At 60.0% G+C, this 115,343-nt stretch carries 97 protein-coding genes and 3 tRNA genes (1 of these 100 cut by a window edge); 34 read left to right on the top strand and 66 right to left on the bottom strand.

Annotated elements, in window-relative coordinates; genetic code table 11:
- From pyrH to rpsB, 3 genes are all read right to left on the bottom strand, one after another.
- On the bottom strand, positions 1-103 hold the 5' portion of the coding sequence (gene pyrH, locus HWW83_RS15005) for a UMP kinase (protein WP_004931940.1). It extends 623 nt beyond the left edge of the window; only the first 103 of its 726 coding nucleotides appear in the window; the start codon lies at positions 101-103; the stop codon falls past the left edge of the window.
- A 148-nt stretch (positions 104-251) separates the two neighbouring features.
- Positions 252-1,103, bottom strand: a complete 852-nt coding sequence (gene tsf / locus HWW83_RS15000; protein ID WP_033644872.1) for a translation elongation factor Ts — start codon at positions 1,101-1,103, stop codon at positions 252-254.
- A 129-nt stretch (positions 1,104-1,232) separates the two neighbouring features.
- On the bottom strand, positions 1,233-1,958 hold the full coding sequence (gene rpsB, locus HWW83_RS14995; protein ID WP_016929891.1) for a 30S ribosomal protein S2: 726 nt from the start codon (positions 1,956-1,958) through the stop codon (positions 1,233-1,235).
- 345 nt (positions 1,959-2,303) lie between these two features.
- Between rpsB and map the strand changes: the two genes are divergently transcribed.
- From map to HWW83_RS14975, 4 genes are all read left to right on the top strand, one after another.
- Positions 2,304-3,098: a type I methionyl aminopeptidase gene (gene map / locus HWW83_RS14990; protein WP_028127527.1), complete on the top strand. Its 795-nt coding sequence runs from the start codon at positions 2,304-2,306 to the stop codon at positions 3,096-3,098.
- 73 nt (positions 3,099-3,171) lie between these two features.
- Positions 3,172-5,835 carry a bifunctional uridylyltransferase/uridylyl-removing protein GlnD gene (gene glnD / locus HWW83_RS14985; protein WP_033652507.1) on the top strand — a complete coding sequence of 888 codons (2,664 nt, stop codon included), beginning with the start codon at positions 3,172-3,174 and terminating at the stop codon, positions 5,833-5,835.
- Positions 5,836-5,877: 42 nt separating this feature from the next.
- Positions 5,878-6,702 carry a 2,3,4,5-tetrahydropyridine-2,6-dicarboxylate N-succinyltransferase gene (gene dapD / locus HWW83_RS14980; protein WP_004931932.1) on the top strand — a complete coding sequence of 275 codons (825 nt, stop codon included), beginning with the start codon at positions 5,878-5,880 and terminating at the stop codon, positions 6,700-6,702.
- 129 nt (positions 6,703-6,831) lie between these two features.
- Positions 6,832-7,221, top strand: a complete 390-nt coding sequence (locus tag HWW83_RS14975) for a DUF3461 family protein (protein ID WP_004931929.1) — start codon at positions 6,832-6,834, stop codon at positions 7,219-7,221.
- Positions 7,222-7,278: 57 nt separating this feature from the next.
- Here HWW83_RS14975 and HWW83_RS14970 read toward each other — a convergent pair whose 3' ends face one another.
- The 5 genes from HWW83_RS14970 to HWW83_RS14950 form a co-directional block, all read right to left on the bottom strand.
- On the bottom strand, positions 7,279-7,731 hold the full coding sequence (locus HWW83_RS14970; protein WP_033644870.1) for a flavodoxin: 453 nt from the start codon (positions 7,729-7,731) through the stop codon (positions 7,279-7,281).
- 33 nt (positions 7,732-7,764) lie between these two features.
- Positions 7,765-8,535 carry a tRNA pseudouridine(65) synthase TruC gene (truC, locus tag HWW83_RS14965; protein WP_096242852.1) on the bottom strand — a complete coding sequence of 257 codons (771 nt, stop codon included), beginning with the start codon at positions 8,533-8,535 and terminating at the stop codon, positions 7,765-7,767.
- Between the two features lie 60 nt (positions 8,536-8,595).
- On the bottom strand, positions 8,596-10,944 hold the full coding sequence (gene pbpC, locus HWW83_RS14960; protein WP_033644869.1) for a penicillin-binding protein 1C: 2,349 nt from the start codon (positions 10,942-10,944) through the stop codon (positions 8,596-8,598).
- Positions 10,945-10,993: 49 nt separating this feature from the next.
- Positions 10,994-16,969, bottom strand: coding sequence for an alpha-2-macroglobulin (locus tag HWW83_RS14955; RefSeq protein WP_176589395.1), 5,976 nt, complete (start codon positions 16,967-16,969; stop codon positions 10,994-10,996).
- 146 nt (positions 16,970-17,115) lie between these two features.
- Positions 17,116-17,442, bottom strand: coding sequence for a YqcC family protein (locus HWW83_RS14950; RefSeq protein WP_033644943.1), 327 nt, complete (start codon positions 17,440-17,442; stop codon positions 17,116-17,118).
- A 178-nt stretch (positions 17,443-17,620) separates the two neighbouring features.
- Between HWW83_RS14950 and HWW83_RS14945 the strand changes: the two genes are divergently transcribed.
- Positions 17,621-18,859, top strand: coding sequence for an MFS transporter (locus HWW83_RS14945; protein WP_033644867.1), 1,239 nt, complete (start codon positions 17,621-17,623; stop codon positions 18,857-18,859).
- Positions 18,860-19,468: 609 nt separating this feature from the next.
- Here the strand turns inward: HWW83_RS14945 and syd are convergent.
- Positions 19,469-20,017: a SecY-interacting protein gene (syd, locus tag HWW83_RS14940; RefSeq protein WP_033644866.1), complete on the bottom strand. Its 549-nt coding sequence runs from the start codon at positions 20,015-20,017 to the stop codon at positions 19,469-19,471.
- A gap of 63 nt (positions 20,018-20,080) precedes the next feature.
- Here syd and queF point away from each other — a divergent pair, with 63 nt between their 5' ends.
- The 3 genes from queF to xni all read left to right on the top strand — a co-directional run bounded on the left by queF (position 20,081) and on the right by xni (position 23,296).
- Positions 20,081-20,926, top strand: coding sequence for an NADPH-dependent 7-cyano-7-deazaguanine reductase QueF (queF, locus tag HWW83_RS14935; RefSeq protein ID WP_176589394.1), 846 nt, complete (start codon positions 20,081-20,083; stop codon positions 20,924-20,926).
- Between the two features lie 192 nt (positions 20,927-21,118).
- Positions 21,119-22,483, top strand: a complete 1,365-nt coding sequence (gene ppnN, locus HWW83_RS14930) for a nucleotide 5'-monophosphate nucleosidase PpnN (RefSeq protein ID WP_019455737.1) — start codon at positions 21,119-21,121, stop codon at positions 22,481-22,483.
- Between the two features lie 54 nt (positions 22,484-22,537).
- Entirely contained in the window at positions 22,538-23,296 is a 759-nt protein-coding gene (xni, locus tag HWW83_RS14925; protein ID WP_060660313.1) for a flap endonuclease Xni, read from the top strand.
- Between the two features lie 39 nt (positions 23,297-23,335).
- Here the strand turns inward: xni and rlmM are convergent, their stop codons facing one another.
- From rlmM to HWW83_RS14905, 4 genes are all read right to left on the bottom strand, one after another.
- A complete protein-coding gene (gene rlmM, locus HWW83_RS14920) occupies positions 23,336-24,439 on the bottom strand; it encodes a 23S rRNA (cytidine(2498)-2'-O)-methyltransferase RlmM (RefSeq protein WP_033652492.1) in 1,104 nt (367 codons plus the stop codon).
- The gene (locus HWW83_RS14915; protein WP_004931896.1) at positions 24,432-24,827 is read right to left on the bottom strand and encodes a DUF423 domain-containing protein; all 396 of its coding nucleotides are present in this window, start codon (positions 24,825-24,827) and stop codon (positions 24,432-24,434) included. The genes rlmM and HWW83_RS14915 overlap by 8 nt, the downstream gene beginning before the upstream one ends.
- A gap of 51 nt (positions 24,828-24,878) precedes the next feature.
- Complete coding sequence (locus HWW83_RS14910) at positions 24,879-25,796, bottom strand: transcriptional regulator GcvA (protein ID WP_004931894.1); 918 nt, start codon at positions 25,794-25,796, stop codon at positions 24,879-24,881.
- A 387-nt stretch (positions 25,797-26,183) separates the two neighbouring features.
- Positions 26,184-26,408: a YgdI/YgdR family lipoprotein gene (locus HWW83_RS14905; protein ID WP_025304050.1), complete on the bottom strand. Its 225-nt coding sequence runs from the start codon at positions 26,406-26,408 to the stop codon at positions 26,184-26,186.
- Between the two features lie 196 nt (positions 26,409-26,604).
- Between HWW83_RS14905 and csdA the strand changes: the two genes are divergently transcribed.
- Positions 26,605-27,810: a cysteine desulfurase CsdA gene (csdA, locus tag HWW83_RS14900; protein ID WP_042785270.1), complete on the top strand. Its 1,206-nt coding sequence runs from the start codon at positions 26,605-26,607 to the stop codon at positions 27,808-27,810.
- A gap of 19 nt (positions 27,811-27,829) precedes the next feature.
- On the top strand, positions 27,830-28,264 hold the full coding sequence (gene csdE / locus HWW83_RS14895) for a cysteine desulfurase sulfur acceptor subunit CsdE (protein ID WP_046687719.1): 435 nt from the start codon (positions 27,830-27,832) through the stop codon (positions 28,262-28,264).
- Here the strand turns inward: csdE and tcdA are convergent.
- Positions 28,255-29,061: a tRNA cyclic N6-threonylcarbamoyladenosine(37) synthase TcdA gene (tcdA, locus tag HWW83_RS14890; protein WP_176589393.1), complete on the bottom strand. Its 807-nt coding sequence runs from the start codon at positions 29,059-29,061 to the stop codon at positions 28,255-28,257. The genes csdE and tcdA overlap by 10 nt on opposite strands.
- A gap of 84 nt (positions 29,062-29,145) precedes the next feature.
- A complete protein-coding gene (mltA, locus tag HWW83_RS14885) occupies positions 29,146-30,282 on the bottom strand; it encodes a murein transglycosylase A (RefSeq protein WP_033644860.1) in 1,137 nt (378 codons plus the stop codon).
- Between the two features lie 216 nt (positions 30,283-30,498).
- On the opposite strand from mltA, the gene HWW83_RS14880 reads away from it, so the two are divergent.
- From HWW83_RS14880 to HWW83_RS14870, 3 genes are all read left to right on the top strand, one after another.
- Positions 30,499-30,575, top strand: a tRNA-Met gene (locus HWW83_RS14880).
- A 58-nt stretch (positions 30,576-30,633) separates the two neighbouring features.
- Positions 30,634-30,710, top strand: a tRNA-Met gene (locus tag HWW83_RS14875).
- A 65-nt stretch (positions 30,711-30,775) separates the two neighbouring features.
- Positions 30,776-30,852, top strand: a tRNA-Met gene (locus tag HWW83_RS14870).
- 90 nt (positions 30,853-30,942) lie between these two features.
- Here the strand turns inward: HWW83_RS14870 and amiC are convergent.
- Positions 30,943-32,196, bottom strand: a complete 1,254-nt coding sequence (amiC, locus tag HWW83_RS14865; RefSeq protein ID WP_176589392.1) for an N-acetylmuramoyl-L-alanine amidase AmiC — start codon at positions 32,194-32,196, stop codon at positions 30,943-30,945.
- Between the two features lie 239 nt (positions 32,197-32,435).
- On the opposite strand from amiC, the gene argA reads away from it, so the two are divergent.
- Positions 32,436-33,761 carry an amino-acid N-acetyltransferase gene (gene argA / locus HWW83_RS14860; RefSeq protein WP_015378910.1) on the top strand — a complete coding sequence of 442 codons (1,326 nt, stop codon included), beginning with the start codon at positions 32,436-32,438 and terminating at the stop codon, positions 33,759-33,761.
- A 38-nt stretch (positions 33,762-33,799) separates the two neighbouring features.
- Here argA and recD read toward each other — a convergent pair whose 3' ends face one another.
- The 12 genes from recD to rppH form a co-directional block, all read right to left on the bottom strand.
- Entirely contained in the window at positions 33,800-35,650 is a 1,851-nt protein-coding gene (gene recD / locus HWW83_RS14855; RefSeq protein WP_176589391.1) for an exodeoxyribonuclease V subunit alpha, read from the bottom strand.
- Positions 35,647-39,198, bottom strand: coding sequence for an exodeoxyribonuclease V subunit beta (gene recB, locus HWW83_RS14850; protein WP_046687721.1), 3,552 nt, complete (start codon positions 39,196-39,198; stop codon positions 35,647-35,649). The genes recD and recB overlap by 4 nt, the downstream gene beginning before the upstream one ends.
- Positions 39,195-42,083, bottom strand: a complete 2,889-nt coding sequence (gene ptrA, locus HWW83_RS14845; RefSeq protein ID WP_176589400.1) for a pitrilysin — start codon at positions 42,081-42,083, stop codon at positions 39,195-39,197. The genes recB and ptrA overlap by 4 nt, the downstream gene beginning before the upstream one ends.
- Before the next feature lie 232 nt (positions 42,084-42,315).
- On the bottom strand, positions 42,316-45,687 hold the full coding sequence (gene recC, locus HWW83_RS14840; RefSeq protein WP_129993596.1) for an exodeoxyribonuclease V subunit gamma: 3,372 nt from the start codon (positions 45,685-45,687) through the stop codon (positions 42,316-42,318).
- A 32-nt stretch (positions 45,688-45,719) separates the two neighbouring features.
- The gene (locus HWW83_RS14835; protein ID WP_015378915.1) at positions 45,720-46,076 is read right to left on the bottom strand and encodes a prepilin-type N-terminal cleavage/methylation domain-containing protein; all 357 of its coding nucleotides are present in this window, start codon (positions 46,074-46,076) and stop codon (positions 45,720-45,722) included.
- Entirely contained in the window at positions 46,066-46,512 is a 447-nt protein-coding gene (locus tag HWW83_RS14830) for a YgdB family protein (RefSeq protein WP_129993597.1), read from the bottom strand. The genes HWW83_RS14835 and HWW83_RS14830 overlap by 11 nt, the downstream gene beginning before the upstream one ends.
- A complete protein-coding gene (locus HWW83_RS14825; RefSeq protein WP_033652127.1) occupies positions 46,509-47,087 on the bottom strand; it encodes a prepilin peptidase-dependent protein in 579 nt (192 codons plus the stop codon). The genes HWW83_RS14830 and HWW83_RS14825 overlap by 4 nt, the downstream gene beginning before the upstream one ends.
- Positions 47,081-47,584: a prepilin peptidase-dependent protein gene (locus HWW83_RS14820; RefSeq protein WP_129993598.1), complete on the bottom strand. Its 504-nt coding sequence runs from the start codon at positions 47,582-47,584 to the stop codon at positions 47,081-47,083. The genes HWW83_RS14825 and HWW83_RS14820 overlap by 7 nt, the downstream gene beginning before the upstream one ends.
- A 174-nt stretch (positions 47,585-47,758) precedes the next feature.
- Positions 47,759-48,553 (bottom strand): thymidylate synthase, encoded by a 795-nt coding sequence (gene thyA, locus HWW83_RS14815; protein ID WP_015378919.1) that lies wholly within the window; start codon positions 48,551-48,553, stop codon positions 47,759-47,761.
- 7 nt (positions 48,554-48,560) lie between these two features.
- Positions 48,561-49,433: a prolipoprotein diacylglyceryl transferase gene (lgt, locus tag HWW83_RS14810; RefSeq protein WP_015378920.1), complete on the bottom strand. Its 873-nt coding sequence runs from the start codon at positions 49,431-49,433 to the stop codon at positions 48,561-48,563.
- A 222-nt stretch (positions 49,434-49,655) separates the two neighbouring features.
- A complete protein-coding gene (gene ptsP / locus HWW83_RS14805; RefSeq protein WP_129993599.1) occupies positions 49,656-51,902 on the bottom strand; it encodes a phosphoenolpyruvate--protein phosphotransferase in 2,247 nt (748 codons plus the stop codon).
- A 12-nt stretch (positions 51,903-51,914) separates the two neighbouring features.
- On the bottom strand, positions 51,915-52,442 hold the full coding sequence (gene rppH / locus HWW83_RS14800; protein WP_004931849.1) for an RNA pyrophosphohydrolase: 528 nt from the start codon (positions 52,440-52,442) through the stop codon (positions 51,915-51,917).
- Between the two features lie 696 nt (positions 52,443-53,138).
- Here rppH and mutH point away from each other — a divergent pair.
- The 4 genes from mutH to HWW83_RS14780 all read left to right on the top strand — a co-directional run bounded on the left by mutH (position 53,139) and on the right by HWW83_RS14780 (position 56,262).
- Positions 53,139-53,825: a DNA mismatch repair endonuclease MutH gene (gene mutH, locus HWW83_RS14795; RefSeq protein WP_033644848.1), complete on the top strand. Its 687-nt coding sequence runs from the start codon at positions 53,139-53,141 to the stop codon at positions 53,823-53,825.
- 100 nt (positions 53,826-53,925) lie between these two features.
- Positions 53,926-54,642, top strand: coding sequence for a TerC family protein (locus HWW83_RS14790; RefSeq protein WP_033644847.1), 717 nt, complete (start codon positions 53,926-53,928; stop codon positions 54,640-54,642).
- Between the two features lie 155 nt (positions 54,643-54,797).
- Entirely contained in the window at positions 54,798-55,016 is a 219-nt protein-coding gene (locus tag HWW83_RS14785) for a YgdI/YgdR family lipoprotein (protein ID WP_016929923.1), read from the top strand.
- A gap of 205 nt (positions 55,017-55,221) precedes the next feature.
- Positions 55,222-56,262 carry an NADP(H)-dependent aldo-keto reductase gene (locus HWW83_RS14780; protein WP_176589390.1) on the top strand — a complete coding sequence of 347 codons (1,041 nt, stop codon included), beginning with the start codon at positions 55,222-55,224 and terminating at the stop codon, positions 56,260-56,262.
- A gap of 32 nt (positions 56,263-56,294) precedes the next feature.
- On the opposite strand, the gene lplT is transcribed toward HWW83_RS14780, so the two are convergent.
- The 3 genes from lplT to HWW83_RS14765 form a co-directional block, all read right to left on the bottom strand.
- Entirely contained in the window at positions 56,295-57,479 is a 1,185-nt protein-coding gene (gene lplT, locus HWW83_RS14775) for a lysophospholipid transporter LplT (protein ID WP_033644843.1), read from the bottom strand.
- The gene (gene aas, locus HWW83_RS14770; RefSeq protein ID WP_089192196.1) at positions 57,479-59,632 is read right to left on the bottom strand and encodes a bifunctional acyl-ACP--phospholipid O-acyltransferase/long-chain-fatty-acid--ACP ligase; all 2,154 of its coding nucleotides are present in this window, start codon (positions 59,630-59,632) and stop codon (positions 57,479-57,481) included. Before aas ends, lplT begins: the two co-directional genes overlap by 1 nt.
- Positions 59,633-59,975: 343 nt before the next feature.
- Entirely contained in the window at positions 59,976-62,234 is a 2,259-nt protein-coding gene (locus HWW83_RS14765) for a molybdopterin guanine dinucleotide-containing S/N-oxide reductase (RefSeq protein WP_033652130.1), read from the bottom strand.
- Positions 62,235-62,454: 220 nt separating this feature from the next.
- Here HWW83_RS14765 and galR point away from each other — a divergent pair, with 220 nt between their 5' ends.
- From galR to HWW83_RS14750, 3 genes are all read left to right on the top strand, one after another.
- The gene (gene galR, locus HWW83_RS14760; RefSeq protein ID WP_033644840.1) at positions 62,455-63,474 is read left to right on the top strand and encodes an HTH-type transcriptional regulator GalR; all 1,020 of its coding nucleotides are present in this window, start codon (positions 62,455-62,457) and stop codon (positions 63,472-63,474) included.
- 158 nt (positions 63,475-63,632) lie between these two features.
- Positions 63,633-63,977: a type II toxin-antitoxin system RelE/ParE family toxin gene (locus HWW83_RS14755; protein WP_033644839.1), complete on the top strand. Its 345-nt coding sequence runs from the start codon at positions 63,633-63,635 to the stop codon at positions 63,975-63,977.
- 5 nt (positions 63,978-63,982) lie between these two features.
- A complete protein-coding gene (locus tag HWW83_RS14750) occupies positions 63,983-64,285 on the top strand; it encodes a helix-turn-helix domain-containing protein (RefSeq protein ID WP_025304078.1) in 303 nt (100 codons plus the stop codon).
- Between the two features lie 27 nt (positions 64,286-64,312).
- Here HWW83_RS14750 and lysA read toward each other — a convergent pair whose 3' ends face one another.
- Entirely contained in the window at positions 64,313-65,575 is a 1,263-nt protein-coding gene (lysA, locus tag HWW83_RS14745) for a diaminopimelate decarboxylase (RefSeq protein ID WP_033644838.1), read from the bottom strand.
- A gap of 133 nt (positions 65,576-65,708) precedes the next feature.
- Here lysA and HWW83_RS14740 point away from each other — a divergent pair, with 133 nt between their 5' ends.
- A complete protein-coding gene (locus HWW83_RS14740; RefSeq protein WP_089195113.1) occupies positions 65,709-66,632 on the top strand; it encodes a LysR family transcriptional regulator in 924 nt (307 codons plus the stop codon).
- Positions 66,633-66,659: 27 nt separating this feature from the next.
- Here the strand turns inward: HWW83_RS14740 and HWW83_RS14735 are convergent, their stop codons facing one another.
- Positions 66,660-67,568 (bottom strand): LysR family transcriptional regulator, encoded by a 909-nt coding sequence (locus HWW83_RS14735; protein ID WP_033644836.1) that lies wholly within the window; start codon positions 67,566-67,568, stop codon positions 66,660-66,662.
- A 108-nt stretch (positions 67,569-67,676) separates the two neighbouring features.
- On the opposite strand from HWW83_RS14735, the gene HWW83_RS14730 reads away from it, so the two are divergent.
- Both HWW83_RS14730 and HWW83_RS14725 read left to right on the top strand, forming a co-directional pair.
- Positions 67,677-68,561 (top strand): MBL fold metallo-hydrolase, encoded by an 885-nt coding sequence (locus HWW83_RS14730; RefSeq protein ID WP_163966802.1) that lies wholly within the window; start codon positions 67,677-67,679, stop codon positions 68,559-68,561.
- 68 nt (positions 68,562-68,629) lie between these two features.
- Entirely contained in the window at positions 68,630-69,277 is a 648-nt protein-coding gene (locus HWW83_RS14725; RefSeq protein WP_033644834.1) for a DsbA family protein, read from the top strand.
- A gap of 28 nt (positions 69,278-69,305) precedes the next feature.
- On the opposite strand, the gene HWW83_RS14720 is transcribed toward HWW83_RS14725, so the two are convergent.
- Positions 69,306-70,013, bottom strand: a complete 708-nt coding sequence (locus tag HWW83_RS14720; RefSeq protein WP_033644832.1) for a hypothetical protein — start codon at positions 70,011-70,013, stop codon at positions 69,306-69,308.
- A 205-nt stretch (positions 70,014-70,218) separates the two neighbouring features.
- Between HWW83_RS14720 and HWW83_RS14715 the strand changes: the two genes are divergently transcribed.
- Positions 70,219-71,946, top strand: a complete 1,728-nt coding sequence (locus tag HWW83_RS14715) for an ABC transporter ATP-binding protein/permease (RefSeq protein ID WP_176589389.1) — start codon at positions 70,219-70,221, stop codon at positions 71,944-71,946.
- A gap of 36 nt (positions 71,947-71,982) precedes the next feature.
- On the opposite strand, the gene agaF is transcribed toward HWW83_RS14715, so the two are convergent.
- The 6 genes from agaF to agaR are packed head-to-tail and all read right to left on the bottom strand — an operon-like array spanning position 71,983 to position 76,663.
- Positions 71,983-72,417, bottom strand: a complete 435-nt coding sequence (gene agaF, locus HWW83_RS14710; protein ID WP_033644830.1) for a PTS galactosamine/N-acetylgalactosamine transporter subunit IIA — start codon at positions 72,415-72,417, stop codon at positions 71,983-71,985.
- A gap of 10 nt (positions 72,418-72,427) precedes the next feature.
- The gene (locus HWW83_RS14705) at positions 72,428-73,321 is read right to left on the bottom strand and encodes a PTS system mannose/fructose/sorbose family transporter subunit IID (protein ID WP_033644827.1); all 894 of its coding nucleotides are present in this window, start codon (positions 73,319-73,321) and stop codon (positions 72,428-72,430) included.
- Positions 73,311-74,090 (bottom strand): PTS N-acetylgalactosamine transporter subunit IIC, encoded by a 780-nt coding sequence (gene agaW / locus HWW83_RS14700; RefSeq protein WP_033644826.1) that lies wholly within the window; start codon positions 74,088-74,090, stop codon positions 73,311-73,313. Before agaW ends, HWW83_RS14705 begins: the two co-directional genes overlap by 11 nt.
- A gap of 14 nt (positions 74,091-74,104) precedes the next feature.
- Positions 74,105-74,581, bottom strand: coding sequence for a PTS N-acetylgalactosamine transporter subunit IIB (agaV, locus tag HWW83_RS14695; protein ID WP_004931808.1), 477 nt, complete (start codon positions 74,579-74,581; stop codon positions 74,105-74,107).
- 1 nt (position 74,582) lies between these two features.
- Positions 74,583-75,866 (bottom strand): D-tagatose-bisphosphate aldolase, class II, non-catalytic subunit, encoded by a 1,284-nt coding sequence (locus tag HWW83_RS14690; protein ID WP_089197385.1) that lies wholly within the window; start codon positions 75,864-75,866, stop codon positions 74,583-74,585.
- A gap of 23 nt (positions 75,867-75,889) precedes the next feature.
- Positions 75,890-76,663 carry a transcriptional repressor AgaR gene (agaR, locus tag HWW83_RS14685; protein WP_033644822.1) on the bottom strand — a complete coding sequence of 258 codons (774 nt, stop codon included), beginning with the start codon at positions 76,661-76,663 and terminating at the stop codon, positions 75,890-75,892.
- Between the two features lie 503 nt (positions 76,664-77,166).
- Between agaR and HWW83_RS14680 the strand changes: the two genes are divergently transcribed.
- Positions 77,167-78,390 carry a CynX/NimT family MFS transporter gene (locus HWW83_RS14680; protein ID WP_176589388.1) on the top strand — a complete coding sequence of 408 codons (1,224 nt, stop codon included), beginning with the start codon at positions 77,167-77,169 and terminating at the stop codon, positions 78,388-78,390.
- Here HWW83_RS14680 and HWW83_RS25905 read toward each other — a convergent pair.
- The 3 genes from HWW83_RS25905 to HWW83_RS14670 all read right to left on the bottom strand — a co-directional run bounded on the left by HWW83_RS25905 (position 78,387) and on the right by HWW83_RS14670 (position 80,727).
- On the bottom strand, positions 78,387-78,548 hold the full coding sequence (locus tag HWW83_RS25905; protein WP_162997249.1) for a YciX family protein: 162 nt from the start codon (positions 78,546-78,548) through the stop codon (positions 78,387-78,389). The two genes, HWW83_RS14680 and HWW83_RS25905, sit on opposite strands and share 4 nt — an antisense overlap.
- A 23-nt stretch (positions 78,549-78,571) precedes the next feature.
- Positions 78,572-78,685 carry a YmiA family putative membrane protein gene (locus tag HWW83_RS14675; RefSeq protein WP_071845171.1) on the bottom strand — a complete coding sequence of 38 codons (114 nt, stop codon included), beginning with the start codon at positions 78,683-78,685 and terminating at the stop codon, positions 78,572-78,574.
- Between the two features lie 389 nt (positions 78,686-79,074).
- Positions 79,075-80,727 carry a multidrug ABC transporter permease/ATP-binding protein gene (locus HWW83_RS14670; RefSeq protein ID WP_046687739.1) on the bottom strand — a complete coding sequence of 551 codons (1,653 nt, stop codon included), beginning with the start codon at positions 80,725-80,727 and terminating at the stop codon, positions 79,075-79,077.
- A 372-nt stretch (positions 80,728-81,099) separates the two neighbouring features.
- Here HWW83_RS14670 and HWW83_RS14665 point away from each other — a divergent pair, with 372 nt between their 5' ends.
- A complete protein-coding gene (locus HWW83_RS14665; protein ID WP_033644817.1) occupies positions 81,100-81,651 on the top strand; it encodes a tyrosine-type DNA invertase in 552 nt (183 codons plus the stop codon).
- Between the two features lie 220 nt (positions 81,652-81,871).
- Here the strand turns inward: HWW83_RS14665 and HWW83_RS14660 are convergent, their stop codons facing one another.
- The 17 genes from HWW83_RS14660 to HWW83_RS14580 all read right to left on the bottom strand — a co-directional run bounded on the left by HWW83_RS14660 (position 81,872) and on the right by HWW83_RS14580 (position 100,662).
- Positions 81,872-82,555 (bottom strand): LuxR C-terminal-related transcriptional regulator, encoded by a 684-nt coding sequence (locus HWW83_RS14660; protein ID WP_096242564.1) that lies wholly within the window; start codon positions 82,553-82,555, stop codon positions 81,872-81,874.
- 45 nt (positions 82,556-82,600) lie between these two features.
- Positions 82,601-83,296 carry a LuxR C-terminal-related transcriptional regulator gene (locus HWW83_RS14655; RefSeq protein WP_033644815.1) on the bottom strand — a complete coding sequence of 232 codons (696 nt, stop codon included), beginning with the start codon at positions 83,294-83,296 and terminating at the stop codon, positions 82,601-82,603.
- 59 nt (positions 83,297-83,355) lie between these two features.
- Positions 83,356-83,883 carry a fimbrial protein gene (locus tag HWW83_RS14650; RefSeq protein WP_103681943.1) on the bottom strand — a complete coding sequence of 176 codons (528 nt, stop codon included), beginning with the start codon at positions 83,881-83,883 and terminating at the stop codon, positions 83,356-83,358.
- 60 nt (positions 83,884-83,943) lie between these two features.
- The gene (locus HWW83_RS14645) at positions 83,944-85,002 is read right to left on the bottom strand and encodes a fimbrial protein (RefSeq protein WP_170853538.1); all 1,059 of its coding nucleotides are present in this window, start codon (positions 85,000-85,002) and stop codon (positions 83,944-83,946) included.
- 10 nt (positions 85,003-85,012) lie between these two features.
- Entirely contained in the window at positions 85,013-87,562 is a 2,550-nt protein-coding gene (locus HWW83_RS14640) for a fimbria/pilus outer membrane usher protein (RefSeq protein WP_160204542.1), read from the bottom strand.
- A gap of 105 nt (positions 87,563-87,667) precedes the next feature.
- On the bottom strand, positions 87,668-88,345 hold the full coding sequence (locus HWW83_RS14635) for a fimbrial biogenesis chaperone (RefSeq protein WP_033644813.1): 678 nt from the start codon (positions 88,343-88,345) through the stop codon (positions 87,668-87,670).
- 87 nt (positions 88,346-88,432) lie between these two features.
- The gene (locus HWW83_RS14630; protein ID WP_089197391.1) at positions 88,433-88,948 is read right to left on the bottom strand and encodes a fimbrial protein; all 516 of its coding nucleotides are present in this window, start codon (positions 88,946-88,948) and stop codon (positions 88,433-88,435) included.
- 482 nt (positions 88,949-89,430) lie between these two features.
- A complete protein-coding gene (locus HWW83_RS14625) occupies positions 89,431-89,979 on the bottom strand; it encodes a tyrosine-type DNA invertase (RefSeq protein WP_033644811.1) in 549 nt (182 codons plus the stop codon).
- A 553-nt stretch (positions 89,980-90,532) separates the two neighbouring features.
- Positions 90,533-90,775: an acyl carrier protein gene (locus HWW83_RS14620; protein ID WP_033644937.1), complete on the bottom strand. Its 243-nt coding sequence runs from the start codon at positions 90,773-90,775 to the stop codon at positions 90,533-90,535.
- 11 nt (positions 90,776-90,786) lie between these two features.
- Positions 90,787-92,049: a beta-ketoacyl-[acyl-carrier-protein] synthase family protein gene (locus HWW83_RS14615; RefSeq protein WP_164120371.1), complete on the bottom strand. Its 1,263-nt coding sequence runs from the start codon at positions 92,047-92,049 to the stop codon at positions 90,787-90,789.
- A 2-nt stretch (positions 92,050-92,051) separates the two neighbouring features.
- Complete coding sequence (locus HWW83_RS14610; RefSeq protein ID WP_122017021.1) at positions 92,052-93,401, bottom strand: efflux transporter outer membrane subunit; 1,350 nt, start codon at positions 93,399-93,401, stop codon at positions 92,052-92,054.
- A 26-nt stretch (positions 93,402-93,427) separates the two neighbouring features.
- Complete coding sequence (locus HWW83_RS14605; RefSeq protein WP_129993606.1) at positions 93,428-95,386, bottom strand: ABC transporter permease; 1,959 nt, start codon at positions 95,384-95,386, stop codon at positions 93,428-93,430.
- Entirely contained in the window at positions 95,376-96,557 is a 1,182-nt protein-coding gene (locus tag HWW83_RS14600; RefSeq protein WP_458257268.1) for an efflux RND transporter periplasmic adaptor subunit, read from the bottom strand. The genes HWW83_RS14605 and HWW83_RS14600 overlap by 11 nt, the downstream gene beginning before the upstream one ends.
- A complete protein-coding gene (locus HWW83_RS14595; protein WP_033644805.1) occupies positions 96,541-98,658 on the bottom strand; it encodes a peptidase domain-containing ABC transporter in 2,118 nt (705 codons plus the stop codon). Before HWW83_RS14595 ends, HWW83_RS14600 begins: the two co-directional genes overlap by 17 nt.
- Before the next feature lie 19 nt (positions 98,659-98,677).
- Entirely contained in the window at positions 98,678-99,622 is a 945-nt protein-coding gene (locus HWW83_RS14590; protein WP_103101282.1) for an ABC transporter, read from the bottom strand.
- A complete protein-coding gene (locus HWW83_RS14585; RefSeq protein WP_047026629.1) occupies positions 99,622-100,287 on the bottom strand; it encodes a DsbA family protein in 666 nt (221 codons plus the stop codon). The genes HWW83_RS14590 and HWW83_RS14585 overlap by 1 nt, the downstream gene beginning before the upstream one ends.
- A 171-nt stretch (positions 100,288-100,458) precedes the next feature.
- Positions 100,459-100,662 carry a DUF4762 family protein gene (locus tag HWW83_RS14580; RefSeq protein WP_033652154.1) on the bottom strand — a complete coding sequence of 68 codons (204 nt, stop codon included), beginning with the start codon at positions 100,660-100,662 and terminating at the stop codon, positions 100,459-100,461.
- Positions 100,663-101,087: 425 nt separating this feature from the next.
- On the opposite strand from HWW83_RS14580, the gene HWW83_RS14575 reads away from it, so the two are divergent.
- The 3 genes from HWW83_RS14575 (at position 101,088) to lldD (ending at position 105,097) form a co-directional block, all read left to right on the top strand.
- Complete coding sequence (locus HWW83_RS14575; RefSeq protein WP_033652155.1) at positions 101,088-102,008, top strand: LysR family transcriptional regulator; 921 nt, start codon at positions 101,088-101,090, stop codon at positions 102,006-102,008.
- Positions 102,009-102,331: 323 nt separating this feature from the next.
- On the top strand, positions 102,332-103,915 hold the full coding sequence (locus HWW83_RS14570; RefSeq protein WP_142076003.1) for an L-lactate permease: 1,584 nt from the start codon (positions 102,332-102,334) through the stop codon (positions 103,913-103,915).
- Positions 103,916-103,957: 42 nt separating this feature from the next.
- The gene (lldD, locus tag HWW83_RS14565) at positions 103,958-105,097 is read left to right on the top strand and encodes an FMN-dependent L-lactate dehydrogenase LldD (protein ID WP_033632193.1); all 1,140 of its coding nucleotides are present in this window, start codon (positions 103,958-103,960) and stop codon (positions 105,095-105,097) included.
- Between the two features lies 1 nt (position 105,098).
- On the opposite strand, the gene HWW83_RS14560 is transcribed toward lldD, so the two are convergent.
- The 3 genes from HWW83_RS14560 to HWW83_RS14550 form a co-directional block, all read right to left on the bottom strand.
- A complete protein-coding gene (locus HWW83_RS14560) occupies positions 105,099-105,908 on the bottom strand; it encodes a MoaF C-terminal domain-containing protein (RefSeq protein ID WP_033652157.1) in 810 nt (269 codons plus the stop codon).
- A gap of 36 nt (positions 105,909-105,944) precedes the next feature.
- A complete protein-coding gene (locus HWW83_RS14555) occupies positions 105,945-107,210 on the bottom strand; it encodes an MFS transporter (protein WP_046687745.1) in 1,266 nt (421 codons plus the stop codon).
- Positions 107,211-107,560: 350 nt separating this feature from the next.
- A complete protein-coding gene (locus tag HWW83_RS14550; protein WP_176589387.1) occupies positions 107,561-107,743 on the bottom strand; it encodes a hypothetical protein in 183 nt (60 codons plus the stop codon).
- Between the two features lie 137 nt (positions 107,744-107,880).
- On the opposite strand from HWW83_RS14550, the gene HWW83_RS14545 reads away from it, so the two are divergent.
- Complete coding sequence (locus HWW83_RS14545) at positions 107,881-108,798, top strand: TIGR03571 family LLM class oxidoreductase (protein ID WP_176589386.1); 918 nt, start codon at positions 107,881-107,883, stop codon at positions 108,796-108,798.
- A 158-nt stretch (positions 108,799-108,956) separates the two neighbouring features.
- Entirely contained in the window at positions 108,957-109,388 is a 432-nt protein-coding gene (locus tag HWW83_RS14540; protein WP_069100453.1) for a VOC family protein, read from the top strand.
- A gap of 6 nt (positions 109,389-109,394) precedes the next feature.
- Here the strand turns inward: HWW83_RS14540 and HWW83_RS14535 are convergent, their stop codons facing one another.
- A complete protein-coding gene (locus tag HWW83_RS14535; protein ID WP_129993609.1) occupies positions 109,395-110,939 on the bottom strand; it encodes a BCCT family transporter in 1,545 nt (514 codons plus the stop codon).
- Positions 110,940-111,097: 158 nt separating this feature from the next.
- Between HWW83_RS14535 and betI the strand changes: the two genes are divergently transcribed.
- Positions 111,098-111,694: a transcriptional regulator BetI gene (gene betI / locus HWW83_RS14530; protein WP_160204548.1), complete on the top strand. Its 597-nt coding sequence runs from the start codon at positions 111,098-111,100 to the stop codon at positions 111,692-111,694.
- Positions 111,695-111,703: 9 nt separating this feature from the next.
- On the opposite strand, the gene HWW83_RS14525 is transcribed toward betI, so the two are convergent.
- Positions 111,704-113,473 carry an ABCB family ABC transporter ATP-binding protein/permease gene (locus tag HWW83_RS14525; RefSeq protein WP_089195510.1) on the bottom strand — a complete coding sequence of 590 codons (1,770 nt, stop codon included), beginning with the start codon at positions 113,471-113,473 and terminating at the stop codon, positions 111,704-111,706.
- Positions 113,474-113,654: 181 nt separating this feature from the next.
- Here HWW83_RS14525 and HWW83_RS14520 point away from each other — a divergent pair, with 181 nt between their 5' ends.
- Entirely contained in the window at positions 113,655-114,512 is an 858-nt protein-coding gene (locus tag HWW83_RS14520; RefSeq protein WP_060435024.1) for an AraC family transcriptional regulator, read from the top strand.
- A gap of 34 nt (positions 114,513-114,546) precedes the next feature.
- On the opposite strand, the gene actS is transcribed toward HWW83_RS14520, so the two are convergent.
- Positions 114,547-115,302 (bottom strand): amidase activator ActS, encoded by a 756-nt coding sequence (gene actS, locus HWW83_RS14515; protein WP_033644792.1) that lies wholly within the window; start codon positions 115,300-115,302, stop codon positions 114,547-114,549.
- Between the last annotated feature and the right edge of the window lie 41 nt (positions 115,303-115,343).

Below are 115,343 nucleotides of genomic sequence, written 5' to 3'. Positions count from 1 at the left end.
CCAAAACGCTGGCGTCGATACCAAAACCTTCTGCACCTTGCAGGGCTTCGCCACTCAGTTTAAGCAGAATACGCTGATATACGGGTTTTGCATTGGTTGCCATGGTGTTCTGTCCTAAGAAGCAGTATTAGTATTGGGGATTTCAGCCGATGAAACGCGCCTGAGGTGAGCATCACGCTGCAGGGCCTGCCACCGGTGTAATTCTGGCTGGATAGTATGGAACCGCCAGACGGCGGTTCCATCGACAGTCATTAAGACTGTTTGCTCATCGCGGCAACTTCAGCAGCGAAGTCGGTTTCGACTTTCTCGATGCCTTCGCCCACTTCGAAGCGAATGAAGTTGGTCACGTCAGCGTTGTGCTCTTTCAGCACCTGAGCAACGGATTTGCTCGGATCCATAACGAAAGGCTGACCGGTCAGAGAAACTTCGCCGGTGAATTTCTTCATGCGGCCTTCAACCATTTTCTCTGCGATTTCTTTCGGCTTGCCGGACTGCATGGCGATGTCCAGCTGAACCTGGTACTCTTTTTCTACCACTTCAGCAGACACGTCTTCTGGCTTCACGAACTCTGGCTTGCTCGCCGCAATGTGCATTGCGATTTGCTTAACCAGCTCTTCGTCAGCGCCTTTAGCCGCAACCAGAACGCCGATGCGCGCGCCGTGCAGGTAGCTGCCCAGCACGTCGCCTTCCAGGGAAGCAACGCGACGAATGTTGATGTTTTCGCCGATTTTTGCCACCAGCGCTACGCGCTCTTCTTCGAACTGTGCTTTCAGCACGTCAACGTCAGTGATTTTGCCGGCCATAGCGGCATCCAGCACTTTGTCGGCGAACGCCTGGAAACCGGCGTCTTTCGCAACGAAGTCAGTCTGGCAGTTAACTTCCAGAATGATGCCGTAGTTGCCTTCGATCTTGGTTTTGATCACGCCGTCAGCAGCTACGTTGCCTGCTTTTTTAGCGGCTTTGATCGCACCGGACTTACGCATGTTTTCGATTGCCAGTTCGATGTCGCCGTTGGATTCAACCAGCGCCTTCTTGCAATCCATCATGCCAGCGCCGGTACGCTCGCGCAGTTCTTTTACCAGGGCAGCGGTAATATCAGCCATTTATTTTTCCTCGGTTATCTCGCGTGGAGACAGTTCTCATTCAGATAAGCAAAGGGGGCCTTTACAGGCCCCCCTAACCAACATATGTCAATACCTGGTTAATAAGGGCTCAGTGACGAGCTTGCCTTATTATTCAGCTTCTACGAAGCCTTCTTCCGCCTGAACGGCCAGATCTTGAGAACGACCTTCACGCACAGCGGCAGCAACAGCAGTCAGGTACAGGTTTACTGCACGGATTGCGTCGTCGTTACCAGGGATGATGAAGTCAACGCCGTCTGGGTTGGAGTTGGTATCAACGATAGAGAATACCGGGATACCCAGGTTGTTGGCTTCTTTGATCGCGATGTGCTCGTGATCGGCATCGATAACGAACAGTGCGTCTGGCAGACCGCCCATATCTTTGATACCGCCCAGGGAGTTTTCCAGCTTGGCCAGTTCACGAGTGCGCATCAGCGCTTCTTTCTTGGTCAGCTTGTCCAGGGTGCCGTCTTGAGACTGGATTTCCAGATCTTTCAAACGCTTGATGGACTGACGAACGGTTTTCCAGTTAGTCAGCATGCCACCCAACCAGCGGTGGTTCACGAAGAACTGGTCACAGCTGTTCGCGGCGTCTTTTACCGCTTCGCTTGCTGCGCGTTTGGTACCAACGAACAGGATCTTGCCTTTACGGGAAGAGATCTTGCTCAGTTCAGCCAGAGCGGCGTTGAACATTGGTACAGTCTGCTCCAGGTTGATGATGTGAACCTTGTTACGAGCGCCGAAGATGAAAGGCTTCATTTTCGGGTTCCAGTAACGGGTCTGGTGACCAAAGTGAACACCAGCCTTGAGCATGTCGCGCATGGAAACAGTTGCCATGATTAAACCTCTATAGATTAATTGGGGTTATGCCTCCACGTATCCCATAACGCCGACCCTGGCGGCGACAAGTCACCTCAGGGCACCCCGGCGGATGTGCCGATACGTGTGTGTTATTTACACAAAATGAGTGCAGTTAAAGTATTTTCGGCTCATTCCCGCCAGGTCACAAGAACCAAGACACGGATCGCCGGCGCGCTTTATACCATAAACCCGCCGCCGACACCAACTTTTGTTGCGTTTCGCCGGGCGTCAGGAAATGAAATTTGGCAGCCCCCGGCCGGGCTGATACCATAAGTCACTGCTTCTTATTGTCGACGATAACGACACCTGCGGACGAATTTCATGGCAATCTCAATTAAAACACCTGATGACATCCAAAAAATGCGCGTGGCCGGCCGCCTGGCCGCCGAAGTGCTGGAGATCATCGAGCCGCACGTCAAACCTGGCGTGACCACCGGCGAGCTGGACCGTATCTGTCACGAGTACATCACCAACGAGCAGCAGGCCATTTCCGCCTGCCTCGGCTATCACGGCTTCCCGAAATCCGTGTGCATTTCGGTGAACGAAGTGGTGTGCCACGGCATCCCGAGCGACGACAAAACGCTGAAAGACGGCGACATCGTCAACATCGACGTGACCGTGATTAAAGACGGTTTCCACGGCGACACCTCGAAGATGTTCATCGTCGGCAAACCGACCATTCTGGGCGAGCGCCTGTGCCGCGTTACTCAGGAAAGCCTGTATCTGGCGCTGAAGATGGTCAAACCGGGCATCCGTCTGCGCACCCTGGGCAAGGCTATCCAGCAATTCGTCGAAGCCGAGAAGTTCTCCGTGGTGCGCGAGTACTGCGGCCACGGCATCGGCGAAGTGTTCCACGAAGAGCCGCAGGTGCTGCACTATGACGCGGACGACGGCGGCGTGGTGCTGCAGCCGGGCATGGCCTTCACCATCGAACCGATGGTCAACGCCGGCGACTACCGCATCCGCACCATGAAAGACGGCTGGACGGTAAAAACCAAAGATCGCAGCTTGTCGGCGCAGTATGAGCATACTATTGTGGTGACTGATAACGGCTGCGAGATAATGACGTTGCGCAAGGATGACACCATCCCCAACATCATTACGCACGAGATGTAAGCACCGCGGCGAACGCCGCGTGCAGAATATCACCAGGCCGGCTTATGCCGGCCTTTTTTATGGGCTGCGCACTATGTCTGACAATCTTCTTCAACAGGCGGCCCCGGCCGTGCCGATGCCGCCCGCCTCCCCCAGCGCCTACGGCGACGACGAGCTCACCTGCCCGGTGCTGAAACAGCGGCTGGAACAGTTTCAGCTGTGGCTGGCGGCGGCGTTCGACGCCGGCTCCAGCGCCGAAAGCCTGGTGGCGGCGCGCAGCGACTTCATCGATCGCCTGCTGCGCCGGCTGTGGACGTTCTACGGCTTTGAAGATATCCCGGAAACCGCGCTGGTGGCGGTCGGCGGCTACGGCCGCGGCGAGCTGCACCCGCTGTCGGATATCGACGTGCTGGTGCTCAGCCAGCGCCGGCTGACGGAGCAACAGTCGCAGCGGGTCGGCGAATTCATCACCCTGCTGTGGGATCTCAAGCTGGAAGTGGGCCACAGCGTGCGCACCCTGGAAGAGTGTCTGCTGGAAGGGCTGGCGGATCTGACCGTGGCCACCAACCTGATCGAATCGCGCATGATCTGCGGCGACGTCGCGCTGTTCCTGCAGATGCAAAAACATATCTTCAGCGACGGCTTTTGGCCTTCGCCGCAGTTTTTCCACGCCAAGATCAACGAGCAGCAAGAACGTCATCAGCGCTACCACGGCACCAGCTATAACCTGGAGCCGGATATCAAAAGCAGCCCCGGCGGCCTGCGCGACATCCACACGCTGCTGTGGGTGGCGCGCCGCCACTTCGGCGCCACCTCGCTGGACGAAATGGTCGGCTTCGGCTTTCTCACCCAGGCCGAACGCAACGAGCTGAACGAATGCCAGAGCTTCCTGTGGCGCATCCGCTTTGCGCTGCACCTGGTGCTGCCGCGTTACGACAACCGTCTGCTGTTCGATCGCCAGCTCAGCGTCGCGCAGCTGCTGCGCTATGAAGGCGAAGGCAACGAGCCGGTCGAGCGCATGATGAAAGACTTCTACCGCATGACGCGGCGCGTCAGCGAGCTGAACCACATGCTGCTGCAGCTGTTCGACGAAGCCATCCTGGCGCTGGACGCCACCGAAAAACCGCGTCCGCTGAACGACGATTTCCAACTGCGCGGCGATCTGATCGATCTGCGTGACGAAACGCTGTTCATCCGCGAGCCGCAAGCCATCATGCGCATGTTCTACCTGATGGTGCGCAACCGCGAGATCAAAGGCATTTACTCCACCACCGTGCGCCAGCTGCGCCACGCGCGCCGCCACCTGAAACAGCCGCTGTGCACCATCCCGGAAGCGCGCGATCTGTTCATGGCCATCCTGCGCCATCCCGGCGCGGTGTCGCGCGCGCTGGTGCCGATGCACCGTCACAGCGTGCTGTGGGCCTATATGCCGCAGTGGGGCAAGATCGTCGGGCAGATGCAGTTCGATCTGTTCCACGCCTATACCGTCGACGAACACACTATCCGGGTGCTGCAGAAGCTGGAGAGCTTCGCCGATCCGCAAACCCGGCCGCGCCATCCGCTGTGCGTGGAGCTGTATCCGCGCCTGCCGCACCCGGAACTGCTGCTGCTGGCGGCCTTGTTCCACGATATCGCCAAAGGGCGCGGCGGCGATCACTCGATCCTCGGCGCGGAGGACGTGGTGGAGTTCGCCGAGCTGCACGGCCTCAACTCGCGAGAAACCCAACTGGTGGCCTGGCTGGTGCGCTGCCACCTGCTGATGTCGGTCACCGCGCAGCGCCGCGATATCCAGGATCCGACGGTGATCCAGCAGTTCAGCAGCGAAGTGCAGAGCGAAACTCGCCTGCGCTACCTGGTATGCCTGACGGTGGCGGATATCTGCGCCACCAACGAAACCCTGTGGAACAGCTGGAAGCAGAGCCTGTTGCGCGAGCTGTATTTCGCCACCGAGAAACAGCTGCGCCGCGGCATGCAAAACAGCCCGGATCTGCGCGAACGCGTGCGCCACCACCGGCTGCAGGCGTTGGCGCTGCTGCGCATGGACAACATCGACGAAGAGGCGCTGCACCGCATCTGGAGCCGCTGCCGCGCCGACTATTTCCTGCGCCACTCGCCGAATCAGCTGGCCTGGCACGCCCGCCATCTGCTGGCCCACGATTCCACCCAGCCGCTGGTGCTGGTCAGCCGCCAGGCGACGCGCGGCGGCACCGAGATCTTCATCTGGAGCCCGGATCGTCCTTATCTGTTCGCCGCCGTCGCCGGGGAGATGGATCGCCGCAACCTGAGCGTGCACGACGCCCAGATCTTCACCAACCGCGACGGTATGGCGATGGACACCTTTATCGTGCTGGAGCCGGACGGCAGCCCGCTGGCGCAGGATCGCCACGCGGCGATCCGCCAGGCGCTGCTGCAGGCCATCACCCAGCGGGAGTACCAGCCGCCGCGCGTGCGCCGCCCCTCTTCCAAGCTGCGCCACTTCAGCGTGCCGACCGAGGTCACCTTCCTGCCGACCCACACCGATCGCCGCAGCTACCTGGAGCTGACCGCGCTCGACCAACCCGGCCTACTGGCACGGGTGGGCGAAGTGTTCGCCGATCTGGGGCTGTCGCTGCACGGCGCGCGCATTTCCACCATCGGCGAGCGGGTCGAGGATTTGTTTATCCTGGCCGACGGCGAGCGGCGCGCGCTCGACCAAGAAACGCGCAGAAAGTTGGAGCAACGGTTGACAGAGGCCCTCACCCCAAACGATAAAATGTGATACAAGTAACTTTTTACCGACAACATCAGGAAAGAGAACAGCATGCAGCAATTACAGAACGTTATTGAAAGCGCCTTCGAACGCCGTGCGGACATCACCCCGGCGAACGTAGACACCGTAACGCGCGAAGCGGTAAACCAGGTGATCGGCCTGCTGGACAGCGGCGCCCTACGCGTCGCCGAGAAGATCGACGGTCAATGGGTCACCCACCAGTGGCTGAAGAAAGCCGTGCTGCTCTCTTTCCGCATCAACGACAACAAGGTGATGGACGGCGCGGAAACCCGCTACTACGACAAAGTGCCGATGAAATTCGCCGACTACGACGAAGCACGCTTCCAGAAGGAAGGCTTCCGCGTCGTGCCGCCGGCCACCGTGCGCCAGGGCGCGTTCATCGCTCGCAACACCGTGCTGATGCCGTCTTACGTTAACATCGGCGCCTACGTCGACGAAGGCACCATGGTCGACACCTGGGCCACCGTCGGTTCTTGCGCGCAGATCGGCAAAAACGTTCACCTGTCCGGCGGCGTCGGCATCGGCGGCGTGCTCGAGCCGCTACAGGCCAACCCGACCATCATCGAAGACAACTGCTTCATCGGCGCGCGTTCCGAAGTGGTGGAAGGCGTGATCGTGGAAGAAGGCTCGGTGATTTCGATGGGCGTCTACCTCGGCCAGAGCACCCGCATCTATGACCGCGAGACCGGCGAAATCCATTACGGCCGCGTGCCGGCGGGCTCGGTGGTGGTTTCCGGCAACCTGCCGTCGAAAGACGGTTCTTACAGCCTGTACTGCGCGGTGATCGTCAAGAAAGTCGACGCCAAAACGCGCGGTAAAGTCGGCATTAATGAGTTATTGCGTACTATCGACTAAATTGAAATAGCGGGTGATTCACCCGCTATTTTTTTGTCTGCGTTTCGCTGGCAGTCACAGTCGCAGATCTCGCTTTCCGCCATAATCGCAGTCGTGGAATATAACGATCACATCTAAAGAGGGCGCAGTATGTACGATAACTTGAAGAGTTTGGGCATCAATCAACCGGAAGACGTCGATCGCTATAGCCTGCGTCAAGAGGCCAACAACGACATCCTCAAGATCTATTTCCGCAAGGACAAGGGCGAGTTCTTCGCCAAGAGCGTGAAGTTCAAGTATCCGCGCCAGCGTAAAACCGTGGTGGCGGACAACGCCGGCCAGGGCTACAAGGAAATTCACGAGATCAACCCGAACCTGCGTTACGTGATCGACGAGCTGGATCAGCTGTGCCAGCGCGATCAGGTGGAAGTGGATCTGAAGCGTAAAATCCTCGACGACCTGCGCCATCTCGAAGGCGTGGTGTCGCACAAGATTGCCGAGATCGAAGCCGATCTGGAAAAACTCACCCGCGGCAAATAATGCGGATCGGTTGACCCGCATCATCGTTAAGGCGCCCTTTTGCGGCGCCTTTTTACGTTATGACTGCAGCAGCGTGCCCCACTGCTCGACCCACGGGCAGGCGGCCACTTCCGGCTCCGGCTGTTCCATCGCATCGATTTCCAGCACTTCGCCAACGCGGGTGGCGCCCTGTTCCTGCAGCAGCGCATCGAACGTGCGCCCGGCGCCGCAGAAGTGGTCATAGCTGCTGTCACCGAGGGCGATCAGCCCATAGCGCAGCTCCGGCTGATAGCCAACCTGATCGCGGATAGCGTGGAACAGCGGCGCGATGCTGTCCGGCAGATCGCCCTGCCCGGTGGTGGAGGTGATCACCAGCGCGTAGTGCTGACGATAAAACTGCCAGGCCTCCAGCGTGCCCTCTTCGAACAGTTTGACCTCATGGCCCTGCTCGCTGAGGATGTTTTGCGCCTCTTCCGCCACCAGCAGCGAATTGCCGTAGACCGTTCCCACGAAGATACCAACCTGAGCCATGGCTCCTACTCCCTTCATTACCTTTAAAAATTGTCAGCTATCCTGACCGTTAGCCGCGTTAAACTCAACCCCGGCAAGTTCAGGGAATACCCCCGCCCAGCCGAACTGCGCCATCCCCCCTTGCCAGGCCTCGTCCCAGCGCGCCGTTACCTGCAGCGGCTCGCCGGTCACCGGGTGCGTCAGCTGCAGATGGCTGGCGTGCAGCATCAGGCGCGGGCAACCGAAATGCTGCGCCATCCCGCGATTCTGCCGCAGATCGCCGTGCTTGCTGTCGCCGATGATCGGGTGGCGCAGGTGCGCCATATGGCGCCGCAGCTGATGTTTGCGGCCGGTTTCCGGCTGCAGTTCCACCAGACTGTAACGCGCGCTGGCGTAGCGGCCGACGGCCACCGGCATCTCTACCTGCGCCAACGGCCGGTAGTGCGTCACGGCCGGCTGCGGCCCCTTGTCGGCATCGGCATGTTTATCGGCGATTTTATCCAGCTCCGCCGTCAGCGGGTAGTCGAGGGTCGCCTCCTCCTGCACGTAACCGCGCACCACCGCATGGTAGGTTTTCTGCACCTGATGCTGCTCGAACTGCTGCGACAGCAGGCGCGCCACCTCGCTGGAGAGCGCCATCAGCAGCACGCCGGACGTCGGACGATCGAGACGGTGCACGGTAAAGACGTGCTTCCCGAGCTGATCGCGCACCGTCTGCATCATAAAGCGAGTTTCATGACGGTCCAGCCAACTGCGGTGCACCAACCAGCCCGACGGTTTGTTCACCGCCACCAGGTGTTCATCCTGATACAAAATCTCAATCACATCGCATTCCCAGGTCAATAGCCGTTTCGGGCGCGAGTATAACAGGCATGAGACGCAACGCTAGTTCACCCATTCGATGGTCACCAGGCGCGTATCGGCGCGGCCGCGATCGTCCACCGCTCGAATGCGGTAGCGCCCGTTGTTGATCGGCCGCCAGTCGATCGGTTTTTTGCTGGCGCTGCTGCCGAGATAGATATCGTCGACGAACCAGTACACCGTCTTGCTGTCGGCGTCCGTCACCGCATTGAAGGCGATTTTGTCCCGTCCCTGTTGCGACTGGCGCAGGGTATAAGTGGTGTTTTTCAACGGCGAGGTGATGCGCGGCGCGTTGCCGCCGACGGCGATGCCGTTGTCCTTGCAGCGATTGACCGGCGGCGCCCGCTTCGGCAGCCCGGCCTGGGCGAACACGTTGGCCAAATCGGAAGGCCAGAATTCAAAAATTTCGGTGCGGGTCTGCGCCGCGTCATACGGCGGGCAAACAACCTCGCCGCTGTGAATATCCAGCACCACCGGCCGGTAGACGCTGTCTACCTTGATCGGCGACTTGCCGGGAATGAACCAGGTCTTGCCCTTTTGCTGGCACCACGGCGTCGGCAGATCGCCGCTGGCGAGACAGATGTCTACCCGCCGCAGCCGCTTGGGGAACGGATGTTTCGGTTCCCGCAGGGCGGGATAGCTGGCGTTGACGCTGTCGATGATATTGAAAAACAGCGGCGCGGCCGCCTCGGCGCCGACCAACGCATTGTTGCCGCGCCCATCGAAGTTGCCTTCCCACACCACCAGCACGTAAGGGCCGAAAATCCCGACGCTCCAGGCGTCGCGAAAGCCCCATGAGGTGCCGGTCTTCCAGTACACCGGCAGCGACGAAGAACGCTGCGCCAGCGTATCGCCCGGCCGCCGGTGCTGGCGCAGCATATCCAGCGTGATGAAACTGGCCTCCTCGCTCAACAGCCGCACCGGCCTCGGTTCACCCTCGTTCAGCCGCAATCGCAGCGGCCGCAGCTCGCCGCGGTTCGCCAGCAACGCGTACAGCTTCGCCAGTTCCTGCGCCGTCACCTCGCCGCCGCCCAGCACCAGCGACAGTCCGTAGTGGCTCTCATTGGCCATATTGGCGACGCCGGTCAGGCGCAAAAACTGATAAAAGGTCGGCTGACGCAGCTGTGAGGCGACATAGACCGCCGGGATGTTACGGCTGAAATTCAGCGCGTCGGTGGCGGTCACCGGGCCGAGAAAACGCCGGTCGAAATTTTCCGGCGCATAGGCGCCGAACGACGAAGGCACGTCTTTCAGAATGGTCATCGGATGCAGCACGCCCTGCTCCATGCCCAGCGCGTAGATGAACGGCTTCAGCGTCGATCCCGGCGAACGCTTGGCGTTGGTGCCGTTCACCTGCCCCTGGATCGGACGATTGTAATAGTCCGCCGAGCCCACCAGCGCGCGCACCCCCATATCGCGGCTGTCCACCAGCAGCACCGCGGCGTTTTGGATGCCGCGGCTGCGGTTGCGGGCGATAAAAGCGTTGACCTGCCGTTCGACCAGCCGCTGCAGCCCGGCGTCCAGCGTCGTGTCTACGCGGGTATCGCGCTGCACCAGTTGCTGCGTCTGCAGGCGCAGCTGTTCGATAAAGTGCGGTGCGATATAAGGCACTTGTTCAGGCTGCCGCAGCGCCAACGGCAGGCGGAACAGCGTTTGCTGGCTGGCGTCGGTGGGGTAAACCCGCTGCCAACGCTGGAACAGACGATTGCGCGCCTGCGTCAACGCCGCGCCGAGCACGCCGGTTTTCGGCTCCAGACGGTAGCTGGGTGACTGCGGCAAGACCGCCAGCGTCAGCGCCTCCGGCAGAGTCAACTCCCGCGGCGGCTTGGCGAAATAGATCAGGCTGGCGGCGCCGATGCTTTCAATGTTGCGGCCGTAGGGCGCGTAATTCAAATAGGCTTCCAGGATATCGCGCTTGGAGTAGCTCAGTTCCAGCTGCACCGCACGCAGCACCTGCAACACCTTGCCGCCCGGCGTACGGGTATTGAGATGCCAGCGCATCCGCGCCAGCTGCATGCTGATGGTCGAACCGCCCTGCATTTTGCCGCCGGCGACATAGCTGCGCCAGAAACCGCGCATCAGGCTGACAGGGTTAAAGCCGGGGTTATAGTAGAACCAACGATCTTCGTGCAGCAGCAACCCGCGCACCGCCAGCGGCGACACTTGCTCCAGCGGGGTCCACAGCCGGTAGCGATCGTCGTTGGCCAGCGTAATGCGCAGCAGCGCGCCGTGCCTGTCGTAATAAACGGAAGACTGCGGCAGCCCCTGCCACAGGGGCGGATGCGGCCACAGCCGAATTGCGGTCAACAGCAGCGCCAGTAAAAACACCGCCATCAAGCCGTTTTGCAGCACGCGCCCGGTCAGGATCTTCATACGTTCTCAGCATTCCGGCGCCAGACGCTGGCCTGGCGCCGGATACGGCCTAGTCGTTGCCCGCCGGCACCACCACCAGCTTGCCGCCGCCGGCCGACATGGCCTGCACTTCTCGGTCATACATGGCTTCGCCGTAGGCCGGTGGAATAATAAAGCTGCCGGTATTGGTGGCCTTGATCTGATAGACGAACTCCTGCACCTCGGTGCCGGCGCTGCCGTAGATAATCACCCGATCTTCACGGATGTCGCTGTAATCCGGCGCCCAGGTGGAGCCGGTGGCGGCCAGCGGCGACTGCCAGCCGCCGCGATCGTCGCTCTCCTCACCGGCATCGGCCGGTTCCGGCGGCGTCTGCTGCACCACTTCGAACCCGCCCGGCAGCAGATCGACAATCGCCAGGTTGCTCTGCCCCTCTTTCGAGTTGGCGCGCACCTTCAGATGGACGTTGATCTTCTGCCCCAGCGTCACCTGCGTCACCGGTTTGCCCTGTTCGTCGGTGTACTCGCGGACGATCTCAATCCCGCGCGACAGCGCTTTTTGCGGCGCGTTCAGATCGTAACCGGCCTGCGTCACCACATACCAGGCCGGCGCGCTGCCGCCGTTGGTGAAGCGCACGGCGGTGGCATCGACGTTGAACTGCCCCTGAACGAACAGCCCCTGCAGCTCACTGATGCGCTGCGGGTCGCCGCCGCTTTTGCCCACCTGCACGATGCCTAACGCGTCCGCATTGGCGGATTGCGCCGCCACCTGGGCCGAATAGCTTTCCAGCGCCAGGATGCTCATTGCAGAGGAGTAGGTGGTATAACGCTCTTCCTTCAGTGCCTTGACCATATTCTCCAGCACCTGCGGCGGAATCGACGCCACCTTCTCAGGGAAGTGACGGGTAATCAAATACAACCGCGTCGCATCCTGCACCAGCGGATCGAAATAGTTCTGCGTCCACCAGGCGCTGTCATAGGCTTTGCTCAGTTGCTGCCAGCTGGGTTGCAACAGCGCGGCGGCTTCGTCGTCCATCTTCAACAAACGATAGGAAGAGGCCAGATACAGCGCGCTCAGATCGGTTTTCCACCCTTCGCCATAGCGTTTTTGCAGCGTATCCTGCACGGCCGCCAGCGAGTTGGTGGTCACTTCGCCCTGCAGCGTCAGCAGGTAGACCGCCCAACTACGCAGGCGCAGCAGATACAGATCGTCGAAACCGCTGGCCGCTAGCTCGCGCAGCGCGCCGTTAGCTTCGTCCAGCATGCCTTCCGGCAGGGCGTAACCCGCCGCTTTGGCTTCGAGCAGATATTGCACCACATAAGGCGTGACAAAAGGATCGGCATCCGGCGACGAACGCCAGGCGCCGATCGCCCCGCTGTCGTTCTGACGGGCGCGCAGCACGCCCAGCAGGTTGCGCAGCTGCTTGCTGACTTCCGCCTGGCTCAGGCTGCCTTTCATCTCTGGATGGCGGCTCTGCAACATCAGCGGAATGGAACGGCTGACGATCTGCTCGGAACAGTAATACGGATAATCCGCCAGGTATTGCGCCAACCCGCTGGTCAGCACCAGCGGCGAATTCGACACTGCCGCCCGGCGCTGCGCGAAAGCGTCGAACATCTGGCGCAGGCCATCGACGTTCTGGCTGCCGCCGCTCATGCGCCCCATCACCGATTGAGTACGGTACGGCGCCGCCGGCCGCACCGAGGTGCTGACGGTGCGACGGCTGGCCTGGTCGCCGTAACGGGCGTCGAACACCAGCGGCGCATCGCCCAAAACGGCTTTGGCGCGCAGACGGAAGGCGATCACGCCCTCGCGTTTTTCCGCTAGCGTCAGGCTTTGCGTCGCGTTGCCCACCACCTCCAATTGCGGCGGCGGCGTCAGCAGGACGTTGATGGCCACCGACTGGCCGTTCAGCCCTTCGAGGTTGTTGCTGACGCCCACGCTGACGTCGAACTCATCGCCCGGCGCCACCATCGCCGGCACGTTCGGCGTCATGATGAAGCTGTCGCGCACCGTAGCGGCGGTTTGCGCCTTGCCGATTTTCTCCGGCGTCACCGAAATCGCCATGACGCGGATCTTGCCGTTGAAGTAATCCGGCACCGGATAGACGAACTGTTTCTCGCCGCTGACCTCGGTAATGCCGGACCAATAGGCCACCGGCTTATCGCGCTTGCGCTTGAACGGGTTGAGGTTGAGATCCAGCCCTTCGCCCGCATCGCCGCCCGGCGCCGCGGTCAGCGCCATCAGCTTGCTGAATTCCGGCAGGATCAGATCGAGGATCTGCGAGCTGCTCACGTTCAGTTCGCGCTTGCTGAAGAAGAACTCCAGCGGATCCTTCAGGCGATAACGCGCCACCTGCAGAATACCCTCATCGACGGCGAACAGCGCCACCTGCTGCGGCGCATCGGTCTTGACCGTCATCGTCAGGTTTTCACCCGGTTTGATGACCTCCGGTGCCGTCACCTCAAGGCTGTTTTGGCGCGCCTTGGTACTGATCTTGAACGGCATCACGCCATAGCTCAGCGGGCTCATGAAGATCTCGCTGGAGTTGATGTCGCGCACGAACTGCACGTTGATGTAGCCGTTGCCCTCCATGCCGGCCGGCACGCGGATCGTCTGCACCGAGCTGGTGGTGTCGGTGTGGAACCACTGCCAGGCGTAAACCTTGTCCTTCTCGATGGTGATCAAGCCGCTGCCGGTATAGGGCGCGTTAATCGCCACCTCGATCTCTTCACCGGGCTGGTATTCCGCCTGGTTGAGTTTTAGCTTCAGTTCGGCGTTGCGATCCAGCGAACGACTCAGGTTGGCGTTGCCGACCACGCTGTAGGCGACGCGGTTGAGCGTCTTGCCCTGCGCATCTTCGATCACCAGCACGAAGTCGCCCGGCTTATCGGTCGCCAGCCGCAGATCCGCGCCCTGATCGCCCAGCGCCAGCGGCTGTTCCGAGAGCTGCACTTCCTTCATCTTCGACTGATATTTGTAAACGCCCGAATCCTGTTTGGTCAGCACCGAAATGTATTTCTGTTCGATCAGCACCTGCTTCAGGTTCGGCATGGCGATCTGTTTCAAGGCCGGATCAATGGCGATCACGTTCAGATGCCGCTCCGCATCGCGATTGATGTAGCCCAGATCGCCGTCGGCCTTCACCCCAATCAGGTAATCGTAAGGCGAAACCAGCGTACGGGCGGTAGCCGCCACCGAGCGACCGCCGCCGGCAACGAACGCCTCCGACAACAGCTGCAGCTGATAAGTGGCGTCGGCGTAAGATTTCAGATCGAGCGGAATATCAGCCGCGCCGTGTTCATCGGTGGTGCGATCTTCCAGCTCGGTTTCGAACCCGTCGCTGTTTTGTCGGTTTTCGTAGAACGCATAATCCGGGAAGCGATCGAAGCTCGGATACATTGGCCGCAGCGTCAGCCTGGTGGTCACACGGCGATCTTGCGCCGGGGTGCCGAACAGGTTCTGCACATCGATGCTGGCCTTCAGCTCAGACGGCTTGACCCAGCCTTGCTGGCGGTCCGGCGTCAACGCCAGCTTCACTTTCAGTTGATCCGGCTCGAACTCCTTCACATTGACTGCGGTATGGCCGAGCAGCGTGGAGGTGTCGTTGTTTTTGCCGATCAGATACAGATAAACGTTCCACTCGCCGGTGGGCGAGTTTTCATCGGTGGTATAGCTCAGTTCGTTGAAACCGCTGGCGCCCAGCGTCAGCGGCACGGTGGACATCAGCTTGTCGCGCGGATCGCGAATTTCTGCGCGCACCGGCACACCGGCGAGGCCAACGCGCCAGTCGGCGGCGCGAGTGATCAGGCCGATATTGAAGGTGTCTCCCGGCCGATACACGCCGCGGTCGGAGAACAGGTAGCTGCTGAGCGTGCGCGGATCGGTCGGCGTTTGTTCACCGGCAACGTCGAAGCGCGAGAAATCCAGCCCGCGATCGTTAGAGCTGCCGGTCGGCAGGAAGGAGACATCCCCTTCTTTCTCCACCAGGAACATCACCGGCTGGCGCTCGTTGGTGTACACATCCAGCGCCGGGAAACGCACGTGGCCGTCGGCGCCGGTGGTTTGGCTGAGCAGCGTCACGCCGTTTTTGGCCACCACAGATACGTTGGCGCCGCTGACCGGCGCACCGCTTTGGATCGACTGCACGAAGACGTCGCGCGTCTTATCCTGCGAGCTCTTGGCGACGATGCCCAGATCGGTCACCACCACAAAACGCGAATCGCCGACGTCGGGCTGCTCTTCCCCTGCGCTCTCGTCCTGTTCCTGCTCCTGCTCGGCGCCCGCCTCTTCCGCCGCCGGTTTGCGATTCGGCTGCCATTCCGACAGCGTCAACAGAAACACCCCACGATGGGAACTGGCGTTGGTGGAGAGATAGCGGGAAAGATCGATGCCCTGATAGTTCACTTCCCCCGGCCGCTCGTTGTTGAGCGCCGTCTGGTATTTGAAATGCTCGGTGAAATACTCATCGTTGAGCCGGTTGAATTCCGTGGACGAGTATTCCCGGCTTTTGAAGGAAACAATGTGCTGCAGCTGACTCGGGATCACCCGCTTGATGTCCAGCCGCAGGCCCGCCACGTTGCGCGCCGCCACGCTGATCTGCTTGTCGCCGTTGACCGACAGCAGCGAGCCCTGCGACATGAACTGCAGCGATTTCGGGAACTCCGGGACTTCGACCACCCGATAAACCTTCTTCGGCATTTTGTAACCGCCGGCGGAGATCAGCTGGTTATCGATCTCGAGCAGCATAAAGCGGTGCGCCGGGGCGTCAAAACGGAAGCTGAACTGCGGCTGATAGGCCTCTTCCGCCTCGTTAAGCGTCAACGGCAGCGGCGTCGCCTGCGCCAGCACGTTCTTGCCGACGCTGTCTACCGTCCATGGGTAAAAGTCTTCAGCATCATTGGCGGCCTCGGCATCGCTCGGATCGTGCTGCGGCAGCAGCCAGGCTTTCGCGGCTCGCGCCAGCTCTTTATCCTTCACCGCATCGCTGAAACCAACCACCAGCGCACGCTGCCCTTTGCCGCCGTCGGTGTCCACCACCTGGGCGCTGGCGTCGCTCAGCGCCAGGCTGTACAGGGTAGGAACCTTGACCCAGTTGCTTTTCGCCTCTTCGACCGCGTTGCCGGCCGCCGTCGATTTAACGCCCTTGCCGACGGTCAGATGTACCGCGCCGCCCTGATCCAGCGCCTGCAGCGGCTCGGAATGCACCCAGGCGTTCAGTTTTTTCTCGTCATATACCAGAGAGAAATTCAGCTTCTTCTCGGAGGTGGCGCTGCCTTCTTTCAATCCCAGCGAAATCTGTTTTTCAAAGCTGGCGACGTCGACCGGCGCGTTGAACTGCAGATTGAAAATCGCGCTGCGTTTCTGCGCATTCTGCGGATCGCGGTAGTACTCGGCCTGCCCCAGACGGTAGCCGAACGCAGGCACGGTGAAGGCATAGCGGGTTTTGGCGAGTTTGACCTGCGGCGCCAGCAAGGTAGCGGGCTCGAGGGTCACGTCATATTTCGCGCCCATCGGCAGCGGCTTTTTCGGCGTGAACACCAGCGTCGATTCATTGTTCCACGCCCACTGCCCTTCCGCCGTCGGTTTGAGGGTGATGCCGGCGCTCACGGTTTTGCCCACCGCGGCGATCGGCGCGACCGAGCCGCTGAAGGCCAGACTCACCGTTTGTGGCGCTTGCCGGGCGGCGGTGTAATCTATCGGCGCGGGGTTAGCCAGCGATGCGCTGACCTCCTGAACCACCATCGGCGCCGGTTCGATCGGCTGAGGCCGATTTTGCCACCAGTGCCAACCGTAAAACGCGCCGCCCGCGGCGCCTGCCAGCAGCAGCAGGCCCAGACCGATCGCTTTCGGATGTTTATCCACGCCGCTTTCCAGCCGCAGAAAACCGCGCGGCAGCGCAGCCCACCAGGACGGCGCGCGCCAGCTGAGGTTGCCGACCAGCGGTCTCAGCAACCGCCCCAACAGCGACAAGACCCCACCCAACAGGCGGCAAACGCCCTTAACCAGGGTAAAAGGCAAACGAAGGATAAACCTTAATAAATCCATTATTGCAGCACCTCATCATCCTAATGCAGCCCCCGGTCAACCGCCGCGGTTTAACCGAGCCGAAAGACGCCGTCGGCTCTCCTGCCCGGCATCCGCGCGAGTACTCTACACTGCCGGGCGGCAAAAATCTGCGCGCCGCCGGCGAATTACGGCTCTTTATTCAACATCAAATCCAACTGCTGCAGCAGCACCAACAGCGGCAGACTGCTCGGCTCACGCTCCTTCAACGCCTCCTCGAAGTAAGGCGTGATGGCAAAACGCGTCGGCAGCGGCGCTTCGGCGTCCAACAGCGCATACATGCGTGGCAGAAACACCCACTGCAGCCAAGCCTCGGCCGACATGCTGTCGATGCAGAACGGCTCGGTGCTGGAGAAAGCCTCAGGCTCGGGCGGCGCGGCCTGCCACAAGGCCAAATCGCGCATGGATTGTTCAATCGCCTGCAAACTGCGGCGAACCTGATTATGTATACTCATCTGCATTCCCGATCTCTTTTCATCATGATATTCAGCTCGCTGGCTGAAAGGCGGCAAAGCATAGCATTTTTATAGCCCAAATTTGGCGCGCCCGAGACCGGCTGCCGTTTTTATCTGGTGGCGTGCGCCGCCGCGCGGCACAATAGGCCCACCGAATTCACCACACAGATAAAGATTCATGTCCGTAATAACAGAGAAAAAAAATCACGCGACGCCCGGTAAGGCCATGCTGGCCTCGGTCACCGGTTACGCCATGGACGGGTTTGACCTGCTGATCCTCGGCTTTATGCTGCCGGCCATCAGCATCGAATTAGGATTAACCTCATCGGCCGCCGGTTCGCTGGTCACCTGGACGCTGATCGGCGCAGTGCTGGGCGGCGTGATCTTCGGCCATCTCAGCGATCGCTTCGGCCGCATCCGGGTGCTGACTATCACCATCCTGATGTTTTCCCTGTTCACCGGCCTGTGCGCCGTGGCGCAAGGCTATTGGGATCTACTCGCCTATCGCACGCTGGCGGGCATCGGGCTGGGCGGCGAGTTCGGCATCGGCATGGCGCTGATCGCCGAAGCCTGGCCGGCGGAGAAACGCAACCGCGCTTCGGCCTACGTCGGCATGGGCTGGCAGTTGGGGGTGCTGGCGGCCGCTTTCCTGACGCCGCTGCTGCTGGAACATATCGGCTGGCGCGGCATGTTCCTGGTCGGCCTGCTGCCGGCGCTGGCGTCATTCCTGATCCGCCGCACGCTGGGCGAACCGGAGGAATTCGTGCGGCAGAAAGACGCCGGGCAGCCGCTCTCCTTCCTTCAGCGTTTGCGCCTGCTGTTTAAGGATCGCGCCACCAGCAAGGCCAGCATCGGCATCTTCATTCTCTGTTCGGTGCAGAACTTCGGCTACTACGGGCTGATGATCTGGATGCCGACTTATCTGGCGAAAAACTTCGGCTTCTCGCTCACCAAGTCCGGCCTGTGGACGGCGGTGACGGTGGTCGGCATGACGTTCGGCATCTGGCTGTTCGGCGTCCTGGCCGACCGCTTCGCCCGCTGGAAGATTTTCGTGCTGTATCAGGTCGGCGCGGTGGTGATGGTGATCGGCTACGCCCAGTTGAGCGATCCGATGCTGATGCTGTTCGCCGGCGCAGTGATGGGCATGTTCGTCAACGGCATGATCGGCGGTTACGGCGCGTTGATTTCCGATACCTACCCGGTGCAAGCGCGCGCCACCGCGCAAAACATCCTGTTCAATCTGGGACGCGGCGTCGGCGGCCTGGGGCCATTGGTGATCGGCGCGCTGGTGACGCAGGTGTCGTTTACCGCCGCCATCAGCCTGTTGGCGGCGATTTACCTGCTGGATATCTACGCCACGCTGTTCCTGCTGCCGAAAAAACAGGGCGCAGGCGATACGCTGGGCGCGATTGGTTAACGCGGAAGAAGGATTGAGACGGGGCGCACGCGCGGCGGAATAGAACAAAAAGTTGGGGGCACTGCGTTAACAGTGCCCCCGGTTCGTTTTATAGCCATCCCGCTACACAGCATGCTCCCTGCTCAATCCTTGAAAACTTTTCCTGCGGCCATCCTGACCAAGTGGTCCTTGCATCATCCTGCAGCATCGTCCTGACGCGGTTCCTCAGCCTTCCTGACCCGCCGACAGTCCTGCGCCGGCTCTCAATCTCCGTCCTGGAGGTGTCCTTGGTTTCAATCCTGAAACATCCTGGGCATCTCCTGACGCCATCCCTCGCTCTTGCCTGAGCGCATCCCTTTCTTCTTCCTGAAGCTGCATCATCCTGATGCTTTCCTGCTCCGCCGGGTCCGTGCCGGTAATGATAAGATCGCTCAAATTTCCCGGAATCACAAGGGTTTGAGAGGTGTCTCACACTAAATTAAGACTAAGAGTTATCCTAAAGAAATTCTAACCAATTGATCTGGATAACAATAATCTCATGGTCCAAAGAGAGGTGAAAAAAATTAAGAGCGATCTCTCACAGCCCGTGTGAGAGATCTCTTACACGACCGACGGCGAATCCGCCGCGCTTTAGTCCAGCACTGGGCGCAGCGCATCGAGGAAATTCCCCAGCGTCGCCGCCAACAAGGTGCGCTTATCGCTGCCGAACTGCTCCAGCACCACGTTGCCGCTGACGTTGCACAGCGACACCATCGTCATCTCGGATTCGGTGGTCGCCAGGAAGAGGGTCGGTGACAATTTGAGGCGCTTTTGCGTCACCAGATGGCCGATCAGATTCTCCTGCAGGCGGATGAAATCCTCTTCGCTCCATACCTGCAGCAGGCTCAGGCGATGCTCCCCAAATTGCGCGCTCATGTCACCGGCGTATTGCTGCGTGTAGAAACGGTGCGCATCCGGCTGCAAACGCAGCTCCAGCGCGGCCTCTACCTTCTCCAGCGTCGCCGCCGGTTCGAAAGGCTGCGGCAACCACAGCACGTCGTCCTCGCGATTCTCCACGATGCAGGGCGACGGCACGCCGTACAGCGCCTCGCTGGCCGGCGCGTGGCCGCGCTCTTGCTGCCACAACTCGACATAGCGTTGAGTGAATTCACGCAGAGCGTGCGATACATCATGGTCCATATTCTTTCTCGCATACGTTAAACTGACGGCCATTGTACCTATCTCTGACCGAGGTGACAGCAGATGTCCTCATATCAAGACCACCAGGCCCTGTCAGGGCTGACGCTGGGCAAACCCACCGCCTATCGCGATCGCTACGACGCCACGCTGCTGCAGGCGGTGCCGCGCAGCATGAACCGCGAGCCGCTGGGGCTGTATCCCGACAACCTGCCCTTCCACGGCGCGGACATCTGGACGCTGTACGAACTCTCCTGGCTGAACGCCAACGGGCTGCCGCAGGTGGCGGTGGGCGAGATCGGCCTCAACGCCGACAGCCTGAACCTGATCGAATCGAAAAGCTTCAAGCTGTATCTCAACAGCTTCAACCAAACGCCGTTCGCCGATTGGGAAACGGTGCGCAGCACGCTGCAACGCGATCTGTCCGCCTGCGCCCAAGGCGAGGTGAACGTCACCCTGTTCAGCGTCAACCAACTGGAAGGCAGCCCGATCGCTCGTCTGGCCGGCGACTGCATCGACCAGCAGGATATTCGCATCGACAATTATGAGTTCAACGCCGACTACCTGCAGAACGCCGCCGGTGAAGAGGTAGTGGAAGAGCAATTGGTCAGCCACCTGCTGAAGTCCAACTGCCTGATCACCCATCAGCCGGACTGGGGCTCGGTGCAGATAAGCTACCGCGGCGGTAAGATCGATCGCGAAGCGCTGCTGCGCTATCTGGTTTCCTTCCGCCACCACAACGAATTCCACGAGCAATGCGTCGAGCGCATCTTCAACGATCTGATGCGCTATTGCCGGCCGCAAAGCCTGACGGTTTACGCCCGCTATACCCGCCGCGGCGGACTGGATATCAACCCGTGGCGCAGCAACGTCGCGTTCGCTCCCGAGCACGGCCGCCTGGCGCGCCAATAAGTGCGAAACATTGCTCAACAACTGAGCTAACGAGCGGTTTGTGTTGGTAAAAGCGCAGGGACGGCGGTAAGGTTAAAACGAGGCTGCGGCCGGGCAGAGCGCCCGCTTCGCCGCAGCACGCCAACCATAACGAGATGCTGTTTTGCTGCGTATGGATTACTACCGCCCCGCACCGGGTGCAAAGGAGTTACCTTGATTACACACATCAGCCCGCTTGGCTCTATGGATTTATTGTCGCAGCTGGAAGTAGACATGCTGAAGCGCACCGCCAGCAGCGACCTGTACCGCCTGTTTCGCAACTGTTCGCTGGCCGTGTTGAACTCCGGCAGCCAAACCGACAACAGCAAACAGCTGCTGTCGCGCTATGAAACCTTCGATATCAACGTGCTGCGCCGCGAGCGTGGCGTGAAGCTGGAGCTGGTCAATCCGCCGGAAGAGGCGTTCGTCGACGGCCGCATCATCCGTTCACTGCAGGCCAACCTGTTCGCCGTGTTGCGCGACATTCTGTTCGTGCACGGCCAAATCGCCAGCGCCGGCCGTTTCCAACACCTGAACCTGGAAAACTCGGCCCACATCACCAACCTGGTGTTCTCGATCCTGCGCAATGCGCGCACGCTGCATCTGGATGAGGATCCCAACATGGTGGTGTGCTGGGGCGGGCACTCGATCAACGAGAACGAATACCTGTACGCGCGTAAGGTCGGCAGCCAGCTGGGCCTGCGCGAGTTGAACATCTGCACCGGCTGCGGGCCGGGTGCCATGGAAGCGCCGATGAAAGGCGCGGCGGTCGGCCACGCGCAGCAGCGTTACCGCAACAGCCGCTTCATCGGCATGACCGAGCCGTCAATCATCGCCGCCGAGCCGCCTAACCCGCTGGTGAACGAGCTGGTGATCATGCCGGACATCGAAAAACGTCTGGAAGCGTTCGTGCGCATCGCGCACGGCATCATCATCTTCCCGGGCGGCGTCGGCACCGCCGAAGAGCTGCTGTACCTGCTGGGAATCCTGATGAACCCGGAGAACAGCGAGCAGGTGCTGCCGCTGATCCTGACCGGGCCAAAAGAGAGCGCCGATTACTTCCGCGTGCTGGACGAGTTCATCATGAACACGCTGGGCGACGCCGCGCGCCGTCACTACACCATCATCATCGACGATCCGGCGGAAGTGGCACGGCAGATGAAAAAAGCCATGCCGCTGGTGAAGGAGAACCGCCGCAACACCGGCGACGCCTACAGTTTCAACTGGTCGATCCGCATCGCGCCGGATCTGCAGCTGCCGTTCGAGCCGACCCACGAGAACATGGCGAACCTCAATCTGTATCCGAACCAGCCGCCGGAGCAATTGGCCGCCGCGCTGCGCCGCGCCTTCTCCGGCATCGTGGCCGGCAACGTGAAGGAAAACGGCATCCACGCCATTGAGCAGTTCGGCCCGTACAAGCTGCACGGCGAACCGCAGATGATGAAGCAGATGGACAGCCTGCTGCAGGGCTTTGTCGCCCAGCACCGCATGAAACTGCCGGGCAGCGCCTATGTGCCCTGCTACGAAATCGTCGCCTGACCCTCAATCCCGGGCGGCGTAACGGCCGCCCTGTTTTTTCTGACCTTGCCGCCCATGATGATACACCTACTGATTGTCGACGCCCTGAACCTCATCCGCCGCATTCACGCCGTACAGGGCTCCCCTTGCGTCAACGCCTGCCGCCACGCGCTGCAGCAGTTGCTTCAGCACAGCCGCCCGACCCACGCGGTGGCGGTATTTGACGAGGACGACCGCAGCGAAAGCTGGCGCCACCAAATTCTGCCGGACTACAAGGCCGGGCGCTCGCCGATGCCGGAAAACCTGCAACAGGAGATGCCGCAGCTGCGTGAAGCCTTCGCCGAACTGGGCGTCGCCAGCTGGCATTCACCCGGCAACGAGGCAGACGATCTGGCGGCCACGCTGGCGGCGAAGGTCGCCGGCGGCGGCCACCAGGTGACCATCGTCTCCACCGACAAAGGCTATTGCCAGCTGCTGGCGCCGAACGTACAGATCCGCGATTACTTCCAGAAACGCTGGTTGGATATGCCTTTCGTGCAGCAGGAATTCGGCGTGCAGCCGCAGCAACTGCCGGACTACTGGGGGTTAGCGGGGATCGGCAGCAGCAAGATCCCCGGCGTGGCCGGCATCGGGCCGAAAACCGCCGTGCTGCTGTTGCAGCAGTCGGGCAGTCTGGACGGGATCTATCAGCACCTGGAGCAGGTGCCGGAGAAATGGCGCGGCAAGCTGGAGCAGCACCGCGAGCTGGCCTACGTCAGCAAACACGTCGCCACGCTGCGCACCGATCTGTCGCTGGACGGCAACCTGCAGCAGCTGCGACTGCCGATACAATAAGGGCGCTGCAAGCAGCGCCCTTCATCAGGTTTAACGCGATTAATCGCGCTCGTCGCGGCGGCCCGGCACCGCCGACCACATGCGGCGCACGTGTACGGTGATCTCTTCGCGGTCGTGATACAGCTGTTTGGCGTGCACTTCAGCGCTGATGCCGGCGGCGCTCAGCGCTTCGCGGATGCTCATCAGGTTTTGCGACACTTCCTCGTAGCGTTTTTTCATCGGCAGTTTGAGGTTAAAGATCGCTTCGCGGCACCAGCCTTTCACCAGCCACTGAATCATCAGGCTGGTCACCTTCGCCGGTTTTTCCACCATGTCGCACACCAACCAATAGATCTTGCTGCTGTTCGGCTCGAACTTGAAGCCGTCGGCGCGGTGATGCGTCACCTGGCCGGTTTCCATCAGGCTCGGCGCCATCGGGCCATTATCCACCGAATGCACCATCATGCTGCGCTTCACCAGCTGATAGGTCCAGCCGCCCGGGCAGGCCCCCAGATCGACCGCATGCATGCCGCTGGCCAGGCGCTCGTCCCACTCGTCGGCGGGGATGAACACATGGAACGCTTCTTCCAGTTTCAGCGTCGAACGGCTCGGCGCATCGGCCGGGAAGCGCAGACGCGGAATACCCATGTAGAACGGCGAGTTGTTGTTGCTGTAGGAGTAACCGACATAGCAGCAGCCCGGCGCGATGAAGAACACGTGCACCACCGGGCGAGTCGGGTTCTCCCGCGCCATCAGCACCTTCTGCTCACGCATCGCGGCGCGCAGCGGCACCGTCAGCTTGCGGCAGAATTTCATCAGCTCTTTGCTTTCGTTGGTGTCCGGCACTTCCACCCGCAGCTCGCCGCCGCGATCAACCACGCCGATCAGCATGCCGACGATCGGCGATACCCGATCTTCCGGCGGCAGATCGCGCAGCAGCTCACCCACCACGAGCATTTGGCGGGCGAAAATCAGTTCGCGGAACGGAATCTCCCGCGCCAGGCGGTCGGCATCGTCCGGCTGATAGCATTCGAACAACACGTAACCGCTGTGCTCTTTTACCCGCGCAAAGCCGTAAATCTCCAGCTGGGCGGCTTTATCGGTGATCTCCGCCGCACACTCTTTTTCGAAGCCGGGGCGGCAGTACAACGCAATCTTATTCATGGCGCTCGGCCTTTTTCCTCAGACGCAAAGCGCCAATCAACATCAATATCCAGCCGATCAAGAAGCACACGCCGCCAACCGGCGTGATATATACCCAGACCTTCAGGTGCGACAGCGCCAGACAATAGAGGCTGCCGCTGAACAACACGGTGCCGAACGCCAACAGCGCTCCGCTCCAGTAAAACCACAGGCTCACGCGGCGCTGCATCGCGACCGCCAGCGCCAGGATGGCCAGGGTGTGGAACCCCTGATACTCCAGCCCGGTGCGGATCCAGGCCATTTCGTTGGCGCCCAGCGTGCCGCTTAACACATGCGCGCCGAATGCGCCCAGCGCGACAAACACAAAGCCGCTGATAGCGGCGAAAACCAGCATGGAACGGCTGCTCATCGTGATCTATCCCATTAAAAATCACCGGCCGCGGCAAGGCGGCGGCCGGCCTTATTGTTCGTAGCGGAAGCGGAACTTCTCTTGTTCGCTGGCGGCACGCGCCAGGATCCACTGCCGGAAGGCGGCTATTTTACCCAGTTCTGCCTGGCTGTCATGACATACCAGATAAAAAGCATTTTTACTGACCAACACATCGTTGAACGGGCACACCAGACGACCGGCTTCAATCTCGGTTTGCGCCATCACGTTGTTCACCAGCGCCACGCCCTGACCGTGCACCGCCGCCTGCACCACCATGGCGCTGTGGCTGAAGATTGGCCCCTGCTGCACGTTGATGTGCTGCAACCCCAGCTGGCGCGTATAGGCCAGCCAGTCGCGACGTGAAACGTCATGCAGCAGCGTATGATAAGCCAGATCGTCTGCGGTTTTCAGCGGATGATCGCCGGTCAGCAGGCTCGGCGAACAAACCGGCAGCAAATATTCCGCATACAGGCGCTCGGCGCGCAGCCCCGGCCAATTGCCGCGGCCATAGAAAATCGCCACGTCGACGTCGTCCGCCAGCTTGTCCTCTTCACGGTCCACCGCCTGGATGCGCACGTCGATGCCCGGATAAGCTGAGTTAAAGCCGGACAGACGCGGCACCAGCCACTGAATGGCGAAGCTCGGCGGCAAACTGACGGTCAATGCCCCCTTGGCGCTGCGCGCCTGCAGTTTGCGCGTCGCCTCGTTGATCGAAGAGAAGATCTCCTTGATATCAAGGTAGTAACTTTGCCCCTCTTCGGTCAGCAGCAGCGAGCGATTGCGCCGGCGAAACAGCTTCAGCCCGAGGAAGTCCTCCAGCGACTTGATCTGGTGGCTCACCGCGGCCTGAGTCACGAACAGCTCTTCCGCCGCCTTGGTGAAACTCAGGTGGCGAGCGGCCGCATCGAACACGCGCAGCGCATTGAGGGGAGGTAAGCGTTTAGACATTAAATTAGCTACTTTTGTGTAACATTAATCCGAATGATTCGGCGCCGAAAATCGGGCGGCTTTGTGTGGCAAGCCATGGACAAACGCTAACGGCGCATTGCCATTAGTTTTTTTAATCCGAGCCATTATAATTTGTCCGTTGAGGATGCGCCAGCAAATACCTATAGTGGCGGCACTTCCCGGGCCGGAACGAAAAGGGAGTGGGTGTCGAGGACGCCGATGAACTTTTGGCTTGTGGTTGTGATGTTGTGTTTGCAAATTGTCCGGCGATTCCGGACATGGTAGCTAGGCTACTGTTTTTTCACTTCCTGTACATTTACCCTGTCTGTCCATAGTGATTTTATGCAGCACCGCAAAACTTGCGGTGCTTTTTTTTTTGCCTGACGGTTACTGGTTGCTTTCAACCATCTCTTTCACATCGGCGCGGTTGATCTGCTGTTCGACGCCGTTGGCGTCTTTATAGCTGATCATGCCGGTATCGTTATCCACTTTAGGCTTGCCGTCAGCGACAATGGTGCGTCCGTCATTGGTATGCATCACGTAGTTGCTGGAACAGGCGGCCAGGGTGAACGTAAGCATCAGGGCAGAGAGAACTGCGGCTGTTTTCTTCATTGAGGACTCCTTTTTAGTTTTAAATGCTGATAAATACCTTTTATGCGTATAGATGCGATTAATAAGCGCACGTTTAATAGCATAACAAACTTTCCCAATTTTGCCAGGCGATAAGTCCTAATCGGCGCGAACGCTTGTCTCCGGCGGCAAAATAGGACAGGATCACCCATCGACTCAAGCCAGTGACAATCAGGGTATGACGCCTTTTAACCCCAGCCTTTTTCGCCAACAGTTTCCCGCGCTCGCGCAGGACGGCATCTATCTGGACAGCGCCGCCACCGCGTTGAAGCCGCAGGCGGTGATCGACGCCACGCAGCAGTTTTATCGCGACGACGCCGCCACCGTGCACCGCAGCCAGCATCGGGCGGCGCAGGATCTGACCGCCCGTTTCGAGCAGGCGCGCGGCCAGGTCGCGCAACTTATCCATGCGCCGTCGGCCGACGACATCGTCTGGACGCGCGGCACCACCGAGGCGATCAACCTGGTGGCGCAGAGTTATCTGCGTCCGCGTCTGCAGCCGGGGGATGAAATTCTGGTGAGCGAAGCGGAGCACCACGCCAACCTGATCCCCTGGCTGATGGTGGCGGATCAAACCGGCGCGCGGGTAGTGAAACTGCCGATCGGCGCCGACCGTCTGCCGGACCTGGCGCAGCTGCCCGCCCTGCTCAACGATAGAACCCGCCTGTTGGCGCTGGGGCAAATGTCCAACGTCACCGGCGGCTGCCCGGATCTGGCGCCGGCGATCGCGCTGGCCCATGCCGCCGGCGCGCGCGTGATGATCGACGGCGCACAGGGCGTGGTTCACGACCCGGCCGACGTACAGCGGCTCGATATCGATTTCTACGCCTTCTCCGGCCACAAACTGTATGGCCCGACCGGCATCGGCGCGCTGTACGGCAAATCCGAGCTGCTGGCGCAGATGGCGCCGTGGCAAGGAGGGGGAAAGATGTTGACCCAGGCGTCGTTCGACGGTTTTATCCCGCAAAAACCGCCGCACTGCTTCGAAGCCGGCACGCCAAACATCGCCGGCGTGCTGGGGTTGGCCGCCGCGCTCACCTGGCTTCGCGAACAGGACATGGCGGCGGCGGAGCGCTACAGTCGCGAGCTGGCGGATCGGGCAGAACAGCGGTTGGCGCAGCTGCCGGGCTTTCGCAGCTTCCGCAGTTCCGGTTCCAGCCTGCTGGCGTTCGATATCGCCGGCGTACACCACAGCGACATCGTCACGCTGCTGGCGGAGCAAGGCATTGCGCTGCGCGCCGGCCAGCACTGCGCGCAGCCGCTGATGGCGGCGTTAGGCGTCAGCGGTACGTTGCGCGCGTCGTTCGCCCCCTACAATACTCAACAGGACGTCGATACGCTGGTCAGCGCGTTGACCCACGCCCTCGACCTGCTGGCCGACTGACTTGATTCCCGGAGACGCTATGCTCGCCCCCCATCCTTTTGGCCGAGAGATCACCGCCGAAGCGTTAATCGCCACCTTCAGCGCGCTGAAACAGTGGGAAGACCGCTACCGACAACTGATTATGCTCGCAAAACGGCTGCCGTCGCTGCCGGAGGCCTTGCGCAGTGAAGAAATGGCGTTAAGCGGGTGTGAAAACCGCGTCTGGTTGGGGCACCAGTTGCTGGAAGACGGCACGCTGCACTTTTATGGCGACAGCGAAGGCCGCATCGTGCGTGGCCTGTTGGCGGTGCTGCTGACCGAAGTGGAAGGGAAAACGCCGCAGCAGATCGCCGAATTGGATCCGCTGGCGCTGTTCGACCGCCTGGCGCTGCGCGCTCAGCTGAGCGCCACTCGCGCCAGCGGGCTGGCGGCGTTAGCCGCCGCCGTGCAGGCGATCGCCGCCCGTTACGCCTGACGCGCCGCCTTCGCCACCATCTTTTTCAGCGCGTGCGACACGGCGACGAAGCCGAAGGTGGCGGTGACCATGGTCGCCGCGCCGAAACCTGCGCTGCAATCCATTCTTTTCGGCCCTTCCGCCGTGCTGCGCGAAGCGCATACCGAACCGTCCGGCTGCGGATAAACCAGCGGCTCGCTGGAAAAGACGCAGTCGATGCCCAGCTTGCCCTTGCCGTTTTTCACCACGTTAAAATCGTGCTTCAGCCGCTCGCGCAGTTTGGCGGCCAGCGGATCCTGAATGGTTTTCGCCAGATCGGCCACTTCGATTTTGGTCGGATCTATCTGCCCGCCGGCGCCGCCGGTGGTCACCACCGGGATCTTGAAGCGACGGCAGTATGACAGCAGCGCCGCTTTCGGCCGCACGCTGTCGATCGCGTCGATGACGTAGCTGAAGTTATGGTCCAGCAGCTCGGCGACGTTGCCCGGGGTAATGAAATCGTCAATGCAGGTCACCCGGCATTCCGGGTTGATCGCCAGGATACGCTCCGCCATTACCTCGGTTTTCGATTGCCCGACGTGCTGGCGCAGCGCGTGGATCTGACGGTTGGTATTGGTGACGCAAACATCATCCATGTCGATCAGAGTGATGGCGCCGATGCCGGTGCGCGCCAGCGCCTCAGCCGCCCAGGAACCCACGCCGCCGATGCCGATCACGCAGACGTGCGCCTGCGCGAACACCGCCAGCGCCTGCTGGCCGTATAACCGCGCCGTGCCGCCGAAACGCTGCAGATAGGCTTCCGAATAAGCTGTGCTCATAACGCTTTAATTACCTTCGTAATGCAAATGATAAGGGCCGGAAAATCCGGCCCTTGCGGGTCAATCTTTTCACGCCGTGCGCGTTTAGCGGGTGACCAGCAACGAGCCGCCGCCGTTTGACTGATTGGCGCTGAACAGCTGGCCGCCGCCGTTGTTCTTCAGCACCCAGACGCGGCCATAGTGGTTGTAGTACCCCGCCGAGTGGCCGGCTTCCGGCCCGATGCCCTGATACATGTCAAAATGCTGGCCCTTGATGGCGCCGCCCACGTCGAGCGCGACCATCAGACGCATCTCGTATTTTCCCGTGAATTTACCCTTGTTGTCCAGCAGCGGCACTTCGGCCAGCAGCGTGGTGCCTGCCGGGATCAGCGAACGGTCGGAGGCCACCGACGCTTTGGCGATCAGCGGCACCGCGCTGGCGCCTTTCACCGGCGCAAAAGCTTCCGGGCGGAAGAACACGAACGACGGGTTCTGCTCCAGCAGCTCGCGCACCTCTGCGGCGCTGTGGGTATCCGCCCACTGACGGATCGCCTGCATCGACATGTCCGCCTTGGCCACTTCACCGCGATCGATCAGCACTTTGCCGATGCTGCGGTAGGCGTGGCCGTTCTTGCCGCCGTAGCCGAAGAACACCAGCGGCTGACCGTTGCCGTAGTCGACGTAGCCGCTGCCCTGGACTTCCATCATGAAGTTGTCCATCAGCGAGTTGGTGTAAGCGATGATATAGCGATCGTCGAGCGCGCCAGAATAAATGCCCGCGCGATCCGGCAAGCGGCCCCTACCCTTCGGCGGCATGCGGTACAGCGGATAACGGAACTCGCCCTGTTGGGTATAGCGCGCCTGCACCACCGGCGTGTAGTAGCCGGTAAACTGCACGTTGCCATAATTGTCGACGCCTTCCATCTGGTAAGCGCTGAGGCCGTACTGGCTCAGCATGCGCGTGTCGGCGCCGGACGCCATCCAGTTTTGCACCGCCTGATAGGTGCTGTTGTTGCGGTTAAACAGCGAAGGCGACGCGTACTTGATCTCCATCAGCTGATCCGAATAATCCTTGGCGTTGACCGGCGAACCTTTGGCGTTGGGCTGATTGACCAGCTCCAGCGATTGATCCAGACGGCCGTCCTTATATTGCTGACCCCGATCGGTCGGCTTGGACGAACAGCCCGCCAATACCGCCACCATCAACCCGCCCAGCAGGTATTTGCCCCAACGTCCTTTCATCGCGCACACTCTCAAACTGATATGATCTACCGGCTGAACGATAACAAACGCTCATTGATAAAGGAATCGCTGCAAATAAAAAAAGCCGCACGGAGGATGGTGATGAAAAAGAAGGCAAATTGCGGGCAAATTCAGCAGAAAAACGGGTTTAGGCCAATAAAATGCAAAAAGGGTTTGCAACAAAACGCATGGAGAGTATAGTGCGCATCCATCGGACGCGGGGTGGAGCAGCCTGGTAGCTCGTCGGGCTCATAACCCGAAGGTCGTCGGTTCAAATCCGGCCCCCGCAACCAACCGATGCCGCAGTGGCGGTATTTTGCGTTTGGGTTCGATAACAAAGTATTACACGGACGCGGGGTGGAGCAGCCTGGTAGCTCGTCGGGCTCATAACCCGAAGGTCGTCGGTTCAAATCCGGCCCCCGCAACCAACCGAATGCCGTACCAGCGGCATATCATGAACGGTGGTTTCGTCGTAATACCGCATCAAGACGGACGCGGGGTGGAGCAGCCTGGTAGCTCGTCGGGCTCATAACCCGAAGGTCGTCGGTTCAAATCCGGCCCCCGCAACCAACTCTTGATGACAACAGATAAGCACCCTGACGGGTGTTTTTTTGTATCTGCAATCCGCAAAAACAGCCGGACTTGCGCCCGGCCCTGCCGCTATCGGCTCGCTAACGCGCCGCCGTTGGCGAAATAAGCCTTGATGCCCGCCAGAATCGACTCCGCCACCTGCTGCTGGAAATGGCTGGTGCGCAGCTTGCGCTCCTCTTCAATATTGCTGATAAACGCCGTTTCCACCAGGATCGACGGGATATCCGGCGCCTTCAACACCGCAAAACCGGCCTGATCGACGCGATTCTTGTGCAACCGGTTGATTTTACCCATCCGGTTCAGCACTTCCTTGCCGAACTTCAGGCTATCGTTGATGGTTGCGGTCTGGATCAAATCGAACATGGTGTGGTCGAGATAGCGGTCGCCGCTCTTGCTGACGCCGCCGATTTGGTCCGAGGCGTTCTGCGTCTGCGCCAGGAACTTGGCCGCCGAGCTGGTGGCGCCTTTGGTGGACAACGCGAACACCGATGACCCGCGCGCGGCGCGGCTGGTGAAGGCGTCGGCGTGAATCGAAACGAACAGATCGGCGCGCTGCTTGCGCGCCTTGGCGACGCGTACCTTGAGCGGGATAAACACGTCTTCATTGCGCGTCATGAACACCTTCATGTTCGGCTCGCGCTTGATCATGGCGCTCAGCTTGCGGGCAATCTGCAGCACGATGTCTTTCTCGCGCGTCTTATACTTGCCGATCGCACCGGGATCTTCGCCCCCGTGGCCAGGATCCAGCATGATGACGATCGGCCGATCGCGCCCCGCCTTGCCGGCCTGCGGCGCTTCGGACGGCAGCGTGCGCTCCAGATCGCCTTTGTTGTAATCTTCCAGTAACGCCAGTAGCGGATCATACTCCTCGCCGCCGCTGCCGCCTTTGGTCGGGTAGAGATCCATCACCAGACGGTTGCGATACTCCGGCACCGGCGCCAGCGAGAACATGTGCGGGCTGACGCTTTGCTTGAGCTCCAGCACCAGCCGCACGGTATTCTGATCGAACTGGCCGACGCGCGCCTGCTTGAGATAAGGATCGTCGGCGCGCACCTGCCCGGCGATGCCCTTCAGCACGCTGTTGAGATGCACGCCTTCGATATCCACCACCACGCGATCGGGATTGGTCAGGGCGAACTGCTTGTATTTCAGTTCGACGTTGGATTCCAGCGTGACGCGGGTATAAGTGGAGGACGGCCAGACGCGCACGGCAATCACGTGCGATGACGCGGCGAAGCCCGTGCGACTCACACTCAGCAACCAGCTGGCGGCAACGCCCTGTAATAAACGACGGCGGCCCAGATTGTGATTAGCGTTTGGCATGCGGCTCCGGCAGTAATAACTGTTTACAACAGATGAAAAAAACACCAATGACTTGGGAATGCCGAAAACTTTAACCAATCATTCCAGCCCTGTCATCAGAAAATCTTTTTATGGTTTTTCAATTTATTAACGATTTAGCGCCCTTAGCTCGCTCTTCATGACGATTTCCCACTTGCCATTGGCGCAATAAAAGAATAAAAATACAAAAATATCGTATAAATATGCAAAGAGGTTTGCCCGTGAAGGAACGTAGTACAGAGCTGGTGCAAGGATTCCGTCACTCCGTCCCCTATATCAACGCCCACCGCGGCAAGACGTTTGTCATCATGCTCGGTGGGGAAGCCATCGAACACGAGAATTTTTCCAACATCGTCAATGATATCGGGCTGCTGCATAGCCTGGGCATTCGCCTGGTGGTGGTTTACGGCGCACGGCCGCAGATCGACGCCAATCTGGCGCAGCACAACTATGAACCGATCTACCACAAGCATACGCGCGTGACCGACGCCCATACGCTTGAGTTGGTCAAGCAGGCGGCCGGTTTATTGCAGCTGGACATCACCGCCCGGCTGTCGATGAGCCTCAACAACACGCCGCTGCAGGGCGCGCACATTAACGTGGTCAGCGGCAACTTCATCATCGCGCAGCCGCTGGGCGTCGATGACGGCATCGACTACTGCCACAGCGGCCGCATTCGCCGCATCGATGAAGAAGCGATCCATCGTCAGCTCGACAGCAACGCCATCGTGCTGATCGGCCCGGTCGCCGTCTCGGTGACCGGCGAGAGCTTCAACCTGACTTCGGAGGAAGTCGCGACTCAGCTGGCGATCAAACTGAAAGCGGAAAAAATGATCGGTTTCTGCTCCTCGCAGGGCGTGACCGACGCGGAAGGCAACATCCTTTCCGAGCTGTTCCCTAACGACGCGCAAAAGCGTCTTGAAGAGCTGGAGGAAGGCGGTGATTACCATTCCGGCACCGTGCGCTTCCTGCGCGGCGCGGTGAAAGGCTGCCGCAGCGGCGTGCGCCGCAGCCACCTGATCAGCTATCAGGAGGACGGCGCGCTGGTGCAAGAACTGTTCTCACGCGACGGCATCGGCACCCAAATCGTGATGGAGAGCGCCGAACAGGTGCGCCGGGCGACGATCAACGACATCGGCGGTATTCTGGAGCTCATCCGGCCGCTCGAACAGCAGGGTATTCTGGTGCGCCGTTCGCGTGAACAGCTGGAGATGGAGATCGACAAGTTCACCATTATCGAACGCGATAACCTGACCATCGCCTGCGCGGCGCTGTACCCGTTCCCGGAGGAAAAAATCGGCGAGATGGCCTGCGTGGCGGTGCATCCCGATTACCGCAGCTCTTCGCGCGGCGAGATGCTGCTGCAGCGGGTAGAAAATCAGGCGCGGCAGATGGGATTGAAGAAGCTGTTCGTGCTGACCACCCGCAGCATCCACTGGTTCCAGGAGCGTGGCTTCACCCCGGCGGAGGTCGACGTACTACCGATGCAGAAACAGGCGTTGTACAACTACCAACGCCGCTCCAAAATTCTGCTGGCGGATCTGTAATCCCTGTGGGCGCGGCCGCTACCGCGCCCCTTCATCGCTTATTCCGTCGTCTGCAGCCGTTCAGCCAAACCGCTGCGACGCTGGGTCGGCGTGCGAATGGCCCGCAGCAGCACCGCGTCCGTGGCGTACAGCGAGAGCCGCTGACGCGCACGGGTGATCGCGGTATAGACCAGCTCACGCGTCAACACTGGCAGGAAATGGTTCGGCAACACCAGAACCGTATGCTCAAACTCCGATCCCTGGGACTTGTGCACCGTCATGGCATAAGCGGTTTCATGCGCCGGCAAACGGCTCGGCTGCACCGACTTGATGCTGCCGTCCGGCAGTTGGAAATGCACGCGCAGCTCGCCGCGCTCATCCGGCAGAGTAATGCCGATATCCCCATTGAATAACCCCAGCGCGCTGTCGTTGCGGCCGATCATCACCGGCCGCCCCCGATACCAGCGGCCGAGCACACCCGGTTTGCGGTCGATCAGACCGGCGCGCTGCAGCCCGAGTTCAATACGTTCATTCAGGCCGGCAACGCCGAACGGCCCTTCACGCAGCGCGCACAGCACCTGGAAGTGGCTAAAGGCGGCCAGCACCGCCGCCGCATCCGCGCCTTCGGCAGTCAGCCGCAGATAGTCGCGATAGCCCGCCACGCACGCGTCCAGCAGCGCCTGATACTCTTCGCTCGTCGCCAGCGCATAGCCCGCGACATCGCCGAAACGGCCGTTTAATGCCGCCAGCGCGCGATCCCCCGCACCGACGTTGACCGCCAACGCCAGTTGACCGATGCCGGAACGGGCGTCGAAGCGATAGCTCTTACGCAACAGGCACAGGCTGTCGCGCACCGCCGCTTGCGCGTCGGCCCGCTGCCCAGCGATCGAACAACCGGTCAGGCGGCTCAGCTCTGCGGCGCGCGCCTCGCTGTATCCCTGCTCGGCAAAACGGCAAATATCCCCCAGCACCGCGCCGGCCTCTACCGAAGCCAGCTGATCGCGGTCGCCGAGGAAAATCACCCGGGCCCGATCGGGCAACGCCGCAATCAGGCGCGCCATCATCGGCAGATCGACCATCGAGGCCTCATCCACCACTAACACATCCAAATGCAGCCGGTTACCGCGGTGATAGCGCATGCGCTGACTGTTGGGTTGCGCCCCCAACAAACGGTGCAACGTCGCCGCCTCCGTGGGGAACAACGCCTGCTGCGCCGGGGTCAACGCCAGCTGACGGCTGGCGCTGCCAAGCGACTCCGTCAGGCGTGCCGCCGCCTTGCCGGTTGGCGCCGCCAGCTGAATCCGCAAGCGCGCGCTTTCATCCAGCTGCACCAGCGCCGCCAGCAGTTTAGCGACGGTGGTGGTTTTACCGGTGCCCGGTCCGCCGGAAATCACCGCGATGCGCCGCGTGGCAGCCACCGCAGCAGCGATCTTCTGCCAGTCGGGTTCATCGCTCGCCGCGCCGAACAAGCGGTCGAGAATGGCGCGCAACGCCTCCTCCGGCACCGTCAGCGATTCACCTTCACCGCCGATAAACGCCGCCACTTCACCTTCGTTTTGCCACATGCGTTGCAGATATAAGCGCTGCCCACGCAGCACCAGCGGCGTAGCGCCGCTGCCGTCCCCAACCGCCGCGCTGCTCGCCAGGCGCTGCTGCCAACGTGCGCTATCCGGTCGCCCGGCCGCCTCCCACAGCGCCAGCGCCAGCGCCGGTTGGCGCCCTTCAAACAGCGTGTCCGCCTGCAGCTGCTCCAGCATCAGGCAAACATGCCCCGCCCCCGCCTCTGCGCTCAGACAGGCGGCGGCCAGTAAAATATCAGGCTCGTCTTCGCTCGCCACCACGCGGGCGAACTGCACGTCCAGCGGGCGCAGCGCGCCAAGCGCCACCGCCTGCTCCAGCAGTGCGATCATGATTTTTCCTCCGTCGCCGCAGCTTCGCCGCTGAACAAGCTATCCATTCCCGCCACCAGCTCAAACGCGGGGAGACAGGTGAAAATGCCGTTGCCCGGGTGCGCCGCATCCACGCCGCGCAGGAACAGATAAATCACCCCGCCGAAATGGCGCCGGTAATCATAATCCGGCAACCGATGGCGCAAATAACGATGCAACGCCAGCGTATACAGCTGGTATTGCAGATCATAACGATGCTCCGCCATCGCCTGCTCCATCGCCGGCCGGGTATAGGCGCTGCTGTCCTCCCCCAGCCAGTTGGACTTGTAGTCCAGCAGGTAGTATTTGCCTTGCCAGCAGAACACCAGGTCGATAAAGCCTTTCAGCATGCCCTGCACCTGATGGAAATCCAGCGCCGGGCAGCGGGCGGAAAGCGGATCGTAACGCTTCACCAGAGCATCGAGCTCCTTCGCCTGCAACAGCCGGTTAATCGGTAAATAGAACTGCAGCTCTGCCTGCTTATGCTGCGGCGTCAGCGCCGCCAACGTCACGCCGCTGTCATCGAGCGGCGTATTGAGCAGCACCTGCATCCACGCCAGCAGTATCGGTTGCCAGTGTTCGGCAAACCCTTGCTGCTGCAGCTGTTCCAGCAGCCACTGTTCGTCGAGCGGCTGGGTGAAGTCCAGCGTTTCAAACAGGCTGTGCAGGAAGGTGCCGGGCGTTGCGCCGCGCGGGAAGGTATGCGGTGTAAGCGCTGGCTCACTTTCTTCCCCGCGCTCACCGGCCGCGTCGACATCCAGACGCGGCAGCAGATCCTGCATCAGGCTCGCGCCGTGCTGTTGCAAACCGGTATAGCTGGTCACCCGCCAAAAATCCTGGATCCGCCGGGTAAAGCTTTTCGCCGCCAACGCTTCGGCCAGCGACGCCTGGGGTTGCCAGGGTTCTGCATCCGGCGGTTCAACCAGCGACAGCGCGATACCGCCACCCACCAATTGCTGCAGCCGCTCCTGCAGATACACGGCGTCGCCGGGCTGCCCGCCCTGCACCAGATAGCCCAATGCGCTGCGGTGCAGGTCGGTATCGCCCTGTTTCTTGCGCGTGCCCTGGAACAGCGGCGCAATGCCGATACTGCAGTGGTACACCGAGCGGGTCAGCGCCACATACAGCAGACGCAGATCCTCCGCCAACCGCTCCTCCTCCGCCCAGGCCTGGCTCTCTTCATTGGCGTCGAGGTCCAGCAACGCCTGGAAACTGTGGCGATCGTGATACAGCGCCTGCTGCTGCTGGCGGAAGTTGCCGACGAACGGCAGCCACACCAGATCGAACTCCAGCCCCTTGGACTTGTGGATCGTGATCACCTGCACCAGATGCCGGTCGCTCTCCAGCCGCAGTTGCTGATTGTCGGACTGGCGATTAGGCTGAGCGATCTGCTGCGCCAGCCAGCGCACCAGCGCATGCTCGCTGTCGAGCTGCGCCGCCGCTTCTTGCAACAGCTCCCCCAGATGCAGCACGTCGGTCAAGCGACGCTCGCCGCCGGCGCTGGCCAGCAGGTTCTCCGCCAATTGGCGCGTTTTCATCACCTCGCTCAGCATCGGCAACACGCCGCGGCGCAGCCAGAGCGTGCGGTAATTGTCGAATTCATTAACCAGCGCGTCCCAGGCGCGCTCATCGCGGCTCAGGCCGTCCAGCGTCGGCGCGTCCAGCCCCATCAGCCCGGTGGCCATGGCGCTGCGCAGCGTGCGCTCCTGCTCCGGCGCCAACACCGCCTGCAGCAACCACAGTAGGTCTTTGGCCTCCGGGGTGTCAAACACGCTGTCGCGGTTGGACAGGTAGACCGACGGAATAGACAGCGCGCTGAGCGCATCGCGCACCAACGCCGCCTCGTTGCGGCTGCGCACCAGCACCGTGATATCAGAGGCTTGCACCGGCCGTGACGCCTTGCCGCTCTGCAGCCGCGCCAGGCCCTGCTGCCCGGCGCTGAGCCAGTCGCGAATTTGCGTGGCGCACAGGCGCGCCATTAGCTGTTGGTAATCACTTACACCCGCGCCTTCCCCCTGCTGCAGCCAGAATTGCATCGCCGGCTGCGGCTTGCCGTGCAATTCAAACGCCAGCCCTTGGTTCTTTTCCGCCGCGTTAACCTCAATAAAGGGGATTTGGCCGAACAGGAAAGGTTTTTCTACCTGAGAAAACAGGTGATTGACGCTGGCGACCATCGACGGCGACGAGCGCCAGTTGGTCTCCAGCGTATAGTGGGCGCTCACCTCTGAACGCGCGCGCATGTAGGTAAAGATGTCGGCGCCGCGAAAGGCGTAAATCGCCTGCTTGGGATCGCCGATCAGCAGCAGGCCGCAATCAGGCCGGCCGACGTAAAGTTTTTGGAAAATACGGTATTGCTGCGGATCGGTATCCTGGAATTCATCGATCATCGCCACCGGATAGCGCTGGCGGATCGCCTGCGCCAACTGTTCGCCGCCGCCGCTTTGCAGGGCGCTGTCCAAACGGCTGAGCAGGTCGTCAAACCCCAGCTCGGCGCGCTGGCGCTTTTCCTGCTGAATGGAGGTGCGGATCTCGCTGAGCGCGCGCGCCATGATCAGGTCGCGCAACGTCAAGGGTTCATCGAACAGTTCGTCTATCGCCGTGAACAGCGCATGACGCGGCGGCTCGCCCTTCTTGGTCTTCTCCAGCAGCACCGACTGGCGAAACTTGTCCAGCTCCTTCGGCAGTTGGTAATCCTGGGTCTCCTGCCCGCTCCATTCGCCGACCTTGTTCAACCAGTTCGGCAGGTGTTTGCTGCTGTAGCTGCGCTTATCGACGCCGGACTGGGCGATTAACGCCTCAAGATCGCCCGCCGCCGCCCGCCATTGCGCCTTGATGGCGTCGATGCGCGCGACAATCTGCTCGTGGCGCATCAGAACGGTTTCTTCGTCCTTCGGCGGCCGCCGCAGCGCCGGCGCTTCACCGTGCAGATAACCGGAAAGGTCGGCCAGCAACGCTTCCGGGCCGCTCCACTCCTGGCTGATCGCACGCGCCACGCCCAGCGGCAACGGATAGCAATGACGGCGCCAGAAATCGGCGCAGGCCTGCCGCCGCAGCGGCAGTTCGTCCTGCACCAGCGTTTGTTCAAACAGCATGCCGGACTCGAAGGCGTTGTGGGTCAACATCCGTTGGCAAAAGCCGTGGATAGTGTAAATCGCCGCTTCGTCCATCTGCCGCTCCGCCGCCAGCAGCTGCGCAGCGGCGTCAGACAAATCGTCAATTTCTTCCATCAGCGCCGAAAACAGCGGGTTAGCGCTGATGCCGCGCACGCAGGCGATGCGCAGCCCGTGGATATTGTCACGGATACGCCCGCGCAGCTCCTCGGTGGCGGCCTCGGTAAAGGTCACCACCAGGATTTCTTCGACCGTCAACGGGCGGGGAAACGCCGCTTCCCCCCCCAATCCCAGCAGCAAGCGCAGATACAGCGCGCCGATGGTAAAAGTTTTGCCGGTGCCCGCCGACGCCTCGATCAGGCGTTCGCCAAACAGCGGCAGCGTCAGCGGCTCTAGCCTCTGCGGGGCGACTTCCGTCATGGCGTCGCCACTTTGCGCGGCAGGATCTGCTGCAATGCCGACGCGTTCGGATAGGTGACCCAATCCTTAGGCGCCGCGTAATCCGCTTTGTCTTGCCCGCTGCCGCTGACCTGCGACAGCACCGCCAGCCCCTGCGGCTGGATCACCGCCTGGTGGAAATAATCCGCCAGTTTGGTCGGCGTCAGCTGTTGCACCTGCGCGATCAGCTTCTGGCGAGTATCAAAGGCGAAGTTGCCGCGATCGAAATCATTGGCGAACCGGCTGGCCTCCTCGCTGAGGGTTTGCGGCCGCTGTTTGAGTTCGTTGATCAGCGCCTGTTTGTACTGTTCAAAATCGGCCTCGCTCATTTCACGCAGGCGTTTCTCGGTTTTCGGATAGAAATCCTGATAGCGCTGGTACAGGTAGGCCGGCTGTTTGCTGTTGCTCTGCAACAGGAAGCCTACGCCCCACTGGCGGCCCACCGACATCGGGAAGGCAAAGACCGCATACCCCAATTGTTCCTGAGTGCGCAGCTGGCTGTAGAACCACGGCTGAATAATCTGCCCCAACAGCGAGCTGTAGGCCATGCCGGTCACTTCGTCGTAACCGGTCGGTACATAGACCGCCGCCAGCGCCGAGTCGGTGCTGCTGCCTACCTGTTGCAGGTTGGCCAGCTGATTCTTGTCCACCACCACGTCTTCGCCGTGCCACCACTCAATACCGGTACAGCCCAGACGGTGCTTCAGCGTCGACGCCAGCGTATCGACCTGTTGCTTGCTCATGTTGCCCACCACCAGCAGCTCCGGCGTGGCCTCGGCCAGCAGGCTGTCGCGATACGCCAGCACGTCTTTCAGCGTCAGCGTTTTCAGCACTTCGCGGCGCTCGCTGCGTTCGGAATACGGCACGCGGGAAACCATCTGCACCGGCTGAATGGCCAGTTCAAACGCCTTGCCCTTCTCGGCGGCGTCCAACTGCTCCAGGTACCAGGACTTGGCCTGCGCCAGCTGATCTTCCGTCGGCGTGAAGCTGGAATAGCCCTCGATCAGCGCCGTCAGCAACTGCGGCAAGCGCTGGGTAAAGCCGTTGGCGTTAAACATCAGGCCGTTGTTCGGCGACGTCGAGAAACTCAAACCGCCGACCGAAGCCTGATAGCTCAGCTGATCCAGCGCCAGGCCGGCCAGATAATCCGTCAGCGAGAACAGCACCTGGTTGCGCGCGGAATCCATGGTCTTGGCGTTGCGGAAAGCGACGGTGACGTCGGCCTTCGGCTCATCGGCGAAGTAACGGCTCGGCATATACAGCACGCGCAGGCCGGGCTTATCCACCACCATTTCCGGCTTTTTGAATTCATGCGACGGTTTGGTCAGGGTGAAATCATCCGGAATGTACGGGTTGAGCGCCGGCAATGACAGGTAAATGCCGCTGCCCAACTGCTGCCACTGCGTAAAGCGCTGTGGCGTGATTTTGTCGACCTGGTAAGGCGCATTGACGAAATAGGCCGTCTTGTTGTGCGGCTCATCGGAGCTGACGAACCAGATGCGCGCATTTTGCGGCGTCATGGCGTCCAGACGTTCAGCGATCGCCTTAGGATCATAGCGGTCGGCCAGGTAAGGCGCGTCCAGCGCATGCTCAACCGGCACGCGCAGCATAGTGTCCACCAGCCATTCGATGTAGTCCATGTCGCGCGTGATCGACGGATAGCGGAAGTCCAGGTTCAGAACATGCGAGATTTCGTCGAAGTAGCTCTGCTTGATGCCTTCGCTGCGCAGCATTTTCAGGTAGTTGAAAATGGCGGCGACGACTTGGTCGCGCTGGGCCAAGCCTTTGTCAGTCAGCGAGACACTGATGGCGAAGACGCCGCCGTTGCGATCCACCATCGGATCGGCGCCGGCATTGATGGCGTCCGCCAATCCCTGCTTCTGCAACCAGTCGGACAGGGTATTTTTACTGCGGTTGCCGATCAGGTAACCGATGTAGGTATCGGTTTTGCTGCGAAACGCGGCGCTGTTGTTATCGATACGGAACTCAACCTTCAGCTGCTTGCGCGGCTGCGCCGGCACATAGTGAATGATGATGCCCTGCTGCTCCGGCGTGACGGCCGGTACGGTGATCGGCGGCACGCTGGCGTCATGATTCGGCACGCGGCCAAAGGTTTTTGCGGCAATGTCAGCCAGCTGCGGCAGCGGCTGATTGCCGTACAGCACCCCCATCATCAGATTGGCGGAGTAGTAGCGCTTATAGAACCCCGTCAGCTCATCGTGCAACTTGCTGCCCGGCTTGTCTTTCAGCGTGTCCAGATTACCGCCGGAGAAGCGCGCGCTCGGGTGCGCCGGGTTGAGGGTTTCCGCACCGACCTGCGCCATACGCATGCCGTCGCGCGAACGCGCCATCGTCAATTCTGCATTCACCGCGTTGCGCTCGCGATCGGCATTGCCCGGATCCAGCAACGGCTCCGCAATGGCGTCGGCCATGCGATCGACCGCCGGCTCCAGCGCGTCATTCTCCACTTCCAGATAGAAGGCGGTGCGATAAGAAGCCGTGCTGGCGTTGTGGCTGCCGCCGTGCTTTTTCAGGAATTCGGACAGGTTTTCCGGCTCGGGATAACGTTTGGAGCCCATCAGCACCATATGTTCCAGATAGTGCGCCAAGCCCAGTTGGCTGTTCGGATCTTCGAGCGACCCGACCGGCAATGCCAGCGCCGCCAGCGATTTCGGCGCCTGGACATCGGACACCAGCAGCACCGTCATGCCGTTAGCCAACTTGATCGCCTCGTACTGACGCGGATCGTGCTCGCTCTTGTTGATCTTCTCCGCCAGCGGTTGCCATCCTTGTGCGGCCCAGCTCAACGGCGCCCAACACATAGCCAATAATACCAGCCCGGTGACGCGGGCCAACTGTCTGCGCATATCCAAAATAAACCCCTATTCTGACATCGCCACGCCCACTCCCTGACGCTGGCGACGTACATCAAAACCACATAACCAAATCTGTACTCGCCGGGTTCTTCGCCAATGTGGCGCCCCAAAACGCGGCGGGTATATGCCTGTACGTTATGTAAGACCGGGAATTACCCCAATGGTTGAATATAACCTTCGTTATTTTTACCACCTCCCGCCGCACAGCACCACCGGGGGATTGTTACCCCAGGTTATGACACGCCACCGGCAGCAGATAACGCTCTGTTTCGGCCAGTATTTGCGCCAGGTAGTCATTGTCCAATTGGCGGAACACTCGCTGAACATAGGGATCTTCCCCTTCTCCGGGAATGCGCTGATCGCCCTGCCAAGCCTGCAGCAATTTGGCGCGAGCCTTTGTTTGCGCTTCTTCTTCCCAGTCGATTTGCTGCGTTTCCGGCTGATAGCACTGACTCAGCCACGCCCAGCCGCTCTTGTTCAGCAACAGCAGCGGCTGACACAGACCGCGCTGATAGCCCGCCAGCAGTTCCGCCAGCTGCGCCTGCGCCTCTTCAGGCGCAAGCGCGGCAAAGCGCCAGGCGGAGTTCTTGCGACCGTACATGCGGCTCTCGCCGGTGCCGCCGGCGCAGCAGTACACCAGGTGCTCCAGCCACAGCAATATGCCGTCCACCGCCGACAACGTGGCGGGCCGCCAGCGCAACAGGCCGTCATCCTGCACCTGATGCAGCCAGCCGCTGAGACGTACGCCGGCGATATCGATATCCAATTCCAGGCTGTGGCTCTGCGCGCGTTCCGCACGCACCTGCTCGGCCAGTTCGCTCATCTCTTCCTGCTGCTTTTGCCAATAGATCTCGCCGAAGGCGCCATAGGGCAACCCCCCGGCGGCGCGCACCCGTTGGAACAACCGTTCGGGATCGTCGCCGTCAATCAGGGTATTCAGCAGTTGGCTGTTGAACTGGTAGCGGCTGAGGTTATCCAGCGTGAAGGGCTCTTCGTCCGGCAGCTCGGTCTCTTCCAGGATAAAGCTGACACCCAGCCGCAGCTGGAAGAAGGCGCGAATAGGATGGCGGTAAAACCGCAGCAGCTCATCCAACGATATTTGCTGCAGCGTTTCGGCGGGCAGCAGCTGGTTGAAGGCCGGGTGCGCCGCCCCGCGCCCGTCGGCGGCGGGCAGCCACTCGGCGGCATAGCTTTGCGCTTCCGAGCCCGGCAAGAAATTCTCGGCGGCGAACGGCATGCGCGCATGCCACTTCAGCAAATGCTCGCCCACTCGCCGGGCGCTGTCGTCTGCGGTGCGCGCCTCGTCTCCCGGCAGGCAATAGCTTTGCTCCAGATACTCCAGCAGCTCGGTAACCAGCACCGAAGGATAGCGCGGGCTGTTGTCCTGAATGGAACGGCCAATGAAGCTGATATACAGCCGTTGTTGCGCGGACAGAATCGCCTCCAGGAACAGATAGCGGTCGTCATCGCGCCGGCTGCGGTCGCCGCGCTTGACCTGCTGCGCCATCAGATCAAAACCCAATGGCGGCAACGTGCGCGGATACACGCCGTCGTTCATGCCCAACAGGCACACCACCTTGAACGGAATCGAGCGCATCGGCATCAGCGTACAGAAGTTGATTTGCCCGGCGAGGAAGCGCTGGCTGATGCGCTCCTGATCGAGGCGCGCCGCCAAATCGTCGCGCAGAATCGTCAAGGGCACGTCATCCGGATAGCGCGCCGCCAGGCCAAAATTGATGGCCTGTTGCCACTGCTGCTCGATCAATGCCAGCACCACTTCGGTATCGCTATCCGCTTCGAAGAAGGCATCCAGCAGCTGTCGGCACAGCGGTAGCCATGCCTCGAGCGAGCGCGCTTCGCTCAAGACTTGCCGCCAATGGCTCAATTGGGCCAGCAGATCCGCCAACTGCCCCGCCAGTTCGGCGACCAACCCGCTCGACTCGTCGTAAGGCAAAATGCCCTGCCAATCGCCGGCGTTGCTGTCCATCGCGTAACCGAGCAGCATGCGCGTAATGCCGAATCGCCAGGTGTGCTGGCCCGTGGCGGGCAGATCCAGTTCGCGCACGTTATCGTCGTCCAGCCCCCAGCGCACGCCGGATTCACCGACCCAGTGACGCAACAGGCGCAGCCCCTCTTCGCCAATGGCGAAACGGGCGGCCAGGGCCGGCACTTCCAACAGCGCCAGCACCTGTTCCGACGTAAAGCGGCTTTGCGGCAGATCGAGCAGGGAGATGAACGCCTGCAAAGCCGGATGCGCCTGTCGCGCTTTACGGTCAGAAATGGCGAACGGCAGGTAGCGCTCGGCGGGAGCATTGCCGAACACGGCCTGAATATAAGGCGTATAGCTGTCGATATCCGCCACCATCACGATGATGTCGCGCGGCGTCAACGCGGGATCCTGCGCGAGCATGGTCAGCAGTTGATCGTGCAGCACCTCCACTTCCCGCTGTGGGCTGTGGCAGGCGTGCAGGCTGAGGGAACGATCTTGCGGATCGAGCCTGCGCTTGCTGAAACTGCTTTCCAGCGTTTCCGCCGTGATGCCGATCACCGCGTGATCTTCCAGCTCCAGCATATCGCGTTGAACGGCGTGCAGCATGGTATCCGCCGGGATATCGACAAAGGCGTCGACCTCTTGCGCCCCTTCCATCTGCGACAGCAAATAGAGGTGATCGCGCCCGAGCTTGCCCCAGGAGGCCAGCAGCGGGTTACTGAGCTGCTGCTGCCCTTCAGCATCAAACAGACGCGCCGCGTCAGCCGGTTCGCGAAACAGCCCTTGCTCGCGCGCCTGATGATAGTGACGGCGCTTGCGGCTCTGCAAGCGGGCCAGGAAAGCGTAATCCTGAATGTCGCCCCAGTAATAACGACAAGGGTTGGTGAACATCAGGTGGATATCGATATGCCGCCCCAGCGCCTGCAGCGCCTCCAGATAGACCGGCGGCAACGCCGAGATGCCGCAGATAAACACCCGCGGCGGCAAACCGGGCGGACACGTTGTTGCCTGCTCCAGCGCGTGGATAAAGCGGCTATACAGATTGGCGCGGTGCCATTCCGGCTGCCCCAATTCGCGCGTGTACTCCACCAGCCGCGCCCAGAGCGGCGCCTGCCACTGCTGAGCCTCGGGCAGACCGTCGATGCGTTCGCCGCGCTGCCAGCTCTCCAGCCACTGCGGGCGATAAACCAAATACTGGTCGAAAAGGTCGGCAACCCGGCCGGCCAATTGGTGGATTTTTCGCTTGTCGCCGTCATCGGTGAGATAGTGCTGCAGTGGCGCGAACGCCGGCTGGGTCAGCATCTCCGGCAGCAGCCACATCAGCTTCCAGGTCATGGCGTCCTTGCTGAAGGCGCTCTCTTTCGGGATATCCGGCAACACGCGGGTGAACATGTCCCAAATGAAGGTCGCCGGCAGCGGAAACGCGACATTGGCGGCGATGCCGAACTGCTCCGCCAGCTGCATTTGCAGCCATTGCGCCATACCGGGGCTCTGAACCAGCACCACTTCCTGTTGAAAAGGATCGGCCAACGGATCTCTGGCTATCAGCGCGCTGGTCAGCGTTTTCAATAAATCCAGCTGATTGGAATGATAAACCGTGAACATGATGGCTCCTTTAAAACAAGATACGTACCGGCTCAAAAACGGGTGCAATACCAGCGGCTCAGCGTCGCCCACTGCCGTTGCGGAGTTTGTACTCTGACCGTCAATCGGCGGCAATCCGCATCCGCGCCGTCGAACGCCGTCTCGCGTCGCCAGCCTTCCGGCAGCGGTTCGGCATCGAGCCGACCGGTGACGGCGAATGCCTCCAACTGCTGATGCGCCATCACCCAGGCTTGCCGGTAGTGCCACTGGCGCTGGAACGACTGCAACAGCACCTGATGATACTGTAACAAGCCCAGCAGCGACACCGAGAACAACAATGCCGCCACCAACACTTCCGGCAGGCTGAAGCCGTTGCGGGATAACCGCCCTGCGCGAGCGTTAACCCTCACAGTCGGCCGGCCTTTTCTCGGGGCAAAAATCCAGCCGGCCGCCCGGCTGCGCTTGCACCCTGCCGACCGATTCCACACCGTCAAACGCGCCCCATTGATACAGCCAAAGCGGCTCACCGCCACGCATCTCCCCAAGGCCGCGTACCGTCACGACGCCCGCTCTGGCAGACAGCCGGGCGCAGGCCGTCAGTTCCGCGCGCTGCCTGCATAACCAGGCCGCCGCACTCAGCTCGGCGCGCGGCCAACGCTGGAGCATGCCCCAACTCAGCGCCGAAGCGGCCTGATTGTAAGCCTGGAGGTAGCGCTGCTGATCGGCGGCCAGTAACAGCGCGTTATCCAATTGCCGGTGCTGGGCATTGAGCAACATCAACCCCAACGCCAACAGCAACATTACCGCCGCCAAAGTGCTGCCGCCTCGCTGGCTCCGCCGGTTCATGGCAACGCCGCCATTTCGACGTTCCCGCTCAGGCTGCGCCTGATACGCGCATCGCCGACAGAGCGCCCCGCCAGAGTCAAACGGCCCAGCGCACCGCCATGCTCCCCGCGCTCTATCGCCACATGAAACCGCTCAATGCGCACTTCGTCACGATCGAGCAGCCGCTCCCAGCCGCCGCCGTCGCATTGGCTTACGCCGCGCTGCCCTTCCAAGCCGCCATTGCGCAGCCGATAACCGAAATAACCTGCATCCTCGCCCGAGGTGAGCCATTGCCCGCTGCGGGTGATGTCGTAAGCGACGATAACGCAGCTGCCCGCCGCTTCTCCCGCCGCCTGGCCGATCAGCAGCGGGCGGCCGGCGCACTGCCCGGCACAGAAACCGGCGCGGCGCAGGTCCTTCTCGATGCCGAACGCCAGTTGCCGCAGCGTTGACTCCAGCCGAAAATGCTGGCCGACGGCCACGTTTTGCTGGCGCAACAGCGGGTAGGTTTTCGCGGCGCCGAGCGCGATCACGCTGCCGAACACCAGCGCCAACATCACCTCCGGCAAGGTAAAACCGCGTTCGACAGTCAGCATGGCGCGGTCCCCCTTATCCGGAGCCCTTCGCTGCACAAACGCAGCCGCCCTCGGGCGGACAGCACCAGCCGCAGGCCGCCTGCCTCGTTGCTGAGCAGGATGTGCCCCGCCTGCGCGGTATTGCGCAAGCCGTAAAACCCGATCTCTTTGTCGGTGTAGCCGCTCAAAACGACGTCGCGGTAAGACGGTGAGAAAACGGAACCCTCGGCGGAAGCGCAATCCGGCGGCGGCACACCGCCGCCCAGGCACCAGGGCGTGCCGTTCTTGAACCACAGCAGCGTCGTGCGGTTGCGCCAGTTGGCGTCCGCCTGCAGTCGCAGTAAAAATGCCAGCATCTGCTGGGCAGTATGTTCCAGGCGCAACGTTTGCTGATGGTGGCGCCATTGACCGACGCCCCAGCCGGTGAGCATGCCGGCGATCAGGAGCGCCGCCAACAGCTCAATCAGCGTCATGCCACGCTGGCGGTCATCGATGTTCGAGAGCGTATTTTCTTTCATGCGGCCAGTTTAAGGGCCGTAACAAGGCGGTAAAGCCGCATGCGCAAGCCTTGCGGCAAGCTGCGCAATGTTTTCCCTATAGCGACAAATGGCGACAATAAAATGCGGCGCGGCGCGCAATGCGGATAAAAAAAGGGGCGCAATCGCTGCGCCCCTGGTGTGATGCGGTTAAGGTCAGATCGCGACCGGCGCCTTGATGGCCGGGTGCGGATCGTAACCTTCGATCTCGAAGTCTTCGAAACGGTAATCGAACAGCGAAGCCGGCTTGCGTTTGATCACCAGCTTCGGCAACGGACGGGGTTCACGCGTCAACTGCAGCTTCGTCTGTTCCATATGATTACTGTACAGATGGGTATCGCCACCGGTCCAGACGAAGTCGCCGACGTCCAAATCGCACTGCTGCGCCATCATATGCACCAACAGCGCGTAGCTGGCGATGTTGAACGGCAGGCCGAGGAACACGTCGCAGGAACGCTGGTACAGCTGGCAAGAGAGTTTGCCGTCCGCCACGTAGAACTGGAAGAACGCGTGGCACGGCGCCAGCGCCATCTGGTCCAGCTCACCGACGTTCCAGGCGGAAACGATGATGCGGCGCGAATCCGGATCTTGTTTCAGTTGCTGGAGCACGTTGCTCAGCTGATCGATCTGACGACCGTCCGCCGCCCCCCAGGCTCGCCACTGCTTGCCGTACACCGGGCCGAGATCGCCGTTTTCATCGGCCCACTCGTCCCAAATGGTGACCTTGTTGTCACGCAGATAGGCGATGTTGGTATCGCCGTTCAGGAACCACAACAGCTCATGAATGATCGAACGCAGATGACATTTCTTGGTGGTCACCAACGGGAAGCCTTCCTGCAAATTGAAACGCATCTGGTGGCCGAAAATCGACAACGTGCCAGTGCCGGTACGGTCGGCTTTAGGAGTGCCCTCGGCGAGCACCTTGTTCATCAAATCCAGATACTGTTTCATTTGTCCCTCACGACAGTTGTTGCTGCGGGCGACGACGGTACGCCCAAATCATCATAATAACACCGGCCACCACCATCGGGATGGACAGGATCTGCCCCATGCTGATCACGCCGTCGAACAGGCCAAGCTGGGCATCCGGCTGGCGGAACGCTTCAACGATGATGCGGAATGCGCCATAACCGATCAGGAACAGGCCCGATACGGCACCCATCGGCCGCGGCTTGCGGATGAACAGGTTCAGAATGATAAACAGCACCACGCCTTCAAGCAGCAGTTCATACAGCTGGGACGGGTGACGCGGCAGCACGCCATACTGATTCAGCAGCGGCAGCAGAGAAGGATCGGCGGCGGCGAGCGCCACGTCTTCGCTGCGCGAGCTTGGGAACAGCATCGCCCAAGGGGTGTCGGTGGTCACGCGGCCCCACAGTTCACCGTTGATGAAGTTGCCGAGGCGGCCGGCGCCCAAACCGAACGGGATCAATGGCGCGATAAAATCGGAAACCTGGAAGAAGGTGCGTTTGGTGCGGCGAGCGAACCAGAACATCACCAGAATCACCCCCATCAATCCGCCGTGGAACGACATGCCGCCATCCCAGACTTTAAACAGATATAGCGGATTATCCAGGAACAACGGCAGGTTGTAGAACAGCACATAGCCCACGCGGCCGCCGACGAATACGCCCAGGAAACCGGCGTAGAGCAGGTTTTCCACTTCGTCTTTGGTCCAGCCGCTGCCCGGCTTGTTGGCGCGGCGCACCGCCAGCCACATGGCAAAAACGAAGCCGACCAGATACATCAGGCCGTACCAATGCAAAGAAACCGGGCCAATGGAGAAAATGACCGGATCAAATTTAGGAAACGCCAGATAGCTATTGCTCATCTATCACCACAACATGTCTGTTATTTTTCCCCATGCGGGGGCGGCAGGTGCCAAACGTCGGCGCAGGTTGTCACACGCCTTTCAAACGGCAGCGTTGGCCACTGCGGTTTGCAAGACGACGAACATGCGTCGCGCTGAGGTTGCGCATCATAACATAGGCTTAGCGCGGTCCGGGCCGGCAGCGCGGGAAAAGTTCTGTAAAAAAATCACATCGCGCGGCGATTATCTGCCGCCGCGAATCAACCCGCCCATGCCGCGTCGCTCCATAAACGCCGCCACCAAATGGCGCACTTCCGTGGTCATTTGGGTGTTCAACACTCGGTGCGCCAACACTTCGGCGTCGGCAAGATCGATATGCCGCAGCAGGTATTTGATGCGCGCCACGCTGCGTCCGTTCATGCTCAGATTGCGATAGCCCATGCCTACCAGCAACAGCGCGCCCATCGGATCGCCGGCCAGTTCACCGCACAGGCTAAGCTGCAGCCCGGCCGCTTTCCCCTGTTCGGCGATCAGCTTCAGCACCTGCAGCATCGCGGGATGCAGGCTGTCGTACAGCGAGGCTACCCGCGTGTTGTTGCGATCAACCGCCAGCAGGTACTGGGTCAAATCGTTGGTGCCTACCGAGATGAAGTCGACGCGCCCGGCCAAATGCGGGATCAGGAAAATCATCGACGGCACTTCCAGCATCACGCCGATTTTCGGTTTCGGGATCGCGTAGCCAAGCACCTCTTCCACCTCGCGCCCGGCGCGGTCAATCAGGCGCTTGGCCTCATCGACCTCTTCCAGGCTGGTGACCATCGGCAGCAAAATGCCCAGGTTGCCGGTGCCGGCATTGGCGCGCAGCATGGCGCGCACCTGTATCAAAAAAATCTCCGGCTGGTCCAGAGTGATGCGAATGCCGCGCCAGCCCAGGCAGGGATTTTCTTCGCTGATCGGCATGTAGGGCAGTTGCTTGTCGGCGCCGATGTCCAGCGTGCGCAGCGTGACCGGTTTGTTGGGGTAAAGCTGCAGCATGCCTTGATACTGCGCGACCTGTTCTTCTTCAGAAGGGAAACCGCTTTGCAACATGAACGGAATTTCAGTGCGGTACAACCCCACGCCGTCCACCCGGCCGCCCAACAGCTGTTCATGTTCCGGGCTGAGGCCGGCGTTCAACATCACCTGAACGCGTTCGCCGCTTTTCAACTGCGCCGGCTGTTCGACGTCGTCTTCCGCCAGCTTGCTCAGTTCCTGTTCTTCGCTGATCAGCCGTTGGTATTCCTGCACCAGCACCGGCTCAGGATCGACCAGCAGTTCGCCGCGATACCCATCAACGATCAGCAGCCGCTGGCTGAGCAGAGAAGGCTGGATGTCGGCGCCCATCACCGTCGGCACCCCCATCGCCCGCACCAAAATCGCCGCATGCGAATTGGCGGCGCCGTCGCGCACGACCACGCCAACCAGGCGATCCTGCGGCACTTCGGCCAGCAATGTCGCGGTCAGTTCATCCGCCACCAGCACAAAACGCGCCGGCCACTGGGTGGCGCCCTGAGTGGTGTCGTCGAGGTGGAACAGCAGGCGCTGGCCCAGCGCGCGCAGGTCGCTGCCGCGCTCGCGCATATAGGTGTCCTGCAGTTTGGCGAACTGTTCGGCAAAGGCTTCTATCACCTGCTTCACCGCCCATTCCGCCACCGAGCCGTTGTCAATTTCGGCGAACAATTCGCGCTTGAGGCGGGCGTCGTTTAGCAGGTGAGAATAAAGATCGAAGATCGCCGCGCTCTCTTTTTGCGAGCTGCCGGCAAAACGCTTGCTGAAGCGGCGAAATTCCGCGCCGGCCTCTTCCAACGCCAACGTCAGGCGCTCGCGCTCGCTGGCGGTGTCCAGCGTCGACGCGCGGTAAACCTGATCGAGCGAAGGCTGGCTGCTGTCCTGCCACCCTTCCGCCACCGCTACGCCGGGCGAGGCCGCCAGCGCGCGCACGCGCGTTTGGCGATACTGGCCGAAAATGGCATTAAGCTGCGACTGTGAAAGGATCCCGGCCATCTGCGTGGCCAGGGTGACCATGAACGACTCTTCGCTTTCGTCGAACTGGCGCAGCTCGCGCTGCTGCACCACCAACACCCCCAACAGCTGGCGCCGGTGAATGATCGGTACCCCGAGGAAGGATCGGAAACGATCCTCTTTGACCTGCGGAACGTACTTGAAGCTGGGATGGCTTTGGGCATCGGCCAGGTTGATGGGTTCGGCCCGGCGGCCGACCAACCCGACGACACCTTCGTCAAACGCCAATGCGATAGTGCGCCCGCGCGGCTTTTTCAGCCCGCGCGTGGCCATCAGGTAGTAACAGCGGCGATCGTTGTCCGCCAGGTAAATGGAGCACACTTCGGTGTCCATCGCCAGACAGGTTTCATTGACCAGCAGATCCAGCGCATCCGTCAGACTGGCCGCCGCGGCCACCTTCTCTACAATTTCTCGCAAGCGCGTGAGCATAGTCGGCTTAACTTAACCTCTCTTTCGGCGATAAGCGGGGGCCTGCCGCGGCGCCGCCTGCTCTTGCATCGGCATCACGGTCACGGCGAATTCTTTCATCACCCGGCGGTAGACGTCGCGTTTAAACGACACCACCTGGCGCACCGGATACCAGAAGCTCACCCAGCGCCAACCGTCGAACTCCGGTGTGCTGCTGCGCTGCATGTTGATATCAGCGTCATTGCACAGTAGCTGCAACAAAAACCATTTTTGCTTTTGGCCGATACAAACCGGCTTTGTGTCCCAACGCACCAAACGTTTCGGCAATTTATAGCGCAACCAGTTGCGGGTCGAAGCCAGGATGCGCACATCCTTTTTACTCAGCCCCACTTCTTCGAACAGCTCACGGTACATCGCCTGCTCCGCAGTTTCGCCAGGGTTAATCCCACCTTGGGGAAACTGCCAGGAGTGCTGACCGTAACGGCGGGCCCATAAGACCTGCCCCTGACGATTACAGATTACGATACCAACATTCGGGCGGTAGCCATCATCATCGATCACCGGACTACCTCGATAAGCTTAAATTCGCATAGATGTCCTGATTGTTTCACACAAGCTACAGGCGGTAAACCACTGCTTTACGGCGCTGCGGGCCGGATAACATTGGGATAACTCACAGATATAGGCAAAGTTATAAACATGCATCGGCATTTCAGACCGGTTTTATTCACTTTTTCTGTGGATAGGTGTGTGTAGAACTCGAGGGATAAGCCGGTAAAACTCTCGTCCCCGAAAATCCCTCCTCACACCGAAAAAACAATATTACTCCTAAAAACATATAATTAACCAACACCCCACAGTTATGTACAGGGCAAAAATGTGATCTATGCACGGTAAGGATCTTACCCTGGCGAAAGATCCACCAACGCCGTTTTTATCCACAGATTATCCGGGCAAGTTACGCACAAAACGGACAAATTCGTAAAAAACCGCCCGAGTCAAGGCTGTAAATTGAACCAGTGATCGGTAAAAATTTGGGTTATCCCATAAATCTGTGGATAAATAGGTGTAAGATCCTGTTTATTGTCGGTGGCTTCAGGTGAACAAGCCTCGCGGGTGCATTGTCGCCCGCGCAAGGAAAGAAAAAAAGTCATGTAAAATCATGCTACTATTATTCTTTTCCCCAGGCGACTGGGGTTACCGTTTCCCGTGTATCTTTGCAGTACGTTTTTCAACCAAATTCGACAGGCTTGATTTATGGCGTTTTTATCCCCTCTGCCGCCCCCGCCGGAAAATGAACGGCAGCTGTTCGAGCGCGCTCAGGCGCTGGCCGGCTTCAGTTTTGGCGAACTGGCCGCCCGCGCGCAGTTGCCGATCCCCAAGGATCTGAAGCGCGATAAAGGCTGGGTGGGCATGCTGCTGGAGCTGTACCTCGGCGCCATGGCCGGCAGCAAACCGGAACAGGATTTTCCCGAGCTGGGCATTGAGCTGAAAACCATTCCTGTCGACGCCGCCGGCAAACCGCTGGAGACCACTTTCGTCTGCGTGGCCCCGCTCACCGGCAACAGCGGCGTCACCTGGGCCAGCAGCCACGTTCGCCACAAGCTGGCGCGCGTGTTGTGGATACCGGTAGAGGGCGAACGGCAAATCCCGCTGGCGCAGCGCCGCGTCGGTTCGCCGCTGCTGTGGAGCCCGAGCGCTGCAGAAGAAGAGATGCTGCGCCGCGATTGGGAAGAGCTGATGGATCTGATTGTGCTCGGTCACGTAGAACGCATCACCGCACGCCACGGCGAAGTGCTGCAACTGCGCCCCAAAGCGGCCAACAACAAGGCGCTCACCGAAGCCATCGGCGAACAGGGGCAACCTATCATGACGCTGCCGCGCGGTTTCTATCTGAAAAAGGGTTTTACCGGCGCGCTGCTGGCAAGACATTTCTCAATCTAGGCGATTTCGTTTAACTCTGGTTTAGCTAGCCCTGTCAGCGCCACGATAAACGCGTATAATTCACCCTTTGCATTTATTAAGTATTAAGGTGTGTCGGGCAATGTTCGAATGGATTATGGATCCCAATGCCTGGTTAGCGTTAGGTACGCTAACCATTCTTGAGATCGTACTGGGTATTGATAACATCATTTTTCTGTCGCTGGTGGTGGCGAAGCTGCCCAAAGCGCAACAGAACAAAGCTCGCCGAATGGGCTTGGCCGCCGCCATGCTGATGCGCCTGGCGCTGCTGGCCTCCATCGCCTGGGTGATCCGCTTGACGCACCCGCTGTTCACCGTGCTGGATCACGCCATTTCAGCCCGCGATCTGATCCTGCTGCTCGGTGGATTGTTCCTGATCTGGAAAGCCAGCAAAGAGATCCACGAAACCATCGAAGGCACGGAAGAAGAGCACCACACCAAGGTGCACAGCTTCTTCGGCGCGATCGTACAGATCATGCTGTTGGATATCATCTTCAGCCTGGATTCGGTGATTACCGCCGTAGGCCTTTCCGATCACCTGTTCATCATGATGGCGGCGGTGGTGATTGCCGTCGGCGTGATGATGTTCGCCGCACGGCCGATCGGCGAATTCGTCAATCGCCATCCGTCGGTGAAAATGCTGGCGCTGGCGTTCCTGATCCTGGTGGGCTTCACGCTGATGCTGGAAAGTTTCCAGGTGCACGTGCCGAAAGGCTACATCTACTTCGCCATGTTCTTCTCCATGTCGGTAGAAGCGCTCAATCTGATGCGCAGCAAGAAAAACCGTTCGCCGGAATAACCCTACGCGGAGGCCGCCATCGGCGGCTTCCGCCGTTTCGTTGCCCCCTCATTTCAGTTTTTCTTATCAGATAAAGACTTATCTGAGACGCTCTCTGCCAAGAGTTTGCTAATCTTGAAAGAACATTGTTTTCTGCATAATCGAGGATCCGCAGGATGAAAAAGTGGGTAATGGCAGTGTCTGCGCTGGTTATGGCCGCCGGTTTGGCGGGATGTTCCAGCGACTACGTCATGGCGACCAAAGACGGCAACATGATCCTGACGCAAGGCAAACCGGAGATCGACACAGACACCGGACTCATCAGTTATAAAGATGAGAAAGGCAATCACCGCCAGATCAACGGCGATCAGGTTTCCCAGGTTATCGAACGCTAATCACCGCACGCCGGCTATCGCCCGCTCGAGCGCGGTAGCCCTCATTCGTGTCCGCACGGAATCCGCTTCCCCCATCTTCACCGCTTGGTTATAGTCAGGAAAGGCGACATCGCCGCCCGACGGACTTTGCGCCGTCTTCTGAATTGGGCTCCTGTTTCACCGGGCCACACGGCCCGTCAGCGCTAACAAGAAAGGAAGGCCGTTAATGCAATACCACCGTATTCCCCACAGTTCTTTAGAAGTGAGCGTGCTGGGACTGGGCACCATGACCTTTGGCGAACAGAACAGCGAAGCCGACGCCCATGCGCAACTGGACTATGCATTGGCCGCAGGCGTGAACCTGATAGATACCGCCGAACTGTACCCGGTGCCGCCCCGCCCGGAAACCCAGGGCCTGACCGAAAGCTATATCGGCAGTTGGATCAAAGCGCGCGGCAATCGCGAAAAAATCGTCCTGGCCAGCAAAGTCTCGGGCCCGGTGCGCGGCACTGACAGCAGCATCCGCCCGCAGCAGGCGCTCGATCGCAAAAACATCCGCGCCGCTCTGGACGCCAGCCTCAAGCGGCTGAACACCGATTATCTCGATCTTTACCAATTGCACTGGCCGCAGCGCGCCACCAACTGCTTTGGCAAACTCAACTATCAATATACCGATGACAAAGCCACGGTCACGCTGCTGGAAACCCTGGAGGCGCTGACCGAGCAGGTGCGCGCCGGTAAAATTCGCTATATCGGGGTCTCCAACGAAACGCCCTGGGGCGTGATGCGCTATCTGCAACTGGCGGAGAAACACGAGCTGCCGCGCATCGTGTCGATTCAAAACCCGTACAGCCTGCTGAACCGCAGCTTTGAGATTGGCCTGGCCGAAATCAGCCAGCACGAAGGGGTAGAACTGCTGGCCTATTCCAGCCTGGCGTTCGGCACGCTGAGCGGTAAATACCTCAACGACGCTAAACCGGCCGGTGCGCGCAATACGCTGTTCACCCGCTTCAACCGTTATTCAGGGCAGCAAACCCAACGGGCGATCGCCGAATACGTGGCGCTGGCCAAAAAACACGGGCTGGATCCTTCGCAGATGGCGTTGGCCTTCGTGCGTCAGCAGCCGTTCGTCGCCAGCACCCTGCTGGGCGCCACCTCGGTGGAGCAGTTGAAAATCAACCTCGACAGTCTCGACGTGATTCTGGATGAGGACGTGCTGCAGGCGCTCGAAGAAATCCACACCCGGTTTACCATTCCGGCGCCTTGAAGCCGGAGGGCGCAGCCTGGCTGCGCCCCGTTTCACCGCCGCTGCGACCACCACAACGCGCTAATCGCCAGCGCAAACACCACGCCAAACCCTACGCCGACGCCCACCACCGGCACGCCCAGCTTCACGACCAAAGAATACAGGCCCAGCATCAGTAACATCGCGGCGTTTTCACCCAGGTTTTGGACTGCGATCGCATTGCCGGCGCCGACCGAATGTTTGCCCCGCTCCTGCAGCAACGCATTGAGCGGCACGACGAAGAAGCCCCCCAGCATGCCGATGAGCGCCAGCAAGACGTAGGCATTGAGCATGGTCGTTTGCAGCGCAAACACCGCGACCGCGACGCCGATCAGGATCCCGGCCGGCATACAGCGTTTCACCGTTTTAAGCGTGACGAAGCGCGCGGCGGCACCTGCGCCCACCACGATGCCGACGGCCACCATGGCGTTCAGCAGCGTTGGCGTGGCGTTATCGGCGATGCCGAGCGCCACCGGTACCCACAGCACCAGCAGAAAACGCAGCGTCACGCCGGCCCCCCAAAACAGGCTGGTGCCAATCAATGAGAAACGCGTCTGTCCATCGCGCCACAGCGTAACGCAGGCAGCAAAGAAGCTGTGCGTCATGGCCTGCGGACGCCACGAAGCGCCAGGACGCGCCGCCGCCAAACGCGGAATATACAGGTTGGCGACCACCGCTCCCGCGTAAACCAACGCGCAGGCCGCCAGCGCCGCCGCCACGTGCCAGTCCGCCAGAATACCACCGGCCACCGAACCGGTCAGAATGGCCGCAATGGTCGAAGCCTCGATCAGGCCGTTAGCCTTGACCAGTTTCTCGCCGCTGGTGATCTCGCCCAGAATGCCGTATTTAGCCGGTGAATACGCGGCGGCTCCCACGCCGACCAGGCTGTAACCCAGAAACGGATTACCCCCAAAACAGATCACCAATGCCCCCGCCAATTTCAGGGCGTTGGCGAACATCATCACCCGCCCTTTGGCAAAGCTGTCGGCGATCTGGCCGACGAACGGAGCCAGAATGATATAGGTGGCGACAAAGGCCATCTGCAGGATCGGCTGGCTCCAGTCCGGATACAGCTGCTGCTTGATCAACGCCAGCGTGGCGAACAGCAACGCATTGTCGCCGAACGCCGAAAGGAACTGCGCGCTGATCACCGCGATCATGCCGCGTGACAACAAAGGGGATTCGGTCGAAGGATTCATCAGGCACTCTCCGGCTGTTCGGCCATATGACGCAGGGTGACGAAATCAGGTTTGCCGCTGCCGAGCACCGGCAGCGTTTTCAACAGGCGAATATCGCGCGGCACCGCCAGCTCCGGGCTGCCCAGTTCGCGCGCCACCCGCAGCAATGCCTCGCGGGTAATGGCGGGATCGGTGGTGAACAGCACCAACGCCTCGCCTTTGCTGCTGTCGCTTTTGACCGTGGCGGCATGCAGTTTATCCGGCGACAGCCGTTGCGCCAGCAATTCGACGCTTTCCAGCGACACCATCTCGCCCGCCAGCTTGGCGAAGCGCTTCACGCGCCCGCGAATGGTGCAGTAACCCTGCTCATCCAGGCTGACGATATCGCCGGTGTCATACCAGCCCGGCTGCAGCACGCCGTTCGCATCTTCCGCCGCCGGCGGCTCCAGTTCGCCGGGGCGTTCAACCCGCAGATAGCCTTTCATGATATTCGGCCCCTTCAGCTGCAGACGGCCGCCATTATCAATACCCGGCACCGCGATCAGACGCGCCTCCATCTGCGGCATGATGCGGCCGACGGTGCCCACCTTGGTCGCCAGCGGCACGTTGATCGAGACCACCGGCGCGCACTCGGTCACGCCATAGCCTTCCAGAATGCGGATGCCGTATTTGTCCTGGTAGATCTGTTTGGTGCTGTCCGCCAGTTTCTCCGCGCCGGCCACGACATAGCGCAGGCGGGCAAAATCATACGGATGCGCGAAGCGCGCATAGTTGTTAAGGAAGGTCGCCGTGCCGAACAGCACCGTGCAGTTACGGTCATACACCAGCTCCGGCACCACGCGATAGTGCAGCGGGCTGGGGTAGAGGAAAATGCGGCTGCCGGTGATCAGCGGCGTAAGCAGCCCCACCGTCAGGCCGAACGAGTGGAACAGCGGCAGCGACGACATGAAGCGGTCGCGCGGCGTGAAATCGGCGATGGTGCGGATTTGTTCTACGTTGGCCAGCAGGCTGGCGTGCGAATGCACCACGCCCTTGGGATGGCCTTCGGATCCGGACGTGAACAGGATCAGCGCCGGATCCTCCGGACGTTGCGGCAACGCCGCGCGCTGCGGCTGCAGCAAGTGACGCAGGATCCACAGCTTATCCGCCAGCGTGACCGTCTCTTTCAGATCTTCCAGATACACCCAGTTAGCCTGTGGCACCTGTTCCGGCAGGTGGGTCAGCTTGCCTTTCTCCAGAAACTGGCGCGAGGTGACGATGGTCTTGATGCCGGCGGCCGTCATCGCGCTGTTCAGGCCGTTGGCGCCTGCGGTGTAGTTGAGCATCGCCGGGATGCGATTGCGCAGCGAAGCGCCGAAGATCGCCGCCGCGGTAATGGTGGCGTTGGGCAACAGCAGCCCAACGTGCTCCCCCTCGGCGGTAAAGCGCTGCAGAATGCGGCTGACGCCCAGCGATTTCTTGACTAGCGTCTGGTAACTGTCTTCTTTGAAAGCGATGTCTTCGATGCAAGGCTTGCGGCGCCCATAGCGGTGCTGCGCCGCCAGCAAAGCATGGAACAGCGTTTGCGGCTCGCGCGTCTCCATGCGCGCCCACATCATGATCTGCATCAGCCGATCGCCCGCCAGCGCCCGGCGTTCACGCGCGCGCGGCGCTTCCGGCATCGGCAGCGTGGTCGGCGGCAAGATGCGGATGCTGATTTGCGGGAACCAGCGGATCTTGAACACCCCGGCCATGCGGCCAAACGGGCTGAACTCCGGGCCATCGATCCGCACCGGCACCACGGTCGCGCCCGATTTGGCGGCGATAAACGCCGCTCCGTCGTAAATTTTCATCAGCGCGCCGGTCACGGTGATGCGCCCTTCAGGGAACACCACGATCGGCCGTCCCTGCTCGACCATGCGCACCAGTTGCTTGATGGCCATCGGCTTGGTGGGATCGAGCGAGACAAAATCGATGTAAGGCCGCAGCCAGCGCATAAACCAGCTCTCGCCGATACTGGCATAGACCGCAAACACCGGTTTTATCGGCAGGAACAGCGCCAGCAGTACGCCGTCGAGGAAAGAGACGTGGTTCGGCGTAATCAGTAATTTTTGCCGTTCGAAGTGCTGGACGTCCCCTTCGACCCGTACCCGAAACAACAGGCGAAACAGCGCGCGCAGCAGTGAAAAGATCATGCCCTTCTCCCTTGGCCATGGAGGCGTAAATCGTTGTAGGGAAAAGAATACTATATGGCAGGCAAAAAAAAACCTACGCATCCGCGTAGGTTGGTGCAATTGAAAATGGCTTCAGCATGCAAGGCACGCTGATTTCTCACCAATCAATACCTCTGGGATCACCTACTCTAGAGAGATGGCGTGCAGGAAACTACCGGCGAATCGCAAGAGTTCTGCTCCAAATGCAACCAGCTGTAAATTTCCCACGATCTGCTGTAATAACTCAATGAAACTTAAACCTTACCGCAGCGACGAAAATAAATATAACAACGACGAGCCAGTGACCCAGACGTGACATCTTCGCTCATCGTGCGCTGACCTCGACCAGGCAGCTCATGGCGTTCGGCCCCTGCGTCAGCGGCGAGGTGCCGATATCCAGCGTCAGCACGTTCGGGTTGCCCGCCTGCTCGACCGGCCGGCGCTGCGCGTCGAAACCCGGCTCGAACCAGGCACCGGTCGCCATCAGCACCACGCCGCGCGTCACGCCATCGGTGAGCGATACCCCCGCCAGACAGCTGCCGCGCGCGTTGCTGACCAGCACTTCGGCGCCGTCCGCCACACCGCGCGGCGCCGCATCGTCCGGATGCATGTACAAGGTTTCTCGCCCGGCGGTCTTGTTGCCCTGCGCCAGCGGCGCCGGATCCATCTGGCTATGCAGGCGATCGCTCGGCTGAATGGAGATCAGGTGCAGCGGCCAGTTTTTGGCCTGCGGCGCGCCCAGCCACTCCACCGGCGGCCGCCACTGCGGATGCGGAGCGAAATCTTCGTAGCGATAGCCGGCGATCCGCTCGCTGAACAGCTCTATCTTGCCGCTGGGCGTTTGCAGCGGGTTAGCCTGCGGATCGGCGCGGAATGCATCAAAAAATACGAACTCTTTAGCCGGCGCGGGCAGCTCGACATAGCCCCGTTGCCAGAAGGCCTCAAACTCGGGCCAGGCGACGCCGGCGCGCTGCTGCGCTGTGCCGCATTGCCGGTAGATAGCTTCGATCCAGGCCCGCTCGTCGCGATTCTCGGTAAAGCGCTCACGATAGCCGAGACGCTCCGCCAGATCGGCGAAGATATCGAAATCGTTGCGCGCCTGATGCTGCGGCGCAATGGCCTGATGCATCGCCAACACGTAGCGATCGCGCGACGAGCCGCCGATATCGTTACGCTCCAGCGAACTGGTGACCGGCAGCACGATGTCTGCCATTTTGGCCGCCGCCGTCCACCAGATATCTTGAACGATCACCGTGTCCGGCTTCTGCCAGCCCTCCACCAGCCGATTCAACTGCTGATGATGATGGAACGGGTTGCCGCCGGCCCAGTGCACCAAATGGATATCCGGATAATGCCGCGTCTCGCCGCAAAATTGATAGGCCTCACCGGGGTGCAACAGCATGTCGCAGATGCGCGCCACCGGGATCGCCAGCCCGGCCGGATTTTCGCCTACCGGCATGGTCGGCGCAGGCGTATCCACGCGCGGATTGCCGACGCCGTTCATCGAACCGTGGCCGAACGAGAAACCGCCGCCCGGCAGCCCCACCTGGCCCAGCATCGCCGACAGCGCGATCATCATCCAATACGGTTGCTCCCCCCGATGCGCGCGTTGCACGGAGTAGGAACAGGTGATGAAACTGCGCACGCCGATCAGTTGCCGCGCCAGCAGCGCGATGCGCGCCGCCGGAATGCCGGTAATGGCGCTGGCCCAAACGGGGGTTTTCGCCACGCCGTCACCGGTGCCGTTCAGGTAATCCGCCAGTTGTTGATAGCCCACGCAGTGGCTGTGCAGGAAGGCTTCATCCTGCGCGTCCAGCCGCTGGATTTCGTAAGCCAGCGCCAGCATCAGCGCCACGTCGGTATTCGGCCGGATCGGGATCCATTCCGCGTTGACAAACTCGGGACAATCATCGCGCATCGGGCTGATGTTGATAACCGGCGTGCCCTTGCGCGCCAGCTTTTGCAGCCAGGGCTTGAGCGCATGTTCCGCCGCGCCGCCGGAAGAGACCTGAGCGTTTTTCAGCGCCAATCCGCCAAACGCCACAAACAGCTCGCAATGCTCCACCACGCTAGGCCAACTGGTGACGCGCCCGGTCAAGGGCGAAAAAGTGCCGATCACATACGGCAGAAAGAACTGCGCCGCGCCCCAGCTGTAGTTGCCCTGCTGATCGACGCCGCCGCCGCCGCTGAAGTAGAACCGCCGCACCAGCGAGCGGGCATGGTGCAGCCGCCCGGCCGACGACCAGCCATAAGAGCCGGTAAACAACCCGGAGGCGCCGTAACGCTCGCGCACCCGGCGATTCTCTTGCGCCACCAAATCGAGCGCCAATTCCCAGTCCACCTCGACGAAATCTTCCCTGCCGCGCAGCGTACGGTCGCTGCCCTCGCGCTTTTGCAGCCACGAGCGGCGCACCGCCGGCTTGCGGATGCGTTTGTCGGAGTAGACCATCGGGACGATGGAATCGAGCAGCGGCGAAGGATCAGGATCGTCGACGAAGGGTTCACAACGGATAAGCCGGCCGTCTTCAACCACGGCGGTATAAGCGCCCCAATGGGCGAGCTGCGGATAGCGTTTAATGGACATGGCGTTCTCGGCGCAAATCGGAATGCACAGACGTTACCTCAGCCCGCCGCCAGTGCCAACGTACAAATTGCGCTATCGTTCGGTAGCAGTCGGTTATGCGTACAGACGCGAAGAGATTCTGCAACCGCCACCACAAGTTGCGCACGAGACCGCTTGCAGCCCCGGTTTTTTTCCGCAAAACTGGGGGATGTAAGCGATTACCCAGGATGTGTTGACTGATATGGCTACGATAAAGGATGTTGCCAGGCTGGCGGGTGTTTCCGTGGCCACGGTATCCCGCGTGATAAACAATTCCCCCAAGGCCAGCGAAGGGTCGCGCACTGCGGTGCAGGCCGCCATGGAACAGCTGCAGTATCACCCTAACGCCAACGCACGAGCGCTGGCGCAGCAATCCACCGAGACGCTGGGGCTGATCGTCTCCGACGTTTCCGATCCCTTCTTCGGCGCGATGGTCAAGGCGGTCGAGCAGGTGGCCTACGCCACCCACAATTTTCTGCTGATTGGCAACGGTTACCACGACGCCGAAAAAGAGCGTCAGGCGATTGAACAGCTGGTGCGGCACCGCTGCGAAGCGCTGGTGGTGCACGCCAAAAGGCTAAGCGATCAGGAACTTTTCGGCTGGATGCAACAGATCCCGGGCATGGTGCTCATCAATCGCACGCTGCCGGGGTTTGAAACGCGCTGCGTGGCGCTCGACGATCGCTACGGCGCCTGGCTGGCGACCCGACATCTGATCCAGCAAGGGCACCAGCGCATCGCCATCATCTGCTCCACTCACCAGATTTCCGACGCCACCGATCGTCTGCAAGGCTATCTCGACGCGCTGCAGGAACACGGCATTGCGGTGGATGAAAAGCTGATCGCCTACGGCGAACCGGACGAGATCGGCGGCGAACAGGCGATGACCGAATTGCTCGGCCGCGGCCGTTCGTTCTCCGCCATTACCTGCTACAACGATCCGATGGCCGCCGGCGCGCTGTCGGTGCTGAGCGATAACAGCGTCGACGTACCGGGAGAAATTTCGCTGATCGGTTTCGACGACGTGTTGATTTCGCGCTACCTGCGCCCACGCCTGACCACCATTCGCTACCCTATCGTGGCGATGGCCACCCAGGCGGCGGAGCTGGCGCTGGCGCTGGCCAACCGGCAACCGCTGCCGGAAATCACCAACATGTTCAGCCCAACGCTGGTGCGCCGCCACTCGGTCGCCACCCTCAACAACGCGCACGAACAGCCGTAATCATGCCGCCGCATGGGTGAGCCGTCACCCATGCGCTCAGATTGCGCAGCCCGCCGCATTTCTCGCTTTTGGATTTTTTCCGCTCCCTGCGTTCGTGCAGATTGTTGGCACAATAACCTTTACACTATATAGCATAAACGCTATATTCGAAGCGCATCATGTGGCAAGTGGTGACCGTCGAACGATTCGACGACTGGTTTTTGGCGCTGAACAACGCCCAGCAAACAAGCATCCTGGCGGCAATCTTCAAATTACAGACGTTCGGCCCGCAGTTGGCGCGGCCGCACGCCGATACGCTGCATTTTTCCGAAGCGGCCCGGCAGTTGAAGGAGTTGCGCGTTCAACATCGCGGGCGCCCTTTCAGGGTGTTTTTCGCCTTTGACCCACAGCGGCAAGCAGTATTGCTGTGCGGTGGCGATAAAACCGGCGACAAACGCTTTTACCAGCGCATGTTGCCCATCGCTGCCATGGAATTTTCACATTATCTGGCAACCCGGAGGTAGTGCAGATGGCCAAACCGTTATCCCAACTGATCGACAAGCTCGATCCCGCCGTCGTTGCCGCAGCCAGGCAAAAAGCGGACAAGGAAATTTTCGAACTGCGGCTGGCAATGCTGAGGGAAGAGCTGGCGGTCTCTCAGGTTGAATTGGCGAAGCGGCTCGGTATCAGCCAACCCTCCGTCGCCAATTTGGAAAAGCGCGGCAGCGAAATAAAGCTGTCGTCGCTCAAACGCTATATCGAGGCGATGGGCGGCACGCTGTCGCTGGATGTGCAATTGCCCAATGGCCAGCACCGCCGCATGACGCTGTGAAGCGGGCGCAAGGCGCCCGCCCGCTTATCAGATAAGTTCCAGCGCGATCAGTTCTTCGATGGTTTGGCGGCGGCGGATCAAACGCGGCTCGCCGTTTTCGAACAGCACTTCAGGCAACAGCGGACGGCTGTTGTAGTTGGAGGACATCGATGCGCCGTAGGCGCCGGTATCGTGAAACACCAGATAATCGCCGATCTGCACCGGCGGCAGCTCGCGGGTTTCCACGCCGCCGCCCGCCTGCTGGGTGAAGACGTCGCCGGATTCGCACAGCGGCCCGGCGATCACCGTGTCGCGCAGCGGTTGTTCCGAGGTGTCGCGCCCATCGGCCGGCAACAGCGAAATATGGTGATAGCTGCCGTACATCGCCGGGCGCATCAGATCGTTAAAACCGGCATCCACCAGCACAAAGTGGCGGCTGCCCATGTCTTTTACCGCCCGCACCTCGGCCACCAATACGCCCGCCTCCGCCATCAGGAAACGTCCGGGTTCAATCTCCAACTGCACCGGGTGCCCCAGATGCGCGGCGATGCGCTCACGCGCCCGGTTCCACAAACCGAAATAGTGTTCGGTATCGATCGCCTCTTCGCCGTACTGATACGGGATAGACAGACCGCCGCCGGCGGAAATGGCGCTGATGTCATGACCGAGATCGATCACCTGCTGCACCATCGCATCGCAGACGCGCTCCAGATGCTGGTAATCGACGCCGGAGCCGATATGCATATGCACGCCGATCAGCTTCAGGCCGTAGCGGCGGATCTTCTCCACCGCCTGCGGCAGGTCGGCATACCAAATGCCGTGCTTGCTGTTCTCGCCGCCGGTGTTGGTTTTCTGGCTATGGCCATGGCCAAACCCCGGATTAATGCGCAGCCACACCGGATGCCCCGCGGAAGCCTGGCCGAGCTGATCCAGCATATCGATGGAACCGGCGTTGACCGGGATCTTCAATGCGCTGACGCGCGCCAGCGTCGCGTGATCCAATACGTCCGCGGTAAACACGATATCGCTCGGCTCGCCGCCCGGCTGAAAACCGGCCTGCAGCGCCCGCTCGATTTCGCCGAGCGACACCGAATCCACCTTCACGCCCTGCTCGCGCATCAGGCGCAAAATATGAATGTTCGAACAGGCTTTCTGCGCGAAACGGATAGTGTCGAAGTGGCGCAGCTGAGCGATGCGCTGGCTGATGATGTCGGCATCATAAGCCCAGACCGGGCAACCGAAGCGCTGCGGCAAGGCCAGCAGGTTAGCGGCGTTCAACGCGGTGGAGGTGTCGTGCAACGGGCGTGGCATGGCGATATTCCCAATTCGAAAGTAACGGCAGATAAGGCCATAGTGCCGCACGCTGAATCGGGTGGAAAATATCTATTTAGCCGTAGTCTATTCATTTATGATATAGCTTTCTTTACAGTCGAGCAGCCTCGTCATGCACAGCATCTCTTTGCGGCAGATAGAAATCTTTCGGGCGGTGATGACCACCGGCAACCTGACCGAGGCGGCGGCCCTGCTGCAAACCTCGCAACCCACCGTCAGCCGTGAGCTGGCGCGCTTTGAGAAGCTGATTCGGCTGCAGCTGTTCGATCGGGTTCGCGGGCGCTTGTCCCCCACGGTGCAGGGCCTACGGCTGTTCGAAGAGGTGCAACGCTCCTATTATGGCCTCGATCGCATCGTCAACGCCGCCGCCGACATTCGCCAGTTTCAGCAGGCGCAGCTGTCGATCGTGTGCCTGCCGGTATTTTCCCAATCGCTGCTGCCGGCGGTGTGCCGGCCCTTTATCGAACGTTACCCGGAAGTCAGCTTCAGCGTGATCCCGCAAGAATCGCCGCTGCTGGAAGAGTGGCTGTCGGCCCAGCGCCACGATCTGGGGCTGACGGAAACCACCCTGACGCCGGCGGGCACCGAGCGGGTAACGCTGATGACGTTGAATGAGGTCTGCGTGCTGCCGGCGGGCCATCCTTTGCTGGCGAAAGGCCAACTGACGCCGCAGGATTTCGCCGGGCAAAACTTTATCAGCCTGTCGAGCACCGACAGCTATCGCCACTTGCTCGATGCGCTGTTCGCCGAGCAGGGCGTCGAGCGCCGCATGGTGATGGAAACGCACAGCGCGGCGTCAGTGTGCGCCATGGTGAGAGCCGGCGTGGGGGTCTCGATCGTCAACCCGCTGACGGCGCTCGACTATGCCGGGAGCGGCGTGCACGTGCGGCCATTCAGCATCGACGTGCCGTTCACCGTCAGCCTGATACGGCCGCTGCACCGCCCTTCATCGGCGCTGGTGACGGCCTTTATCGACCATCTGCATCAACAGGCGGCACTGTTCTCCGCCCGCCTGGCCGCCGCCGTCAGGCGCTGAAAACGGCGTGGGAATGTTGCCGCGGCCTTAGCGCAGCGTCGCCTGCCACTGCGGATCGCTGGCGAACCATTCCACCAGAAAGTCCAGCATGGTGCGCAAGGTGGCGGGCATTTGTCGGCGTGAGGTGTAGATGCCGTAGATACCCATCGATTGCGGCCGGTAACCCGGCAGCAGCTCCACCAGTTCGCCGCTGGCCAACAGCGGCGCCGCCGAATAGTAGGGCTGCAGGGAAATGCCCGCCCCCTGCACCGTACCGGCCATCAGCACCACCGATTCGTTGGCGCTCAGGTTGCCGCTGACCGCCACCGCCGATTTCACCCCCTGAGCGTCGAAATGCCACAGGCTTTTGCCGAAATAGGAATAAGTCAGGCAGTTGTGTAACGCCAGATCCTGCGGCTGGCGCGGCGTGCCGTGCGCCGCCAGATACGCCGGCGCGGCGCACACCACCGACGCGCAGGTGGACAGCGGCCGGGCGATCAGGTTGGGATCCAGCTCATTGGTGATGCGCAGCGCCAGATCGATGCGCTCTTCCACCAGGTTCACCGCCCGGTTGTTCATCTGCAGATCGACCGCCACCTGCGGATGACGCTTCAGATACTGGGCGACGGCCCCCACCAGCGCCGTTTGTCCGAGCGATTGCGAACAGGTGATGCGCAGCAGGCCGCGCAGTTCGTCGCTCTGCCCTTCCTCCACCAGATCGATTTCCCCCGCCAGCGCCAACATTTGTCGGCAGCGCTCCAAAGTACGCTCACCGGCGTCGGTCAGACTAAGCTTACGGGTAGTGCGGTGCAGTAAACGCGCCCCGGCCCATTGCTCCATCTGGGCCAGGTAGCGAGTGACCATCGCGCGCGACATCTCCAGCGTTTCCGCAGCGGCGATCATGCTGCCGCGATCGACGATGGTGACAAAAACCTCAGCGGCGGTAATGCGATCCATGATTAGTCCGATTTATGCAACGAATAATTGCTTATTATCCGGTTTTTCTATCGCTTTATGCAACCTAACATCATTACAACATTAACCGATACCTAAGGACCTCTGCCCATGTTTAAGAAATCACTGTTAACTCTGGCCTTCACCGGCGTCGCCACCCTGAGCACCTACGCCACCGCTGCCGATACCCTGACCATGGAAGTGTATAACCCGGGCGAGAAAAGCGTGTTCCCGGTGTCTTCCGAAATCGTCAGCGGCAAACACGAAGTGGCGCTGATCGACGCACAGTTCCAGCGCAACGATGCCGAAGAGCTGGTGAAAAAGATCAAGGCGACCGGCAAGAAACTGACCACCGTCTACATCAGCCACTCAGATCCGGATTTCTATTTCGGTCTGGACGTGATTAAGGCCGCTTTCCCGGAGGCGAAAATCATCGCTTCGCCTGGCACCATCAAGGACATTAACGCCACCAAAGACGGCAAAATCGCCTACTGGGGCCCAATCCTGAAAGACAACGCGCCGAAAACCGTGATCGTGCCGCAGCCGCTGCAGGGCGACAGCTTCACCATCGACGGTCAAAAAGTGGAAGTGAAAGGCCTGAACGGCCCGACTCCCGATCGCACCTTCGTGTGGATCCCGGTGCTGAAAGCGGTCGTGGGCGGCGTGGCGGTCGCCGGTGACAATATCCATCCGTGGATCGCCGATAACCAGAGCGTAGAATCACGCCAGCACTGGCAGCAGACGCTGAAAAACATCGAAGCGCTGAAGCCGCAGGTCGTCGTGCCGGGCCACTTCCTGCCGGGTGCCGCACAGACGCTGGCATCGGTGCACTTTACCCAAAAATACCTGACCACGCTGGAAGCCGAACTGCCGAAAGCCAAGGATTCCGCCGCGCTGATTGAAGCGATGAAAAAGCACTACCCGACGCTGAAAGACGAATCGAGCCTGGAACTGAGCGCGAAAGTGCTGAAAGGCGAGATGAAGTGGCCGCAATAAGCGCCCGAGCGTGATTGAACCAGCCCTGGCGCCGCGGCGGCTTGCCGCGCGCCAAGCGAGGAGTAAAAATGACCGAAACCACTCTGCATTACATTTTCGATCCGCTGTGCGGTTGGTGCTACGGCGCCGCACCGCTGGTAAAAGCGGCTCAGAGCCTCCCCGGGCTGAAGGTCGTGCCGCACGCCGGCGGCATGATGACCGGCAACAACCGCCGTCAGATCACCGACGAATGGCGCAACTACGTCATTCCGCACGACAAGCGCATCGCCGAGATGACGGGCCAGCCTTTCGGCGAAGCCTATTTCAACGGCCTGCTGCGCGACACCACGGCGGTGATGGATTCCGAGCCGCCGATCACGGCTATCCTGGCGGCGGAAAAACTGGCGGGACGCGGGCTGGACATGCTGCACCGCATTCAGCAGGCGCACTATCAGGAAGGGCGACGCATCGCCGACACGCCGGTGCTGGAAGCGTTGGCGAAAGAGCTGGGGTTGCCTTCGGCGGCGTTTATCGCCGAAATGCGCTTCAACAGCGGTGCGCCGACCGCGCAACACATCGCGGAAAGCCGGGCGCTGCTGGCCAAAGTGCAGGGCCAGGGCTTCCCGACCTTTGCGCTGCAGGATAGCGAGGGCCAGCTGCATCTGCTGCCGGCCGGCAATTATCTGGGCAATGTGGAAGCCTGGAAGAATCTGTTGGGCGCCGCCGCGCTGGCGTAACCCTTCTCGCCCCGGCCACCGGGGCGGGTCATTCGACCCGTACGAACCGCCCTTCCGCCCGCACATTGTGGCCGAACCCGCAATCCCCCCGCGTATGCATCTCCAGCGCTTGCTCGCCAAACGCCATCGTCACGTCGCAGACCTGCGCGCTTTCCGAGTCATGTTGATGGTAGACGGCCTTGCCGTGCTCAATGGGCAGCTCGGCGGTGAAGTCGCCCATGTTCGGGCCGTAATACAGCCCCATCTGCGGCATGGCGTAGCCGGAAAAATCGATCAGCCAGCGCTCGCCCTGCGGCTTCACCACCACTTCGCTCCACACCCCGCGCCCGGCGTATTGCCAGTACACGCCGCCCGGCCCCTGCGGCTGCGGCCGCTGCGCCAGGCGTTGGCGCAACAGACTCATGTTGTGCTGCGATTTGTCATCGTGCGGCGCCAGCGCCAGATAGGCCTGCGCCTTGAGCAATTCACCGGCGTGCATCAGCGACAGCGCCACGTTGTTGTAAGCCGTGGCGACAGCCTGCTCGCTCAGACCGCAAAACTCGCTCCAGGCCGCCTGATCGCGAAAGATGTCGGCGGCTTTGGCGTAATCCTGGCGCTGATAGGCCTTTTTTCCCAGTTCGGCGTAGCTCGCCACCTTTTGGCAGTCGGCGGCGATGTCCGGCTCGTCAATGTGCGCCCAGGCCCGGGCGCTGGCGAAGACGCCGCAGGTCAGCAACAGGGGAAACCAAGCCTTCATCGTTTATCCTTTCTGCAAAAATTCGGCGCCAGTATAACCGCCCGGCGCCGGAGTGTATGCCGCAATTGCGCTCACCTGCGCGCCGACGGCGATTCAGCCGCCTTATTTCAAACGGTTAGCGGAGTCAAAACTGCTTACAGTCGCGGTTTGTTTGTTACCGGCCCGCAGCCCATGCTGAACAAAATACCGCAATTATCGAGCCGTTATGAACGCAACCCCCTTGCAGAAACACGCCATTTGGCAGTTGATCAAACCCTTTTGGGTGTCGGAGGAACGATGGCGCGCCTGGATGATGCTGATCGCCATCGTCGTCCTGTCGCTCGGCCTGGTCTATATCAGCGTGCAGATCAACCAGTGGAACCAGGTGTTCTACGACGCGCTGCAGAACAAAAACTACCCGGTATTCAAGGCGCAGCTGTGGCGCTTTACCTATCTGGCGCTGATCTTCATCGTGCTGGCGGTCTACAAGATCTACCTGACTCAGGGGCTGCAGATGCGCTGGCGGCGCTGGATGACGGAAAGGTTCATGGGAAAATGGCTGGCGCACCAGGCGTATTACCACACCGAGCAGCAGCAGATCGTCGATAACCCCGATCAGCGTATCGCTGAAGATCTCAACGTGCTGACCCAATATACCCTGTCGCTGTCGCTCGGGCTGCTCTCCAGCCTGGTGACGCTGTTTTCCTTTATCGACATTTTATGGCATGTCAGCGGGCCGATGACCTTCGCGCTCGGGCAACACGCCATCACCTTGCCCGGCTATATGGTGTGGTTCGCGCTGCTGTATGCGGTGTTGGGATCGCTGCTGATCTGGTGGGTCGGCAAACCGCTGGTCATGCTGGGCTTTAACCAGGAGCGGTATGAGGCGAACTTCCGTTTCGGCCTGATCCGCATCCGCGAAAACAACGACGCCATTGCACTGTACCACGGCGAACCGCGCGAGGCGCAGCAGTTGGGTGACCGTTTCGACACCATTCGCAGCAACTGGTGGGCGATCATGCGCATCACCCGGCGGCTCAACATCGCCACCAACTTCTACGGCCAGTTCGCCATCGTGTTTCCCCTGCTGGTGGCGGCGCCGCGCTACTTCTCCGGCGCCATCCAGATGGGCGGCCTGATGCAGATCGCCTCGGCCTTCGGCCAGGTGCAGGGCGCGCTGTCGTGGTTTATCGACGCGTTTAACGATTTGGCGACCTGGAAAGCCTGCGTTAACCGTCTGGCCGGCTTCAACGCCGCCGTCGATCAGGTTCACCATCAGCCGCGCGGCATTCAACTGCGGGAGGAGACCGCCCATCCGTTAACGCTAGACAACCTCAGCCTGCACTTGCCCGACGGCCAGCCGCTGCTGACCGGCGCCGAGATGACGCTGCAACGCGGCGATCGCCTGCTGATCGTCGGGCCTTCCGGCTGCGGCAAGTCGACGCTGCTGCGCGCCATCGCCGGTATCTGGCCTTACGGCGCGGGCGCCATCGGGGTAGAGGGCAACGCCAACATGCTGTTCCTGCCGCAGCGCAGCTACATTCCGATCGGCACGCTGCGCGAAGCGCTGAGCTACCCGAGCCTGGCGTCGGAATACAGCGACGCGCAGCTGATGCGGGTGCTGGAAAACTGCCGCCTGAAGCACCTGCAGCGCTGGCTGGACACCTCCGCCAACTGGAGCCATCGCCTGTCGCCGGGCGAGCAACAGCGGCTAGCCTTCGCCCGCGCCCTGTTGATTCGCCCGAGCATCCTGTTCCTCGACGAGGCCACCAGCGCACTGGACGACGAAACCGAGCAACTGATGTACTGCCTGCTGGTGGATGAACTGCCGGACGTGACGCTGGTCAGCGTGGCGCACCGCAACAGCGTGGCGAAATACCACCAGACCTGCTGGCGCTTCAGCCGCGGCGCAGACCAACCGGCGCGTCTGGCGCTGAGCCCGTTGCCGGCCTAACTCACGGAGCCGGGCGCGCCCGCGCCCGGTTTTCGTTCAGATGCCGTCGGCCTGCGCGTCTTCGCACTTCACGCGGCGGCGTTCATGCCACAGGCTGGTCAGGCCGCGTTTACCGCACGCCAGCGCCACCTCGCGAAATTCATCCAGGCTCAGTCCGTCACGTTCCAGCATCATTTCCGCCGCCAGCTGCATGTTGACGCCGGTCAGCACTTCGCAATCACCCCGCGCATCCGCCAGTTCACAGGCGCTGCGAAAAGGCGAACCGCCGAGCATGTCGGTCAGGAACACCACGCCGTCCGGCTGCGCCACCGCGACCAGCGCCGAGCGTAAGGCATCCCTGAGCTGCGCGGTGCTCATCTGTTCGGGGAAATCGACCGCCGCGCAATGTCGCTGCGGCCCCACCACCTGTTCCACCGCCTGCAGCAGCCCGGAGGCAAAGCCGCCGTGGCCGGTAATCACAATGCCTGGCATATCCCGCTCCTCATAAAATGCCGATAAATTTGCCCGCCACGCCGATCGCTACCGTGACGCCAATCAGCTTCACCGGCGAGAATCCGCGCTTCATCAGGAAGAAAATGAGCAGCGTGAAGCACAGCGGCAGCAAGTTGGGCATCAACTTGTCCAGCACGTCGGTCTGCAGCGCCACGCTGGCCTTGCCGGCATGCATCACCAGCGGCGTGGACAGGTGCACGTACGAGGCCACCAGCGCGCCGATCACCGTCATGCCGACAATGGAAGCGGCGTGAGAAATGCGCCGGGTATGGGTCTTCAGCAGCGCCAGCGCGCTGGTGCCGGCCTGATAGCCGTAGTGCGCCAGCCCAAAACGCAGGCCGAAGTGGAACAGGTTGAACAGCAGCAGGAAGACGATCGGCCCGAACAGGCTGCCCTCCAATGCCAGCGAAGCGCCTATGCCGGCGCAGATCGGCAACAGCGTCAGCCAAAACAGCGCATCGCCGATACCTCCGAGCGGCCCCATCAGCGCCACTTTCACCGCGCGAATGGTGGAGATCTTTTCCTTGTTCTGCTCCATCGCCAGCACCAGGCCGGACAGGAAGGTGACGTCGAACGGGTGCACGTTGATAAATTCCATGTGCATCTTCATCGAGTTGGCCAGATCCTGCGGGTTGCGGTGGATCTTACGCAGCGCGGGGATCAGCTGATACAGCCAGCCGCCCGCCTGCATGCGCTCGTAGTTGAACGACGCCTGCAGCAGCAGCGAACGCCAGGCCATGCGGTTGATGTCGCCGCGCGTCAGCGCTTCGGCGGGCCGGCTGTCCAGATAGTCGTCCTGCTCCACCTGGCTGGTGGCCAGCGCCTGCGCCATACGCTGCTCGGCCTTTTGCGCCAGCAGATCGTCGGAATCGTTAAATGCCATCTTCGGCGTCCTCCTGCGGAGCGGGCCGGGCCGTCGCCTCTGCCGCGCCGCGTTGCGTGTTGAAGAAATCAATCAAAGCGATCGCCAGGGCGCCCAGCGCCACCGCCAGGATCGGCAGTTTGAGAAACGTGACCGAGATGAAACCGAGGATAAAATAGGCCACGTAGGTTTTTTTCATCATCACTTTCATCAGCAGCGAGAAACCGATCGCCGGCATCATGCCGCCCGCCACCGCCAGCCCGTCCAGCAGCCAGCCCGGCGCTTTCTGCACCATGGCGCTGGCCGCATCGGCGCCGAAGTAAATCGGCAGGAACGCCACCACGAAATAGAAGATGAACAGAATGCCGATGCCGAGATAATTCACCCGTTCAATGCCGCGCCAGTTCAGCGCTTTCACCATGCGATCGCAGCGGTGCATCATCGGCGAGAACAACGTAAACAGCAGCGTGATGCAGCCCTGCACCGCGATCGAGAACGGCACCGCCACGCCGATCGCCACTTTAGGATCGGCTTTGGTCAGAATGGCGAATGCGGTGCCGATCACCCCGCCGATCACCACGTTAGGCGGTTGGGCTCCCGCCAACGGCACCATCCCCATCCACACAAGCTCCAGCGTGCCACCCACCAGCAACCCGGTATAGACATCGCCCAAAATCAGCCCCACCAGCGGCCCCATCACTACCGGCCGGTGGAAGTGGGTCAGACCGTCGAACAGGTCAACCCCCGCCAGCCCGGCCAACAGCGCAATCAATAACGCATCCGTCAACATGCTTTCCCCCTGGCTCAAAAGAGCAGTTTGCCGATCGCCTCACCCGCTTCATCCGGCACCCGTCGCACTTCGCACTCCACGCCCAGTTCCGCCAGCGCGCGGAACGCGGCCACGTCGCCGTCGTCCAGCGACACCGTTTTGTGCACCTGCCGCTTCCCCTCGGCGAAGTGCATATTGCCGACGTTGACGAAACGGATCGGCACCCCGCCGCGCACCAGCGTCAACACGTCCTGCGGCGTTTTGCACACCAGAAAGATCTTCTGCCGATCCGCCGCCTTGTGGATCACGTCAATGGTTTTCTGCAGCGTGAAATAACGGGTCTGCACCCCTTCCGCCACCACCATGTCCATCAGGTTCTGCTGCACCGGATCGGCGGCGGCCTCGTCGTTGGCCACCACCACCAGGTTGGCGCCGAGGGTATTGGTCCAGGTCACGCCTACCTGGCCGTGCACCAGGCGATTGTCGATGCGGGTCATTAAAATGTTCGGCATGCTAGCGGCCCTCCGGGTAACAGGCGGCGTGGTAATCGTCGAGTACCTGCGTCACTTTATGCAGCACCCATTCCTGCGGATCGGCGCTCAATTCGCCGGCGTTCAGCGCCCGCGCCTGATCCGGCAGGTACTGGCTGAGCAGCGCCAACGGCGCCGGGTTGCGGCGCAGGTTATCCAGCAAGCCGTCGACCGCCTGCTGCACCTGCGGCTGCGGCCAGTAGTAACGCACCCGATCGCTCAGGCTGTAGTGGCGATCGAGATACTGTTGGTGCGGCGTGCCGTGGTAATAGCGGCTCCACTGCTGCGGCTGCTCGCGCATCACCTGTTCCAGCGTGGCGCGCAGCTGCGACGACTGGCGTTCCCCCAGCCATTCACGCTCGATGCGATCGAGAGCGAACAGCGCTTCTCGCAGCGCAAAGGTCAGCGCCGGCCCCACCTTCAGGATGGCGAAGTGATCGCGCACCAACTGGCGATAGGCCTGCGGCGGTTGGTAATCCGTAGAGTGCGCTTCATAGATCATGCCCGGCTGCCGTTCGATGAAATGGCTCAATGCGTCGGCGCGCTGCGGCTGATAACGTTCGACGCTGTGGTGATCGAACTCGACGCCCGGCTGCACCACCAGCGCAATGGTTCGCTGCCAGGCATCGTTCAGCTCGGCTTTTTGCCAGGCGATACGGTGCATTTCCAGCGTTTGCGCCACCGCCTGCGGCGTGGTGACCTGCAGGCCCGCCAATGCCTCCTGCGCGCCGCCCGGCACCGGCACCTCGGTGCCGATCACATAGACCGGCGCTTCGCCGCCGCTCTGCGCCCAGGCGCGTTCCGCCACCGCGCACAGGCGTGCCGCACGCTCGGCGACCGCCGCATCCCCCAGGGGCGAGGGATCGCCGGCGCACGACATGGAACAATCGAGATGAATTTTGCGAAATCCGGCGCGAACGTAATCGTCGATCAACGTTTCCGCCAGCGCCATCGCTTCCTGAGCCGGGCGATCCTGCCAGGCGTTCGGCCCCAGATGATCGCCGCCCAGCCACACGCGCTCGCGCGCCAGGCCAACCTCATCCGCCAGACGCCAAAGCGCATCGCGGAACTGGGCCGCCGTTTGGCCGGTATAGCCGCCGAACTGATTGACCTGGTTGGAGGTCGCTTCCACCAACACCGGCGTGCCGCGGCTTTTAGCCTGCCGCAGCGCGGCCTCCAGAACCCAGGGATGGGCGGAACAGACGGAAAAAATCCCGACCGGCATACCGGCCTTGTGCTGCTCGACAAGCTGTAACAACTGCTGCATGAAGCCCCCATGCAGGCGCCGTGCTACCGATCGGCGATGATGACCTCCACGCCCAGCTCGGTTAACGCCCGCTCGTAATCGTCCGGAAGACGGCTGTCAGTGATCAGCCGATGGATTTGTCCGGCTTCGCGAATCATGCAAAAGCTCTTGCGACCGAATTTGCTGGCATCCGCCACCGCGATAATCTCGCGCGCCACCTCGCACATCACGCGATTGAGGTGCGCTTCACCGGGGTGAGGCGTGGTGATGCCGGCGCTCAGATCGAACCCGTCGACGCCCAAAAACAGCTTGTCGAAGCGGTACTGACGCAATTGCTGCTCGGCAGCCGGACCGTAGAGCGAGTAAGAGTTGCGGCGCACGCTGCCCCCCAGCACCATGACTTCCACCCCGTCGTTTCCCGAAAGCTCATAGGCAATGTTCAGCGCGTTGGTCATCACCACCAGATCGCGCCGCCCCTTCAGGAACGGCACAATCTGCGCGGTGGTTGAACCGGAATCGAGGATCAGCGCCTCGCCGTCGCGCACATAGCCGGCCGCCGCGTTGGCGATCAGCGTTTTGACATCGCGATTCAACCGCCCTTTGTCCCGCAGCGGCCGATCGAAAGCGAATTGCTGATTGAGCATTGCGCCGCCGTAAGCGCGCAGCGCACACCCTTTTCGTTCCAGAAAGCGCAGATCGTTGCGGATCGTCACCGTGGATACTGCAAACTGTTTGCTGAGCTGTTCCACACGCACGCTGCCGTGCTCGCATAACAGATCGATGATGTGTTCACGTCGCTTTGCGGTATTCACTGGCATGAGCTGCGGTCCTCAGGTTTCCGGTATCGCCGGGGAGAAGATGGCTTTCGCTCTACTGCGCTGGCATTACAGCAAAGCGAAAGCAATGAAATTGTGATCGGGCTTACAGCCCCGTTTTAGCAAAAAAACCGCCAAAAAACCTTTCGAATCGAAACGAATCGAAAAGCCCAAAAATGGAATGGGAGAAAAATGAAATGCCATGACGAGCATGAGCGCCGGAGAGCAGCCGCACCGGCGGCGGCAGAAGTGAAAGCGCTGCAGACCCCGCCCTGCGCCATGACTTTTAGTTCGCTAAGTGACCAGGATCACATAATGGTAATTATCCTGCAGCCGGCGGGGGTCAGCCCTCTCCATCCCGCCGGGCCATCCCCTTGTCAGCACGAGCCATCTTCCCTACACTTGCGATCAGATATCGGCTCCTTGTCGGTACGTAAGCGTTAACGTCAATCAACGCATCACGCCATGCAGCGCTGATTGTCTGCATGCCATGGTGCGAGGAACTCATGCCGCAACCCGCTTCATCTTCATCATCATCCATCGCGACCCCGCGTTGCCGTTTGCATCGCCCTGCTCTGCTGATCGTTGGCATCATGCTGATCGCGGCTAACCTGCGCGCCGCCCTCACCAGCGTCGGCCCGCTGCTGGAACAGATTCAGCAACAGCTGGCGTTGTCCGCCACCGCCGCCGGCCTGATCAACTCGCTGCCGCTGATCCTGTTCGCCGTCCTCTCGCCACTCACCCCGGCGCTGGCGAAACGCTTCGGAATCGAACGCACCCTGGGCTTTGCCCTCGCACTGCTGGTTTGCGGCATCGCGCTGCGTTCCCTGCCGCAAGACGCCATGCTCTGGCTGGGAAGCGTTCTGATCGGCGCCGCCATCGCCTTCGCCAATGTGGTGCTGCCAACGCTGGTGAAAAGAGATTTTCCTCATCGCGCCGCCGCGATGATAGCGGCCTATGCGGCGGTGATGTCACTGGTCGCCGCCATCGCCTCCGGTCTGGCGGTACCGCTGGCTTCCCTGGCCGATCTCGGCTGGCGCTTCTCCTTGCTGTGCTGGGGATTACCTGCGCTGTTGGCGCTGTTGATCTGGTTGCCGCAGCTGCGGCGCACAGCCACACCCGCAGCCAAAGAGCCACAATCGGCAGAGCCGCAACGCTATCGCTCTCCCTGGGGCAGCGCGCTGGGCTGGCAAGTGGCGATGTTCATGGGGCTGCAATCGATCGCCTTCTACACCATTATCGGCTGGTTCAGCGCCTTTGCCGTCAGCCACGGCGCCTCAGCCCAGCAGGCGGGCTTCGAGCTGTTCGTTTATCAGGTGGTGGCGATCGTCGCCAACTTTGTCATGGTGGTGATTTTGCCGCGGGCGCGCGATCAGCGGGCGATAGCGCTGGGCAGTTCTCTGCTGATCTTTATCGGCGTCGGGGGATTATTGGTGCAACCCGCCAGTTCACTGGTGTGGCTGACGTTTGCCGGGTTGGGAGCGGGGAGTTCGCTGGTGCTGGCGCTGTCGTTCTTTGGATTGCGCAGTCAGCATCATCATCAGGCGACGCTGCTGTCGGGCATGGCGCAATCCGTCGGTTATCTGTTGGCCGCGCTGGGACCCACCTTATTCGGCCTGTTGCACGATCTGACGGAAGGCTGGCGCTGGCCGTTGATCGCTCTGCTATGCCTGACCGTCTTGCAAATGCTGTTCGGCGCGCTGGCCGGCCGCAGCCGCGTGATCGGCTAACGTCGCTGAACGATGGGCCGCGCCGCTTCGGGAGCGGTATCCTGCCATAAATCTTCAATAAAGGCGCGCTGCTCATCGCTCAGCCCCCATGAAGGCGGAATTTTTGACTGCGCGCGACGCTGAACGCCCTCACGGTTTTTAGCCTGCTTCTTGTTCACGAATCGTCTTCCTGCTTAACCTGCTAACTCAGTAACCAGTAAATCACGGCAGCGGTTAGCAGCCAGAACAGCCCGCTACCGATAAACACACACAGCCATGCTTTACGTTTGATATTTGATCCATCCTTGCTCACCACAGCGCCCCTAACCAATAGATTAAACCACTCAAAATAAAATTATTGATCTATTTTAACGATCAATAAAGTCGTTTTTTCCTATGGAAATTTAAAAAAATGCTGCTACCCATAGGTCTGCATTGCCGAATCAGCCACAACGGCACCGTGGATATCACTGTTATCGGCAGGCGAGAACGTGTTTTGATAGGCGAACGAATGCGCAGTGTGCCACACCTTTAAAGGTCAAAATTAAACCACCGGTAAATAATTCAAACATCAATTATTTGACTGGTCGTAAGCCAAATCGGCAGCAGACAGCATTGGAGGAGCGAGAGAAAATGAAGCGACGCACTGAAATAATGCTCGGGAGAAGCGCCGGCCCGTTTTGGTCTGGCACGGGCCGGCGTAAGTTAACCGATTCTGCTGACGGAATCCCGGCTGGCGTGTTCACGCTCGCTGCCGGTCAACTCGCGTAAATGGCCTGAGCGCATCTCCAGCAACCGATCGGCGTGTTCGAAATAGTGATCATCATGGCTGATGGCGAACACCGTTTTGCCTAACGCGCGCAGCGCCGGCAACAGTTCGCGATAGAAAATGCGCCGGAACTGCGGATCCTGATCAGCGGCCCATTCATCCAACAGCAAAATATCGCGTTGTTCCGCCACCGCCAGCAACAGGGCCAGACGTTTGCGCTGCCCCTGCGACAGTTGCGGGTTGGTCACTCTGGCGCCGTCGAACTGCAATTTGCTTTTCATATTCAACCGTTCAAGCCAATGCGCGACCAGCGCCGTATCAGGTTCGCCGCCTTCCGGTCCTTGTAAACGATCGAACTGATGAAAATCGGTGAAAATCGCTGAAAACAGCCGGCGATAGTCCGGCATATCCGCCGCGGTCTGTGCGACACCATCCAGAACGATGTGCCCGCTTACCGGCCGATACAATCCGGTCAATAGCATCGCCAGCGTTGACTTGCCGCTGCCGTTGCCGCCGATAAGAAACACCAGCTCACCGCGCCGCAGCGTCAGATTAAGCGGCCCGACGGTAAAACCGGGCTGTTGTTCCGCATCTGCATAGTGAAAAACCACGTCGCGCAGCTCCAGCGTCTGCCAGGAACGGCCAACGGCGGCTGGAAACCCCGGCTGATACTCGGCCAGACGCAGCGCTTTCAGCTTGTTGAAGGCCACTTCGGCGCCGACCAGCGTCGGAAACGCCCCCACGGCCTGCAGTAAGGGCGTGCGCAAGAACAGCAGCGTCAGCGAGTAGGTCGCGGCCACCGTCGAGTCCGCCCATCCCAAACTGTTGGCCATAAAGAACACCAGCCCGATCGCCCCTAACATCATGATGTTTGACCAGTTGAGCGCACTCAAATGGAAGGTATCGGCGCGAATGATATGGTAGCGATAGGCTTGCGCGTCGGGCTGATAGGCCTGCTCGTATAACGCCTGCGCCCGTTTGCGGTTCAACGTCAGTTCCTTACGGCCGTCAATCACCGATTCATAACGATGATAGAGACGCTCTTCTGACTCGCGCAAACTGGCCATATGGCGATAAACCCGTGACACCAGGCAGCCGCTACCCACCACGGTCACCGCCACCCAAACCGCCGTGACCGCCAGCATTTTCGGCGATAACCACCCCAGATAGGCCGCTGCCCCCAGGGTCAAAATCACCCCTTGCACCAATTCGGGCAAGCGCACGAAGGCGATGGTGATATTGCGGATGTCACTGGACAGACTGGCCAGCAATGAGGCGCTGCCTAACTGTTCGAGGCGCTCGATCTCGGTATCCAGAATGCGCTTCACCAGTTGCCCACGCAATCGATAGACGAAGTAATGGCCCAATGTGGTCAGCGCCAGCTGTGAACCCAACGTGACCGCTATCAACAATGCCAGCAGGGCGAGAAACATCGGCAACACGGCCAATGGGTTGCCGCTGACGTCCATCAGATATTGATTGATAAAAGCAATGATACCGATGCCTAAACCGGCGCTGGCCATGGTCAATGCCATAACCGCCAGAAATGGCCAACGATACTGGCGATAAACCACCCGTAGCAGTTCCATGAACAAACCTCTGAAGTCGCGATCTGGCAGGCATTGTAAGCGGCGTGAGAATGAGATCAAGACGAATTCTCATCACAGCTTATCAAGCACCGGTTGGGGTGAGACGTTATCGCGGTTGCCGCCTGCCGGCGGCCAATTCGCAGCATCGTTCGCTCTGGGCGCTAAATATTCGCCAATTAAATAACCTGCTAAAGAAAATAGATCTATAAAATCAAAATACATTCACTAAAAAAATAACAAAAAGAAAAATATAAAATAAACCCATGCTTTAGCAAGTAAAATTATTTATTTTCTTTGCCGCCTATTATGTTCCAATGCTTTAATAAAACTTCATGATGGAAATCGACAGTACCAGATACGCAGGAAAGGAAAATGAAAAAAAGGAAATTCCTTAGCCAGATTGAAATTGAACAACTGATTGCCGCCGTGCATGAGGGTAAAAATAGCATTCGAGATCGTTGTTTACTATTAATGTGCTTCATTCACGGCTTGCGGGTGAGCGAACTGCGATCATTACGCCTGCAAGATATTGATCTTACCTCCCATCGGATCCATATATCTCGGCTAAAGAACGGTTTTTCCGTTCAGCACCCCATTCAGCCGCGAGAACGACAGGCGCTGTTAAACTGGCTGGCCCAGCGGGCGAACTATCCTGACGCCAATTCCCCATGGTTATTTCTGTCGCGCCACGGCGGGCAAATTTCACGTCAGCAACTGTATCGCCTAATGAGAATGTACGGTGAAATGGCCGGTATTAGCGTTCAGGTTCATCCTCACATGCTGCGACACTCCTGCGGTTACGCGCTTGCAGATAACGGGGTCGATACGCGCTTGATTCAGGATTATTTAGGGCACAAAAATATCCAGAATACGGTGATCTACACCGCAACCAATGTAGAGCGATTCCGCACGATCAGCATTTAATATTACGATGGAAATAACGGTGCAGGCGCTCATCTTCTTTTAACATGCGCATCGAGTAAGGTAAAAATATCGGATGGAAAAATGCAGCCCGGCACGTCAACAACGGTCTAATTCAGCACTATTCCAACGCCGAGCTGCTTTCATCCACCCGCCCAGGGGAACACTTGTTTGATTGTTTTTTCAACGCCTATGCTACCTGCTTATACCCTGTCATTAACGATTAAGTCCCCTTTGACCACTTCCCGCCAAATTGCCGCGTAATATTGCCGTGCAATGAAAACAGTTCGCTGTCATTCTTCACCTGCAGTTTGCGCATGGCGCTGCATTTATGCGCGCTGATCGTCTTGATGCTGCGGCGTTGCAATTCGGCAATTTGCCGCAGGCTCATGCCGTTGAACAAAAAGGCCAACACATCAGTCTCGCAGCGAGTCAGCTTTCGGGTGAACACCTCATCTGCGCTAACCGAGGGGGCCAGAAAAGTCCCTATCTGTGGGCTCAACACTCGCTCCCCAAGCAAGACCCGATTAAAAAACTCCGCCACCAGCGGTAAAGCGTCATCTCTGGCGACGATGCTGACATTGGGCTGAGGCAACAATCGCCCTAACTCTTCTGCATTACGGCAACGGGTATAGGCAATCACCCGTAATTCGGGCAGTTGCGTGCACAGGGCCAGCAACGCTTCCCTGCCCTTAGCGGGCGTCTCATCTTCACCGTCCAGTTCGGTAATCAGCACGTCAGCCTGCTGATAGACCACGCTATCCACTACCGCACGTACGCTGGTTTCCTTTACGACGACTTTTACCTGGGTTGGCAGCGTTTTTAAAAAACTGGCCAACCCTTCCAGCGTCAATGGACATCTGTCCATTAATGCTATGTTCAGCGGTTGCTGACGCCATAAATGCATAATCTGCTCCTATGCTTGCTTGCCCACGAGACCTCGTGCGCTTGCCTAGCGAACCAAGGATGAACCTTGCGCAGCCATCCATTTCCCCTGAAGATACAGTTCCCCATCGCTGTGAAACCCCAGCTTCAACATCGCATTGCGTTTATGGGTGCTGACGGTGCGGATATCACGGCACATGGTCAGCGCCACGCTGGTCACGCTCTTACCGGAAAACAGTTGGGTCAACACATCCAATTCCTTCGCCGTCAGCGGTTTATCGGCGCCAGCCTCATGCAATTGACGTTGGCGTACCCGGTGGCTGAAGCTGCAACTGCCTGTCAGGACTTGCTGAACACAGTGGGTCAATGCAATAGCCGGTTCCTGCTTCAGCATCAGGCCGCGAATGCCGGAAGCGATGAGCTGCCGCAACAGCCTCGGTTCATCCAATGCCGTACAGATGACAATCGCGGTGTCCGGCGAGTTTTCCCGCACCTCAGCGATCAGCTTGAATCCCTCCAATACCGACTCTGATTGACCACACAGCTCCATCACCAATAAACGATGCGGATGCTCAGTCAATAAGGCTCTCAGTTCCACCAGATTTGCTACCTGCCGAATGTTGCCAGGTTGGAGACCACAGGATTCAATCAACCGGTTTCTCATCCCCAGAGCCGTCATGGCGCAGGGTTCCATGACAGCCACGGCACCCGCCGCTTCATTGCCCACCGCCAAGGCCATTCCATTGGGATAATTGATTTTCATATCATCACCTTAACTCTGTCGTTAACCTTCCGCCCACGCCGGTCCTTTTGTCCCATTGCCTACTGATAGACAAAAGTGACCTGCAGAGCGCCGTCTATTGAACCTGGCGTCGATCCGCCATGGGTGCTGTATGCCCGCGCACGTAAATCGAATCTGGCATTATTCGTCGCGCGATCCACCAGTTGCGTCATGCTCTTGCCATTGCCCAGGTTGGCCCCTTGGCTATTCTGCAACTCAATTTGCACCCGACGAGAGCCGCCGTTGCTCTTGTACAAGCTGGCGCTTTCCTCGGCGGGCGTCCCGCTGAAGGTCGCGACGACAGAGGTGGTGGTGCTTGGGCAGTTTTTTAACGTCAGAGGAAACTCTATCCAGGGGCTGAAAGCCCCGGACGTCGCCAGGGTAGCAGCGGAAATATCGTCTCCCAAATTGACGGACACAGTGCCGTTCGCACCGTCGATTTCGCAGGGGGCGGCTTTAATGTTGCCGCTAATCACTATTTTCGATACCGCGTGCGCCGCCGGTACGGTCAAAAGCAACGCGCCGGTCAGCGCCAGGTTGCAGCCAAAACGATTACACATTTTCACCATAATCTGCTCCTTGTCGTTAAACGCAGGGGCCTGTCAGCCCGCTGCCGTTGAAATATCCGTTTATTGGATTTCGGCCTGAATGGTCGCCGTGGCATTGAACTGCCCCACTGAAGGGGCTTGCCCGGTGGTATTGATCGGATATACGCTGATCCGCGAACTGCCGCTTTGGTCGGGATAGTGGAAGTTATCGATGGGCAAGCGCCCGCTCTGCGGCCGAATCACATTGCCCTGCATATCCTTAATCATCACGCCGATGTCGCGGTTGCTGGTCTTCAGCGCCTCCGGCATGTTGCCGTCGGCCTCGCCGCGAAATGACAGACTGACTTTGACGCCCTCGGAAATATTGCGACAAGCCAGCGTCAGCGTTCTCTCTTCCGGTGTGAAACGAGGTGGCATCGCGCCTTTCGTTTGGAAATGGGTGCTGACGATATCGCCAAAGTCGATCACCACCGTCTGGGGACTGATCTCGCAACTCTGCGGCACGGTGACGGTACCGCTCATAGAGATGGTGGAAACCGGCGTATCGCTTTTCACGCCACTCACTACCGATACATACGTTTCCACCAGTCGGGTATTCGGGATCGCCGTCACGCCAACGAAGGGCCGACGGAAATACAGGTGAATGCGCCCACGCGCGCCGCTGTTGTAGGGCGAACGGGCACAGGATTCATCATCGCCATCCATGCTGGTCTTACGGTTAGTCTCATTGGTAAAGGGTGCAGCAAGGTATTCATTGCGCTGCCCCGCCACGAAGACCTCGCTGGCGACGCCCAGATATTCGTTCAACGCGTAATACGTCAATCCGCCCTCCTGAAATACCGGGTTGGTCAACAGCATTTTGGCGGTGATGTAAGAAGCCGTGCGAGCGGTACATTCGCATTTCACATAATACGAACCGGGCAAGTTCCATGCGTTCTTATCCGCGTTCTTGATAATCCGCCCCGTCACGTTTTGCGATGGGTCGCTTAAGCTTGGGGAAAAGGAAAATGAAAAGCCGTGCGTTCCTGATATCGGCGTACACTGCCCTAGCGCCGCCTGCGCCTGCTGTACAGCCAGTATTGCGCACGCCAGCAGCCCACCGGCGATCGCCCTGCGTTGAATCGATATTCCTGTCGCCATTGTCTGCACCTTATAAACACTGTCCGTTAACGAGACGTATTCCGCCGCTCTCTGGCTGATTAGCCAATTGATAGTTAGCCTGACACTGCTGAGCCGCGTCATTGCCCCACTTAACCTGCAGCCGGCCACTCTCCGCCATGCCGGCCAAATAAACCTGCCCGCCGTCACCGACAATGCCGGCATTATCAGAGGGGCTATTGAGATTGCTGACGGTGGCGCCGAACGGCACCGGATTGCCACTGCGCGTCAGTAATGTCAGCAACACGCGGGCACCGACATCCGGATTGAAGCTGGCACGCACCACGGCGCCACGGGTTGGGATCACCGTTTGACTGCTCAAGGTCATATCGACATCCTCGGCGAAAGACTCGCCGTCCAGGCCAACGATATTGCGCCGATAAGGCGTCAGGTAAGGCACAACCGCATAGCCGCGCCAGTCGGTGCTGACCCCGGTCTGGTTCAAAACATCCACCCCTGAAGCGCCGGGCGCCTGCACTAATGCCACCGTATCGCCCAGCGGCTGCGACAGCGTGACGCCGTTTTGGTGCACCAGAACACCGCCCTGCACGCCGTAGCTCACCTGTTGGCGATGGCGATCGTAGCCATACCCCAGGTTCCACTCGGCGAGGGCGCCTTTGTAGTCCGCCTGAATATTACCGTTCGCCCCCACGCCCCTGCCGGTGTAGCCCTGGCTGATGCTGTAGTTCAGGTTGTTGCCCGGCAAAGCGGTGCCGCTCAACCCAAGATTGTTGCTGGTGGCGCCGTTGCGGCTGGCGTTCATGTTGTAGGTGGCGTAGCTGCCAGGCAGCCATTTGCTGAGCGGCACGCTGACGTTGAAGGCCACGATATGGTCGCGAATATTGCTGCGGTTGCCGTTGTTGTCATACCCGTTCTGGCTGAAGGTGTAATTCAGTCCATAGCTGACAGCTTCCCAACTGTTGTTGTAGCTGAGGCTGACCGACTGCGAACGACGATTGTCATTCCAGTAGTCTTCGTTAAACAGGCTGAGCGACAGCGTTCCCCCCAGATCCCACAGGCTCTGACTCATCGTCAACTCGGCACGGCTCTTTTTGTGATCGTTATAGATCGCGCTGTTGCCGCCGTAGCTCTCCAGCGCCTCTTGCAGGTTATAAAAACCGCGCGTGGAATAGCGGTAGCTGGCCAAGCTGAAGTTAGTGCCGGTTTCAATGAAGTTTTTGCCGTAACGCAGGCGCCATGATTGCCCTTGCTCTTTCGGCCGAGTTTCCTGCTTGGTCCATGCCTGAGTGACATCAGCGGACAGCGCCCCCAGCGCCCCCATGTTCTGCCCCCACCCCAGCGCCAGAGACTGGTACTTACTGGCGGCTTGCACGCCGCCATACAACGTGGCCCCCCACGGCAAACCGTAGATGCCGGTGGCCTGGCTGAACGGACGTTCATCAACGCCGCCGCTGTATGAACGGTATTTCCCGCTGGTCAGGCTGTATTTGAAACGCCCTTCACGCTGCAATACCGGCACCACGGCATAAGGCACCACGAAATGTTGCTCCTGCCCGTCAGCCTCGCGCACGCTGACGTTCAGATCGCCGCTGCCGCCCGTGGGGTACAGATCGGTAATTTCAAACGCACCCGGCGGCACATAACTTTGATAAATCACGTAGCCGTTTTGCCGGATCACGATTTGCGCGTTAGTGCGCGCAATCCCGCGCACCACCGGCGAGTAGCCCTTCATACTGTCCGGCAGAATGTCATCTTCAGAAGCCAATTGCCCGCCGCGGAACTGTACGCTGTCGAACACCTCGCTGGACGTTGTGCTGTCGCCCAGAGTCAGGCGGCTTTGCAACGCAACAATATCGCGCTGCAGATAGGTATTGATTGAACGCCAGGATGAAGCGCCGCCGGTGTAGTGATTCCAGATGGAATAGTTACGCAAACGCCAGGCGCCCCAGTTGATGCCCGAGCGCAAATTGAGGTAATAGTTATTGTTGTTCTGCCGTTCGCTGCCGCGTGTTTGGCTATTGGCGCCGCTGAAGTTGTAATTGACCAACAACGCCGGTATGCCGGAGTCCCATTTATCCGGAGAAACATAATCGCGCGCATTTAAGTTCAATGCCGCTTGCGGAATGCTCAGATTCAATCTCAGCTGATTAAACTGGAACACCGTCGAAGCCTGAGGAATGGCCTGCGCCAGATTGACGCAGCGCTCCTCCGCCGCGATCGCCGGGAACATGGAGACTCTCACCCCCAATTCGGCCAATTTTTCCGCGCTGAAACAAGGCTGCAGCGCTTGCTTTCCGCCAGCCGTCGGCATCAGCCGGAACTCGACGTCGAGACTGTCAACCTGTTCGCCGTTAAGGTAAAGATCGACCCGATAAGTGCCGGGCGCCTGGCTGTTGTTTTCCTCAAATACGGAGAGATCGGCGCCGCGCAGCGCCGGGTTGTCAATCTCCAACAGCGCCGGGTTGAAGTAATCACGTGCATGCGCTGCACCGATTGGATAAAGCAGCGCCACCTGGCAAGACATCAAACCGGCCAAAATCGATCGTGTCCCTGGTAAACCAATGCTATTCGGGTTATTCATCCTTTTAACTCCCTGTCCCGATTGGCTCAGCCGCCTAAAATTCAGGTAAGCCGAACGCCGGCCCCAGCGTTACTCCGGGGCCAAAAAACACGCATCGCGGCCCGGCTATAACGTGCCGGTATAGGTCTGGCCGGTTCCGCCATAGTCGTTGATGATTTGCCAGCTCAGGCTGCCTCCCCCACCCTGCGCCGTCGGTAACGGAAAACTGGCGGTAGCTTGCGGCGCAACCATGGTGTTGCCGGTAATGGCACTGCCGTTCAGCTTCAAATTAAAAAAGGTGAGGTAATAGGGTGAAGGGTTGGTCACCTGCAGCCGATCGCCGCTGCGCCGCCACGTTACTTTGCCGGCCGCTTCTTCCGGATTGCCGGCCAGCCCCTGGGGACGATAAATCAGCTTGATGCGGGTCTTGATCGCAATTTGCAGCGTGTTTTCTTTCTTTTCTACCGAAGGAATAGACTTCACATTCAGCCAATACAGCGATTCTCTGTCCGTCGGCAAATTGCCGCCCGCACGCACTACGCGCAGCAGGTTATTTTGGCCGCCGTCCAAGCGAAACAACGGTGGGGTGATGATAAACGGCGCTTTAGCGCTTTCCCCCTCTTGAGCATCGACCCAGGACTGGATCAAATAAGGCACCGCATCCGGATTATTGATATTCAGAGCGGACTCTTTTTTACCTCCGTCGTATATCAGCCGTGTCCCGCCCACGATCACGCCGGCCTGAGCCGGAGCCCAAAGCGCCATCAATAACGCTGCCGTCAGCGCAAAATATCCCGCTTTCATTTTGTTATCTTCCCCGATGAATAAAGAGCCAGAGACACAGCCTCTGGCCCATTTTTCTAACGCTCACGCCGATATAACGGCGTGAATTTACTGATAGGCGATAGTGAAGTTGGCGGTGGCGTTCGCGCTACCGACGGAAACGGTATCGTAAGCGTAATAACGCGCCACAAAGCCCAGAACGTTGTCTTTGTTCTCTGCCAGCGTATATACGCGGGAATCGTTGCCGATATTGAGCACGTTGCTGGCATCATCCAGCAACTGTACGCCAACGCCACCAGCAACATCGGCGGCGTCAGTCAGCTTCAACAACCCGGACTGGCCCTGAACTTGAGTGCCGTCAAAACGCACGGTGGCGCCGGTGACAGTCGCCGGGCAGTTTTTTAACACCAGGTTGAATGCCTTGGCACCTGCAGTATTAGATTGAATAAACGCATCTTTGGCGATCTTACCCAGAGCGACCTGCTTGTTTTGGGAGTCCGGATCGACGGTGCACGACTGATCGGTGATGCTACCGGTGATATTCAGCTTTCCATCAGCGGCAAATACGGAGGAGGTAAATGCAGACGCGGTCAAAACAGCTACAGCCAGCAGATTCTTTTTCATCCTACTTTCCTTAAAATTATGCAAAATATGCATGGTTTTATTTCCGACATATCCTTAATGTCATTCCCTTTTATTTAGTTCCACGAAGAGCAAATACCCTTGACCAAACTTATTGATGGCCTAAGGCTTATTCACCCAAACGATTCATTTTGAACTAAAGTGACTCCTTTGGTTTTTAAAACCAAAAAACAAATAAAAGACAGAATTTAAAACCAAATAGAAAACAAAATAACCTCAAATCAGACCAAAAAACCAAGGGATTGGCCGATTGATTTAAACTGACTTTTCTTTTATTAGGATTTTGCTTAGATGGCTGGAGTGCGGAAAAAATGAAGCATGAACACAACGCTATGTTTTTAAAAAAGATTTTCCTTTGTCAGGCAAAGTGAGCGTAGGAATATTGACATTGTTTTTACGCGTCCTTACAGTATGTTTCAGTTTAGTTCAAAGTGACTCCTTGCCGTTACTCTATTAAATCGCGCTTACCAAATTTCTTTAAAGCGCTGTGCATTGCTGGCGGTATAAATCACTGTATTCTGAATATTTCGGTGCCCGAGGTAATCCTGAATTAATCGGGTATCGATACCTCGGTCCGCCAACGCAAATCCGCAACCATGCCGCAGCATATGCGGATGGGCGTTAATCTCCAGTTTCGCCACCTTACTGTAATGACGAAGCAGGCCGTAAATACGTTGGCGCGACAAACGCCCGCCCCGATTGGAAAGAAATAACCATTCCTGATCGGCCCAACGGTGTTGCCGGCGTTTATCCAGCCAACGCCGCAAACATTGCCTTTCTCGCAGATAAAGCGGATGCACCGTGGAAAAACCATTCTTCAAGCGATGAACATAAATGTTGCCGCCTTCCAGATCGATGTCCGACAAACGCCATCCCCCAATTTCACTGGCGCGGCAACCATGAATAAAACACATATAAATCAGACAATAATCGCGTTCTGGATTCTTTCCATGCAGCGTGACCTCAAGCAGTCTCTCCACTTCAGAAGGCGTCAGATGTTTACGATTAGACATACAACCTCTATTACTTTGATCGGAAAAATGTGGCTGTCATTTTCCTTTTACATCACCACAATGGACACTCAGGGTTTCCCCTGGCTATGGATAGGTTCCTGCATCCAGCGCGGAGTATAACGGATTTGCCAAACGCGAACAGTGTACAGGGATTAATCCCCCCTTCAGCGCCCCCCTTGAGGCCCCCTCATTAATGAAAACCGCAGCTCAACTGCCACCATCAGAAATAATAAGGACGGCATACTTCCCGATTCACTTTAGTTTGCGTTAATACTTCCATTTCACACATGCGCTAAAATTGGCAAACAAACCGACAAAACAAAGAAAAATCCTAATAAAATCGCGAGGCGCCATGGGTTTCAAAGCGTTATACGGCTCGTAAAAAAACGAAATAAATCCGCCGGCGCGAACGTATCTTAACCAAACCGATAAGTATTAATCTTTATGTGAATCGATAAGAGGAAAGGTCAGGGCAGGAGGAAATAAAAGTCACGATGGGGAATAACCCAGGTCTGACCGCCGCACACGGCCGCCTGGGGGGGGGGGGGGAGAATTATTGACTGGTCATAACGTGACACAGCTCGCCAAGGGTCAGATCAGGCCGTTCGATAAACATTTCCGCATTGAGCGTAATGCCGAACTCACGCCTAACCAGCAGCATCAACTCCATATAATCTAGGCTGTCCAACCCCAACTGTTGCAGCGGCATATCGGCCGATAGCAGCGTTCTGTCCAATCCTTTGGCTTCATACAACAGGCCGCAAATCGCCTCATACAATCGATGATACTTTTCCATATGCCCTACCATTATCCATTGTGATTGCCGAATACCAGCGCTGCATTAGCACCGCCGAAACCGAAGTTGAGACTCATGACATTGCGCAAACGACCGTGACGATGCCCCTCGCGGATATAATCGAGATCGCATTCGGGATCGCTCTCGTGCAAATGGCAGGTTGCCGGCATCATTTGCTGCTGCAACGCCTGTAGGCAGACGATCGCCTCAAAGCTGCCGGATGCGGCGAGCAAGTGCCCGGTATAGGATTTCGTGCTGGAAATGGGTGTACGGTAAGCATCGCGCCCCAAAGCCGCCTTGATCGCAGCGGTTTCGTTCACATCGCTTTGCGCCGTCGACGTGCCATGCGCATTGATATAGTCGATTTCATGATTGCCTAGCCCCGCCTGTTCCAGAGCCCATCGAATGGTTTTCACCTTGGCCTGCGGATCCTCCGCCGGTGCGGTGAGGTCAAAAGCGTCTGAAAAGTTGCCGTATCCCTTGACCTCCCCCAGTATTGTCGCGCCGCGCGCTAAAGCCGCCTCTCGCTCCTCAAGACACAACACGGCGGCCCCTTCCGCCAACACGAAGCCACTGCGCTCCCGGCTGAACGGGCAACTGGCCTTGGTGATATCCTTTTGCTCCCGACTCAGCAAACGCAACGCGTCGATGTTCCATATCGCGCCATTGCCGCTCAGTGATTCCGACGCGCCGGCCAACATCATTGAAGCGCGGCCGCTGCGGATCACCTCAAACGCATCGCCAATCGCGATGCCGCCGGTCGCACAGGCCGCCGCCGGCGAACTTTGATAGCCCCGTAACTGCCAATGTTGGCCGCATATGGCGGTCGCAATATTGGGCATTGCGTGAAAACAGCCAAACAGCTGCCCCATGCCGGATTGCAGATAGTCCGCATTGTTTTGCATGATCTCATCCTGGCCGCCCCAGCCGCTGCCGATAATCACCCCGCAGTCCAACGACGAATAAAAATGCCCGGGCCTCACGTGGCCAGATGAAAACGCCATGTCGATCGCCTCCGAGGCGGCGGCCAGCGCCAGCCTGGCGAATCTGGGCAGCCGGCGGCTTACCCGCGCGGCAACGTCTTCCAACGCCGGTTCGGCCTCCAGCAAAGCAAAAAAGCGCGCGTGGATCCCCGCCGCCGATTTATCGTGATAGCGATAGGCCAAACGGTTGGCCATGATCGCCTGCCAGTTTTGCTGCGCGTTGCCACCCAGCGCGGTGACGGCGCCGTAACCGGTGACCACCACGCGTCTTGTATTCCGTTCTTTGTCCATGCTTACTCCCCTTGCCCGGATGCGAAAGCCTCGTTGCCGCCCAGCGCCAGCCAGAGCTGCATCGTGGCGTTCAGGTAGCGATATTGCAGTGCCGACAGTGAATTCTCGCTGGCTAACACCGCCTCTTGCGCGTCCAACAACGTTTGCAGCGCGACGGAACCGGCCTGATATTGATGGCGGGCCAATGCCACGGCTTGTCGCCCCATCGCCAGATGCCGCTGCTGATTGCCGATTTGCCGCTGCGCTTCCAGACGTTCCCGCATGGCGCTGTCTACCTCTGCCAGCGCGCGGTAAACCGTATCGCGAAATTGAATCTCCGCGCGCTGCGCCTGCAACGCCGCTTTGTCGCTGGACAAGCGCATCTTGCGCCACTCGATGAACGGCAGCGTCAACGTCGCACCCAGCGAGCGCGAAGGTTCACTGAACCATTGGCGGAAAAGCCCGCTGCCGGCATCCAGTGCGGCATCCAGACTCAGCGCCGGATAAAAACGCAATGTAGCGGCCTCCGCACCGGCCAGCGCCGCCCGCAGGCGCCGCTCCGCCGCCTGCACGTCCGGCCGCCGCGCCATCACCGCCGCCGGCAGACGTGGCGCAATGGGCACCTCGTTGATCGGTAGCGCTCGCCTTTCGCTGTATCGCAGCAAGGGTGAACGGCCGAACAACAGCGCCAGCGAGTTGCGAGCGTCTTCCCGCTGCCGTGCCAGTTCATCCCGTTGATTCTCCCGCGCCAATAGGTTTTGCTCCGCCTGCAATAACTCGAATCGGCCGACGTCGCCGGCGGTGTGACGTGCCGCCACCAGCCGTAAAGTCTCACGCGCGAACGCCACCGCCTGTTGTTGATGGGTGACTTGCTGATTCAAATCGGCGATCTGCCAATACCCGCGAGCGGTAGCGCCGATCAAGGTCAACGCGGTATTGCGCCGATCCAACTCCGAAGCGACGGCCAGCCACTGAGCCTGCTCGCGAATACGCGCCAGTTTGCCCCATAAATCCAGTTCATAACTCAGTGACAGCCCTGCGCGGTAACTTTCTTGCGGCCGCGCCGCGCCGCGCAATGCCTTGGTATTGCGGCCACTCAGGCTGGCGGCCAGGTCGGGAGTCGCATTGCCGGCTACCAACCCGGCCTCCAACATGGCCTCACGCCACTGCAATCCAGCCAGCGCCAGATCCTGATTCGCGATGAGCACGCCATCGATCAGCGAGGAAAGCTGCGGATCATTGAAGTTTTCCCACCAGGCGACGCCTGCCCGCAATGAACCTGAACGTTCATCGACCACGCGCCACTGCTGCGGCAACGACGGTGGCGCCGTGGCGTCGATCGGCCGCCCTCCGCAAGCGCTCAAAGACAGCATGACCAGTCCATAAATCAAAAGTCGGTTCATTCTCGCGCCAACGCCTCCACCGGCTGCAGGCGCGCGGCGGCACGGGCTGGAAAGAAGCCGAACCCGACGCCGATCAACGCCGAGAACCCGCAGGCCAGCAGCAATGGCGGCCAGGTAAAGATCATCGTCACCTGCGGCGCCAAGCTGCTCAGAATCCCTTTAACCAGCGCGGCGCAGGCGATCCCCAACACGCCTCCCAGGCTGCAGATCACCACCGCCTCAATCAAAAATTGCCGCATAATGTCTTTCTCAGCGGCGCCCACCGCCAATCGAATACCGATCTCATGGGTTCGTTCCGTCACCGAAACCAACATGATGTTCATCACCCCCACCCCGCCGACCAGCAGCGAGATGGCGGCAATCGCGGTAATCAGCAATCGCATGGAGTCGGAGGCACGCTGAATGGATTGCGTCAGCTGATCGTCGGTCAGCGTGAAAAAATCCCGCCGGCCATGTTCTACGGTCAAACGCCGGGTCACATCCCGCCTTGCCGCTTCCAACGTCAATTTTTCATTCACTCGCATCACAATCGATTCCAGCGGCATATCGCCGGCGATGCGGCCAGTCAGGGAGGTATGGGGCAGCCAGGCAAGCGGTTGAGAACCGGCGTATTGGGCGCCGCGGCGCTGCGCGACGCCGATCACCCGATAAGGCACACCCGCGATCAGCAAAACCGCGCCCACCGGATCTTGCCGGGAAGAAAACAGAGCCTGTTGCAGCAAGGGATCGATCACCGCCACCGGTGCGCGGTCACTCAGATCCTGCGCAGTAAACAGGCCACCGGAAAGCAGCCGAATGCCCTGCGTGCGGAAATACCCTTCGCCGACGCCCATCACGGCGAGCGGCACCTGCTTGCCTTCGCGCACGGCCGACAGTTGAGTGCTGATGACCGGCGAAACGCTGTCGACATAAGGCAAGGCCGCCAGCAGCGCTGCATCCCGCGCACTCAGCGAACGCGCAAAATCGGGACGCGTTTTTTCCCATCCCAATCCGGGACGAATGTCCAACGTGCTGGAGCCGAGCTGGCTAATTTCCCTGAGGATGCTTTGGCGCGTGCCTTCACCGATGGCGATGGCGGAAACGACCGCCGCAATGCCGATGATGATGCCGAGCATCGATAATAATGCCCGGACCCGATGCCCTAATAATGCCCGCCAAGCCATGCCGAGCGCCTCTCGCAGCGCCGCCCAAGGGCTCATGCGTTTCAGCGGCGCAGCCAACGCCAGCGGCCTCTCGAACGCAAAACGCTGTCGGGCGGCATCGTGGCGACGATCCGCCACGATCTCGCCGTCGCCGATCTCAATGATCCGCTGCGCCTGCTCGGCGATCCGCCGATCGTGCGTCACGATGACCACGGTGTGTCCGACAGCGTTCAGCTCATGCAAAATGGCCATCAGCGCCTGACCGCTGGCGCTATCCAACGCGCCGGTAGGTTCATCGGCCAAAATGATTTCCGCGCCGTTCATAAGAGCTCGGGCAATACTGACCCGCTGCTGCTGCCCACCGGAAAGCTGCGCCGGACGATGGCCACCGCGCTGCGCCAACCCGAGGCGAGCCAACAAATGTGCGGCCCGCAGGCGGCGCTCGGCGGCCGGCATGGCGGTATACAATGCAGGGATCGCCACGTTCTCACCGGCCGTCAGATAGGGCATCAGATGATAGCGCTGGAAAATAAAGCCGATATGCCGACTGCGGAGCCGCGCCAGGCGATTGCCGTCGGCTTGCCCAATCGCCACCCCGTTGATGTACACGTCCCCCTGAGAAGGCTTGTCCAGACAACCGATAATATTCATCAACGTCGATTTTCCGGAGCCGGAGGCGCCGACGATAGCGACCATTTCTCCCCGCTGAATGCTCAGGGAAACGCGTTTGAGGACCGTGATTTTCTGCTCTCCGGCTTGAAACTCGCGCGAAACGTTCTCCAAAACGATAATGGGATCCGTGCTAGCTGACATGCTCACCCTCCGTATCTGGCTGGTGTTCCAGCAGCACTTGCTCACCCACTCTCACGCCTTCCAACACTTCCGCATAGCGGCGATCGCGCTTCCCGATGCGCACGCTGCGCGCGACAACCCGCTGGCCTTCCAACACTCTGATCTGATAGCGCTCGCCATCCAGTGCCTCTCCCAATGCCGCCATCGGCAGCCGCACCACCCCCGTGGCGCGTTCGGTAATGATGAATACCTGCGCCGTCATCGCGGTGCGTAATCGACGTTCGCCGTTGGCGACGGCAAATACGCCGTTGTAATACACCGCCGCCGTTTGCTGGCTTGAATTTCTGCCCAGCGGATCGGCTTCCAGCGCTTCTGCCGGCGCTTGCTGTATCGCACCCATGACCCCTTCATATCGGCGGCGGGGATCGGCGGCGACATAAAACCACAGCGGCTGCCCCGCCCTCACCTGCAAGATGTCATTTTCCGATATGCGGGTATGCACCATCATCGTATCCACGTCTGCCATCACCAAAATGGTCGGTGCGCTTTGCGATGAGACGATGGTTTGCCCTTCCTGAGTGACGATACCCAGCACTTCGCCGTCAATAGGCGCGGTAATACGGGTAAAAGCCAGGTTGGCTCTCGCCGTTTCCTGCGCGACTTCGGCCTGAACGATCTGCGACTCGTTCACTTTCAACTGCGCCAGTTGCGCGTCGTGCTGCGCCTGCGCTTTTTCCAAATCGCTGGTCACGCCGGCACGATCTCGCGCCAACGCCCTTTGCCGCGCCAACTCCAGTTGGTACTGCTTGAGCTGCGCCTGACTCGCCAATTTCTGCGCCTGCGCGCTGCGTAATTCGGCCTGCGACTTGCGCAGTTCGTTAAGTTGCAACGTCGGATCTATCTCGGCCAACAGCTGGCCCTGAGCCACTCTGTCCCCCGGTTTGACATACAGTTTTTTCAGTTGGCCGTTGACCTGCGCGCCAACATTCACCTGCCGGGCCGGTTTCAAAATGCCGGTAGCCAACACGCTTTTTTCGATGTCGCCGCGATCGACGCGCGCCGTCTGCGGCGGTGATATGTCAGGTGCCCGATTCAACCCTAACAGCCCGCCGGCCAGCCCCCCCAACACGATCGCCGCCAGCGCCACACGCCGCCAGCGTTTCTTTCCGGGCACGTCACTCCACCTCAGCACAGTCATTCATCCTGGTGTCGACGGCGGCCAACAACCGGCCCTGCGACAAGTGCAGCACCCGATCAAACAACGGCAGCAGCCGCGGGTTATGCGTCACGGTCACCAGGGTTTTCCCCTTCTCGCGGCAATGCGCTACCAAAGCCGACATCACCGCCGCAGCGGTTTTTTCATCCAGATTCGCCGTCGGTTCATCCAGCACCAACACCGGACAACGGCTGTACATGGCACGCGCCAGCAACAGACGCTGCCGTTGCCCCAGCGACAGCCCGGCATGGCTCTCTCTCACCAGAGCGTTTACGCCTCCGGGCAGTTGCGCCACCGCATCCGCCAGCCCCAAACTGCATAGCGCCTGTTCCACTTGTCTCTGCTGGCCTGGCGCCGACGGGGCGAACAGCGTGACGTTTTGCAACACCGAGGCATTGAACAGAATGTCCTCTTGGCTTTGCAGGAAGAACAGCCGCTGCGCGGCGGCGTTAGCCAGCACGCGGCCATCCAGCGTCAGTTCCCCCCGCTGCGGCGTCAACAGACAGGCGAGCACCTTCAGCAAGGTGCTCTTGCCCGCGCCGGAACCGCCGCAGATGGCGATACACTCGCCCCGTTCCAGCGTCAGCGACAGGTCGCGCAAAACCGGTTGGCCGGCGTCGTACGCAAAGCTCACTCCCCGATACGCCAACTGCACATCAAAATGGTTCACGCTTTCGTCGCCAGACCCGGTACGCAGAGATACGGCAGGAAACAGATCCCGCGCACGCTCATCGATCACGTGCAGTTGGTTTTTCTGCAGGACGGCAAAAAAGATCTTGCTGGTGTAAGAGGTAAAAATTTCGCGCAGAAAGCTGTAGGCGAAGAATGCCCCCAGACTGAGTTCGCCCCCCTTTAGCAGCGGCAGCGCCAGCAGCATGAACACCACCATTTCCAGGCTGCCAATCAGTTGATAAATGCTGCCCTTGACCTGCTCATAGACTTTTTGCCGCTGCAGGCAGTTGAACAGCGAACGGGCATGCTCGGCAAAGCCCTCTTGCCGCTGGCCGGCGAGCCCGGCGGACTTGATGGTCGAAAACCCCTGAATGGTTTCCAGAATAAAATCATTCTGCGCCGCCCCTCTCACCTGCAGCTGCTGGGTGAAGTGGCGATCGCGATAAATAGCCCAAACGCTGATCGCCCCCATCAGCAGTACGCCGGCAATCGGCACCAGCGCCAACATCGGGCTCAAATAGCCCATCACCGCCAGCGCGATAGCAGCGATGATCCAGTCGGTGCGCAGGCCGTTATCCAGCTCGATTTTCTGGCCGGCGGCCATCTGCCAGCTGGTGAAACGACTGAAAATCTCGCCGGGCGCGCGCTTGCTGAAGAAATTCAGCGAATTTTCCAGCAGGCGGGAAAACCCGGCGGCGCCGTGCAGCAACACGAAGTTTTTGATAAAACGCTCGGTGATGATGCGCGCCATCAGGGCCAGCGCCGTGGATGCCACAAACGCCAGCAGATAGTAGGCGTAAGGAAACGCGACCTCACCGGCCATGGCGAACACCTGATTGATCGCGCTGGCGACCATCATCGGCATGATGAACAGCGTCAGCGAGATAAGAAACGTCATCGCCGCCAGGCGATAAATGCCGGCGATGCCGGCGGTATCCTTCAGGCTTAAACTGGCGAAAGCACCGCGTCGGTGGCTCCGCACGGCGGGGGTGGTGGACGGTAAATCATCGCGATCGAGCACCAATGCGTAGCCGCTGATTTCCGCCTTCAGGGCGGCGTAAGGCAGCAGCTGTTGCCCCAACGCCGGATTCATTACGCACACGTAACCGCCCTGACGATATGCCAGCAGTACATAGTGGCCCGCGCCGTAATGCAGAATCGCCGGTAAAGGCAGCGCCGCCAGATCCCGGTGCTCGAACGCCACCGGATAAGCCGGCAACGCCAGCTCCCCTAAAATGGCGCACAGCGTCGCCAGCGAAGTGCCGTGTTGCGAAGCGGGGTAACGCTCACGCAGTTCCGTCAATGGCGCGCGAACGCCCTGCGTTTCCGCCAGCATGGCGATGCAGGCCAGCCCGCACTCATTGATTTCGCTCTGCAAGACCGGCGTAGGGAGGGTGTTTTCCATGCGTAGTGATATCCCTGACTTATTCGTTGATAAAAAATAAAGAGTGCGAATGCCACAGCAACCAATCATCCGCATGTCGCCACAGGGTGCGCTCGACGATCTCCGGCACGGCGCGGCCGACCAGCTCTGTGGCAATCGGTTCTTCTATGTGAATGCGAACGCCGCGATCGTAATAAAGCGAATAGCACACCACTCGAGCCCGCATCGCTCGGGATAATCGAACGATGCCGCTATGCAAATGCGCTGGCCGGTTGAACAAACGGCAAGCCAGTTTGGCCGAGGTGTCCCGGGTGCTGTTCAAGGTGTAATCCGGCGTGATGTCCGGGAAGAGGATGATGTTGCGCCGATGCTCCGTCGCCTCCAGCAGCGCCTGCGACAAGGTGCCGGCAATATGCCGGGGATCGTCGTGAATCGAGCAATAGTCGAGCCGCTGCCGCCATTCCCCCTCAGGCGCTCGCCGCGCTAACGTCTGTGCGTCGCCGGAAACGATCACCGTTGCCCGCCCGGGATAAACGCCCGCGCCGACCAGAGTCGCCAGCACATCGGAAACCGTGTGCATCGGCGCCAACAACACTGGCACCCCGGCGCGATGCAGCGGCTCCACCACCTGATTGAGCTGTAAAGTGCACTGCGCCAAATGCTCCATCAACACGGCGTTGCGGGCCTGGATCGCCGCCAAATCCAGCCATTGTCGCCGCTGCATCAGCCAGGCGAAGTCCAGCCTGCCGTCGCCCAACAGGCTTTGGCGATTCGCCTCAGCGACCGCTTGCCGGTGGCGAAAACGGCGTTGCTGCAGACCCCACCTCAACCGCCTCTGCATCTTTAGCCACAGGCGATAATCCACGCGCCGCAGCAGAGCGCACGTCAGACTCCGGCTCACCCCGGTGCGGACAGCCGAGAGACGCGCCACGGCGTCCAGGCCGTTACGCCAGGCCAGATAACCCCGAACCGCGAGCAGGCGCATCAGGGGGCCAGCGGCTTATCGTGCTGCAACAGCGACAGCAGTTGCTGGCTGAAAGCGGAAAACTCGCGGTCTTGCAACGCCAGCCATTTGCGATTGACGATAAAGCTGGGGGTCGCGTTGACCTGGTAATAGCGGCTTACCGCCGTCATATACGCCAACAGTTCCTTGACCCGCTCTGAATCTCTGGTCCGCTGATAGGCGGCCTCGTCGATGCCGTTGGCCACCAACCAGGCACTGAGTTGCTTTTCATCCGCCAGATTGAGGTTTTCTTTGATAATGGCGCGGTAAGCAGCGGGACGATGCTGCGCCTCGATCCCCATGACCGTCAGGGTGGCGAAGAGGGGCGCAAAGGCCGCCATGCCGGCGTGATCGTCGTCGCTGAGATGCAGGCGCACCAATTTGGCTCCCGCCGGTAAGCGTTTTTCCAGCTCGGCCACGCCGCTTTCGTTAACTTCACAATAGTGGCAGGCGTAAGAGAAGACTTCGACAATGGCGTTATCATCTTGCAATGGGCTTTGCTCTATTTTTTCCGGAGAGATAAAACTCAGGCTTTCCGCCGCCGGCGAGGCCATAACGTAATGCTGGAAATAAAGCGCAGTCAAAAAAGAAGAGGCGAAAATAATGACGAGCGTGTAACTAAAAAACAGCAAAGGACGTTTATACATAGCAGACGCATCCTGCGAATAAATAAATACTCACTTGAGCATGAGCGTTATAAATCAGAAAGGGAGATTGACGGTTCAGCGATAAAAAAGGAATTCATCTCCGTTATCAGGCGGTGCGCGCAAGCGCCCCGCCTGTCCATCACTAACCTAACTGCAAGCGTTCAGCTCGCATCAGCTCGGGATTGTCGGCGTGGAAGGGCAGCTCGCCACCGGCGCCGGACGATAGTTTTTGGTCACGCCGCCAAACTTATCGGAACAGGTGGTCACCAGTTGGCAAGTGCGGTTATTGCCACCGCCCACCCAGGCAAATTCCTTGGTACACACAAAAGTACCGCCGACGATGTTTGCCGCTTCAGACAGATTGATTTTCTTCATTACAATATCCTTATATATATTAAAATATAAACACACTACCCATCACTCTGCCTGCAAGACAGAGTAATTCTTCAATACATTGAAAAACATTTAATTGATAACAATGAGAGCGCCGCGGGAAAAAGAATAGCCCTCTCACACAAGCAGATCAATACAATTATTTACACTGCACCGCAGGCTTAGTGGAATAAGTAACGTTTGATATAAGGATTATTCTAATTTAATTACTTATAAAAACATGGAAGTTAATTTCACCCCCGGAATAGCCACGATTTATTTGAAGGATAATTCTCAGTTTAAGAGGTAATTAACCAAGAAAATTTCAGATCCGACCAGTTAACCGGCGCTGGAAACAGGCTGAAAAGATTGCTTCCTGCCGCGCCGGACTTACACTGAGCAACAGGACTCTCACTCTTAGGATGCCCATGCTCGCGACTCACGAATACGCCAACGACCTGATTCTGTTTGCCCTGATTGTCGACTGCGGCTCGTTCAGCAAGGCGGCGGAGAGCGCCGGCATTACCAGTTCGGTGGTCAGCAAACGCATCGGGCGGTTGGAAAAATCGCTCGGCGCCCGGCTGATGTACCGCACCACCCGCAGCCTGACGCTGACCGAAAGCGGCCAGGCGCTCTACCAGCAGGCCAAGGAGATCGGCGCCAAAGTGCAGGAAGCGCTGTACGCCGTCAGCGAAAAGAGCGAAGAGCTGACCGGCACCATTCGTATGTCGGTGCCGACCATTTCGGGTGAGCTGCTGCTGAGTGAAAGCGTGGCGGAGTTTTGCGCCCAGCACCCCAGCCTGAAGGTCGAGATGCGGCTGGAAAACCGCTTCGTCGATCTGGTGGAAGAAGGCATCGATCTGGCGATCCGTACCGGCACCATGCCGGACTCCAGCCTGATTGCGCGGCCGATCTTCGATTCCCGCTGGGTGATCGTCTGCTCGCCGGGCTATCTGGAGAACCACCCCGAGCCGCGCAATCCCGACGATCTGCTTAGCCACAACTGCCTGACCTATACCTATCAAGAGAGCGGCACCGCCAACTGGCTGATGAAGCGGCCAGGGCGCAACGAAATCTACGAGCTGCAGGTTGACGGCAACCTGTCGGCCAACAATGCGCGGGCGATCCGCAAAGCGGTGATCGGCGGCCACGGCATCGCCATGGTGCCGCGCTGCATGGTGTACGAAGATTTGCAGGACGGCAAACTGACGGAGATCCTGGCCGGCCACTGCGGCAAGGTATTGGGCATTTACGCCGTCTACCCTTATACCCGCAATCTGCCGTTAAAAACTCGCCTGCTGATCGAACATATCATCGGTTCCTATCAAAATATCAGTCACTACTTTTAAGTTTCCACTCCTGATTATTTCCACGCGTCGTAAAGTACCGCGTGGATTACCGCATTTTTGGACATGAACTCGTGAACATTAACGCCTAATTAATGTGATCCAGCGCATTCATTACACAACATAAAAACCCATCCAATTGATTTTAAATCAATTTAATTCAGCCTCAACAGCCGACATTTTTCCCGCCGCCGGCACCATTCGCCGACGTTAAAAAATTATCGCGTGGCATCATCGCCAACGTTGTGATTAGAATGAAAATGTTGCGGTAATTAACCTTTCAGTTACATATCTCTGCCCATAAAAATAATAACCCTGAGGATCTTATGCCCCTGCTTTTCAGTATTGCGCCCATCGTCCTGCTGATATGGATGATGACCAAAAGGAATGGCGTGCCCTCTTATCTGGCCCTGCCGTTGACGGCCGCCGTGGTATATGTCCTGCAGCTCTGGTGGTTCGATGCCTCACTGCGGCTGCTGCATGCCAATATCATCACCGCGCTGGTCTCGACGCTGACGCCGATCACCATCATTGCCGGCGCCATCCTGCTCAACAAACTGATGCAGGTAAGCGGTGCGGAAAACGTGGTGCGCCGCTGGTTGGAAACCGTTAGCCCCAACCCGGTGGCCCAACTGATGATTATCGGCTGGGCGTTCGCCTTTATGATCGAGGGCGCCAGCGGCTTCGGCACCCCGGCCGCCATCGCCGCGCCGATTCTGGTCGGGCTGGGCTTCAACCCGCTGCGCGTCGCCCTGCTGACGCTGGTGATGAACTCGGTACCGGTCTCCTTCGGCGCCGTGGGCACCCCCACCTGGTTCGGCTTCGCCAACCTCGGCCTGTCGGACGCCAGCCTGCTGGAGATCGGCCGGCAAACCGCGCTGATCCACGTTGTCGCCGGCTTCGTCATTCCTCTGCTGGCGCTGCGCTTTATCGTTTCCTGGCAGGATATTCGCCGCAACCTGCCGTTTATCTTGCTCAGCGTGCTGAGCTGCACCGTCCCCTATCTGCTGCTGGCCCAGGTGAACTATGAATTCCCGGCGCTGGTCGGCGGCGCTCTCGGCCTGGCGCTGTCGGTGCTGCTGGCGCGCGGCGGCATTGGCCTCGCCCGCGCGGAAAAACCGCAGAGCGCCGCGCAGGCGGTGCCGTTCATGCAGGTGGTCAAGGCGATGACGCCGACCCTGCTGCTGATTGCTATCCTGATAGTGACGCGCATTCACCAGTTGGGCCTCAAGGCGCTGCTCAACACCACCACGCTGCTGTGGCAGGAAAACCTCGGCTGGCTCGGGGAGCTGCGCATCAGCCAAGCGCTGATCGTCGAACTGCGGCAGGTGCTGGGCACCTCCGCCGCGGCCGGCTACAAAACGCTGTATGTCCCGGCGCTGATCCCGTTCCTGCTGGTGGTGGTGTTGTGCATTCCGCTGTTCCGTCTGAATGGCGGCCAGGTGCGGCAAATGTTCAGCGAAACCGGCGGGCGCATCACGCGCCCCTTTATCGCCCTGTTCGGCGCGCTGGTCATGGTCAATCTGATGATGCTGGGCGGCGACAACGCGCCGGTGATCCTGATCGGGAAAGCGTTGGCGGCGCTGACCGGCGAGAGCTGGCTGCTGTTCTCTTCGTTCCTCGGCGCGCTGGGCTCGTTCTTCTCCGGTTCCAACACCGTTTCGAACCTGACGTTCGGCGGCATTCAGCAATCGATCGCCCAGAGCAGCGGCCTCGACGTCAATCTGACGCTGGCCTTGCAGTCCGTCGGCGGCGCCATGGGCAACATGGTATGCCTGAACAACATTATCGCGGTCTGTTCGATCCTGGGGATCGGCAACGCCGAAGGCAAAATCATCAGAAAGACCGCGCTGCCGATGCTGGCGTACGGCGGGATCGCGGCCGCTATGGCGGCGATCCTCTCGCTCTGACTGACAACCCGTTATTTGCAAGAAGACAAGAAGGTAAACACTATGATCATCTCCGCGTCAACCGACTACCGGGCCGCCGCCCAGGCCAAACTGCCGCCGTTTCTGTTTCACTACATCGACGGCGGGGCCTACGCGGAGCATACGCTGAAGCGCAATACCGCAGATCTGGCCGATATTGCCTTGCGCCAGCGCGTGCTGCGCAATATGTCCGAACTCAGCCTGGAGACCACGCTGTTCGGCGAGCAGTTGGCGATGCCGGTGGCGCTGGGGCCGGTGGGGCTGACCGGCATGTACGCCCGCCGCGGCGAAGTGCAGGCCGCGCGCGCCGCGGCCAAAAAAGGCATTCCGTTCACGCTGTCCACCGTGTCGGTCTGCCCCATCGAAGAGGTGGCCCCGGCGATCGATCGGCCGATGTGGTTCCAGCTCTACGTGTTGAAAGACCGCGGCTTTATGCGCAACGCGCTGGAGCGCGCCAAAGCCGCCGGCGTGAAAACGCTGGTGTTCACCGTCGACATGCCGGTGCCCGGCGCCCGTTACCGCGACGCCCACTCGGGGATGAGCGGCCCCAACGCCGCCCTGCGCCGCGTGCTGCAGGCGTTTACCCATCCGCAGTGGGCCTGGGATGTCGGCCTGTTCGGCAAGCCGCACGATCTGGGCAACGTCTCGGCCTACCGCGGCAAACCGACCAGCCTGGAAGACTACATCGGCTGGCTGGGCGCCAACTTCGATCCGTCGATTTCCTGGAAAGATCTGGAGTGGATCCGCGAATTCTGGGACGGCCCGATGATCATCAAAGGCATTCTGGATCCGGAAGACGCCAAAGACGCAGTGCGCTTCGGCGCCGACGGCATCATCGTCTCCAACCACGGCGGCCGCCAGCTGGACGGCGTGCTGTCGACCGCGCGCGCCATGCCGGCGATCGCCGACGCGGTGAAAGGCGACATTACCTTACTGGCCGATTCCGGCATCCGCAGCGGCCTGGACGTGGTGCGCATGATCGCGCTGGGCGCCGACAGCGTGCTGCTGGGGCGCGCCTTCGTCTATGCGCTGGCGGCGGCCGGCGAAGCCGGGGTGGCTAACTTGCTGGATCTGATCGACAAGGAAATGCGCGTCGCCATGACGCTCACCGGCGCGAAAACCATTGCGGAGATCAACGCCGGATCGCTGGTCAGAAACGCCTGACTCACAGCGGCTGCACGCCCTCCGGGTAGACGTTGTAGCTCATCTTGCTGATGAAGGCCCCGGCCGGTGACACCAGAACCCGGCCGGCGGCGTCCAACCCGAGGAAGGTGCCGGTGCAGCGCCCGGAGATAAAGTCGAAGAAGAACACCGAGCACACCGGGATAATCTTTTCCCGGAAGGTGAACAGGAACATCTCGTCCTCAAACTTGTAGTAAGTGGCGTAATCCATGTCGCCGTGCCCGAACTGCTCGCCGCGCAGGTTTTGCCAGGCGTAACGCTCGGTGTTGACGTAGAAGTGCTCGTAGTAATGGTTGGGGCTGTAAACGTTCAGCGTGCGATAACCGATCAGCTCGCGGGTCAGATGCGGCGCGATGCCGCCCGGCGTGACGCCGGCAATCAGCCCAACGTGGAAGCTTTGCTTGAGGCGGGATCCCTTTTCCACCGTTTGTTCGGGCAACAGCGTGCTGCGCACCAGCAGCGCCCGGCCGCTGTCGCGGTTGAGCACCAGCGTCAGGCATTCGTTGCCCGGCGACTGCAGCGGAATATTGAAGAAATAGCGCGCGGCGGAGGTTTGCACCTCTTCGTAAGCGTCCTCACCGCTCTCCCCTCCCCAGGCCCACAGCACCCGTTGCCGGTCGGCGCTGAAACGCAGCGTGATGTCCCCGCCGTCTTCAAAGGCGATCTGCAGCGTTTTGCCGCGCCAGTCCTGGGTACCCGGCAACCGGTTGGTATCGATGCCGCGCGCGAAATCGTCGTAATTCTTCCAGTCCGGCTCGGCATTTTGATTCAGTACGGATGATTCTGCTGACATCTTCGCTCTCCTTGATTGAATGGGATAAAACTCGTCTCAAACGTCGGCGACGCCCGCCGGCTTCACCGCTCGGCGGTTCACCACGGCAGGGGCGGTTTCATCGAGAAAACAACTCAGTACCCCGGCGCACACGGCACCGGCGGCCGCCAGCCACATTACGCTGACCAGGCCGTAGCGATCGGCGATCAGCCCGGCGATAAACGGCGCCAGGCAGCCGCCAATCACCTCGCCGATCCCCATCACCAGCCCCAACGCGGTGGCGATGCGCGCCGGCGACACCGTTTCCGACGGGATGGTGGCCATAAACAGCGTGAAACAGCCAAGGCCGGTATAAGACAGGAACACCAGCACGCCCAGCAGCCACGGATTGGCGACGTAGCTCAGGAACAGCGGGCAGCACACCGCCAGCAGCGAAAAGAAAATCAGCGTCGGTTTGCGCCCGAGGCGATCGGAGATCGCCGGTACCGCCACGCCCCAGAACACCCAGGCGGCGCCGATGGCGCTCATGATGCCGCCCATCGTGCCTTCACCGAAGCCACGGTCGGTCACCAAAAAGTTAGGGGTGAAGGTTATGATGATCATGAACCAGGTGACGAACACGCAGGAGATCAGAATGCACAGCGCCACGTTCTTGATTTTGAACAGCTCGCCGTAAGCGGCCTTGCCCGCCGGCTTACCGGCCGCCGGCGCGGCGCTGAAAGCGGGATCCTTTTTGCCGTTCACATAGCGATAGATCAGCCACGCCAGAATGATGCCCGGCACGGCGGTCAGGTGAAACGCCATGCTCCATCCCCACTTCTGCGCCAGATAGATGATCAGCGGCGGCGCGATGATGCCGCCCAACAGCCCTGGCGCCGCGCCCTGGATCAATCCCATGTTGAAACCGCGGCGCTGCGGCTGCGATCTTTCCACCATCAACGATTGCGCGATCGGCAATACCGGCCCCTCAGCAATCCCCATCAGCGCCCGGAAGATCAAGAGCATGGCAAACCCGCTGACCAGCCCCGACAGTGCGGAGAACAGCGAAAACACCAGGATCGACAGGATCAGCATCGGTTTACGGATATTAAAACGATCGGCTATCGCCCCCAACCCGGCGCCGGACAGTGCCCAGGTTAGCGCCAACACCGCCGACAGCGTGCCGAGATGCACGTTGCTGAGCTTGAGGTCGGCGGCAATCATCGGAAACAGAAACGAGATGGTCAGACGATCGACGAACACGCAGCCGAACACGAAAAACAAAATAATCAGCAACCGGTTCTCTTCACTTAATGCTCTGCGTGCCGCTGGCGATGTATTCATAGCGTCATTTGTCCATAAGTTAACTTATGAATGGCGACCCGCCATGGCATAAGTGTGTTAAGCGCTCGGCCAAGAGAGAAATTGGCCCTCCGTCACGACAACAACTCATTAACATGTTAATGGCATAAAATTATCGCAAGCCGGCGGTCTGTCAACCGGCGCTCTTCGAGAGACAAATGAAATTCTGAACGGGTACTATTTCAATATCGCATTATCACCTTCAGGTTATTTATCCTTCTGTTCTTGATACATATAAAATAATGTCCGGTACTTTCTTGCGATTAAAAAAAGCCTGTTTGCGCGTTATTTGCGAATAATCCCATCGATGACGCTTCAGGCTTATTAATTTTTTATCGGCATTGAATGATCGCCGCTCGCGCTTCAGAGCCATTTTTATCTATTGAATCATCTCGTTTTATTTTAAGGCCGCAGAAAAAACTAACTCTTACGAGGGAAAGGCCAACGGCGGGGTTATATAACCCCGTCTGGACAATAACAAAAGCGCAGAGCGTGACGTAAATCACGGCAATCATGCCGTATCCTGCAAAGCAATTATGCTCGCAACAGCAATTATCTATTGCGATTAGGGCTGTTTATCTCAATTTAGCGCCATGCAACACTTCGGGCCATCGTTCGACACCGCGCCGCAAGGCCTGAGACGGAGTGACACATGAGCATCGAAAGACTAACCCGGGAGCCGCTTTCCATCGGCATCGAGTTGCCGCTGGACAACGATTGGTCCACCAGCGGGCAGCTGAAACGCCAGCAGGACGGGCGGCCGTTCGGCGTGCCGGACATGAGCGAACACGCTGCGCGCATCAAGCTGGCCGATGAGCTCGGCTTTCGCGCCGCCTGGGTTCGCGACGTGCCGCTGTATGATCCGGACTTCGGCGACGCCGCGCAGGTGTTTGAGACCTTTACCTACCTCGGCTACCTGTCCAGCCTGACGCGCAATATTCTGCTCGGTACCGCGGCCGTGGTGCTGCCGCTGCGGCAGCCGTGGCTGGTGCGCAAAGCGGCTTCCACGCTGCAAACGCTGAGCGGCGATCGTCTGTTGCTCGGCGTCGCCAGCGGCGATCGCCCCGTGGAGTACCCGCTGTTCGGCGCCGATTACGCCGCGCGCGGTGAAAGCTTCCGCGCCAGCGTCGGCATTCTCAAAGGGGAAGCCGACAGTGCACTGCAACCGGGACTGCGCCTGCTGCCGGCCACGCCGCCGCCGCCGCTGCTGGTCGCCGGGCTGGCGCAACAAACGCCCGAGTGGGTGGGGAAAAATATGGATGGCTGGCTGTCGTATCCCGGCACGCCTGCGGACCACGTTTCGCGGGTCAAACTCTGGCGCAACGTAGCCGGTGACAAGCCCTACGTCAGCTTTATTCATCTCGACCTCACCGATAACGCCGACGCGCCGATTCAGCGCCATCGCTTCGGCATCAAAAGCGGCCGCAATGGGTTGATTCAGGAACTGAGCGCCATGCGTGACGCCGGGGTCAACCATATCGGCCTGCATTTTCGCCGCAACCAGCGGCCGCTGGAAGAGACGATGCAGGAGATCGGCCAATGGGTGTTACCGGAATTCCATCGCGCCTGACGCCCGCTTTAGCCCGCTATTCCGACCTGAGCGGGTCTTTGCCCCGTTACCGGGGCTTTTTTATTTCCGACGCTGCTGGTTCATAACAACTCGGTCTAATCCCTGCCGTCAAACGGCGGCATGATGACAAGGAAACGAGCCACCATGAGGAATGAGCAATGACGGCAAAACTGACAGAAGCAGGCTTTTGGCGCAAAACCGCCGACTCTTCATCGCTGCGCGAGCCGCGCGTGCTGATCCGGGTCTACGTCAACGAAGGCGAGATTGACCGCACCATCGCGTTTTACGAGCAGCTGCACGGCGTGGAAGCGGATATGCGTTTCGACTTCCCCGAGCATCGGCTGGTGCTGGCGGCGGTGGGGCCATTTCTGATCCTGGAAGGCTCGGAAGAAAACCTGCGTCCTTTTCGCAGCACCGTCGGCACGTTGCTGGTCGATGACATTTATCCCTACCACCAGCGGCTACAGGCCGCCGGCGCCGATATCTTCTTTGGCCCGGTGGAAGTGCCCACCGGCGCCTGTTTCAATGCGCGCCTGCCGGATGGCACGATTATCGAATACGTGCATCATCGGCCGCGCGCGGACGAATAAGCCGCCTCAGGGGAGCGCCGGCTTCATGGCGTAGCCGCGCAGATCCTTGCGCAGGCTGAGCATGTACAGCACGATCACCGCCGAGAAAGGCAAGCCGCACAGCACCACGGCAGTCTGCATCGCGCTGAAACTGCCGGCGTACAGCAGCCCGGCGCACACCAGCGTGGTGACCGCCGCCCAGAACACCCGGAGCCAGGCCGGCGCGTCATCGTGGGCGGAACCGCCCTGGCAGGACAGATTCGCTATCATCAGCGTGCCGGAATCGACCGGCGTCAGGAACAGCACGAAGCTTATCACCACCACAAAACCGGCGGTCAGCTGGGTATAGGGCAGGTATTCGAACAGCTTGAACACCGCCATCGGCGGATCGCTTTGCGCCACCTGCCCCAGAATCGCTTGCCCGCCCTCCAGCACCAGACTGATGGCGGTATTGCCGAAGATCGACAGCCACGCCAGCGTGAACCCCAGCGGGATCAGCAACACGCCGAAGATCAGTTCGCGGATGGTACGGCCTTTGGAAATACGCGCGATAAACAGCCCGACAAACGGCGCCCACGCCACCCACCAGGCCCAATAGAACAGTGTCCAGGCGCCCTGCCACTGGCGCGCCTTGCCGTACAGATACATATCGAAGCTGCGACTGACGAGCGAGGTCAGATAATCCCCAATGTTCTGCAACATGCCGTTGAGCAGGTTCAGCGTCGGGCCGGCCAGAAACACGAACAGCAACAGCAGGCACAGGAAGCCGACGTTGATGTTCGACAGCATGGCGATGCCCTTCTCGACGCCGGTGACCGCCGCCAGCGTGGCCACCACCATCATCACCACGATCAGCGCCAGCAGCACGCCGGTGCTTTGCGGGATGTCGAACAGGTAGAACAGCCCCGAGTTCACCAACAGCGCGCCGATCCCCAGGTTGGTCACCATCGAGATAACCGTCACCAGAATGCCGAAGCTGTCCACCAGATGGCCGACGCCGCCGTGGATGCGCTCGCCGAAGATCGGGTATAGCGCCGAACGCAGCGCCAGCGGCAAACCGCGACAATAGGCGAAATAGGCGAGCGCGGTGGCGATCAACGCATACAGCGCCCAACCGTGCAGCCCCCAGTGTAAAAAGGTCAGCGCCATCGCCTGCCGCGCCGCCTGTACGCTGCCGCCGTCGCCTTCCGGTGGCGACAGGAAGTGATCCAACGGCTCATAGGCACCGTAATACACCAGCGCAATGCCGATGCCCGACGAGAACAGCATCGCCACCCAGGAGGGATAGCTGAACTGCGGCGGCTCATCATCCTGGCTGAGGCGAATATGGCCAAAGCGCGACAGCGCCAGCCAGAACACGAACACCATACAGGCGACCATCAACAGCATGTAATACCAGCCGAACACGTCGGCCACCCAACTTTGCGCGACATTCAGCCACTGTTTGCTGGCGGCGGGAAACAGCACAATCAGCGCCCCCAGCAGCAAGATCACCGCGGCCGAGCCGAAAAATACCGGGACATTCAATCTGACAGGTTCTTCGTCAAGCGATGGGGGAGTTTTCATTGTCATTGGCAGGCTTCCATGATGCGAAAGACAGACGATTTAAATGCAACTTTTGGTTAACATCCTGTCGTCATTTATTTGACATTTTCGCAGCATATAGAGTATTGATTGACCGTTCAATCAATCAAATTCAAAGTGTGATTTGCCTATCAGTTGAGGAAAATATGTACCGCAGAGACATTCCTGAGCAGCGCAAGGAGCAGCTGATTAACGCCGCCTTCGAGACCATCAACGTTGTGGGGCTGGCTGGCGTCACCCTGTCGCAGGTGGCGAAAGAGGCCGGGCTGTCGACCGGCATCGTCAGCCACTATTTCGGCGATAAAGAAGGGTTGTTGAGCGCGACCATGCGCAAGATCCTGCGCGATCTGCGCGACGCGGTGGCCGAGTGCCGCGCTCAGGCAGCGAGCGACAGCCAGTCGCAGCTGTGCGCCATCATTCAGGGCAACTTCCACCCCAGTCAAACCAACGCCATTTCCATGCGCGCCTGGCTCGACTTCTGGGCCGCCAGCATGCACCAGCCGGTGCTGCGCCGCCTGCAGCGCGCCAACGATCGGCGGCTCTATTCCAATATATGCAGCCAGTTCCGCCGCGAGCTGCCGCTGCAGCAGGCGCGCGAAGCGGCGCGCGGGCTGGCGGCGATGATCGATGGGCTCTGGCTGCGCGGCAGCCTGGCCGGGGATGACACCGATCTGCAGCAGGATTACCGCATCGCCTGCGAGTACGTGATACAACGGCTCAAGGCCGCGCCATCGATGGTGTGAACGGCAGCGTCAGCGCGGCTCCTGCTCTTCGCTGTACTGGGTTTGCCACATGGCGGCGTAGCGGCCGTTCGCCGCCAACAGCGACTCATGCCCCCCGCGCTCGACGATTTCCCCCGCCTCCAGCACGATGATCTCATCGGCGTCCACCACGGTGGAGAGCCGATGGGCTATCACCAGCGTGGTGTGGTTGCGGCTCACCTCGCGCAGGTGCCCCTGGATTTCGCGCTCGGTCTGGGTATCCAGCGCGCTGGTCGCCTCGTCGAACACCAGGATGGCCGGATTTTTCAGGATGGTGCGCGCGATCGCCACTCGCTGCTTTTCACCGCCCGACAGCTTCAGCCCGCGCTCGCCCACCCGGGTGTCGTAACCGTCGGGCAGACCGACGATAAAATCATGGATATGCGCCAGCCGCGCCGCACGCTCGATTTCTTCATCGCTGGAGCCGGTTTTGCCATAGCCGATGTTGTAGCGCAGCGTATCGTTGAACAGCACCGTATCCTGCGGCACGATGCCGATCGCCTGCCGCAGACTGGCCTGGGTCAGTTGGCGAATGTCCTGGCCGTCGAGGGTAATGGCGCCGCCCTGCACGTCGTAAAAGCGAAACAGCAGGCGCGACAGCGTGGACTTGCCCGCGCCGGAGGCGCCGACCACCGCCACCGTGTGGCCCGCCGGAATGGTAAAGCTCACCTGCTTGAGGATCGGCCGACGCGTGTCGTAACCGAAGCTGACCGCGTCGAACCGCACTTCGCCGCGCTCGAGGCGCAGCGGCTGCGCATCCGGGCTATCGACGATCTCACGCTTTTCCTGCAGCAGATCGAACATGTTCTCCATGTCGATCAGCGCCTGGCGCACCTCCGAGTAGATAAAGCCGAAGAAGTTCAGCGGCTGGTACAGCTGCAGCAGGTATGCGTTGACCAGCACGAAGTCGCCGACCGTCATGGTCCCCTGCGTAATGCCCTGCGCCGCCATGGCCATCATGACGATCAGCCCGATCGAGATAATGGCGGTTTGCCCCAGGTTGATCGCGGTAAAACTGAATTGGTTCTTGATGGCGGCGTATTCGTACAGCCGGCGCGACAGATCGAAGCGCTCAGCCTCGAACGCTTCATTGCCGAAGTACTTCACGGTCTCATAGTTCAGCAGGCTGTCGATGGATTTGCTGTTGGCGTCGGCGTTGGCCTTGTTGAGCTCGCGGCGAAAGCGGGTGCGCCAGCTCACCGCCAGCACGGTGAACAGAATGTAGCAGCCGACCGTGGTCAGGATCGCCAACGCGAACCAGCCGTTCAGCATATGCCACATGATTGCCGTGACCAGCGTCAGCTCGAACAGGATCGGCACGATGGAGAACAACAATCGTGACAGCACCGTGGACACCGCCTGGGTGCCGCGCTCGATAGACAGCGACAGCCCGCCGGTCTGGCGCTCCAGATGAAAGCGCAGGCTCAGCGCATGCAGCTGGCGAAACACCCGCACGCCCAACAGGCGCGTGGCGTTCTGGCTGACGTGGATAAACATCACGTTGCGCAGTTCCTCAAACAGCGCGCCGCCCACCCGCGCCACGCCGTAGGCGACGATCAGCCCCAGCGGCACCGCCAGCATTTTCGCCGTCTCGCCGCTCAGCGCATCGACCATCGCTTTGTAGGCCAGCGGCACCAGCGTGGTGCTGACCTTGGCCGCCACCATGAACACGAAGGCCACCACCAAATACCCCCGCAGCCGCGGGTTGTCTTTCGGCCACAGATAGGGCAGCAGGAATTTCAGCAAGCGGGAACGATCCATCATGTAATATTCATCTTCTCGGTCGGGCTCGCGGCGCATGGCCGCGCGGGGGTTATGAGTTTGGCCTGGCCGGCGGCGAACGCCGCAGCCATCCCGTTTTCCTGCGGTGGCAACTCAGCATCATCCGTCAGGAGAAGCGGCGGCGACTCGGGCAAAGTTCAGGCATGGAGGAGACAATCACATGACCCACACGTATGCAAAGCGCTTTGCGCAGGTCTTTGACTATATCGACCGCCACCTGGACGAGGCGCTCACCGTCGAAAAACTGAGCGAAGTGGCCCATTTTTCGCGCTTTCATTTTCAACGCCAGTTTAGCGCGTATTGCGGCATCTCGGTGTGGCGTTATATCCAGTGGATGAGGCTTAAACGCGCCTCTTACCGCCTGGCGTATAACCCGTTGGAGCCGGTGATTGACATCGCGCTGGACGCCGGTTTTCAAAACCCGGAGTCCTTCAGCCGCGCCTTCAAACAGGCGTTCAGCCAAACGCCGAGCCAGTTTCGCAAACAGCCGGCCTGGATCGATTGGCAGCAGCGCTTTCCCGAACCAAAACACAAAAGGAAACAACCCATGAAGGTAGACATTGTCGATTTCCCTGCCACGCCGGTGGCGATGATCGAACATAGCGGCCCGCCCGCGCTGGTCAACGAAACCGCCGCACGCTTTATCGAGTGGCGCAAAACCAGCGGCCTGTCGCCGGTCAGAAGCAGCCGCACTTACGGCATCGCACCGCACGATCCGGCCATCACCGAAGCGCAGGACTTCCACTTCTTCATTTGCGGCGAGGTCACTGCGCCGATCCCGGAGGACAACGCCTTTGGCGTGGTGAACGGCACGCTGCCGGCCGGGCGCTGCGCGGTGCTGCGCCATCACGGCTCGCTGGATGGGCTCTCGGAAAGTGCCCACTATCTGTACCGCGAGTGGTTGCCGGCCAGCGGCGAGGAGCTGCGCGATTTTCCGCTCTATTTCCACTACCACAACTTCGTGCACGAGGTGGCGGAATATGAACTGGTGACCGATCTTTACCTGCCGCTGAAATAGCTGACATCTGGCTCCGCAAGGAGCCAGATTGACGTTAACAGGACGGCGACGAACCTTGCGGCGGCAGATAACGCTGCGGATCGAGTGCGGTAGCGCGATAGCGGATCTGGAAGTGCAGGAACACCGAATCGGTGCCGGTGCTGCCCATGGTGCCGATCTTCTGCCCCGCTTTCACATCCTGACCGTTGCGCACCAGAGTAGTGTCGTTGTGCGCATAGGCGGTAATAAAATCTTCGCCGTGCTTAATCATGATCAGGTTACCGTAGCCGCGCAGCTGGTTGCCGACGTACACCACTTTGCCCTTGGCGGAAGCGTAAATCGGCTGGCCGCGTTTACCGGCGATGTCGATGCCCTTGTTACCGCCATCGGCATTGGAGTACGCCTGCACGATCCGGCCGCTGGTCGGCCAGCGCCAGCAACGTGCGGCGCCCGGCGGCGGCGTTTGCTTGGCGATCGCGGCGGAAGACGAGGATGTTTTACGGCGCGTAGCGGCGGTTTTGGTCGGCGCGCCGCCGCTCAGCCGCAGTTTTTGCCCCACTTCCAGATTATAGGGCGGGCGTATCTTGTTGATTCTGGCCAGATCGCCGACTTCGCTGTCGGTGATCCAGGCGATGTAGTACAGCGTATCGCCCCGTTTGACGGTGTAGGACTTGCCGGTGTAGCTGCCCTTCGGCAGTTTGTCGTAGTCGCGGTTGTAGGTGTTTTTACCCGAACACCCGGCCAACAGCAGCCCCAATGTCAGACACACCGCGATGCGGCGCCACCTTGCCAGCTTGCTTCCTGTGCTCAAATCCTGTCCCCAATCGTCTTTTCGGTTCTGATACGCGTCAG

The organism is Serratia ureilytica (genome assembly GCF_013375155.1).
Taxonomy (GTDB): domain Bacteria; phylum Pseudomonadota; class Gammaproteobacteria; order Enterobacterales; family Enterobacteriaceae; genus Serratia; species Serratia ureilytica.
The sequence above is the reverse complement of the archived record's forward strand: the minus strand, read 5'-3'. Positions and strand labels throughout refer to the sequence as shown.

What these genes read in the sequence shown, in the direction of transcription:
- tsf (WP_033644872.1), bottom strand. Translation starts at nt 1,103, where the DNA reads ATGGCTGATATTACCGCTGCCCTGGTAAAAGAACTGCGCGAGCGTACC.
- rpsB (WP_016929891.1), bottom strand. Translation starts at nt 1,958, where the DNA reads ATGGCAACTGTTTCCATGCGCGACATGCTCAAGGCTGGTGTTCACTTT.
- map (WP_028127527.1), top strand. Translation starts at nt 2,304, where the DNA reads ATGGCAATCTCAATTAAAACACCTGATGACATCCAAAAAATGCGCGTG.
- glnD (WP_033652507.1), top strand. Translation starts at nt 3,172, where the DNA reads ATGTCTGACAATCTTCTTCAACAGGCGGCCCCGGCCGTGCCGATGCCG.
- dapD (WP_004931932.1), top strand. Translation starts at nt 5,878, where the DNA reads ATGCAGCAATTACAGAACGTTATTGAAAGCGCCTTCGAACGCCGTGCG.
- HWW83_RS14975 (WP_004931929.1), top strand. Translation starts at nt 6,832, where the DNA reads ATGTACGATAACTTGAAGAGTTTGGGCATCAATCAACCGGAAGACGTC.
- HWW83_RS14970 (WP_033644870.1), bottom strand. Translation starts at nt 7,731, where the DNA reads ATGGCTCAGGTTGGTATCTTCGTGGGAACGGTCTACGGCAATTCGCTG.
- pbpC (WP_033644869.1), bottom strand. Translation starts at nt 10,944, where the DNA reads ATGAAGATCCTGACCGGGCGCGTGCTGCAAAACGGCTTGATGGCGGTG.
- HWW83_RS14955 (WP_176589395.1), bottom strand. Translation starts at nt 16,969, where the DNA reads ATGGATTTATTAAGGTTTATCCTTCGTTTGCCTTTTACCCTGGTTAAG.
- HWW83_RS14950 (WP_033644943.1), bottom strand. Translation starts at nt 17,442, where the DNA reads ATGAGTATACATAATCAGGTTCGCCGCAGTTTGCAGGCGATTGAACAA.
- HWW83_RS14945 (WP_033644867.1), top strand. Translation starts at nt 17,621, where the DNA reads ATGTCCGTAATAACAGAGAAAAAAAATCACGCGACGCCCGGTAAGGCC.
- syd (WP_033644866.1), bottom strand. Translation starts at nt 20,017, where the DNA reads ATGGACCATGATGTATCGCACGCTCTGCGTGAATTCACTCAACGCTAT.
- queF (WP_176589394.1), top strand. Translation starts at nt 20,081, where the DNA reads ATGTCCTCATATCAAGACCACCAGGCCCTGTCAGGGCTGACGCTGGGC.
- xni (WP_060660313.1), top strand. Translation starts at nt 22,538, where the DNA reads ATGATGATACACCTACTGATTGTCGACGCCCTGAACCTCATCCGCCGC.
- rlmM (WP_033652492.1), bottom strand. Translation starts at nt 24,439, where the DNA reads ATGAATAAGATTGCGTTGTACTGCCGCCCCGGCTTCGAAAAAGAGTGT.
- HWW83_RS14915 (WP_004931896.1), bottom strand. Translation starts at nt 24,827, where the DNA reads ATGAGCAGCCGTTCCATGCTGGTTTTCGCCGCTATCAGCGGCTTTGTG.
- HWW83_RS14910 (WP_004931894.1), bottom strand. Translation starts at nt 25,796, where the DNA reads ATGTCTAAACGCTTACCTCCCCTCAATGCGCTGCGCGTGTTCGATGCG.
- HWW83_RS14905 (WP_025304050.1), bottom strand. Translation starts at nt 26,408, where the DNA reads ATGAAGAAAACAGCCGCAGTTCTCTCTGCCCTGATGCTTACGTTCACC.
- csdA (WP_042785270.1), top strand. Translation starts at nt 26,605, where the DNA reads ATGACGCCTTTTAACCCCAGCCTTTTTCGCCAACAGTTTCCCGCGCTC.
- csdE (WP_046687719.1), top strand. Translation starts at nt 27,830, where the DNA reads ATGCTCGCCCCCCATCCTTTTGGCCGAGAGATCACCGCCGAAGCGTTA.
- tcdA (WP_176589393.1), bottom strand. Translation starts at nt 29,061, where the DNA reads ATGAGCACAGCTTATTCGGAAGCCTATCTGCAGCGTTTCGGCGGCACG.
- mltA (WP_033644860.1), bottom strand. Translation starts at nt 30,282, where the DNA reads ATGAAAGGACGTTGGGGCAAATACCTGCTGGGCGGGTTGATGGTGGCG.
- amiC (WP_176589392.1), bottom strand. Translation starts at nt 32,196, where the DNA reads ATGCCAAACGCTAATCACAATCTGGGCCGCCGTCGTTTATTACAGGGC.
- recD (WP_176589391.1), bottom strand. Translation starts at nt 35,650, where the DNA reads ATGATCGCACTGCTGGAGCAGGCGGTGGCGCTTGGCGCGCTGCGCCCG.
- recB (WP_046687721.1), bottom strand. Translation starts at nt 39,198, where the DNA reads ATGACGGAAGTCGCCCCGCAGAGGCTAGAGCCGCTGACGCTGCCGCTG.
- ptrA (WP_176589400.1), bottom strand. Translation starts at nt 42,083, where the DNA reads ATGCGCAGACAGTTGGCCCGCGTCACCGGGCTGGTATTATTGGCTATG.
- recC (WP_129993596.1), bottom strand. Translation starts at nt 45,687, where the DNA reads ATGTTCACGGTTTATCATTCCAATCAGCTGGATTTATTGAAAACGCTG.
- HWW83_RS14830 (WP_129993597.1), bottom strand. Translation starts at nt 46,512, where the DNA reads ATGAACCGGCGGAGCCAGCGAGGCGGCAGCACTTTGGCGGCGGTAATG.
- HWW83_RS14825 (WP_033652127.1), bottom strand. Translation starts at nt 47,087, where the DNA reads ATGCTGACTGTCGAACGCGGTTTTACCTTGCCGGAGGTGATGTTGGCG.
- HWW83_RS14820 (WP_129993598.1), bottom strand. Translation starts at nt 47,584, where the DNA reads ATGAAAGAAAATACGCTCTCGAACATCGATGACCGCCAGCGTGGCATG.
- thyA (WP_015378919.1), bottom strand. Translation starts at nt 48,553, where the DNA reads ATGAAACAGTATCTGGATTTGATGAACAAGGTGCTCGCCGAGGGCACT.
- lgt (WP_015378920.1), bottom strand. Translation starts at nt 49,433, where the DNA reads ATGAGCAATAGCTATCTGGCGTTTCCTAAATTTGATCCGGTCATTTTC.
- ptsP (WP_129993599.1), bottom strand. Translation starts at nt 51,902, where the DNA reads ATGCTCACGCGCTTGCGAGAAATTGTAGAGAAGGTGGCCGCGGCGGCC.
- mutH (WP_033644848.1), top strand. Translation starts at nt 53,139, where the DNA reads ATGGCGTTTTTATCCCCTCTGCCGCCCCCGCCGGAAAATGAACGGCAG.
- HWW83_RS14790 (WP_033644847.1), top strand. Translation starts at nt 53,926, where the DNA reads ATGTTCGAATGGATTATGGATCCCAATGCCTGGTTAGCGTTAGGTACG.
- HWW83_RS14785 (WP_016929923.1), top strand. Translation starts at nt 54,798, where the DNA reads ATGAAAAAGTGGGTAATGGCAGTGTCTGCGCTGGTTATGGCCGCCGGT.
- HWW83_RS14780 (WP_176589390.1), top strand. Translation starts at nt 55,222, where the DNA reads ATGCAATACCACCGTATTCCCCACAGTTCTTTAGAAGTGAGCGTGCTG.
- lplT (WP_033644843.1), bottom strand. Translation starts at nt 57,479, where the DNA reads ATGAATCCTTCGACCGAATCCCCTTTGTTGTCACGCGGCATGATCGCG.
- aas (WP_089192196.1), bottom strand. Translation starts at nt 59,632, where the DNA reads ATGATCTTTTCACTGCTGCGCGCGCTGTTTCGCCTGTTGTTTCGGGTA.
- HWW83_RS14765 (WP_033652130.1), bottom strand. Translation starts at nt 62,234, where the DNA reads ATGTCCATTAAACGCTATCCGCAGCTCGCCCATTGGGGCGCTTATACC.
- galR (WP_033644840.1), top strand. Translation starts at nt 62,455, where the DNA reads ATGGCTACGATAAAGGATGTTGCCAGGCTGGCGGGTGTTTCCGTGGCC.
- HWW83_RS14755 (WP_033644839.1), top strand. Translation starts at nt 63,633, where the DNA reads ATGTGGCAAGTGGTGACCGTCGAACGATTCGACGACTGGTTTTTGGCG.
- HWW83_RS14750 (WP_025304078.1), top strand. Translation starts at nt 63,983, where the DNA reads ATGGCCAAACCGTTATCCCAACTGATCGACAAGCTCGATCCCGCCGTC.
- lysA (WP_033644838.1), bottom strand. Translation starts at nt 65,575, where the DNA reads ATGCCACGCCCGTTGCACGACACCTCCACCGCGTTGAACGCCGCTAAC.
- HWW83_RS14740 (WP_089195113.1), top strand. Translation starts at nt 65,709, where the DNA reads ATGCACAGCATCTCTTTGCGGCAGATAGAAATCTTTCGGGCGGTGATG.
- HWW83_RS14735 (WP_033644836.1), bottom strand. Translation starts at nt 67,568, where the DNA reads ATGGATCGCATTACCGCCGCTGAGGTTTTTGTCACCATCGTCGATCGC.
- HWW83_RS14730 (WP_163966802.1), top strand. Translation starts at nt 67,677, where the DNA reads ATGTTTAAGAAATCACTGTTAACTCTGGCCTTCACCGGCGTCGCCACC.
- HWW83_RS14725 (WP_033644834.1), top strand. Translation starts at nt 68,630, where the DNA reads ATGACCGAAACCACTCTGCATTACATTTTCGATCCGCTGTGCGGTTGG.
- HWW83_RS14720 (WP_033644832.1), bottom strand. Translation starts at nt 70,013, where the DNA reads ATGAAGGCTTGGTTTCCCCTGTTGCTGACCTGCGGCGTCTTCGCCAGC.
- HWW83_RS14715 (WP_176589389.1), top strand. Translation starts at nt 70,219, where the DNA reads ATGAACGCAACCCCCTTGCAGAAACACGCCATTTGGCAGTTGATCAAA.
- agaF (WP_033644830.1), bottom strand. Translation starts at nt 72,417, where the DNA reads ATGCCAGGCATTGTGATTACCGGCCACGGCGGCTTTGCCTCCGGGCTG.
- HWW83_RS14705 (WP_033644827.1), bottom strand. Translation starts at nt 73,321, where the DNA reads ATGGCATTTAACGATTCCGACGATCTGCTGGCGCAAAAGGCCGAGCAG.
- agaW (WP_033644826.1), bottom strand. Translation starts at nt 74,090, where the DNA reads ATGTTGACGGATGCGTTATTGATTGCGCTGTTGGCCGGGCTGGCGGGG.
- agaV (WP_004931808.1), bottom strand. Translation starts at nt 74,581, where the DNA reads ATGCCGAACATTTTAATGACCCGCATCGACAATCGCCTGGTGCACGGC.
- HWW83_RS14690 (WP_089197385.1), bottom strand. Translation starts at nt 75,866, where the DNA reads ATGCAGCAGTTGTTACAGCTTGTCGAGCAGCACAAGGCCGGTATGCCG.
- agaR (WP_033644822.1), bottom strand. Translation starts at nt 76,663, where the DNA reads ATGCCAGTGAATACCGCAAAGCGACGTGAACACATCATCGATCTGTTA.
- HWW83_RS14680 (WP_176589388.1), top strand. Translation starts at nt 77,167, where the DNA reads ATGCCGCAACCCGCTTCATCTTCATCATCATCCATCGCGACCCCGCGT.
- HWW83_RS14670 (WP_046687739.1), bottom strand. Translation starts at nt 80,727, where the DNA reads ATGGAACTGCTACGGGTGGTTTATCGCCAGTATCGTTGGCCATTTCTG.
- HWW83_RS14665 (WP_033644817.1), top strand. Translation starts at nt 81,100, where the DNA reads ATGAAAAAAAGGAAATTCCTTAGCCAGATTGAAATTGAACAACTGATT.
- HWW83_RS14660 (WP_096242564.1), bottom strand. Translation starts at nt 82,555, where the DNA reads ATGCATTTATGGCGTCAGCAACCGCTGAACATAGCATTAATGGACAGA.
- HWW83_RS14655 (WP_033644815.1), bottom strand. Translation starts at nt 83,296, where the DNA reads ATGAAAATCAATTATCCCAATGGAATGGCCTTGGCGGTGGGCAATGAA.
- HWW83_RS14650 (WP_103681943.1), bottom strand. Translation starts at nt 83,883, where the DNA reads ATGGTGAAAATGTGTAATCGTTTTGGCTGCAACCTGGCGCTGACCGGC.
- HWW83_RS14645 (WP_170853538.1), bottom strand. Translation starts at nt 85,002, where the DNA reads ATGGCGACAGGAATATCGATTCAACGCAGGGCGATCGCCGGTGGGCTG.
- HWW83_RS14640 (WP_160204542.1), bottom strand. Translation starts at nt 87,562, where the DNA reads ATGAATAACCCGAATAGCATTGGTTTACCAGGGACACGATCGATTTTG.
- HWW83_RS14635 (WP_033644813.1), bottom strand. Translation starts at nt 88,345, where the DNA reads ATGAAAGCGGGATATTTTGCGCTGACGGCAGCGTTATTGATGGCGCTT.
- HWW83_RS14630 (WP_089197391.1), bottom strand. Translation starts at nt 88,948, where the DNA reads ATGAAAAAGAATCTGCTGGCTGTAGCTGTTTTGACCGCGTCTGCATTT.
- HWW83_RS14625 (WP_033644811.1), bottom strand. Translation starts at nt 89,979, where the DNA reads ATGTCTAATCGTAAACATCTGACGCCTTCTGAAGTGGAGAGACTGCTT.
- HWW83_RS14620 (WP_033644937.1), bottom strand. Translation starts at nt 90,775, where the DNA reads ATGGAAAAGTATCATCGATTGTATGAGGCGATTTGCGGCCTGTTGTAT.
- HWW83_RS14615 (WP_164120371.1), bottom strand. Translation starts at nt 92,049, where the DNA reads ATGGACAAAGAACGGAATACAAGACGCGTGGTGGTCACCGGTTACGGC.
- HWW83_RS14610 (WP_122017021.1), bottom strand. Translation starts at nt 93,401, where the DNA reads ATGCTGTCTTTGAGCGCTTGCGGAGGGCGGCCGATCGACGCCACGGCG.
- HWW83_RS14605 (WP_129993606.1), bottom strand. Translation starts at nt 95,386, where the DNA reads ATGTCAGCTAGCACGGATCCCATTATCGTTTTGGAGAACGTTTCGCGC.
- HWW83_RS14595 (WP_033644805.1), bottom strand. Translation starts at nt 98,658, where the DNA reads ATGGAAAACACCCTCCCTACGCCGGTCTTGCAGAGCGAAATCAATGAG.
- HWW83_RS14590 (WP_103101282.1), bottom strand. Translation starts at nt 99,622, where the DNA reads ATGCGCCTGCTCGCGGTTCGGGGTTATCTGGCCTGGCGTAACGGCCTG.
- HWW83_RS14585 (WP_047026629.1), bottom strand. Translation starts at nt 100,287, where the DNA reads ATGTATAAACGTCCTTTGCTGTTTTTTAGTTACACGCTCGTCATTATT.
- HWW83_RS14580 (WP_033652154.1), bottom strand. Translation starts at nt 100,662, where the DNA reads ATGAAGAAAATCAATCTGTCTGAAGCGGCAAACATCGTCGGCGGTACT.
- HWW83_RS14575 (WP_033652155.1), top strand. Translation starts at nt 101,088, where the DNA reads ATGCTCGCGACTCACGAATACGCCAACGACCTGATTCTGTTTGCCCTG.
- HWW83_RS14570 (WP_142076003.1), top strand. Translation starts at nt 102,332, where the DNA reads ATGCCCCTGCTTTTCAGTATTGCGCCCATCGTCCTGCTGATATGGATG.
- lldD (WP_033632193.1), top strand. Translation starts at nt 103,958, where the DNA reads ATGATCATCTCCGCGTCAACCGACTACCGGGCCGCCGCCCAGGCCAAA.
- HWW83_RS14560 (WP_033652157.1), bottom strand. Translation starts at nt 105,908, where the DNA reads ATGTCAGCAGAATCATCCGTACTGAATCAAAATGCCGAGCCGGACTGG.
- HWW83_RS14555 (WP_046687745.1), bottom strand. Translation starts at nt 107,210, where the DNA reads ATGAATACATCGCCAGCGGCACGCAGAGCATTAAGTGAAGAGAACCGG.
- HWW83_RS14550 (WP_176589387.1), bottom strand. Translation starts at nt 107,743, where the DNA reads ATGATTGCCGTGATTTACGTCACGCTCTGCGCTTTTGTTATTGTCCAG.
- HWW83_RS14545 (WP_176589386.1), top strand. Translation starts at nt 107,881, where the DNA reads ATGAGCATCGAAAGACTAACCCGGGAGCCGCTTTCCATCGGCATCGAG.
- HWW83_RS14540 (WP_069100453.1), top strand. Translation starts at nt 108,957, where the DNA reads ATGACGGCAAAACTGACAGAAGCAGGCTTTTGGCGCAAAACCGCCGAC.
- HWW83_RS14535 (WP_129993609.1), bottom strand. Translation starts at nt 110,939, where the DNA reads ATGACAATGAAAACTCCCCCATCGCTTGACGAAGAACCTGTCAGATTG.
- betI (WP_160204548.1), top strand. Translation starts at nt 111,098, where the DNA reads ATGTACCGCAGAGACATTCCTGAGCAGCGCAAGGAGCAGCTGATTAAC.
- HWW83_RS14525 (WP_089195510.1), bottom strand. Translation starts at nt 113,473, where the DNA reads ATGGATCGTTCCCGCTTGCTGAAATTCCTGCTGCCCTATCTGTGGCCG.
- HWW83_RS14520 (WP_060435024.1), top strand. Translation starts at nt 113,655, where the DNA reads ATGACCCACACGTATGCAAAGCGCTTTGCGCAGGTCTTTGACTATATC.